The organism is Leucobacter musarum subsp. musarum, from assembly GCF_001273845.1.
GTDB classification, from domain to species: domain Bacteria; phylum Actinomycetota; class Actinomycetes; order Actinomycetales; family Microbacteriaceae; genus Leucobacter; species Leucobacter musarum.
In genome coordinates this window covers 56,331-160,293 of record NZ_JHBW01000086.1, presented here as the reverse complement: position 1 = coordinate 160,293, position 103,963 = coordinate 56,331, and the positions used below count along the sequence as shown (strand labels likewise).

100 protein-coding genes and 1 riboswitch (1 of these 101 running past the window's edge) are annotated in these 103,963 nt (G+C 66.7%); of the genes, 16 read left to right on the top strand and 84 right to left on the bottom strand.

The features are described from left to right. The coding region (locus tag CH42_RS09010; protein ID WP_053352860.1) for an aldehyde dehydrogenase family protein at positions 1 to 1,084 on the top strand (1,084 nt) is incomplete at its 5' end. Positions 1,085 to 1,268: 184 nt separating this feature from the next. Here the strand turns inward: CH42_RS09010 and CH42_RS09005 are convergent. The 9 genes from CH42_RS09005 to CH42_RS08965 form a co-directional block, all read right to left on the bottom strand. Next, complete coding sequence (locus tag CH42_RS09005) at positions 1,269 to 2,333, bottom strand: LacI family DNA-binding transcriptional regulator (RefSeq protein ID WP_053352883.1); 1,065 nt, start codon at positions 2,331 to 2,333, stop codon at positions 1,269 to 1,271. A gap of 2 nt (positions 2,334 to 2,335) precedes the next feature. After that, positions 2,336 to 3,514: a fumarylacetoacetate hydrolase family protein gene (locus tag CH42_RS09000; RefSeq protein WP_053352859.1), complete on the bottom strand. Its 1,179-nt coding sequence runs from the start codon at positions 3,512 to 3,514 to the stop codon at positions 2,336 to 2,338. A gap of 78 nt (positions 3,515 to 3,592) precedes the next feature. Further along, positions 3,593 to 4,384 (bottom strand): enoyl-CoA hydratase/isomerase family protein, encoded by a 792-nt coding sequence (locus CH42_RS08995; RefSeq protein WP_053352858.1) that lies wholly within the window; start codon positions 4,382 to 4,384, stop codon positions 3,593 to 3,595. Beyond that, complete coding sequence (locus CH42_RS08990; RefSeq protein ID WP_053352857.1) at positions 4,381 to 5,520, bottom strand: hypothetical protein; 1,140 nt, start codon at positions 5,518 to 5,520, stop codon at positions 4,381 to 4,383. Before CH42_RS08990 ends, CH42_RS08995 begins: the two co-directional genes overlap by 4 nt. Further along, positions 5,517 to 6,737, bottom strand: coding sequence for a CaiB/BaiF CoA transferase family protein (locus CH42_RS08985; RefSeq protein ID WP_053352856.1), 1,221 nt, complete (start codon positions 6,735 to 6,737; stop codon positions 5,517 to 5,519). Before CH42_RS08985 ends, CH42_RS08990 begins: the two co-directional genes overlap by 4 nt. Then, positions 6,734 to 7,873, bottom strand: a complete 1,140-nt coding sequence (locus CH42_RS08980; RefSeq protein WP_053352855.1) for an aldose 1-epimerase family protein — start codon at positions 7,871 to 7,873, stop codon at positions 6,734 to 6,736. Before CH42_RS08980 ends, CH42_RS08985 begins: the two co-directional genes overlap by 4 nt. Beyond that, positions 7,870 to 8,631: an SDR family NAD(P)-dependent oxidoreductase gene (locus CH42_RS08975; protein WP_053352854.1), complete on the bottom strand. Its 762-nt coding sequence runs from the start codon at positions 8,629 to 8,631 to the stop codon at positions 7,870 to 7,872. Before CH42_RS08975 ends, CH42_RS08980 begins: the two co-directional genes overlap by 4 nt. 2 nt (positions 8,632 to 8,633) lie before the next feature. Continuing rightward, positions 8,634 to 9,548: a sugar phosphate isomerase/epimerase family protein gene (locus tag CH42_RS08970; RefSeq protein ID WP_053352853.1), complete on the bottom strand. Its 915-nt coding sequence runs from the start codon at positions 9,546 to 9,548 to the stop codon at positions 8,634 to 8,636. A 49-nt stretch (positions 9,549 to 9,597) separates the two neighbouring features. Further along, on the bottom strand, positions 9,598 to 10,746 hold the full coding sequence (locus tag CH42_RS08965; RefSeq protein ID WP_053352882.1) for a Gfo/Idh/MocA family protein: 1,149 nt from the start codon (positions 10,744 to 10,746) through the stop codon (positions 9,598 to 9,600). 203 nt (positions 10,747 to 10,949) lie between these two features. Between CH42_RS08965 and CH42_RS08960 the strand changes: the two genes are divergently transcribed. The 6 genes from CH42_RS08960 (at position 10,950) to CH42_RS08935 (ending at position 17,687) form a co-directional block, all read left to right on the top strand. Further along, positions 10,950 to 12,026, top strand: a complete 1,077-nt coding sequence (locus CH42_RS08960) for a substrate-binding domain-containing protein (protein ID WP_053352852.1) — start codon at positions 10,950 to 10,952, stop codon at positions 12,024 to 12,026. Between the two features lie 24 nt (positions 12,027 to 12,050). Further along, on the top strand, positions 12,051 to 13,601 hold the full coding sequence (locus tag CH42_RS08955) for a sugar ABC transporter ATP-binding protein (RefSeq protein ID WP_075205312.1): 1,551 nt from the start codon (positions 12,051 to 12,053) through the stop codon (positions 13,599 to 13,601). Further along, a complete protein-coding gene (locus CH42_RS08950; protein WP_053352851.1) occupies positions 13,598 to 14,620 on the top strand; it encodes an ABC transporter permease in 1,023 nt (340 codons plus the stop codon). Before CH42_RS08955 ends, CH42_RS08950 begins: the two co-directional genes overlap by 4 nt. Next, positions 14,613 to 15,608, top strand: coding sequence for an ABC transporter permease (locus tag CH42_RS08945; protein ID WP_053352850.1), 996 nt, complete (start codon positions 14,613 to 14,615; stop codon positions 15,606 to 15,608). Before CH42_RS08950 ends, CH42_RS08945 begins: the two co-directional genes overlap by 8 nt. 62 nt (positions 15,609 to 15,670) lie before the next feature. After that, positions 15,671 to 17,203: an aldehyde dehydrogenase (NADP(+)) gene (locus tag CH42_RS08940; protein ID WP_053352849.1), complete on the top strand. Its 1,533-nt coding sequence runs from the start codon at positions 15,671 to 15,673 to the stop codon at positions 17,201 to 17,203. 232 nt (positions 17,204 to 17,435) lie between these two features. Further along, positions 17,436 to 17,687, top strand: coding sequence for a hypothetical protein (locus CH42_RS08935; protein WP_053352848.1), 252 nt, complete (start codon positions 17,436 to 17,438; stop codon positions 17,685 to 17,687). Positions 17,688 to 17,896: 209 nt separating this feature from the next. Here CH42_RS08935 and CH42_RS08930 read toward each other — a convergent pair whose 3' ends face one another. The 11 genes from CH42_RS08930 to CH42_RS08880 form a co-directional block, all read right to left on the bottom strand. Next, positions 17,897 to 18,250: a hypothetical protein gene (locus tag CH42_RS08930; RefSeq protein WP_053352847.1), complete on the bottom strand. Its 354-nt coding sequence runs from the start codon at positions 18,248 to 18,250 to the stop codon at positions 17,897 to 17,899. A gap of 114 nt (positions 18,251 to 18,364) precedes the next feature. Further along, positions 18,365 to 20,023: a bifunctional phosphoribosylaminoimidazolecarboxamide formyltransferase/IMP cyclohydrolase gene (gene purH / locus CH42_RS08925; RefSeq protein WP_053352846.1), complete on the bottom strand. Its 1,659-nt coding sequence runs from the start codon at positions 20,021 to 20,023 to the stop codon at positions 18,365 to 18,367. A gap of 81 nt (positions 20,024 to 20,104) precedes the next feature. After that, entirely contained in the window at positions 20,105 to 20,710 is a 606-nt protein-coding gene (gene purN / locus CH42_RS08920) for a phosphoribosylglycinamide formyltransferase (RefSeq protein ID WP_053352845.1), read from the bottom strand. 51 nt (positions 20,711 to 20,761) lie between these two features. Then, positions 20,762 to 21,298 (bottom strand): hypothetical protein, encoded by a 537-nt coding sequence (locus tag CH42_RS08915; RefSeq protein WP_053352844.1) that lies wholly within the window; start codon positions 21,296 to 21,298, stop codon positions 20,762 to 20,764. After that, positions 21,298 to 22,917 (bottom strand): ABC transporter permease, encoded by a 1,620-nt coding sequence (locus CH42_RS08910; RefSeq protein WP_239684002.1) that lies wholly within the window; start codon positions 22,915 to 22,917, stop codon positions 21,298 to 21,300. Before CH42_RS08910 ends, CH42_RS08915 begins: the two co-directional genes overlap by 1 nt. Before the next feature lie 82 nt (positions 22,918 to 22,999). Further along, complete coding sequence (locus CH42_RS08905) at positions 23,000 to 24,115, bottom strand: thiamine ABC transporter substrate-binding protein (protein WP_053352843.1); 1,116 nt, start codon at positions 24,113 to 24,115, stop codon at positions 23,000 to 23,002. Beyond that, positions 24,110 to 24,218, bottom strand: a riboswitch (TPP riboswitch). It overlaps the preceding gene by 6 nt. 6 nt (positions 24,219 to 24,224) lie before the next feature. Continuing rightward, entirely contained in the window at positions 24,225 to 26,039 is a 1,815-nt protein-coding gene (locus tag CH42_RS08900; RefSeq protein ID WP_156322525.1) for a cell division protein PerM, read from the bottom strand. A gap of 149 nt (positions 26,040 to 26,188) precedes the next feature. After that, on the bottom strand, positions 26,189 to 27,091 hold the full coding sequence (gene sucD / locus CH42_RS08895) for a succinate--CoA ligase subunit alpha (protein WP_053352841.1): 903 nt from the start codon (positions 27,089 to 27,091) through the stop codon (positions 26,189 to 26,191). A 33-nt stretch (positions 27,092 to 27,124) separates the two neighbouring features. Further along, complete coding sequence (gene sucC / locus CH42_RS08890) at positions 27,125 to 28,291, bottom strand: ADP-forming succinate--CoA ligase subunit beta (RefSeq protein ID WP_053352840.1); 1,167 nt, start codon at positions 28,289 to 28,291, stop codon at positions 27,125 to 27,127. Positions 28,292 to 28,375: 84 nt separating this feature from the next. Beyond that, positions 28,376 to 29,356, bottom strand: a complete 981-nt coding sequence (locus CH42_RS08885; protein ID WP_239684001.1) for a GGDEF domain-containing protein — start codon at positions 29,354 to 29,356, stop codon at positions 28,376 to 28,378. Between the two features lie 46 nt (positions 29,357 to 29,402). After that, on the bottom strand, positions 29,403 to 30,290 hold the full coding sequence (locus CH42_RS08880) for a GGDEF domain-containing protein (protein WP_239684000.1): 888 nt from the start codon (positions 30,288 to 30,290) through the stop codon (positions 29,403 to 29,405). Positions 30,291 to 30,584: 294 nt separating this feature from the next. Here CH42_RS08880 and CH42_RS08875 point away from each other — a divergent pair, with 294 nt between their 5' ends. Further along, complete coding sequence (locus CH42_RS08875) at positions 30,585 to 31,214, top strand: TetR/AcrR family transcriptional regulator (RefSeq protein ID WP_053352838.1); 630 nt, start codon at positions 30,585 to 30,587, stop codon at positions 31,212 to 31,214. Between the two features lie 55 nt (positions 31,215 to 31,269). Here the strand turns inward: CH42_RS08875 and CH42_RS08870 are convergent, their stop codons facing one another. Continuing rightward, a complete protein-coding gene (locus CH42_RS08870) occupies positions 31,270 to 33,831 on the bottom strand; it encodes an ATP-dependent helicase (RefSeq protein ID WP_053352837.1) in 2,562 nt (853 codons plus the stop codon). 91 nt (positions 33,832 to 33,922) lie between these two features. Between CH42_RS08870 and CH42_RS08865 the strand changes: the two genes are divergently transcribed. Both CH42_RS08865 and CH42_RS08860 read left to right on the top strand, forming a co-directional pair. Next, positions 33,923 to 34,933, top strand: coding sequence for an asparaginase (locus CH42_RS08865; RefSeq protein ID WP_075205311.1), 1,011 nt, complete (start codon positions 33,923 to 33,925; stop codon positions 34,931 to 34,933). After that, on the top strand, positions 34,930 to 36,222 hold the full coding sequence (locus CH42_RS08860) for an acyltransferase family protein (RefSeq protein ID WP_053352836.1): 1,293 nt from the start codon (positions 34,930 to 34,932) through the stop codon (positions 36,220 to 36,222). Before CH42_RS08865 ends, CH42_RS08860 begins: the two co-directional genes overlap by 4 nt. Here CH42_RS08860 and CH42_RS08855 read toward each other — a convergent pair. After that, entirely contained in the window at positions 36,200 to 37,234 is a 1,035-nt protein-coding gene (locus CH42_RS08855; RefSeq protein ID WP_053352835.1) for a glycerophosphodiester phosphodiesterase family protein, read from the bottom strand. The genes CH42_RS08860 and CH42_RS08855 overlap by 23 nt on opposite strands. A gap of 122 nt (positions 37,235 to 37,356) precedes the next feature. Between CH42_RS08855 and CH42_RS08850 the strand changes: the two genes are divergently transcribed. After that, the gene (locus CH42_RS08850) at positions 37,357 to 38,199 is read left to right on the top strand and encodes a Bax inhibitor-1/YccA family protein (RefSeq protein WP_053352834.1); all 843 of its coding nucleotides are present in this window, start codon (positions 37,357 to 37,359) and stop codon (positions 38,197 to 38,199) included. A gap of 317 nt (positions 38,200 to 38,516) precedes the next feature. Here CH42_RS08850 and guaA read toward each other — a convergent pair whose 3' ends face one another. From guaA to groES, 8 genes are all read right to left on the bottom strand, one after another. Beyond that, entirely contained in the window at positions 38,517 to 40,103 is a 1,587-nt protein-coding gene (gene guaA, locus CH42_RS08845) for a glutamine-hydrolyzing GMP synthase (RefSeq protein ID WP_053352833.1), read from the bottom strand. Between the two features lie 19 nt (positions 40,104 to 40,122). Continuing rightward, positions 40,123 to 40,620, bottom strand: coding sequence for a DUF3817 domain-containing protein (locus CH42_RS08840; RefSeq protein WP_053352832.1), 498 nt, complete (start codon positions 40,618 to 40,620; stop codon positions 40,123 to 40,125). Positions 40,621 to 40,675: 55 nt separating this feature from the next. Beyond that, positions 40,676 to 41,536 carry an SURF1 family protein gene (locus CH42_RS08835; protein ID WP_239683999.1) on the bottom strand — a complete coding sequence of 287 codons (861 nt, stop codon included), beginning with the start codon at positions 41,534 to 41,536 and terminating at the stop codon, positions 40,676 to 40,678. A 9-nt stretch (positions 41,537 to 41,545) separates the two neighbouring features. After that, a complete protein-coding gene (locus CH42_RS08830) occupies positions 41,546 to 42,667 on the bottom strand; it encodes a GuaB3 family IMP dehydrogenase-related protein (protein ID WP_053352831.1) in 1,122 nt (373 codons plus the stop codon). Between the two features lie 115 nt (positions 42,668 to 42,782). Beyond that, complete coding sequence (locus tag CH42_RS08825; protein WP_156322524.1) at positions 42,783 to 44,876, bottom strand: sunset domain-containing protein; 2,094 nt, start codon at positions 44,874 to 44,876, stop codon at positions 42,783 to 42,785. Positions 44,877 to 45,036: 160 nt separating this feature from the next. Next, positions 45,037 to 46,539 carry an IMP dehydrogenase gene (guaB, locus tag CH42_RS08820; protein ID WP_053352829.1) on the bottom strand — a complete coding sequence of 501 codons (1,503 nt, stop codon included), beginning with the start codon at positions 46,537 to 46,539 and terminating at the stop codon, positions 45,037 to 45,039. Positions 46,540 to 46,612: 73 nt separating this feature from the next. After that, positions 46,613 to 47,536 (bottom strand): EamA family transporter RarD, encoded by a 924-nt coding sequence (gene rarD / locus CH42_RS08815; protein WP_053352828.1) that lies wholly within the window; start codon positions 47,534 to 47,536, stop codon positions 46,613 to 46,615. Positions 47,537 to 47,628: 92 nt separating this feature from the next. Then, entirely contained in the window at positions 47,629 to 47,925 is a 297-nt protein-coding gene (gene groES / locus CH42_RS08810) for a co-chaperone GroES (RefSeq protein WP_053352827.1), read from the bottom strand. Positions 47,926 to 48,142: 217 nt separating this feature from the next. Here groES and CH42_RS08805 point away from each other — a divergent pair, with 217 nt between their 5' ends. Both CH42_RS08805 and CH42_RS08800 read left to right on the top strand, forming a co-directional pair. Beyond that, positions 48,143 to 48,616 carry a DUF4190 domain-containing protein gene (locus tag CH42_RS08805; RefSeq protein WP_053352826.1) on the top strand — a complete coding sequence of 158 codons (474 nt, stop codon included), beginning with the start codon at positions 48,143 to 48,145 and terminating at the stop codon, positions 48,614 to 48,616. Positions 48,617 to 48,621: 5 nt separating this feature from the next. Then, entirely contained in the window at positions 48,622 to 49,896 is a 1,275-nt protein-coding gene (locus CH42_RS08800; protein ID WP_162231082.1) for a THUMP-like domain-containing protein, read from the top strand. Positions 49,897 to 49,978: 82 nt separating this feature from the next. On the opposite strand, the gene CH42_RS08795 is transcribed toward CH42_RS08800, so the two are convergent. From CH42_RS08795 to glmS, 7 genes are all read right to left on the bottom strand, one after another. Beyond that, a complete protein-coding gene (locus tag CH42_RS08795; protein ID WP_053352825.1) occupies positions 49,979 to 50,443 on the bottom strand; it encodes a DUF4190 domain-containing protein in 465 nt (154 codons plus the stop codon). Between the two features lie 126 nt (positions 50,444 to 50,569). After that, complete coding sequence (tsaD, locus tag CH42_RS08790) at positions 50,570 to 51,652, bottom strand: tRNA (adenosine(37)-N6)-threonylcarbamoyltransferase complex transferase subunit TsaD (protein ID WP_053352824.1); 1,083 nt, start codon at positions 51,650 to 51,652, stop codon at positions 50,570 to 50,572. Beyond that, positions 51,649 to 52,155 carry a ribosomal protein S18-alanine N-acetyltransferase gene (gene rimI / locus CH42_RS08785; RefSeq protein WP_394325242.1) on the bottom strand — a complete coding sequence of 169 codons (507 nt, stop codon included), beginning with the start codon at positions 52,153 to 52,155 and terminating at the stop codon, positions 51,649 to 51,651. Before rimI ends, tsaD begins: the two co-directional genes overlap by 4 nt. Next, positions 52,152 to 52,796: a tRNA (adenosine(37)-N6)-threonylcarbamoyltransferase complex dimerization subunit type 1 TsaB gene (gene tsaB / locus CH42_RS08780; protein WP_239683998.1), complete on the bottom strand. Its 645-nt coding sequence runs from the start codon at positions 52,794 to 52,796 to the stop codon at positions 52,152 to 52,154. Before tsaB ends, rimI begins: the two co-directional genes overlap by 4 nt. Further along, entirely contained in the window at positions 52,793 to 53,323 is a 531-nt protein-coding gene (gene tsaE, locus CH42_RS08775) for a tRNA (adenosine(37)-N6)-threonylcarbamoyltransferase complex ATPase subunit type 1 TsaE (protein ID WP_394325241.1), read from the bottom strand. Before tsaE ends, tsaB begins: the two co-directional genes overlap by 4 nt. After that, positions 53,320 to 53,694, bottom strand: a complete 375-nt coding sequence (locus CH42_RS08770) for a holo-ACP synthase (RefSeq protein ID WP_053352822.1) — start codon at positions 53,692 to 53,694, stop codon at positions 53,320 to 53,322. The genes tsaE and CH42_RS08770 overlap by 4 nt, the downstream gene beginning before the upstream one ends. Positions 53,695 to 53,747: 53 nt before the next feature. Continuing rightward, positions 53,748 to 55,598 (bottom strand): glutamine--fructose-6-phosphate transaminase (isomerizing), encoded by a 1,851-nt coding sequence (glmS, locus tag CH42_RS08765; RefSeq protein WP_053352821.1) that lies wholly within the window; start codon positions 55,596 to 55,598, stop codon positions 53,748 to 53,750. Between the two features lie 32 nt (positions 55,599 to 55,630). Here glmS and coaA point away from each other — a divergent pair, with 32 nt between their 5' ends. Next, positions 55,631 to 56,626 carry a type I pantothenate kinase gene (gene coaA, locus CH42_RS08760; RefSeq protein WP_082309372.1) on the top strand — a complete coding sequence of 332 codons (996 nt, stop codon included), beginning with the start codon at positions 55,631 to 55,633 and terminating at the stop codon, positions 56,624 to 56,626. A gap of 30 nt (positions 56,627 to 56,656) precedes the next feature. Then, positions 56,657 to 57,877: an aggregation-promoting factor C-terminal-like domain-containing protein gene (locus CH42_RS08755; RefSeq protein WP_053352820.1), complete on the top strand. Its 1,221-nt coding sequence runs from the start codon at positions 56,657 to 56,659 to the stop codon at positions 57,875 to 57,877. Between the two features lie 68 nt (positions 57,878 to 57,945). Here the strand turns inward: CH42_RS08755 and glmM are convergent, their stop codons facing one another. The 4 genes from glmM to CH42_RS08735 all read right to left on the bottom strand — a co-directional run bounded on the left by glmM (position 57,946) and on the right by CH42_RS08735 (position 61,358). Further along, on the bottom strand, positions 57,946 to 59,295 hold the full coding sequence (gene glmM, locus CH42_RS08750; protein ID WP_053352819.1) for a phosphoglucosamine mutase: 1,350 nt from the start codon (positions 59,293 to 59,295) through the stop codon (positions 57,946 to 57,948). A 17-nt stretch (positions 59,296 to 59,312) separates the two neighbouring features. Further along, positions 59,313 to 59,792, bottom strand: a complete 480-nt coding sequence (rpsI, locus tag CH42_RS08745; protein WP_053352818.1) for a 30S ribosomal protein S9 — start codon at positions 59,790 to 59,792, stop codon at positions 59,313 to 59,315. 33 nt (positions 59,793 to 59,825) lie between these two features. Next, complete coding sequence (rplM, locus tag CH42_RS08740) at positions 59,826 to 60,272, bottom strand: 50S ribosomal protein L13 (RefSeq protein WP_053352817.1); 447 nt, start codon at positions 60,270 to 60,272, stop codon at positions 59,826 to 59,828. A 156-nt stretch (positions 60,273 to 60,428) separates the two neighbouring features. Next, entirely contained in the window at positions 60,429 to 61,358 is a 930-nt protein-coding gene (locus CH42_RS08735; protein WP_053352816.1) for a tRNA pseudouridine synthase A, read from the bottom strand. Between the two features lie 91 nt (positions 61,359 to 61,449). Here CH42_RS08735 and CH42_RS08730 point away from each other — a divergent pair, with 91 nt between their 5' ends. Beyond that, positions 61,450 to 63,336 (top strand): acyltransferase family protein, encoded by a 1,887-nt coding sequence (locus CH42_RS08730; RefSeq protein ID WP_053352815.1) that lies wholly within the window; start codon positions 61,450 to 61,452, stop codon positions 63,334 to 63,336. Positions 63,337 to 63,414: 78 nt separating this feature from the next. On the opposite strand, the gene CH42_RS08725 is transcribed toward CH42_RS08730, so the two are convergent. The 43 genes from CH42_RS08725 to rpoB form a co-directional block, all read right to left on the bottom strand. Then, the gene (locus tag CH42_RS08725; protein WP_239683997.1) at positions 63,415 to 68,121 is read right to left on the bottom strand and encodes an ExeM/NucH family extracellular endonuclease; all 4,707 of its coding nucleotides are present in this window, start codon (positions 68,119 to 68,121) and stop codon (positions 63,415 to 63,417) included. A 247-nt stretch (positions 68,122 to 68,368) separates the two neighbouring features. After that, the gene (gene rplQ / locus CH42_RS08720) at positions 68,369 to 68,872 is read right to left on the bottom strand and encodes a 50S ribosomal protein L17 (protein ID WP_053386926.1); all 504 of its coding nucleotides are present in this window, start codon (positions 68,870 to 68,872) and stop codon (positions 68,369 to 68,371) included. 45 nt (positions 68,873 to 68,917) lie between these two features. Next, on the bottom strand, positions 68,918 to 69,904 hold the full coding sequence (locus CH42_RS08715) for a DNA-directed RNA polymerase subunit alpha (protein WP_053352812.1): 987 nt from the start codon (positions 69,902 to 69,904) through the stop codon (positions 68,918 to 68,920). Positions 69,905 to 70,054: 150 nt separating this feature from the next. Further along, on the bottom strand, positions 70,055 to 70,453 hold the full coding sequence (rpsK, locus tag CH42_RS08710; protein WP_053352811.1) for a 30S ribosomal protein S11: 399 nt from the start codon (positions 70,451 to 70,453) through the stop codon (positions 70,055 to 70,057). A gap of 48 nt (positions 70,454 to 70,501) precedes the next feature. Beyond that, positions 70,502 to 70,870, bottom strand: a complete 369-nt coding sequence (gene rpsM / locus CH42_RS08705) for a 30S ribosomal protein S13 (protein ID WP_053352810.1) — start codon at positions 70,868 to 70,870, stop codon at positions 70,502 to 70,504. Between the two features lie 181 nt (positions 70,871 to 71,051). Continuing rightward, on the bottom strand, positions 71,052 to 71,168 hold the full coding sequence (gene rpmJ, locus CH42_RS08700; protein WP_005050492.1) for a 50S ribosomal protein L36: 117 nt from the start codon (positions 71,166 to 71,168) through the stop codon (positions 71,052 to 71,054). Between the two features lie 69 nt (positions 71,169 to 71,237). Then, positions 71,238 to 71,459 (bottom strand): translation initiation factor IF-1, encoded by a 222-nt coding sequence (gene infA / locus CH42_RS08695; RefSeq protein ID WP_010156420.1) that lies wholly within the window; start codon positions 71,457 to 71,459, stop codon positions 71,238 to 71,240. A gap of 180 nt (positions 71,460 to 71,639) precedes the next feature. Continuing rightward, positions 71,640 to 72,482: a type I methionyl aminopeptidase gene (gene map / locus CH42_RS08690; protein WP_053352809.1), complete on the bottom strand. Its 843-nt coding sequence runs from the start codon at positions 72,480 to 72,482 to the stop codon at positions 71,640 to 71,642. Between the two features lie 3 nt (positions 72,483 to 72,485). Beyond that, a complete protein-coding gene (locus tag CH42_RS08685) occupies positions 72,486 to 73,085 on the bottom strand; it encodes an adenylate kinase (protein WP_053352808.1) in 600 nt (199 codons plus the stop codon). After that, positions 73,082 to 74,410, bottom strand: coding sequence for a preprotein translocase subunit SecY (gene secY, locus CH42_RS08680; protein WP_053352807.1), 1,329 nt, complete (start codon positions 74,408 to 74,410; stop codon positions 73,082 to 73,084). Before secY ends, CH42_RS08685 begins: the two co-directional genes overlap by 4 nt. Positions 74,411 to 74,629: 219 nt before the next feature. Beyond that, positions 74,630 to 75,091 carry a 50S ribosomal protein L15 gene (gene rplO, locus CH42_RS08675; protein ID WP_053352806.1) on the bottom strand — a complete coding sequence of 154 codons (462 nt, stop codon included), beginning with the start codon at positions 75,089 to 75,091 and terminating at the stop codon, positions 74,630 to 74,632. Next, positions 75,088 to 75,276, bottom strand: coding sequence for a 50S ribosomal protein L30 (gene rpmD, locus CH42_RS08670; RefSeq protein ID WP_053352805.1), 189 nt, complete (start codon positions 75,274 to 75,276; stop codon positions 75,088 to 75,090). The genes rplO and rpmD overlap by 4 nt, the downstream gene beginning before the upstream one ends. Continuing rightward, a complete protein-coding gene (gene rpsE / locus CH42_RS08665; protein ID WP_053352804.1) occupies positions 75,276 to 75,983 on the bottom strand; it encodes a 30S ribosomal protein S5 in 708 nt (235 codons plus the stop codon). The genes rpmD and rpsE overlap by 1 nt, the downstream gene beginning before the upstream one ends. Continuing rightward, complete coding sequence (gene rplR / locus CH42_RS08660; protein WP_053352803.1) at positions 75,980 to 76,354, bottom strand: 50S ribosomal protein L18; 375 nt, start codon at positions 76,352 to 76,354, stop codon at positions 75,980 to 75,982. Before rplR ends, rpsE begins: the two co-directional genes overlap by 4 nt. Positions 76,355 to 76,356: 2 nt before the next feature. Next, complete coding sequence (gene rplF / locus CH42_RS08655) at positions 76,357 to 76,893, bottom strand: 50S ribosomal protein L6 (protein ID WP_053352802.1); 537 nt, start codon at positions 76,891 to 76,893, stop codon at positions 76,357 to 76,359. Between the two features lie 6 nt (positions 76,894 to 76,899). Beyond that, complete coding sequence (rpsH, locus tag CH42_RS08650; RefSeq protein ID WP_053352801.1) at positions 76,900 to 77,298, bottom strand: 30S ribosomal protein S8; 399 nt, start codon at positions 77,296 to 77,298, stop codon at positions 76,900 to 76,902. 118 nt (positions 77,299 to 77,416) lie between these two features. Next, entirely contained in the window at positions 77,417 to 77,986 is a 570-nt protein-coding gene (gene rplE / locus CH42_RS08645; RefSeq protein WP_053352800.1) for a 50S ribosomal protein L5, read from the bottom strand. After that, positions 77,983 to 78,348: a 50S ribosomal protein L24 gene (rplX, locus tag CH42_RS08640; RefSeq protein WP_053352799.1), complete on the bottom strand. Its 366-nt coding sequence runs from the start codon at positions 78,346 to 78,348 to the stop codon at positions 77,983 to 77,985. Before rplX ends, rplE begins: the two co-directional genes overlap by 4 nt. 4 nt (positions 78,349 to 78,352) lie before the next feature. Then, a complete protein-coding gene (gene rplN, locus CH42_RS08635) occupies positions 78,353 to 78,721 on the bottom strand; it encodes a 50S ribosomal protein L14 (protein ID WP_053352798.1) in 369 nt (122 codons plus the stop codon). A 32-nt stretch (positions 78,722 to 78,753) separates the two neighbouring features. Next, a complete protein-coding gene (gene rpsQ / locus CH42_RS08630) occupies positions 78,754 to 79,026 on the bottom strand; it encodes a 30S ribosomal protein S17 (RefSeq protein ID WP_053352797.1) in 273 nt (90 codons plus the stop codon). 2 nt (positions 79,027 to 79,028) lie between these two features. Beyond that, entirely contained in the window at positions 79,029 to 79,337 is a 309-nt protein-coding gene (gene rpmC / locus CH42_RS08625; RefSeq protein WP_053352796.1) for a 50S ribosomal protein L29, read from the bottom strand. Continuing rightward, positions 79,337 to 79,756, bottom strand: coding sequence for a 50S ribosomal protein L16 (gene rplP / locus CH42_RS08620; protein WP_053352795.1), 420 nt, complete (start codon positions 79,754 to 79,756; stop codon positions 79,337 to 79,339). The genes rpmC and rplP overlap by 1 nt, the downstream gene beginning before the upstream one ends. Positions 79,757 to 79,758: 2 nt before the next feature. After that, complete coding sequence (gene rpsC / locus CH42_RS08615; RefSeq protein WP_053352794.1) at positions 79,759 to 80,517, bottom strand: 30S ribosomal protein S3; 759 nt, start codon at positions 80,515 to 80,517, stop codon at positions 79,759 to 79,761. A 4-nt stretch (positions 80,518 to 80,521) separates the two neighbouring features. After that, positions 80,522 to 80,902 (bottom strand): 50S ribosomal protein L22, encoded by a 381-nt coding sequence (rplV, locus tag CH42_RS08610; RefSeq protein WP_053352793.1) that lies wholly within the window; start codon positions 80,900 to 80,902, stop codon positions 80,522 to 80,524. Positions 80,903 to 80,927: 25 nt separating this feature from the next. Then, positions 80,928 to 81,209, bottom strand: coding sequence for a 30S ribosomal protein S19 (rpsS, locus tag CH42_RS08605; RefSeq protein ID WP_010156398.1), 282 nt, complete (start codon positions 81,207 to 81,209; stop codon positions 80,928 to 80,930). 24 nt (positions 81,210 to 81,233) lie between these two features. Next, the gene (gene rplB / locus CH42_RS08600; RefSeq protein WP_053352792.1) at positions 81,234 to 82,070 is read right to left on the bottom strand and encodes a 50S ribosomal protein L2; all 837 of its coding nucleotides are present in this window, start codon (positions 82,068 to 82,070) and stop codon (positions 81,234 to 81,236) included. Positions 82,071 to 82,092: 22 nt separating this feature from the next. Then, on the bottom strand, positions 82,093 to 82,392 hold the full coding sequence (gene rplW, locus CH42_RS08595) for a 50S ribosomal protein L23 (protein ID WP_053352791.1): 300 nt from the start codon (positions 82,390 to 82,392) through the stop codon (positions 82,093 to 82,095). Further along, positions 82,389 to 83,042 (bottom strand): 50S ribosomal protein L4, encoded by a 654-nt coding sequence (rplD, locus tag CH42_RS08590; protein WP_053352790.1) that lies wholly within the window; start codon positions 83,040 to 83,042, stop codon positions 82,389 to 82,391. The genes rplW and rplD overlap by 4 nt, the downstream gene beginning before the upstream one ends. Before the next feature lie 3 nt (positions 83,043 to 83,045). Continuing rightward, positions 83,046 to 83,699, bottom strand: coding sequence for a 50S ribosomal protein L3 (gene rplC / locus CH42_RS08585; RefSeq protein ID WP_053352789.1), 654 nt, complete (start codon positions 83,697 to 83,699; stop codon positions 83,046 to 83,048). A gap of 14 nt (positions 83,700 to 83,713) precedes the next feature. Next, positions 83,714 to 84,022: a 30S ribosomal protein S10 gene (gene rpsJ / locus CH42_RS08580; protein WP_010156393.1), complete on the bottom strand. Its 309-nt coding sequence runs from the start codon at positions 84,020 to 84,022 to the stop codon at positions 83,714 to 83,716. A 389-nt stretch (positions 84,023 to 84,411) separates the two neighbouring features. Then, positions 84,412 to 85,509 (bottom strand): UDP-phosphate alpha-N-acetyl-D-fucosaminephosphotransferase, encoded by a 1,098-nt coding sequence (locus CH42_RS08575; protein ID WP_053352788.1) that lies wholly within the window; start codon positions 85,507 to 85,509, stop codon positions 84,412 to 84,414. Continuing rightward, positions 85,506 to 87,305: a polysaccharide biosynthesis protein gene (locus CH42_RS08570; RefSeq protein WP_082309370.1), complete on the bottom strand. Its 1,800-nt coding sequence runs from the start codon at positions 87,303 to 87,305 to the stop codon at positions 85,506 to 85,508. Before CH42_RS08570 ends, CH42_RS08575 begins: the two co-directional genes overlap by 4 nt. Before the next feature lie 186 nt (positions 87,306 to 87,491). After that, on the bottom strand, positions 87,492 to 88,685 hold the full coding sequence (tuf, locus tag CH42_RS08565; RefSeq protein ID WP_053352786.1) for an elongation factor Tu: 1,194 nt from the start codon (positions 88,683 to 88,685) through the stop codon (positions 87,492 to 87,494). A gap of 163 nt (positions 88,686 to 88,848) precedes the next feature. Next, positions 88,849 to 90,963, bottom strand: a complete 2,115-nt coding sequence (fusA, locus tag CH42_RS08560; RefSeq protein WP_053352785.1) for an elongation factor G — start codon at positions 90,961 to 90,963, stop codon at positions 88,849 to 88,851. 123 nt (positions 90,964 to 91,086) lie between these two features. After that, positions 91,087 to 91,557: a 30S ribosomal protein S7 gene (gene rpsG, locus CH42_RS08555; protein WP_053352784.1), complete on the bottom strand. Its 471-nt coding sequence runs from the start codon at positions 91,555 to 91,557 to the stop codon at positions 91,087 to 91,089. Next, positions 91,557 to 91,928 carry a 30S ribosomal protein S12 gene (gene rpsL, locus CH42_RS08550; RefSeq protein ID WP_010156385.1) on the bottom strand — a complete coding sequence of 124 codons (372 nt, stop codon included), beginning with the start codon at positions 91,926 to 91,928 and terminating at the stop codon, positions 91,557 to 91,559. The genes rpsG and rpsL overlap by 1 nt, the downstream gene beginning before the upstream one ends. A 218-nt stretch (positions 91,929 to 92,146) precedes the next feature. Next, complete coding sequence (locus tag CH42_RS08545; protein ID WP_053352783.1) at positions 92,147 to 93,259, bottom strand: glycosyltransferase; 1,113 nt, start codon at positions 93,257 to 93,259, stop codon at positions 92,147 to 92,149. Positions 93,260 to 93,262: 3 nt separating this feature from the next. Beyond that, entirely contained in the window at positions 93,263 to 94,303 is a 1,041-nt protein-coding gene (locus CH42_RS08540; protein ID WP_082309369.1) for a phosphodiester glycosidase family protein, read from the bottom strand. 60 nt (positions 94,304 to 94,363) lie between these two features. Further along, positions 94,364 to 95,005, bottom strand: coding sequence for a hypothetical protein (locus CH42_RS08535; RefSeq protein ID WP_053352782.1), 642 nt, complete (start codon positions 95,003 to 95,005; stop codon positions 94,364 to 94,366). Then, positions 95,002 to 95,484 carry a hypothetical protein gene (locus tag CH42_RS08530; RefSeq protein WP_053352781.1) on the bottom strand — a complete coding sequence of 161 codons (483 nt, stop codon included), beginning with the start codon at positions 95,482 to 95,484 and terminating at the stop codon, positions 95,002 to 95,004. The genes CH42_RS08535 and CH42_RS08530 overlap by 4 nt, the downstream gene beginning before the upstream one ends. After that, the gene (locus CH42_RS08525; protein WP_053352780.1) at positions 95,481 to 96,503 is read right to left on the bottom strand and encodes a hypothetical protein; all 1,023 of its coding nucleotides are present in this window, start codon (positions 96,501 to 96,503) and stop codon (positions 95,481 to 95,483) included. The genes CH42_RS08530 and CH42_RS08525 overlap by 4 nt, the downstream gene beginning before the upstream one ends. 187 nt (positions 96,504 to 96,690) lie before the next feature. After that, entirely contained in the window at positions 96,691 to 100,584 is a 3,894-nt protein-coding gene (locus CH42_RS08520) for a DNA-directed RNA polymerase subunit beta' (protein ID WP_053352779.1), read from the bottom strand. A 42-nt stretch (positions 100,585 to 100,626) separates the two neighbouring features. Next, positions 100,627 to 103,963, bottom strand: partial view of a DNA-directed RNA polymerase subunit beta gene (gene rpoB, locus CH42_RS08515; RefSeq protein WP_053352778.1) — the 3' portion only. It continues 161 nt past the right edge of the window; the window shows 3,337 of its 3,498 coding nt (coding positions 162-3,498); the start codon falls outside the window, past its right edge; its stop codon occupies positions 100,627 to 100,629.

Sequence of the window (103,963 nt, the reverse complement as noted above, 5' to 3'; positions counted from 1 at the left end):
CCTCATCGTCAAAGCCCACTCGAGCCACGCCGAGCTGTCAGACGCGACCGCCAAGGTCGCTACTCGCGCGCTCGCCGAAGCGGGGATGCCCGAGGGCGCATTCCAGCTCATCCACGGCCGCGAAGCGGGCGTCGAGGTGCTCAAGGATCCGCGCATCAAGGCCGGCTCATTCACGGGGTCGATCCGCGTCGGTCGGCTGCTCGCCGACATCGCGGCGAATCGCCCGGCTCCCATCCCATTCTTCGGTGAGCTCGGCAGCGTGAACCCGGTCTTCATCACCGCAGAGGCGATCGCCGAGCGCGCCGATGAGATCGCCACCGGATACCTCACCAGCGTCGCGGGTTCCGCGGGCCAGCTCTGCACCAAGCCCGGCTTCGCCTTCGTGCCCGTCGGCAGCTCGCTCGCTGATGCGATCCTCACCAATGCCACCGATGTGCCCGAGCACCGGCTGCTCGACCCGCGCATTGCGCAGAGCTACGACGAGCGCCGCACCGCCGTGCTCGGCACCGCGGGCGCGCGCCCCGTCATCGCCGGCGGCATCCGCTTCGACGATGACGGCCAGGGCTGGGTGACGCCGACCATCGTCTCGATCGCACTCGACGACTTCCGTGCCGGCCGCGAGGCGCTCCTCGAGGAGTCGTTCGGCCCGCTCTCCATCCTCGTCGAGGTACCCGAGGGCACCGACCTCGCCGCACTCATGCCCGAATTCTACGAGGGCAATCTCTCGGGCACGGTGCACCTGAGCGCTGCCGAGGCCACCGGCGAGACCGAGAACGCGGACGCCCTGCGCGCACTCGTCGCGGCCCTCGCGAACCAGGTCGGCCGCGTGCTCTTCAACGGGTGGTCGACCGGTGTCGCCGTCACGCCCGCCCAGCAGCACGGCGGCCCCTGGCCCGCAACCACCAACGATGCCTCAACCTCGGTCGGTACGGCAGCGATCACGCGCTTCCTGCGCCCCGTCGCATTCCAGAACGCCCCCGCCGCACTCCTCCCCGAAGCGCTCAGCGACGACAACCCGCTCGGCGTGCCGCAGCAGATCGCCCCGGCCGGCGAATCGCAGTCGTGGGGAGCCCGCTGGCGCTAGCGACCGCCCCCGCGGCCCCGGCCCCGGCCGGATCGGGGTAGCTTCAGACCAGTGTGCCGGCGCTTTTCAGCGTCCGCACTGGTCCGAAGTTACCCCGATCCGCAATTGGGTGAGGGTGGAGCGACGGAGCGGAGCGGCGGAGCAGAGCGGCGCGGCGGCGCGGCAGAGAGGCCGAGCGGCGCGATCAGACGTGCTGCGGGGCCGTACTCTCACCCGTGACGAGCGTGTGCCCCACATCGACGATCGTCGGCGTCGCGGGCGCACGGTTGGCCTCGATGCGCTCGAGCAGGACGCGCCCCGCTTCCTCCCCGATGCGCCGGCTCGGGACGAGCACGGTGGTGAGCGATGGAGTCAGGTGCTGACCGAGCTCGAAGCCGCCGAATCCGGTGACGCCCACGTCGCCGGGAATCGCGACACCTGATCGCACGGCTTCGAGCACGGCGCCCGAGGCGAACACATCGCTCGCGAACATGATCACGTCGGCCTGCGGCAGCTGCTCGCGCGCCTGTCGAAACAGGTCGCGCCCCGCTTCCATACTCACTCCGGCGGCGCCCGAGTCGAGAATGCGCACGGGCACCTGCGGAAACAGTCGGCGCATGCCGTCTTCGAATGCGGCCCGTCGGCGCAGGGCGCGCACGTCGCCCCCGGCGAACTGGCCGGCGAGCACCGGGAATCGGTAGCCGAGGGCGTGAATGTGCTCGATGAGGCCGCTCATCGCGGCGTAGTTAGAGAATCCCACGACCGAGTCGACGGGGTGCTGGGTGAGTTCCCACGACTCGACGACCGGCACCTGGGCCGCGTTCAGCAGTGTCTGGGCTCCCGGGCTGTGCTCGGTGCCGACGAGCACGATGCCGTCGGGGCGCCGGCCGAGGAAGGCGCGCAGCATGTCTTCTTCCTGCTGCAGGCTGTACTCGGTAGTGCCAATGAAGAGGTGGTAGCCGTGGGGTGCGAGCACCGTTTCGAGCCCCTGCACAGTCTCGGCAAACACGGACGCTGAGACTGCCGGAATCAGCACCGCGATCGTGCGGCTGCGGTTCGACGCGAGGTTGCTCGCGGCCAAATTCGGCACATACCCCGTCGCGCGAATCGATTCCTGCACGCGTTCCAGGGTGTCTTCGGAGACGACATCGGGCTGGCGAATCGCGCGCGAGACGGTTTGCGGTGACACCCCGGCGTGCGCGGCGACCTCGGAGAGCGTGACGCTGCGGGTGGATCGCCGACTCGCGCGCTTCTCGCTCTCACCGTGCATGTTCACCCCAGGAGTTCTCTCCGAGCCAGATTGCGCATCAGCGCGCCGACTCCGAATTGCCACGGAGCGCAGTCTTCGCTGTAGGCGACCCGATTGACCAGTGTCCCCAGTGTAGGCGACGAGATTCGTACGACATCGCCGACACGGTGCGTGAATCCGGCCCCCGGTTCGCCGCGATCCTCCGTCGGCGCGAACAGCGTGCCGAGGTACAGCGCCGCCCCGTCGGGATACTGGTGCTGCGGTCCGAGCAGCTGACGCACGAGGTCCTCGGGGTCGCGACTGATCTGCGTCATGTCCGACTGCGCGTCGAGCACGAACCCGTCTGCGCCTTCCACGCGCAGGTGCACCGCTGCGCTGCGCACGTCGTCGAGGGTGAATCCGCCGTCGAACAAGCGGATGAAGGGGCCGAGCGATCCGGAGGCATTGTTGTCTTTCGCCTTCGGCAGCAGCAGTGCGCTGCGCCCTTCGACGTCGCGCAGATTGAGATCGTTGCCGAGCGTCGCACCGAGAATGCGCCCTGCGGGGTCGACGATCAGGGCGATCTCGGGTTCCGGGTTGTTCCACGCCGAGGCCCGGAGCACGCCGATCTCTGACCCAGTGCCAATCGAGGCGAGCACGGGGCACTTGGTGAAGATTTCGGCGTCGGGGCCGATCCCGACCTCCAGATACTGGCTCCACAGCCCCTGCTCGATGAGGTACTCCTTGAGCTGCTGCGCGGCGGCCGACCCGGGCTGTACCGCGCGCAGGTCACCCCCGATCATGTCGAGCACCTGGGCGCGTACGCGATCGGCCTCTTCGGCGTTGCCGCGGGCACGCTCCTCAATGACTCGCTCGAGCATCGACACCGCGAACGTCACGCCCGCCGCTTTCACGGCCTGCAGGTCGACCGGCGACAGGAATCGCACGGCGCCCGCGTCGGCATCGAGGGTCGCCGCAAGAATGTCGGCGGGGTGGCCGAGCACGGCGCCGCGCGCGTCTCGAGCGGCCTGCACCGGGTCCTCCGCGAGCATGAGATCGCTCACGGTCGCGAACGAGCGCGACAGGTCGTAGACCGCGTCGCCCGTGACCAGGACGGGGCTCGGGCCCGAGACCGCCGGGTCCCAGACCCGGCCGATCAGTGTGGCGGAAGCGTGATCATCGGGCAGTGTGTCGGAGAGGGAGAGGTGCCAGGAAGCAGACATGTGTTGTCCTATTCGATCGTTGCGAGAAGTGTGCGGCAGTGCGGCGGCTCGCTGCGTTGCGGCCGCAGGAGCCGTGGGTCAGCGACCGGTGAAGGTGGCGTCGCGGCGCTCGGCGAAGGCGCGACGCCCCTCCGCGGCATCCTCCGTCGCAAAGGCGACGGTCTGCAGGTCGCGCTCGTATGCGACGGCCTGCTCCTGCGGCAGATTGTATGCGGCGCGAATGTTGGCCTTCGCCGTTTCGACGGCGATCGGGGGGCGCGAGGCGATGATCGCGGCGAGCTCTCGTGCGCGCGGGATCAACCGGTCTCCGGCCACCACCTCACTCACGATGCCCCAGCGCTGCGCGGTTTCCGCGTCGATCATGTCGCCCGTCATGGTCATGATCGCCGCGTTGCTCGGACCGGCTGCGGCGGCGAGGAATGCGCTCATGCCACCGCCCCCGATCCACCCGAGTTTCACCTCAGGGGCCGCGAGCTGCGCCGTCTCGGCAGCGATGCGGATGTCGCAGATCAGTGCGGTTTCGAGTCCGCCGCCCAGCGCGTAGCCGTTGATTGCCGCGATGATCGGCTTGCGCAACTGGTGCAACGCGTCGCAATAGTCGGTGCGGTTGCGGAACTCCCACGGCGTCGCATACGCGTCGAGCGAGCGGATGTCGCTACCGGCGCAGAAGGCGCGCTCGCCGGCGCCGGTGAGAATCACCACGCGCACCTCGGGGTCGTCGTTCGCGGCATGGGCGATCGCCTCGAGGGCGTACGACATCTCGGGGGTGACGGCGTTGAGTTTTTCCGGACGCTGCAGCGTGATCGTCAGGATGTCATCGGCGAGTTCGACGCCGATCTGCTCCGTCGCGAGTTCGGTGATACGGGTCATGAGCGACCTCCCAAAACGGGCTCGCGCGAGCGGCGAGCGAGATCGGCGAGCGCGCTGACCGCGTCGCTCGGGCTGAGCTCTGCGGCGAGCGCCGCACGCACGATCGCGGAGCCCGTGAGCTGCGATTCCGGGAACCCTGCGTACCGGGGGCGCACGACGGAGGCATCGATGGTGCTCCGCGTCGCCGAGTAAAACCCCGCCGCGGCGACGTCGACCTCGGCGTCGCTCCATGCGGCGCTCGCCGCCGGCTGGCCGGCGAACTCAGGAATGATCCGGCGCTGCGTCGCAGGTTCCACCAGCCAGCGCAGATAGGCGCGGAGCGGGTCGGTGATGACGGCGCGACGGCTGATCGCCACGCTGGTGCCGCCGATCGTCGAACCCGGCGTTCCGCCGGGCGTTGCCGCGGGCGCGGCACCGAACGCGACCGGAACGGCACGATCGGGCAGCGAGTAGTTGACGTACCCGAAGACGAGCGGCACGTAGGCGAGCGGGTCGGCTGAGCCGACGCGTTCGAGCAGCCCGATCGGATTCAGCTCGGCGTACTCCGGTCGCGCGTGGGCGTGCACGGCCCGCAGCAGGTCGAGGGCCTCGAGCGCGACGCGATCCGGCACCCAGCTCTCGCCGGGTACGTCGACCGGGGGCGCACCGAGTGCGGCGCCGACGGAGAACAGTGTGATGAGCGCGTGCGGACCGGCCAGACTGAGCGCGACCGGTTGCTGCCCGGCGAGTGCCGCGACATCGCCCCACGTCTCGGGCGCCTCGGCGACCACGCGCGCATCGCGCGCGCTCACCTGCGTCGCCGCGTCGATCGGCAATGCCCAGGTCTCCCCGGCGCTCTGATACGACGCGAGCGTCGGCCCGACATAGCCGGTCGAGAACAGTGGATCGTTGGCACCGAGCACCGACTCGATCGACTGCAGCGACCCGGTGGCGAGCGCGTCGCCGACGTGCGGATGATCGAGCACGATGAAGTCGTAGCGGTCCGCGAGATCGTCGATCGGGTGGGCTTCGAACCCCTCCAGAGGCTGCGCGTCCCAGGTCACGTCGATGCCGCGCTCGCGCCACAGCACGGATGCGGCCTCGAGCCACACTCTGCCGCGCGGGTGATCCCACGTCAGACCGCGATAGGCGTTCATGGGAGTTCCAGCGCTTCCTCGAGCTGAGCGACGACACCCGAGGCGATCAACCGGTCGACGTCGGCGCTCGACCTTCCGAGCTCCGTGAGAATCTCGCGGCTGTGCTCGCCGGTCTGCGGTGCACCGCGATACACGGCAGGCGGCGACTGCGAGAACCGGTAGGGGAAGCCGGGAGTCTTCACCCGCCCCTCCGTCGGGTGGTCGTACTCCACAAACGTCTGATTGTGGGCGATCTGGGGATCGTTCACGAGATCCTCGTACGAGTAGACCGGCCCGGCCCAGACCCCGCGTTCGGCGAACAGCGCCAGCCACTCCGCACTGGTGCGGGTTTCGAGCGCGCGCGCCGTCTTCGCGAACAGTTCATCGCGCATGCTCCACGCCGCCTGCTCATCGTCGAGACCGCGCAGTGACTCGTCGTCGAAGAGGTCGGCAAGCACCTCGAGCGGCGGGAACGCGAGCACGATGTATCCGTCTTGCGTGCGGAACGATCCGTAGGGCGAGCGGATGTAGACGTGCGCGTGCGGCTGGGCACTGCGCTTCTGCGGCACTCCGCCAACGGTGTACACCGACAGCTCCTGCATCTGCAGCGTGGTGATCGCGTCGAGCATGTTCACTGTGACGAGTTGGCCCTCGCCGGTGCGTTCGCGGTGCAGGAGCGCGGCAAGCACTCCTTCGAACGCGGTCGAGGCCGTCACCGCGTCGGCGAGGTACTGGCCCGCGGCCTGCGGCGGTTGCCCGACGGCTCCCGTCGACAGCATCGCACCCGACATGGCCTGCAGCAGCAGATCCTGGCCGGGGCGGTCGCGGTACGGCCCGTCTTCGCCGTAGCCCGAGATCGAGACGTAGACGATCGACGGGTTGATCGCCCGCAGCGACTCGTAGTCGACCCCGAGTCGCTTCGCGACGCCCGGGCGATAGTTCTGCAGGAAGACATCCGACTCCGCGACGAGATCTGCGAGTAAGGCGCGTCCTTCCGGATCCTTCAGGTTCACAGCGAGCGATCGCTTGTTGCGGTTCAACGACAGGAACGACACGTTCACCTTGTTGCCGGTCACCCCGCCGGCGGGGGTGTGACGCTGCCACTCCCCCGTGGTCGGCTCGACCTTCACCACATCCGCCCCCAGGTCGCCGAGGCGCTGCGCCGCGAACGGCCCTGCCATCGCGATGGAGCAATCGAGCACGCGATAGCCGCTCAGCACACCGTTCGAGGTGGTCATGCGGATCCTTCTTTCCTTGCAATGGACTGCACGCGCGAGCGCGCGGCAGCGGTGGCGTCGACGCCGTCGAGCAGCGTGACGGCAGTGCGGTACCGGCGAGTTTCGCCGTGCTCGAGCCAGGTCATCGATCCGTCTGCACGCGCGGCCGCCTCACCCGAGACGTGGTGCGTCGACGGTTCGAGCCCGACACCGTACTGGCCCTCGCGCAGGTTCTGCCACTCGAAGAAATGTGGCATCCCCGTAGCGTCCCAGTCGAGCTCGATCCCGAATTCGCCGTCGCTGCGGATCAGTGCGACCCGGTGGCGACCCGACCCGTCGGCGGCGAGCGCGTGCTCCCAGACCTGTTCGACGAAGTTTCGCTTCGGTGCGATGAGGCGATCGAACGGAGCGCCCTGATCCGTCACCGAGTCGGACTGCCAGAGGTGCCCCTCGACCGCGCCGTGGAATTCAGAGCCCGCATCGACCACGGGCCAGCCGATATTGATGTGATAGAGGAACATGTGCGGGGTGCGCTCGAATCCGAGGTTCTCGACCTCGTCGTCGATGCGGAAACCGCTGCCGAACACATCGACCTCGATCGTGCGGCGCAACCGCAGGTGCTCGCCGAACGATGTCGCCTGCACGACCTCACCGCGAACGCGAAGCACCCCGCCGTTCTCCTGCCAATCCTCCTCGATGGAGAGCAGCCGCGCCGGCAGCGAACTGAGGCGCCCGTGCAGTCCGTGACGCACGGTCTGCTTGGGAGGGTAATGGTAATGACTCGCGTCGTATTCGCCGCCGAAGAGTGCGTGGTCGAGGCCCCCGCTCACCAGGAAGCCGTCGAGCGTGCGCAGCCAAGCAAGGCCGTCTTCAGCCTCGACCTCGTGCAGCGACGGGTGGCGGTATCCGTTGCCCGAGCGCCACGAAACGGGCACGCCGCGGTAGCGCACATCGCCGATGTCGAAGGCCCGATCGATGAGCACCTCGACTTCGAGACCGTCAGCATTGCGGATCTGCAGCGAGCGCACGCCGCGCTCCTGCCCGTTCGACCGGGTGACTTCGCGAATCTCCGCGAACGCCGCGAGATCGCCGCTGCGCCGGCGCAGCTCACCAGTCGAGAGCCGCACGGCTTCGCCGTACCAATCGTTCGCGCTCATTCCATCACCCATCCGCCGTCGACGTTGATCGTCTGCCCGGTCACGAAGGAGGCGTCGTCGCCGACGAGGAACGACACCACCGATGCCAGCTCCTCATTGCGCCCGCGGCGCTTGATCGATTGCTTCTCGATGACCGCTCGGTTGTAGGTCTCGGGATCGCCGTTGATCTCCTCGGCTTTCGTCGGGAACGCGCCCGGAGACACCGCATTGACCCGCACCCCCGTCGGCCCGAGTTCACGCGCGAGCGAACGAGTGAGCCCGACCGCGGCCCCCTTGGTAGAGACGTAGCTCACCAGGTGTTCCCAGCCCCCGTGGAAGGTGATCGACCCGATGCTCACGATCGCTCCACGACCGCGCGGCACCATGCGCTTCGCCGCGGCCTGCGCCCCGGCGAAGTAGGCGATCTGATTCACTCGCAGCACGTCCTCGTACTCCGCGAGCGGAATCTCGAGAAACGGGGTGGCCGGGTAGATGGCGGCATTGTTGATCATGGCCTCGACCGGTCCGAGTTCACGCTCGGCGCGATCAACGGCGGCGTCGATCGCTGCCGTGTCGCGCAGGTCGAGTTCGATCACCAGGTTGGTGATGCCGTGCTCATCGAGCAGGGCCGCCGTTTCACGGAGCGTCTCGGCGCCCCGTCCCACGACCGCGACCGCGTAGCCGTCTTGACCCAGGCGCAGCGCGATTGCGCGCCCGAGGGCGCCTCCCGCTCCGGTGACGAATGCGGAACGGGAGGCGGGTGATGCAGTGGTCGGCATGCTCAGACGCCCTGACGCTTCAGCACTTCGCGCAGGAACTCCTTGGCGCGCGGCACATCCGACTCATCGAGGTGCTCGATGATGAGTGGCACGTTCGGGTTGCGCTCCGACAGGCGACGCACATACAGGTCGTAGTCGAGGGATCCCAGGCCCGCCGCGGGCAGTTCGATCTCCCCCACGCCGCGGAAGGTGTGCGAGGCGAGCGCGTCGTCATCGCCGATGTCGGCGTGCTTCTCGCTCTTGTCATCTCCGGCTCGCTTGACGTCTTTCGCGTGGGCGATGCGGACCCGGTCGCCGAGCGTGTCGAATACCTCATTCAAGACGCCTGCCTGATCGTCGATGTTGCTCGCGTCGAAGTAGTTGGTCGGGTCCATGAGCAGTTCGAGACCGGGATGATTGATGTCATTGAACACCCGCGACGTCTCGCGAACCGATCCGACCACATTGTTGACGTAGGTCTCGAGCAGGAACGTGGCGCCGTGATCCCACGCCTCCTGGGCGAGCTCCGTGAGCACCGAGCGCACCTGCTCGTAGGCGTCCTCACTGCGGTTGTGCGGATCGTGATCCCACTCGCTCTCGGCATTGAACGTGCCCGACTCGCTGATCACGTAGGGGGTACCGAAGTCGCGGGCGCTGCGAATGATCTCTTTCAGGCGTTCGACGTTCGAACGCCGCTTGTCGAGGTCGGGGTGCACGATGTTCGTGTAGCCCGAGATCGCGCAGATCGGCGCATCGTGGTCGCGGAACGTGTCTTGCACGCGCTTCGCCTTCTCCTTCGTGATCTGACCCGATGAGAGATCGATGTCTTTGAAGTGCAGGTCGAGCTGCACCGCATTGAGGCCGAGCTCCTGAATCTTCTGCGCGGTGGTCTCGAGATCGTAGGGGAAGTAGCCCGAGAAGATGCCGATCTGAATCATGGTGGAAGTGCTCCTTTGCGTTCCGTGTTGGGGGTGTGGGTGAATACGGTCAGTGGGACTGCGGTGCGTCGAGCGCGAATTCGTCGAGTCGTACGGCTCGGCGCTCGTCGAGCGAGCGGTACCCCGCTTCGATGAGCGCCATCGTGCGCACGTTGTCGGCGACGGTGAGCGTGGGCGGCTCGCCGCTGTCGAGGGCGTGCTGCACCTGCTCCATCACGCCGATGAAGGCGTGCGGAAACCAGTGGGTCTCCCACTCGGGCGTGACCCACTCGCCGTCGGTCTCGCGTGCCGAGGCGAAGCTGATGGTCGACGGGGCGCCGTCGGGCCACCCGATCGTGCCGCGGGCAACGCCCTCGGTGCCTTCAACCCGCCAGGAGATAAAGAAATCGGAATCGAAGCCCTCGTGGCGCGGCCCGCCCCACACGTCTTCGCGAGAGACCGCCAGCACGCCGTTTTCGAAGCGCAGCGTCGACGCGACGATGCCGTCGGTGTGCGGAAACTCGGTGCGGGGGTCGGTTCGCCCGGCGGTATAGATATCGACGGGCTCACCGAACAGGTAGCGGAGTGCGTCGAGGTGATGGACGCTCATGTTCGCGAGGGTGAGTCGGTCGTACTCGGCGAGGAACGTCTGCCAGTGCGGCACCGCGTGCATGTCGATCGCGGCGAAGACGGGGTCGCCGAGCGCCCCACGGTCCAGAAGCTGCTTGAGCGAGCGGATCGACTGGTCGTACCGCATGTTCTGGTTAACCGAGAGGATCTTGCCGGCCGCGGCAGCTTCATCGCGCAGCGCGATCGCGTCATCGAGCGAGAGCGCGAGCGGCTTCTGCGCGAGCACTGCGCGCACGTGGGGCTGAGCGAGCGCCAAGCGGATGAGCTCGGGCTGTTGATCGGGCGGAAACGCGATGTCCACGATCTCGATACGCGGGTCGAGGATCAACTCGCGCGGTGACGCGTGCACCGTATCGATGCCATAGCGTGCGGCAACCGCCGCCGCGTTCTCGCGGGTTCGGGAAGCGATCGCGACGACCGGAAACCCGGCCTGCCGGTAGGCCTCGAGGTGCTGATCGGCCATGATTGCACCGGCCCCGATCGCCCCGATCGTATGGGTCCGCGCCCGCACTGGGGCGTCCGGTTCGAGACCGAGTGATGCCGCACTCAGAACCGAGCGCGACGCCTCGAGCGTCTCCGTTGATGTCATCTGCACTTCCTCCTTGAAGTTGCGCGTGAGCGCCGCGGCCATCATTTCACAGTCGTTATGTTAGCGCTATTGGCAGCGCTGCCATTTTGATGTTAGTGTCACCACGCAGCGTTCGTCAACACGTTCCCGAAACCACGAGGAAACGCTCCCGGCATCGTCGCCAGGAACCCTGCACCACGCAGTTTGATTTCAAAGGAGAAAGCATGCAGCACTCACGCACCATCGCCCGAGGCCTCGGCATCGCGGCGATCGCAGCCCTCACCGCCGGCCTCGCGGCCTGCAGTTCAGCACCCGCCGAGGGCGGAGGCTCCGGTGGGGGCGCCGGTGGCGGGGACGGCGAAAAGTTCGTCATCGGCTTCCAGCAGCCCCTCGGCGGCCAGGCCTGGCGCGAGACCGGCCTCGCGGCAATGCAGGCCCTCGCCGCGCGCGACTACGGCGACTCGGTCGAACTCAAGATCGTTCGCACGAACGACAACGACGCGGCTCAACAGAACGCCGCCATCCAGAACCTCATCGCGCAGGGCGTAGACGCGATCCTCTTCGACCCCGCTTCAGCGACCGGCGCAGACGCGGCGATCTCGCAGGCCAAGGCGGCCGGGATTCCCGTCTTCGCCAACGGCGGCCCCTACGACAACGACTACGTCTACACGGTCTCCACCGACTGGGCGAGCGCCGGCAAGAACGGCGCCGAATGGCTCGTCTCGCAACTCGGCGACAACAAGGACGTCGTGGTGCTCGAGGGCGTCGCCGGCGTGCCGCTCAACGACACCTCCATGCCGACGGTGAAGAAAGTACTCACTGACGCCGGGGTGAACATCGTCGCGGAGGGCGCGAACGGGTGGAACGAGGCCGACGCGCAGCAGACGATGTCGCAGATCTTGCAGTCGCACCCGGATGTCGGAGGCGTGTACTCGTTCCTCACCGGTGGCCAAGGCGTCCCAGCAGCCTTCGCCGACGCGAACATCGACTTCGTGCCGGTCGTCGGCGGTTCCGGCTACAACGCCGAGGCATGCACACTCGTCGATGACGCAGACGCCGGGCTCACGGGCAACATGGTCTTCGGCCAGCCCGCCATCTATGCCAAGGGGCTTGAGCAGGCCGTGAAGCTGCTCAAGGGCGACACGATCGACCAGGAGCAGTACTTTGCTCCGGCCGAGATCACCACCGAGAACGCGGCCGACTTCTGTCAGCCCGATATGCCCGACAACTTCCAGCTGGGCTACGACTTCCCCGGTCTCGACATCACGCTCGACGAGTACCTCGAGTTCGCCAAGCAGTAACCGCGATTCTTCGAGGAGACACAGATGACCCAGCAGATCGGTCCGGTCGACGTCGCACAACCGACGTCGACCGACCGTCCTGCGCCACTCCTCGTGGCGCAGGACCTCAGCAAGCAATACGGCGCGGTGACCGCCGTCGCCAATGTCACCTTCACCTGCCAGCCAGGCGAGGTGCACGCACTGGTCGGCGAGAACGGCGCCGGCAAGAGCACCGTGTCGAAAATTCTCTCCGGCGCCGTGGTGCCCACGAACGGCACGGTCACGATCGACGGCCAGCACTTGGAAGGCGGCAGCATCGCTCGCGCTCGGGCGGTCGGCATCGCCTGCGCGTATCAGGAGATCGCGTTGGTACCCGAATGGACCGTCGCGGAGAACCTCGCACTGCCCGAGGTCGGGTCGGCGCGCCTCTTCTCCCCCGGCCGAGCCCTGCAGCGCGCTCGAGAGATCCTCGAGCAGTTGCACCTGCCGCACATCGACCCGCATGCGCGACTCGGCACGCTGCTGCTCGCCGACCGGCAACTCGTCGAGATCGCACGTGCGATCGCCGCCCGCCCGAAACTCCTCATTCTCGACGAGGCATCCAGCGCCCTGACCCCACCCGGCGTGGAATGGCTCTTCGACCGCATCCGTGACATCACCGCGACCGGCAGTGCGGTCATCTACGTCACGCACCGGCTGCAGGAATTGCAGGTCATCGCCGATCGCGGCACCGTGCTGCGCGACGGCGCGGCCGTCGGCACCTTCGCGCGCGGCGAATGGACCGAGGATTCCCTCATCACGATGATGGCGGGTCGCGAAACGCAGAAGCAGTTCCCGCCGGCACCGACCGTACCCGACGACGCACCGGTCGTGCTCGACGTGCGCGGGTTGCAGTCGAACCGACTGAGCGACGTGTCGCTCACCGTCCATGGCGGGGAGATCCTCGGCATCGGCGGGCTGCAGGGCCAAGGGCAGACGGAACTGCTGCGAGCCCTGTTCGGAGCCGTTCCCGCGACCGCGGAGCACTGGGAAGTGGCCGGCACTGCCGTCGGCAAGCTGAACCCCAGACGTGCGGTGAAAGCGGGACTCGGATATGTGCCCGAAGACCGCAAGACCGAGGGCCTGGCGCTCGAACTGGGCGTCGGCGAGAACCTGTTCGCCCCATGGCTCTCGCTCACCGGCTCGGGCGGTGCACCGCTGCTCCGTCGGCAACAGGGGTGGATCGACGGCGTGCTGCGCGCGCTCAGCGTGCGCACGCGGGGGCCGCTCGAAGCAGCCGGGGCGCTCTCGGGCGGCAACCAGCAGAAACTCGTCTTCGGCCGCTGGATCGACCGCGATCGACGCGTGCTTATCTTGCACGACCCCACGCGCGGCATCGACGTGCGCGCCAAGCAGGAGCTCTATCGCGCCATGATCGCACTGGCCGAATCCGGAGTCGGCATCGTCTGGTTCTCCAGCGAGGTCGAAGAGCTCGTGCACCTCTGCAACCGCGTCGCCGTGCTGTACCGGGGCGGCGTCGTGCAAGAACTCGCGGGATCCGAAATCACCGCCGACGCCGTAGTCGGCGCGGCCGTAGGAATGGCGGCACACTCATGACCACCGGCACCATCTTCACGCCCGTCGCACCGCGACGTTCGCTCCCGATCTGGGTGCAGCGCTCGCTCCACGAGGGCGCCGCACCGCCCGTCATCGCGTTCGTGCTCTTCATCGCGATCTATCTCGCCGTGAACCCGAGCCTGCTCACCCGATTCCAGTTGCAATCCGCCGCAAACCTCGTCGTCCCGTTGGCGATCGCGGCACTCGCACAGCTGATCATTGTGCTCATCGGCGGCATCGACATCTCGATCGGAGCAATCATCAGCCTCTGCAACGTCGTCTTCGCGACCAGCCTCGCAGCGCTCCCCGGCCCGGTGGCCCTCGTGCTCGCCGTACTCATCGGGATCGCGTGCGGCCTGTTCAACGGACTGCTCGTCGCCTTCGGCAGGCTACCGGCCATCGCCGTCACCCTCGCCAGCACGTTCATCATCGGAGCCATCGCCCGCACCGTGCTCGACCGCCCCGGCGGTGCGCTGAGCGAGACCGTCTTCACCGTGACGAGCGGTGAGGCGCTCCCGTACCTCCCGATGGCACTCGTGTGGCTGATCCTCGTCGCCGTATTCGTCTGGTTGGTACTGCAGCGCACCGCGTTCGGGCGACAGATCTACGGCGTCGGGTCGAACCGCGATGCCGTGCAGGCGGCGGGCATCAATTCGCGCATGGCGATCCTCGGCGCATTCATGCTCTCAGGCGCACTCGCGTCGATCGCCGCCGTGCTCCTCGCCGGATCGACGGTGACCGGCGACCCCCGCAGCGGCGACTCGTACCTGCTCACGTCGATCGCGGCGGTAGCGCTCTCAGGCGCGAGCTTCGCTGGTGGGCGCGGCTCGGTGCTGGGCACGATCGCCGCGGCGATCACGCTCGGCCTGGTCGGCAACCTGCTCTTCTTCGCCGGCATCAATTCGTACTGGCAGTACATCATCAACGCGCTCATCATCTTCGCGGTAGTCGCCATTCCCGTACTGGTCCGCGTGATCAGCACCCGGAAGGCACTCGCCCAGGGAGGACACCATGACTGACACACTTCCCGGCCAGGCCGTGGCCGCGACGCCGCGCCCCGGCGGCCGTTCCCTGCTGCGCCGCATTCCCACGAGCGCATGGGTCTTCATTGCATTCATCGTGCTCTTCATCGCGAGTGGCGTGATTCGGCCGAGTCTGTTCACCCTCGACGGGCTCATCACCACGGTCACGTTCGCATCGATTCTCGCGGTGGCCTCCTTCGGGCAGACAATCGCCGTGATCCAGGGCGGCATCGATCTCTCGGTTCCCAACACCATTGCGTTCGCCGCGCTGTCCTTTCTCACCTGGAACGCCACGCTCGGCCCCGTACTCGCCCTGATCGCCGCCCTCGCCGCATCCGCCGTCATCGGATTCGTGAACGGATACGTCATCGCCAAGATCGGCCTGACCCCGATCGTCACCACGATCGCGATGAACGGGTTGCTCTTCGGCGTGCTCCTGCTCAACTTCAGCCTCTCCGAGCTCACCAATGTGCCCGACTTCTTGAAGGCCATGACCTCGACGAAGCTGCCGTTCCTCGGCTCATCGATCGCGGCCGTGGTGCCACTCGCACTCGTGCTCATGCTGCTGCTGCACGCGCTGCTGCGATGGACCGGGTGGGGGCGCGCCCTCTTCCTCGTTGGCTCGTCGGAGGCGACCGCACACCTCACCGGCCAACCGGTGGCGCGCATCCGCATCTCGGGCTACATGCTGAGCAGCGTGCTCGCCGGATTCGCCGGGATTGTCATCGTCGGCTACTACAACCAAGCCGAAACGATGATGGGTGCACCGTACCTGCTCAGCTCGGTCGCCGCCGTCGTCGTCGGTGGCGCCTCGATCTTCGGCGGGCGCGGGTCCGTGCTCGGCACCCTCGCCGGCGCACTCGTGCTCGGTCAGGTGTCGACCCTCGTCGTCGTCTTCAACCTCGGCGTCACCGTGCAAGACATGGTCTACGGCGCCATCATTCTGGTCGTCGTCGCGCTCTACGGCCGATCCCACAGCCGCTGATTCGCCCCTCGCTCACCTCGCTCACCTCGCTCCTCCACTCGCCCCCACACGAAAGCACCCAGATGCCCAGTCCCACCCCGCTCTCCCCCGAACTCGAAGCCATCGTCGCCCGAGCCACAGCCGCAGCACCACAACTCGCCGCCACCACCGCCGAACACCGCGCCCGCGCACTCGTCACCATCGCCGACGCCCTCGAACACGCACAACCCACCCTCGTGCAGATTGCCCTCCGCGAAACCGGACTCACCGAAGCACGCCTCAACGGCGAAGTCACCCGCACCGCCGTGCAACTGCGCCTCTTCGCCGACACCATCGTCGACGGCGGCTACCTCGACGCACGCATCGACCACGCCGACCCCGACTTCGCCCTCGGCGCACGCCCCGACATCCGCCGCACCCACATCCCCCTCGGCCCCGTCATCAACTTCTCCGCCTCCAACTTCCCCTTCGCGTTCTCCGTCATGGGCGGCGACTCCGCCGCCATCCTCGCCGCCGGCTGCCCCCTCATCGTCAAAGCCCACTCCGGGCACCCTGAGCTCTCGGATGCCACCGCGCGCGTGGCCTCTACGGCGATCCGCGAGGCCGGTCTGCCCGAGGGAGCATTCCAACTCGTGCACGGACGCGAAGCCGGCGTGGCGATCCTGCAAGACCCGCGCGTGCGTGCCGGTTCTTTCACCGGATCGATCGCGGCCGGGCGTCTGCTCGCCGACATCGCCGCTGCTCGCCCCGCCCCGATCCCTTTCTACGGCGAACTCGGCAGCGTGAACCCGGTCTTCATCACCGCCGACGCCATTGCCGAGCGCGCCGAAGACATCGCCACCGGCTTCGTCACCAGCGTCACCGGGTCCGCCGGGCAGCTCTGTACGAAGCCCGGGTTCGTCTTCGTGCCGGCGGGAGAGGCGACCGAGCAGTGGCAGGATCGCATCCGCACCGCCGCCGAGGGCACCCCTGAGCATCGCTTGCTCGATCCGCGCATCGCGCAGAGCTACGACGAGCGCCGCACCGCCGTGCTCGGCGCGGCCGGAGTGCGCGCGATCGTCACCGGCGGGGTGCGATTCGACGACGCAGGTCAGGGGTGGGCCACCCCCACGATCGTGGCCGTCAGCCTCGCCGACTTCCGCCTCGCACACCAGGCCCTCGCGCACGAGGCGTTCGGTCCGCTCTCCATCATCGTCGAGGTGCCTCACGGCACCGACCTGGCAACGTTGTTGCCCGAGTTCTTCGAGGGGAATCTGACCGCGACGCTGCACCACGGCGAGGCGGAGGCCTCGGCTGCGCACCAGAATGCCGCGGCACTCGGCACGCTCGTTCGAGCGATGGCCCTGCAGGTCGGTCGCGTCTTGTTCAACGGATGGCCCACCGGGGTCGCCGTCACCCCCGCCCAGCAGCACGGCGGCCCCTGGCCCGCAACCACCAACGATGCCTCAACCTCGGTCGGTACGGCAGCGATCACCCGCTTCCTGCGCCCCGTCGCATTCCAGAACGCCCCCGCCGCACTCCTCCCCGAAGCGCTCAGCGACGACAACCCGCTCGGCGTGCCGCAGCAGATCGCCCCGGCCGGCGAATCGCAGTCGTGGGGAGCCCGCTGGCGCTAGCCCCGCGCCCTGCGGCGCCTGCCCCTGCGCCTGCCCCTGCCCTTCCGCCTGCGCCTGCGCCTGCCGGATTGGGGTAACTTCGGACCGGTGTGCCGGCGCTTTTCAGCGTCCGCACCGGTCCGAAGTTACCCCAATCCGCAATGGGGCGGATCGGCAGCGGGGCGGGGCGGCAGAGCTGCGGTGAGGCAGAGCAGCGTGCCAGGCGACCTCTCCGTTGCGGTACCGTCGAAGCATGCCCAGCCTGATTCAACAGCGCCTCGCGTTCGAACGCGAGCATCGATACGGCTGGTGGATGCTCGTTCTGGCCGTGTTCGCCGGTGCGTTCGCCACTCACCGAGCCACACTCGGCCCCGCATGGCTGTGGATCGGCGTGCTCATTTGGGTCGCGCTCGCGCTCCTCTCGCTCCGGCGCATCCTGCGGGCTCGACGCGCACGTCGCGCTTTCGAGCTTGAGCACGGCGCCGACGCCGGCATCCGCCCCTAACGCAGCCTCGTCCTCACCGTCCCATCTGCGATCGGGGTAACTTCGGACCGGTGCAACGATGCATTTCCGCGTCCGCACTGGTCCGAAGTTACCCCGATCCGCAATGGGCGGGGCGGGGCGGGGCGGATCGTGCGCCCGCCCGAACCCGCTCACACGCAACGATCCCCCCGGAGCTTGCTCCGAGGAGATCGTTCGCGTTCAGCCGCGGCTCAGTGCCAGAGCACCGCCAGCGCCACGTTGACAAGCGAGAGGCCGGCGATCGCGCCGAGCATGCCCGCCGAGGTGGGCTGCTTCTTCCGGCCGATGAGCACGACGGCGATGAGCACGAGCAGCACGACCAGCTTTACGCCGATCTTCGCGTTGTTCGGCTGGCCACCGGTCGCGTAGACCATGCCCACGAGCAGCAGGCCGGTTGCAAGCAGCAACCAGGCACCGTGCAGAATGCCCGGCGTGATGCGGGCGCGCGCTTCTTTGACTGCTGAGAGCTGCGCCAGCGTGCTGCCGAAGACAGCGCCGAAGGCGACGAGGTGCAAGACGATCAGAATTCCCTTGACGATTTCCACGTCTTGATTCTGACGGCCCGCACCCCGCCGCGCAACGTAGGCGAGGCTTGCTCACAACTGATGAATCACCAGTAAAATTGCAGATCAGCGACCATTCCGCGAGAAGGCCCCAGCCTAGTGGAAGAAGTGACGCTCTCCGGTGAAGTACATCGTGACACCGGCCGCCTCGGCAGCTGCAATGACCTCGGGGTCGCGCACGGAGCCGCCCGGCTGCACGACGGCGCGCACACCGGCGTCGAGCAGCACCTGCAGTCCGTCCGCGAACGGGAAGAACGCGTCAGATGCCGCGACCGACCCGCGCGCACGATCGCCGGCGCGCTCCACCGCGAGGCGGCACGAGTCAATGCGATTGACCTGGCCCATGCCGACACCGACCGAGGCGCCGCCCGAGGCGAGCAGGATGGCGTTCGACTTCACCGCGCGGCTCGCGCGCCACGCGAACTCGAGATCGGCGAGGGTGTCGGCGTCCGCGGGCTGCCCGGTGGCGAGCTCCCACTCGGCCGCCGGCGCGAAGGCGTGATCGGCATCTTGCAGCAGGAAGCCGCCCGACACCTGCCGCAGTTCGACCGGATTCGGGGTGTAGTCGGCGGGCAGCACGAGCAGACGCACATTCTTCTTCTGGGTGAGGATCGCGAGCGCCTCGGGCTCGAAGCCGGGGGCGACGATGACCTCGGTGAAGATCTCGGAGACCGTCTCAGCCATGGCCCGGGTGACGACGCGGTTCGCGGCGATCACGCCGCCGAACGCCGACACGGGGTCGCAGGCGTGAGCGAGCTCGTGCGCCGCGGCGATCGGATCAGCAGCACCCTCGGGCGCGACGGCGATGCCGCACGGGTTCGCGTGCTTGATGATGGCAACGGCCGGGCGCTCGTGATCGAACGCGGCGCGCAGCGCTGCATCGGCGTCGACGTAATTGTTGTACGACATCTCTTTGCCGTGCAGTTGGGTCGCCTGCGCAATGCCTGCGCCCTCGTTCTCGGTGAACAGTGCGCCGCGCTGGTGGCTGTTCTCGCCGTAACGCAGCACCGACTCGCGCAGTCCGAAGACCTCGTATCCGACGTAGCCCTCGGTCGTCGCGAAGATGCTGTCGATCGATGCCTCGTCAGACGGTGCCTCGAGCGTTTCGGCAGCGCCCCATTCGGCGTCCTCCTGCTCGAGGAACCAGTTCGCGACGGCCGCGTCGTACTGCGCGGTGTGCACGAACGCCTCGGTCGCGAGTGAGCGGCGCTGCGCGAGCGTCGTGCCGCCGGCCTGTACCGCGGCAATTATCTCGTCGTAGCGCGCCGGCGAGACCACGATGGCCGCGTTCGCGTGGTTCTTCGCGCTCGCGCGCACCATTGCGGGGCCGCCGATGTCGACGTTCTCGATGACGTCGGCGGCGGGCTTGCCCGAGGCGACCGTCTCTTCGAACGGGTACAGATTCACGACGACGAGCTCGAATGCGGCGAAGCCGAGCGTCTCGAGCTGTGCGCGGTGGTCAGCGAGGCGCAAGTCGGCGAGCAGGCCGGAGTGCACGGCGGGGTGCAGCGTCTTCACGCGTCCGTCGAGTGCCTCGGCGAACCCCGTGACGTCGGCGACGTCGGTCACCGCGTGGCCGGCGTCGCGAATCGTCGAGGCCGTCGAGCCGGTCGAGACGATCTCGACACCGGCTGCGGCGAGCGCAGCGGCGAGGTCGAGCAGGCGGGACTTGTCGCTCACGGAGATGAGCGCGCGGCGCACGGGAATCTGGTCGCGGTGTTCGTACAGGCTCGGATCGTGGCTCTGAACTGCCATGCGGAAGGGCTCCTCGGGTTCGTGTTCGCTGGCTTCGGAAAGGGTGTGAGGGGTCGCTGGGTCACCCGCGGCGGTGCGGGATCACCCGGCCCGCGGCAAGGTGAGCTGCCCGAGTGCGATATCGCGCACAGTCTGCACGAGCAGCGGGCGTTCGAGCTGCTTGATGCGTTCGTGCAGTTCGTCTTCGGTTTCTCCGGGCTGCACGTCGACGGCGGCCTGACGCAGTACGGGGCCGGTGTCGACGCCCTCGTCAATGACGTGCACGGTGACGCCGGTGCGCTCGGCGCCGGCGGCGAGCGCGTCACGCACGGCGTGGGCGCCGGGGAAGGCCGGGAGCAGCGCCGGGTGCGTGTTGATGAGTCGCGGGCTGAACTCGCGCACGAAGCCGGGCGGCAGAATGCGCATGAGCCCGGCGCTGACGACGAGGCCGGCGTCGGGGCCGCTGCCGACGCCGTGCTCCTGGATGGCGGCGGCGAGTACCTGACCCCATTCCTCGCGAGTGCCGGAGTCGCGCGGGCGCACGATGAAGGTCGGGATGCCCGCGGTTCGCGCGTACTCGAGGCCCGCCGCTTCGGTGTCGGAACCGACGCAGACGATGCGTGCCGGAAACTCGGGGTCGGCGGTTGCGTCGATCAGCGCTTTGAGGTTGCTGCCGCCACCGGAGATGAGAACCGCGATTTTCAGCACCGGATCAGTCTACGCGACGCGCGGAGCAGCTGATTTCGCCGCCACTGCGTCTCAGCATTCCCGAACCTCGTCCGCGATGAGCCAGGGCTGGTGCGCGGCGTAGTGCGCGTCCTCCTGAGCAGCCCAGCGCTCCCAGTGGGGTGCATACGTGTCCCCGTCTCGGGCGAGCGCCCGCGCCTTGCGCTCTGCGGTCGCGCACTCGAGCCAGATGCTGTGCACGCGGGGCTCCCGATCCTCACCCGAGGCCCGCGCGCCCCACTCGCGCGCCGCCACCACGTTCTCGGCCGTCAGTGCTCCGCACCCCTCGATGATGAGCGGCAGGCGGGGCATCAACGGCGTCCACGCGCCGAAGCGCTCCGCGATCCAGTCATAAGCCGCGAACCCGCCTTCACGCAGTGCCCGTGCGAGGCCGAGCGATCCGGCACCCAACCCGTCCCACCCGGGGTACAGCTCTTCGACATGCAGCAGCTCGGCCGGTCGGCCCGCCGCGGCGCATCGCTGCTGCACGGCCGAGGCCAGCTGAGTCTTGCCCGACCCCGAGCGGCCGTCGATGATCAGCACGTCCCATTCCACCTCAGATGTCTGCATCAGAACTCCCGATTCCCGTCAGTGCGCCAGCGCTCCGCCAGCAGCATGACGCCCGCAGTGAGTACGCCAAGCACCACCGCCCCGGCGAGCCCCGCGCCGTAACTTCCCGGTGCCTGGTGGCCGATGAGGGCCGCCACCGCGACCGGCAGCGTCTGCTCCCCCGGCCGCACCAAAAACGACGTGGCACCGAACTCGCCGAGCGAGGCCGCAAAGGCGAAGCCGAGCGCGAGCCCCGTCGATCGCCCGAGCAGCGGCACATCGATCGCCCGCAGCATCGCGAACGGCCCCGCCCCGAGCGAGGCGGCGGCGTCGCGCAGCTCGGGGGCGATGCTCCGCAGCACGGGCAGCAGGGTGCGCACCACGAGCGGCAGTGCGACCAACGCCTGCGCGATCGGAATGAGTGCGGTCGAGGTGCGCAGATCCAACCCGATGCCGAGCGGCCGATGCATCGTGAGCAGCAGCCCGAATCCGAGGGTCACCGCCGACACTCCGAGAGGCAGCATGACCAGGCCGTCGAACAGGTCGATGCCGCGGCGCAGGGTTCGGGATCGGGGCCGGCGCGACAGCACGAGCGCGAGCAGGGCCCCGAGCACCATTGCGAGGAGCGCCGCCACCACCGCGATGCGGAGTGACGCGAGGATCGCAGTGAGCACCGAGCCGTCGATCGGCAGACCCTCGGGAGGCACGACGAGGGCCGCGTAGTTTGCCAGCGTCCACGCACCGTCGCGATCCCGCAGCGACCGCGAGAGCAGGGTGATGAGCGGCAGCGCGTGCAGCAGCGTGATCGTCGCTCCGAACACCACCAGCACCGGGATGTCGACGCGACGGGGGCGCGCCCCGTGCACGCGATCCTCACGCAACTGCACGGCTCGTTCGCCCGCTCTGCGCAGTCGCGACGACACCACGAGCGCGAACCCGACGATCGCGAACTGCGCGATCGACAGCACGGCGGCGCCCCGAAGGTCGAGGTACTGCACCGTGAGTCGGTAGATCTCCGTCTCCACGTTCGCGAACGCCGAGCCGCCGAGAATGAGCACGATGCCGAACGACGTGGAGCAGAACAGGAAAACGAGCGACGCCGCGGAGGCGAGCGCGGGCCCGAGCGCGGGCAGTGTGACGAGGCTCCAGGCGCGCACTCGTGAAGCACCGAGCACCCGCGCCGCCTGCTCGGAGGTGTCGTCGAGCCTCGCCCAGAATCCGCCCACGGTGCGCGCCACCACTCCCACGTTCGGAAACGCAAGGGCGAGCACGACCGCGGCGAAGCTCCGGTCAAGGCCCCACCCCGCGAGCGGGCCGCCCGCGCCGAGCAGCGCGGAGAACGCGACGCCCACCACCACCGACGGCAGCACGAACGGAACGGTGAGAAACCCCCGCAGCAGGGCCTGCCCCGGAAAGTCGAGGCGGTAGAGCACGTACGCCGCGGGCACACCCAGCGCGAGCGAGATGAGGGTCGCAACGCCGGCCTGAGCGAGAGTTTGACCGATAACCCGCCAGGTGCGCGTCGCGCCGAACACCTCGGGGATGCCGCTGAAGTCGAACGCACCGTCATCGACGAACCCCGTCGCGATGAGCGAAACCACGGGCCACAGGAAGAAGAGCGCGAGGAAGGCGAGAGGCACGGCCGTCGCCGCCGTCCACGCCGCTACGCCCCACGGGCTGGTGCTCGCCCGTGACGTCGCGCCTCCCCCGCGTCGCAGAATGTCAGAGTCCGATCTGGTCGCCCAGGGTCTTCAGCCACCCCTCGCGCCCGGCCTCGATCTGCGCAGAAGTGAGATCGTGCGTCTGGTCGGCAGCGGGCTCGGGAGCGAACTTCGCCCATGCTTCGGGGAGTCCCACCGAGCTGTCGACGGGCACCATGTACATCGCTTCAGGAATGGTCTGCTGGAACTCGGGCGAGACGAGGTAGTCGACGACGGCCTCTGCTCCGCCCTCATTGGCGGCCCCCTGCAGCACCCCCGCGTACTCGACCTGCTGCGTGCAGGTGTCAAGCAGCGCGGCGGTGCTCGATGCGGTGCCCGCGTCATTCACGGTGAACGCCGGCGAAGACGCGTACGACAGCACGATCGGACGCGTGCCATCTTCACCGCCCTGCGTGAACTGGCCATAATAGGCGTCGCTCCAGCCCTGCTCGATGCGGGCGCCGTTGTCGATGAGCTGCTGCCAGTAGTCTGCGAATCCGTCTTCGCCGAACTCCGACACCGTGCCGACGAGGAACGAACCGCCGGTCGACGACGCGGTCGGGTCGAGCAGCGCCGTGAGGTCACGGTAGGCAGGCTTCGCCAGATCGGCGTAGGTCTGCGGCTCGGCGACGCCGTGCTCGGCGAACCAAGCGGTGTCGATGTTGATGCAGGTGGAACCGTGATCGACCGGGATCATGCCGGTGCGCTCGACGTACTCGTTGCCGAGCGCGCTCGGCCCCTCAGCTTCTACCGCGTACTGCAGTGCACTCTTCGGAAGCGCCTCGGGCACGTACGTCGTCACCACCCCGTTATCGACGAGCCTCGACGCGAAAATGTTGTCGACGCCGAAGAACGCATCGGCGACGGGGGCGCCTTTCGTGAGCACGAGCTTGTTCGTGAGCTCGCCGCCGTCGCCCGCAGAGACGACCTGCACGTCGTAGCCGGTCGCCGCGCTCGCGGCCTTCGCGAAGTCGTCGTTCGGGAACGAGTCGTGCACGATCAGCGTCACCGTCTTCGCATCGGCTGCATCGGCGGCACCGGTGGTGCACCCCGTCAGCAGAAGACCGAATGCGGCTGCTGCCGTCACCGAGACCAGTGCCGATCGTCGAGCGCGACGGGAAAAGTGGATAGGCGTCATTGAGGGCTTCCTTCCTCCGCTGGCATGAACCAGATCAGGTTGACGGTCGGAGCTCGCGTGCTCCCTCTCAGCCCTGCGCGTCAGGACTCCCGTGGATTGCCCTCTTACCTTAGTGCCCGCCGCCCGGCCAACGCCAACCGGAGCGCTTCTCGCCGCGGTCCTCCGCATCAGACGATGCGTCAGTGGTTTCGGGTGCCGCGTCCCAGGCGTAGGCGCGGAGCAGGTCGGCTTCGCTGAGCTCCTGGCCTGCGCTGCTGCGGTCTGCATGGGCATCGCGCGAGGTCTGCTCGGACTCCGGCCGTGTCTCGGACGGCATCGAGGCGCTCGACGCCGTCTCGAGGTCGTCTGCGTCGATCTGCGCAGTCTCGAAGTCTGCTCGCTCGAACTGCGCCGTCTCGAACTCAGCCGTCTCGAACGCTGCATTTTCGCTGTGCTCGGTCTCGAACGCTGCCGTCTCATCGTTCCCGGTGTCGACGGACGCATCGTCCCGATACTCGTCGTCGAGATGGTCCTCGTCGACGGGCGACCGCTCGAGCTCCACCGTCTCGAAGGCATCTGGGGCGTCGAAGGCACCTGCAGCGGCCAGGCGTGCCGAAACGGCATCGGCCTCGACTGGCTCAGTGCGACGACGGCGACCCAGCGTCAACCCCGCGAGCGCCGGCGTCGCGTCTGTGAGGCGCTCGGGAATCGCGGAGCGCACCTGCTGCACACCCATGCGACTCGCCAGCACACCCAGCAGCAGCCCGGCGCCGACCTCGAGCGCGAGAAACCCGCCGAGTGCCCAGGGGTGCGGGCCGTTCTCGGCCAGGCGATCCGGCCCCATCGCGCCCCCTGCGGCCGAGGCCAGCCCCACCGCGACGAGGCCGGTGCAGACGCTCGCGATGACCGGTGCGGCCAGCACCACCGTCAACCTCGAACGGCGCTGCGCGGGCCGCCTCGCGAACCGCACGCCGAGCACGATCGCGGCGAGCACGATGATGGCGGGCGCCACTCCACCGAACGCGCCCCAGCTCGACGGGATCGCCCCGAAGATCGGCAGCGCCGGCAACGGGCCGAGGAGCGTTTCGAACGGCGTCGTCGAGCTGCCGACTCCGATCGCGAACCCGGGCCCGGCAAGCCAAGACAGGCTCCAGATAATCGCCGTCGGCACCAGCGCCAGTTGCGAAATGAAGACGGTGAACGAACCGAGAGGGTCGAGCTGCAGACTTTGCGTCAGTGCGGTGACATCGGCGTAACTCGTGATCACGGCAATCGAGAACGCGACCGCGGCGAGCCCGATCACCAGCGCGATCGATGCTGCAGCGAGCCGAAGCGCTTCGGCGCCGCGAGCCGGGAGCGAGGCCGCGCCCGACCAGCCGAGGGCCTCCAAGCCGCGCTGCGCCTGGCGCACCAGCGCGTGCCACCAATCGTGCCCGTCGATCGCGGCCCGCACGACGAAGGCGGTGAGCGAGGACGTCCCGAATACGGCGGCCGGAACCGCGGCGGCAAGTGCGTGCGGCCAGGTCAGCATTGGTGCGGCGAGCGCCGCCGCCGCGAACGCGATGCCGCCGAACCCAGCCGCGCCGCCCAGCGCACCGAATGCCCCCACACCTCCGCGAGCCGCAAAACGCCATCCCGAGCGCAGCGCGAGCAGCACGGTGACGAGGGTGATGCCGAGCGGGGCGATGGAGAGCGTGAACTGCAGCGCTTCAGGGGCGAGCCCCAGCGCGAGTGCCGCCTCGGCGGGCACCGCGAAGTGCAGCGGCACGAAGTGCGCGAGCAGCCACACTCCGGTGACCGCCGACGTGACCGATGCCGGTTCGGCGGAGAGCCCAAACGTCACGACCCAGAGCAGCACCCCAGGAACCGCGACGACGGCGAGCCCGGCGATCGCCACCGCGGCGGCTTCGATTGCGGCGATCACCGCGGTCACCAAGGATCTCATCGTCAGAAGTTTACTCCGCGAGAGTTCTGCCGAGCCGAGACGCTCCCGTGCGGGCGTGCCGTCGGCACAACGCGCTCAGCACGCACCCGGCAACAGCACAACGGGCCGGCCACCTGAGAGTGACCGGCCCGTTGACGGGCGAGTGCTGCTTACAGTGCCGCGAATGCCTGGCGCAGCAGTTCGGCGGTCTCGGTCGGCGTCTTGCCGACCTTGACGCCGGCGGCCTCGAGGGCTTCCTTCTTCGCCTGAGCGGTGCCGGCCGAACCCGAGACGATGGCGCCAGCGTGGCCCATCGTCTTGCCTTCGGGCGCGGTGAAGCCGGCGACGTAGCCGACGACAGGCTTCGTCACGTTGGCCTTGATGAACTCGGCTGCGCGCTCTTCGGCGTCGCCGCCGATCTCACCGATCATCACGATGGCCTGGGTCTCGGGGTCAGCCTCGAACGCGGCGAGCGCGTCGATGTGCGTCGTGCCGATGACCGGGTCGCCGCCGATACCGATCGCGGTCGAGAAACCTAGATCGCGCAGCTCGTACATCATCTGGTAGGTCAACGTGCCCGACTTCGACACGAGGCCGATCGGTCCCTTGCCGGTGATGGTCGCGGGGGTGATACCCGCGAGGGCCTCACCCGGCGTGATGATGCCGGGGCAGTTCGGGCCGATGATGCGGGTTTCATTGCCGGTGGCCTGGGCGTGCGCCCACAGCTCGGCCGAGTCCTTGACCGGCACACCCTCGGTGATGATGACGAGCAGGCCGATGCGGGCATCGATGGCCTCGATGGCTGCATCCTTGGTGAAGGCCGGCGGCACGAATGCGACCGACACGTCGGCGCCCGTCGCAGCGATGGCCTCGGCCACGGTCGCGAACACCGGCAGCTCGACGGCGTTGCCCTGCGCGTCGACGTGCGACACCGTGGTGCCCGCCTTGCGCGCGTTCACGCCGCCAACGATGTTGGTGCCCGCCGCGAGCATGCGCGCGGTGTGCTTGGTGCCCTCGCCGCCGGTGATGCCCTGGACGATGACCTTGGAATCCTTGTTCAGGAAGATCGACATGGTGGTTCTACTCCTACAGTCTTTCGTCTCGGATCAGCGGGCGTTGGCGAGCTCGGCGGCCTTGTCGGCGCCCTCGTCCATGGTGGCGGCCTGGGTAACCAGCGGGTGCGCCGCTGCGTTCAGGATCGCCCGGCCCTCTTCGACGTTGTTGCCGTCGAGGCGCACGACGAGCGGCTTGTTCGCCGCATCGCCGAGCTTCTCGAGCGCGCCGACGATGCCGTTGGCAACGGCGTCGCACGCCGTGATGCCGCCGAACACGTTCACGAACACCGACTTCACCTGGGGGTCGCCCAGAATGACGTCGAGCCCGGCCGCCATGACCTCGGCCGACGCGCCGCCGCCGATGTCGAGGAAGTTGGCGGGCTTGACGCCGCCGTGGTTCTCACCGGCGTAGGCGACGACGTCGAGCGTCGACATCACGAGGCCTGCACCGTTGCCGATCACGCCGACCTCGCCGTCGAGCTTCACGTAGTTGAGATCCTGCGCCTTGGCCTTGGCCTCGAGCGGATCCTCCGCCGACTTATCAGCGAGCTCGGCGTGCTGCGGCTGGCGGAACTCGGCGTTCTCATCGAGCGAGACCTTGCCGTCGAGCGCGACGATGTCACCTGCGCCGGTGAGCACGAGCGGGTTCACCTCGACGAGCGTCGCGTCTTCACCCGCGTACACCGCAAAGAGCTTCTGGAAGACGGGCACGACCTTGGCGACGAGCTCCTCAGGGAACTTCGCTGCGCGCGCGATCTCTTCAGCCTTCACCGCGTCGATGCCGGTGATCGGGTCGACCGCGATGCGCGCGAGCGCCTCGGGCTTCTCGACCGCGAGCTGCTCGATCTCCATGCCGCCCTCGACGGACGCAAGCGAGAGGTACGTGCGGTTTGCGCGATCGAGCAGCACCGAGAAGTAGAACTCCTGTGCGATATCAGCAGCCGCCGCGACCATCACGCGCTCAACGGTGTGGCCCTTGATGTCGAGCCCCAGGATGGCCTGAGCAGCCTCGAAGGCCTCGTCTGGCGTCTTCGCCACCTTCACGCCGCCGGCCTTGCCGCGGCCACCGACCTTTACCTGCGCCTTCACGACGACCACGCCACCGATCTTCTCGGCGGCCGCACGCACCTCTTCAGGGGTGTCGGCGACGATGCCGGCGAGTACCGGCACCTCGTATCGTTCGAATAGATCTCGTGCCTGGTACTCGTACAGATCCACGTACTGTCCTTTGCTTGGGAGTCGGGGTGATCCGAGGCAGAAAAATGTCTCGATGTCGAGCTAGCTCGACCGACGAAAAGCCTATCACCGCGAAGTGATCGAACCCTTACCGCGTGCCGGCTTCGCGCGGAGCAGCTCGTCGTCAGCGCGTGCGAGGGCGATGTCGAGGGGCTCGCCGGGAACCGCCTCGGCGATGCCCCACGACCAGGCGAACTGCGATGCCGCTCGCATCGAGTCCAGCGCCTGTTCGAGCTCGCTGGGCCCGCTGCGCAGCACGAGGGCGAACTCATCGCCGCCGAGCCGTGCGACGAGGCCACCGGACCGGCCCGACGTGCCGCGCATCCCCACGAGCACGGTCCAGACCTCGACTGACTCGATCAGTGCGGCATCACCGGCGATGTGGCCCCCCGCATCATTGAGCCCCTTGAAATCGTCGAAGTCGATCATCGCGACGGCCACGGGCTCCCCCGCCCGCGCCGCGCGGTTGCGCACGACCGTCGCCAGCTCGCCCAGTCCACGCCGATTCAGTGCGCCGGTCAACGAATCGGTGCGCGCCTCACGATGGAGCTGACGCTGCACCGTGCGGGCCCCCACGTAGCAGAAGATCGCGATGAGGATCGCGTAGCCGACCATGACATTCGGATCGGCGAGGCCCATACCGAGGTCCGGGTTCACCATCAGGATGATCAACATGCGGATCACGCCGATGACCATGAGCACGCGACCGAAGACCGGCGGATAGAACCATCCGAGATACAGCGCGACGAACGGGAGTTCCAGGAGGGCATTGATCTCGGCATGCGCGTGCGAAGAAAACAGCAGGAAGTAGGTCGACCAGGTCTCGATCACAGCAAACATCACCACCCCTGCCCACAACGGGTATCTGCGCCCGAGTACCAGCGGCAGCGCGGTAGCGACTCCATAGAAGACGAGCCACATGGTCACCATCAAGCGGTTCATGTGCTGGTGACCGACGATGAGGTCGGACACGAAGACGACCGCGAGCAGGGCGGGTATCGCCGCGCTCATGTAGGAGAACGGGGTCTGCCAGCGCAAAAACCGCATCCATATCTCCGAGCCGAGGCTCGCGAGATCGGGGGTCAACCGGCGTCTATCCATAATGCGCCTGCCGCTTCTCGCGCTTCTGCTCGTAGAGCGCCGCGTCCGCGCGCCGCCACAGCGACGCGGTGTCGTCCCCGACTTGGAGCTCCGCAACTCCCCATGACCAGGAATGAGGCGATACCGTGAGCAGCCGTTCGGCAATGCCTGCCGCCGTCGCCGCATCGGTCGCCGGGAGCAGCAGGGCGAATTCATCTCCCCCGATGCGCCCGATGACATCCCCGACGCGTACTTCCTCGAACCAGACGCCGATCGTCGTTTCGAGCGCCACATCCCCCGCCGCATGGCCGTGGGTGTCGTTCAACGACTTGAAATCGTCGAAGTCGATCGCCACGAGACTCAGCGGTGCACGCGCCCGTTCGATGCGATGGGCGGCACGCTCCTGGAATCGTGCACGCGTCAATGCCCCCGTCAGCGGATCCGCCGACTCGATGCGCACCTCTCTGCGCCAGAGATACAGCCCCGCGCCGTAGCAAAAGATGAGCCCTAGGAGCGCGTGCACGGCAACGGGTGCCCCGATGCTGCCGTTCGCGCCAAACAACGGGTTTGAGAACATGACGATGGCGAAGCCGACGAGCCCGAGCAGGGCAAGCGGCACGGCGACCTTCGGCCGCACGAACCACCCGAGATAGAACGCGACGATCGGAAACTGCTGCACCGAGGAAATCACCGATTGCGGATCGTCGCGCAGGCTCAGGAAGTAGCCCTGAGCGACGAAGAACACGCACACCGCAACCACACCGATCCACCGCGGAATTCGTGCACCCGAGAGCAGCGCGCCGATGCCGCCGGCGAGACTCACAACGAGCAGGGTCCAGATGAACCATCGATGCGCCATGTAGTGGTGAAAGAGCAGATCGACCACGAGCGTCAAGCTCATGAGTAACGCCGCAAACGAGACATACCACGAGTGCGCATTCTGCCTCTGCACGAGCATGCGGAACCAGGACACGGGTCGCCCCTCCTCTGTGACGTTGTTGCAAACCCCCCGATTTCCCCAACTGTCAGACCCACAGGCTACACAATGATGGGGTGAATATCCTCCGCGGTCCTTAAATTACCGACGGGATCGTTCCCGTTTTCTCAGAGATCGTGATTACACTCGATCGCACTGCGTCGCCGCCCCTCCCACTCCGGGGAGTCGCTCGAGTCGGCGCAGCGGGAGAGCAATCACGTGAGCATCATCGAGGCCGCCCCACCCGAGGGGCTGCGCGCCCGCAAGCGCCGCCGTACCGAAAACGCGATCGAGTCTTCGGCGGTCGCGCTCGCCCTCGAACTCGGCGTCGAGAATGTCACCGTCGACGCGATTTGCGAGCGGGCCGATATCTCGCGGAGCACGTTTTTCAACTACTTCCCCTCACGCGACGACGCGATTGTGGGCCGCGCGATCGAGATTCCCGAGGGTGACCTCGCGTTCTCCGTACTCGACAGCACGCCCGACAATCTTCCGCTCGGGCTCTTCCGCCTGCTCTTCGCGGCGATCGGGCATCGCAACATCAACGCCGAAGTGGCGCGTGATCGACTGCGACTCATGACGGAGCAACTCGAAGCGGGTCGCTTGACAATGGTGTCGCTGCTCGAATCGGGATATCAGCTCAACATTGTCGCGACGGCTTGGCTGCGCGCGCGACCCGAGCACGCCAAGCTCGATTCACCGGAACGCGAGTCGATGCTAGCGCTCGCGCTCGTGCACGGGGCGATGTCTGCGCAGATGGCGGTCTGGTCGGCGGGCAGCGGCGACACCGATGCCGATGAGAGCGATTTCATGAGCGTTGCTGAGGAGTATCGCAAGCTGCTCGGCTAACGGATCTCGATCCCGAAGCGACCTCGCACCGGCATTCAGAACGAGGTCGCAGCGTTTACTCGTCGACCTTTTCGATCGGAGCAAGCTTCACCAGCAGTTTGCGCTCGCCGACGGAGTCGAAGACGACGTGTGCGATGCGTTTCGAACCGATGCCAGAGATTCCGGTGACCCGGCCGACCCCATACTCTTCGTGCTGAATGCGATCTCCCGATGCCAGTTCGAGGTCTCCATTGTCGCGCACCGCTCCCCCGACGAGGTTCGGGAACCCGCCACCGGCCGCCTGCGCTTCTTTCGCGAGACGCTTCCGTTCGCGCCACTTGTCGAGGGCCGACTGCATGTTGCCGCTGGCCGGTTCGCTGACCGCAGCAGCACCGGAGCCGCTGCCGCTGCCGGCCCCGGCGAACGACACCGACGAATCGGTGCGAGTGCGCGATGACCAGGAAGCGGTCGAACTGCGCGGAGCGTTGAGCGCGCGCGAGGCGGTGCCGCCGCGACCCGTCACCTCGCCAGGCGACTGTCGCCAGTCGATGAGCCCCTCGGGAATCTCTTGCAGGAAGCGCGACGGCATCGCGACCGAGACGTCACCGAATGTCGCACGCGTCGAGGCGAGCGTGAGATACAGGCGTTCCCGGGCGCGAGTGATTCCGACGTACATCAACCGTCGCTCCTCACTGATACCGCCGACTTCGTCGACCGACATCTGATGGGGCAGCAGCCCCTCTTCGACGCCCGTGATGAACACCGCCTTGAATTCGAGCCCCTTCGCGGTGTGCATCGTCATGAGCGAGACCGTGCCGCTCGAATCATCGAGGTCGTCGGCCGCCGCCACCAGGCTCACTTCGGTGAGGAACGCGAGCAGGCCTGCTCCCGGCTGCTTTGCATCGAACTCTCGGGCCACCGCGACGAGTTCCTCGAGGTTCTCGGCCCGCGCATCGTCTTGCGGATCGCGCTTCGCCCGGAGCTTCTCGATCATCTCGGTCTCATCGAGGATCAGCTTCAGTAGGTCGCCGACCGGCGCCGGCACCGCTTCCTCACCGGCGACATCGGTTGCGCCCCCGCCCACGGCCATTCGAGCGGCTCGGGTCAGCAGATCGGCGAGCTGGCGCACAGCGCCCTTGATCTTCGGGCCAAGAGCCGAGACTTCATCTGCGCGCAGCATCGCTTCGTGGAACGACAGCCCGTGTGCCTCCTGGAAGTTCGCGAGGTGCGCCTCTGCCATCGCACCAATGCCACGTTTCGGTGCGCCGATGAGGCGCGACCAGGCGATCGGATCGTAGGGGTTCGCGATGCTCGTGAGGTACGACATCGCATCTTTCACTTCGGCGCGCTCGTAGAACTTCGTGCCGCCGAGCACGCGGTAGGGAATCGCCGAGCGGATGAGGAGCTCTTCAAGCGCACGCGTTTGCGAGTTCGTGCGGTAGAACACCGCGACGTCGCCGTAGGCGAGACCGCCCCGGTGCAGATTTTCGATTTCTTCAGCGACGAACCGCGCTTCGTCGTGCTGCGAGTACCCGGTGAACCCAACAATGCGCTCGCCGTCGCCCTCCGAGGTCCAGAGTCGCTTCTCCTGGCGATCGAAGTTGTTGCCGATGACCGCGTTCGCCGCCGACAGGATGTTCTGGGTGGACCGGTAGTTCTGCTCGAGCTTGACCACTTCGGCTCGGGCGAAGTCTCGCTCGAATTCGACGATGTTGCGAATGTCGGCACCGCGGAAGGCATAGATCGACTGGTCGGAGTCGCCGACCACGGTCAGGCTTGCGGCGGCGATGCGCCCGTCGGCGTCGAGCTCCCGATCGCGGGCGGGCGGCACCAGCCGCTCGACTTCTTCGGGCTCGATCGCCCGCGTGAGCTCACGAATGAGCGAATACTGCGCATGGTTGGTGTCTTGGTACTCATCGACGAGAATGTGCCGAAACCGTCGCTGATAGATCGCGGCGACATCAGGGTGCGCCCGGAACAGATGAACCGTCTGCCCGATCAGGTCGTCGAAGTCGAACGCGTTCGCCCGTCGCAGCTCTTGCTCGTACATCTTGAAGATCTCGACGAAGAGCCGCTCGCGCGGGTCGCTGTCGTTCATCGTGCTCGAGTAGCTATCGGCATCGGTGAGCTCGTTTTTCAGACGCGAGATCTTGGAGCCCGAATTGGCCGGCGTGAACCCATAGGTGTCGGCGTCGAGCTCTTTGATGATGCGCTTGAGTAGCGCGCGCGAGTCGGCGGAGTCGTAAATCGTGAAGCCCGACACGTAGCCGAAACGCTCGGCCTCGCGGCGCAGAATACGGACGCATGCTGAGTGGAACGTCGAGATCCACATGCCCTGCGACGCATCGCCGAGCAGCCCCTCGATGCGTTCGCGCATCTCGGCAGCGGCTTTGTTGGTGAAGGTGATCGCGAGGATCTGGCTGGGCCAGGCCTCCTTCTCGCGAATCAAGTGGGCGATGCGGTGCGTCAGCACGCGGGTCTTGCCCGAACCAGCGCCGGCGACGATCAGCAGCGCAGGCCCGCGCGCGATCACCGCACGCGCCTGAGCCGGGTTCAGGCCGTCGACCAACGGGTCAGAGCCGCCTGCGTTGCCGCCGATCGGAATGCCCGAGGGGTCCAGAAGTTCGAATTCGCTCATCGTACGGATCAGTCTACGAGCAGCCCCCGACATTCGGCCGCGTGCGGCGCGATGCACGCTCGACCCCTCGCGATCCCGCACAATAGAAGGCATGTCTGTTTCCGCGCGCCCCTCCGTGCTCGTCTTCGCCACCGGCGGCACGATCGGCATGCGCAGTACCGACGGCGGGCTCGCCCCCGATCCCGATTTCGCCGATGTGCTCGAAGACCTCGTCGATCGCATCTGCGCCCCGTTGGGCATCGATCATCGGGTCAACCATCTCTCCCCCGCCATCGACAGCGCGAACGCCGACGCCGAAACCGCTCCGAAGATCGCCCGCGCCGTGCGCGCTCGCGTGCGCACACAGCGCCCGCGAGGCGTCGTCATCACGCACGGCACTGATACGCTCGCATACACCGCGGCGCGCCTCGCTTTCGAACTCGCCGACCTCGGCGTGCCCATCGTCATCACCGGCAGCCAGCTGCCGCACGGCGCTCCCGGTACCGATGCCGATGACAACCTGGCGCTTGCCATTCGCGCTGCCGTCAAAGCGGCCCCCGGCTCACCCGCCGCGATCGCTTTCGGTGGCTCCCTGCTGCCGGCGGTGCGCACGACGAAGCATGACAGCGTCTCACTCACCGCGTTCCGGGCCGAGTTGCCGCTCGCAGCGCACAGCTCTGGCGTGCCGCCAGAGGCAGCCACTCCGCGCAGTGAGACCGCATCGGCTCCCGCGCGCGTCTTGTCGTTCCGCTTCGTGCCGGCCGTCACCGCCGACGATCTCCGCGCCGCCGTCGGCGGCGGCCCGCATGGCCTCGTACTCGAGTGCTACGGCAGCGGCAACGGGCCAATGTCGCGCCCCGGCATGCTCGGCACGCTGCGCGAGCTGTGCGCCGCGCTTCCGGTCGTCGCGGTCACCCAGTGCGTGACCGGAGGGGTCGATCTCGATCGCTACGCCGTCGGCCGCGAACTCGCCGCAGCCGGCGTCATCGACGGCGGCGACCTTACCGTCGAAGCCGCGACCGCGAAACTCGGGTACCTGCTCGACCGAGGGTTCTCGGGCGACGGGCTCCGTCGCTTGATGCACGCCAATCTGGTGGGCGAACGGGCGGATCACGAGTCGTGACTCGACCCGATGCGCGCCCGCGGCAGGTCATTGTTCCTGCCGATCGTGACCTGTCCATCGATGCGGCGCGTATCGGGAGCCTGCTGCTGGTCGTCCTGATCCATCTCTTGATGATCGGCGCCACCGTCGGAACGAACGGGGTGCAGCTCTCGCGACCGCTCGAGGCGCAGCCCTGGTTCTCGGCGGCCACTTGGGTGGGCCAGATCATGCCGCTCTTCTTTCTGCTCGGCGGGTTCACCGGGCTTCGTTCGTGGCGCAGCTCGCACGCCCGCGGGGCCACCGCGATGGCCTACGTGCGCGGACGCGTCGTGCGGCTCGCCCGCCCAGCGCTTCCGTTCTTCGTCTTCTGGCTCGTCGTGCTGCTCGCGGGCCGTGCCGCAGGCATCGATGCGGCACTGCTCGACGCCGTCGCCTCCGGTGCAGGAACGCCGATCTGGTTTCTCGCCGCGTTTCTGCTCGCGCAGTGCATCGTGCCGATCTTCGCCGCACTGCATGCGCGCTGGCGGTGGCAGACGCCGATCGCCCTTGCCATGTTGGCGATCGGCGTCGATGCGATCCGAATCGCCACCGGAATCGAGGCTTTCGGCTGGCTGAACTTTGCGTTCGTGTGGTGGTTCGTGCAGCAGCTCGGATTCGTGCTGCTCGACGGATCGACCGAGCGACTTCGCGCCCGGCCAGGTGGGGTGTGGCTGCTCGTTGCCATCGCTGCGGCCGCCTACGCCGCGCTGGGAGCCAGCGTCGCCGCGGGTTGGGACTCGGCAGATATGCTGCAGAATCTCAACCCGCCGACCGTTTCGCTGGTGTTCCTCGGCATCGCCCAGCTCGCGCTCTTCGAGGTGCTGCGACCCGTGCTGCGCTCCGTCATGCGGCTGCGCCCCGTGCAGGGGGTTGCGTACCTCATCGGAGCGCGTGCGATGACGGTGTACCTGTGGCATCTGCCCCTGATCATCGCGATCACCGGTCTCGGGCTGCTGTTGCCCGGCGGCGGGCCGACACCCGCGTCTCCGGTGTGGTGGGCGACTCGACCGATCGTCTACCTCGTCGTGGTCGCCGCCGTCATCGCCCTCGCCGTGCCACTCGCGCGGTTCGAACAGGTGCCCGCGGGTTATGCGTCACGGAAAGCGGGCGACGTCGCCGTGTGCATCGCCGCCCTCGCGGCCTTCGGCGGCGCGTTCTGGGTCACCGTCGATGCGCTCGGCCTCGCGACCGCAGCCACGGGCACCGCAGCACTCGCGCTCGCCGTGGTGCTGGTGCGCGGCAGACGCGTCACCCCACCGAGGTCTTCGTAACGCCGTCGCGGATCATCACGCCGAGATCCGGGTGATCCACGAAGATGCCGTCGACTCCCGAGGCCGCGATCATCGCGAACTCGGAATGCCAGTCGCCCCATTCGATGCGCCCCGCATCGGTCTGGAAGCGCGCGTTGAGCGAACGGTTCTCGGGTCGCAGCGTCCAGGTGAACACCCGAAGGCCGCGCGCATGAGCACGGTCGACGAGGTTGGTCGGCCCGATCGCCCGGCCCAGCACATCACGGCGCAGCAGGTTCTCTTTGGCCACACTGATGCCGTGCACGCGCGCCGCGAGCGCATCGAGACCGGCGTCACTGCGGTACCAGGCGTAGCTGCGCGGCGGTGCAGCGCCGACTGGCTCGTCTGCCGGTGACCCGAAGTGCTCAGCGAGAAAGACAAATGCGGCGCGTACGCCTGCCTCGCACAGGCGGTCGAGCACGCCGAGCTCGAATGATTCGATGACCAGGCGATCCGGCCGGTCGTCCCATCCGGTGGCAGCGAGCGCGGTGATGAGGAGCGCAGCGAGATCGATGCCGCGATCGGCATAGAAGCGCGCGTGCTTCACCTCGACCACGACCCCGATCTCACGATCGAGCGCTGCGCTCTGCGCATCGACCACCGCAAAGACGTCACTCAGGCGCAGGATCCCCTCCTGCCCATCGAACGCGGTGTTGTCGGGGCGCACACGCGGCATCCGCTCTCTGCTGCGCAGCGTTTCGAGCTCAGCCCAGGTGAAGTCTTCGGTGAACCAGCCCTCGAGCCGCTCGCCGTCCACCACCTTCGACGTGCGGCGGTCGGCGAACTCCGGGTGATCCGCCACGTCCGTCGTCCCAGAGATCTCATTCTCGTGCCGCACGACCAGCACTCCATCGCTCGTCGCAACGATGTCGGGCTCGACCAAATCAGCGCCGAGCTCGCACGCGAGACGGTAAGCGGAGAACGTATGCTCCGGGCGGTATCCAGATGCCCCGCGATGACCGATGACAAGTGGGCTGGGGCGTGAGCTGACCATGTGCCCAGCCTAGAGCTGCGGCGCTACGCCCTGGGTGAACGGCGTCCAAAAGTCACAGCGCATCCGAAGCGCTCACTCCGTAGACTGGGCGTGTCCCATACGCCTGGAAAGGATTCCGACGCATGAGCAATCCGGCTCTCAGTAACAACCCCGCACTCAACGGTAAGACACTTACCGCTGACGAGCTGCGCCGCATTTACGACCAGCCCGCTGCGCAGACGCAGCGCCCGGGTGTCGATACGCCCGCCACCGACGCCGGCTTCGGAGCGCAGCAGCCCCCCGTGGTCGCGCCCTCCGACAAGCCGATGACCTACGAGAACACGATCTCCAAGACCGTGCTGCTGTTCGTCATCGTGCTCGCATTCGGTGCGGTTGGCTGGTTCGTTCCGGCTCTCGCGCTCCCGGCCGCGATCATCGGCCTGGTGCTCGGCCTCGTAAACTCGTTCAAGAAGCAGCCCAGCGTGCCCCTCATCGTGCTGTACGCAGTGTTCCAGGGCGTCTTCCTCGGCGGCATCTCGGGCATCTTCGAATCGCAGTGGTCGGGCATCGTTTCGCAGGCGATCATCGGCACACTCGCTGTATTCGGTGTGACGCTGCTGCTCTTCCGCAGCGGCAAGGTGCGCACCAGCCCCAAGATGAACAAGATCTTCATGGTCGCGATCTTCGGGTACCTCGCATTCTCGGTCGTCAATGTCGTGCTCATGCTCACCGGCGTCAACCAGGATCCGTGGGGCATGCGCGGTGCAACGATCTTCGGTATTCCGCTGGGCGTCGTCATCGGCGGCCTCGCCGTGTTGCTGGCCGCTTACTCGCTGGTCATGGACTTCGAGCTGATCCAGAACGGCGTGCGCAACCGCGTGCCCGAGAAGTGGGCCTGGTCGGCGGCCTTCGGCCTCATGGTGACGCTGATCTGGCTGTACGTCGAGATCCTGCGCATCCTCGCGATTCTGCGCGGCAACAACTAGCGATTCGCAACGCACACAAACGGGCTCGGCGCTTCGGCGCCGGGCCCGTTTTCGTGCGTGCGGGCGGGAGCTCCGAACGCCGAATGCTCCCTTTCTCGCCGAACCCCTGCCATGTGCACGCGCACTTCAGAGGCGCTCGGCGAGAAAGGGAGCATTCGCGGGCCGGTGGTCGCTCTGACCACGCGTGGTTATCACCGGTGAAACGGGAAGAGCCCGGCCGAAGCCGGGCTCTCGCCTTCCCGCTCTACGAGCGGACCGAGACCGAGACGATCTCGGAGTGAGCGAGGATTGCCCAGAAATGGGCAATCCCTACACGCTCACTCCCACTCAATGGTTCCCGGCGGCTTCGACGTGACGTCGAGCACCACTCGGTTGACCTCCGGAACCTGGTTGGTGATGCGGTTCGAGATGCGAGCCAGCACGTCGTAGGGCACGCGGGTCCAGTCGGCGGTCATCGCGTCTTCCGACGAGACCGGGCGCAGCACGATCGGGTGACCGTACGTGCGGCCATCGCCCTGCACGCCCACGGAGCGCACGTCGGCGAGCAGCACGACCGGGCACTGCCAGATCGAGTTGTCGAGACCGGCGGCCGTCAGTTCGGCGCGAGCGATCGCGTCGGCCTCGCGCAGTACCTCGAGGCGCTCGCGGGTGACTTCACCGACGATGCGAATGCCGAGGCCGGGGCCGGGGAACGGCTGGCGACCGACGATCGCTTCGGGAATACCGAGCTCACGGCCGATCGCACGCACCTCGTCTTTAAAGAGGGCGCGCAACGGTTCGATCAGCTCGAAGTCGAGGTCTTCAGGCAGGCCGCCGACGTTGTGGTGAGACTTGATGTTCGCAGTGCCCGAGCCGCCGCCGGACTCAACGACATCGGGGTACAACGTGCCCTGCACGAGGAACTTGATGGGTTCGCCCTCGGCTTTGGCCTCAGCGACCAGGTCGCGCTGCACCTGCTCGAACGCGCGAATGAATTCGCGGCCGATGATCTTGCGCTTCTCTTCGGGGTCGGTGACGCCCGCGAGGTGACCCAGGAACGTGTCTGCGGCCTCCACCGTGATGAGGCGCACACCCGTCGACTCGACGTAGTCTTTCTCGACCTGCTCGCGCTCGCCCTTGCGCAGCAGCCCGTGATCGACGAACACCGCGGTGAGCTGGTCGCCGATCGCCTCGTGCACGAGCGCGGTCGAGACGGCCGAGTCGACGCCGCCCGACAGTGCGGAGATGACGCGTGCGTTGCCGACCTGCTTGCGGATGAGGTCGATCTGCTCGGCGATGACGTTGCCGGCGTTCCAGTCGGGCGCGATGCCGGCGACGTGGTGCAGGAAGTTCTCGAGGATCTTCTGGCCGTGATCCGAGTGCTTCACTTCAGGGTGCCACTGCACACCGTAGAGCTTGCGCTCGGCCGAACCGAAAGCAGCGACCGGGGTCACTGCGGTCTTCGCGAGCACCTCAAAGCCCTCGGGGGCCTCTTGCACGGCGTCGCCGTGGCTCATCCAGACGTTCTGCTCCGCCGGCTGGCCGCCGAGAATCGCGCCACCGTCGCCGACGAGCGTCGCATCGGTGGCGCCGTACTCGCGGTCGCCGGTGTTGCCGACGGTGCCGCCGAGTGCACGGGCCATCACCTGGAAGCCATAGCAGATGCCGAGCACGGGAACGCCAAGCTCGAAGACGCTGTCATCGAATGACGGTGCGCCCTCTTCGTAGACCGATGACGGCCCGCCCGAGAGCACGATGCCGAGCGGGTTGCGCGCCTGCACCTCTGCCGCGGTGATGGTGTGAGGTACGAGCTCCGAATACACTCCGGCCTCGCGCACGCGTCGCGCGATCAGCTGCGCGTACTGCGCACCGAAATCGACGACGAGTACGGGGCGGTGCCCCGGCTGTTCCGACTGAATCGTCATGTTCGCTCCAGTGAGCCTTTCAGGAAGTCGCGGACGAGGCCGCAGCGGATGAGGTCGAGGCGGGGCCGGCGGCCGAGTCGGTCGCGTTCCCGAGTGTTGCGAGAGTGCCGTTCACCTGGCGCACGATGCGCGCCTCGAGGAAGAACGACATGAACGGAATCACACCGCCGAGAGCGATGAGCAGGAACTTGCCGAAGCCCCAGCGCATCGGGCTCCACAGCAGGAAGTCGGAGATCAGGTACACGACGTAGAACCAGCCGTGGGCGATGAGAATCGCTTTGAACAGATCGAACCCGTTCGCCTGGAAGTCGGATTCGAGCCCCTCGGGAGCGAGTTCGTAGAAGTGCGCGAACCCGTCGGGGGTGAAGAGGAACAGCTGCACGTTGAACGCGTACTTCATCACCATGACTGCGCACAGCAGCAACAGCATGACGCCGGTGATCACCGAGGTGACCTTGTAGAAGCTCAGCGCTTTACGGATGCGCGGGAAATCGGCGGGCTTGGGCTGCAACTGCATGGGATCCATTCTACGGCGGGCCTCTGACACCGCTCGCACGACGTCGGAGGAGGGGTTAGGAGTCAGATTCGGCGTCTGCGCCGGCTTCGAGCAGCATGAGTTCGTGTTCCTTCTCCCACGCATCCCGCGCGAGGCGGTACCAGAAGAAGATGGCGAACCCGGCGAACACGACCCATTCGATCGCGTAGAAGACGTTCAACCAGTTGACGGTCTCGGCCGGCAGCGGCGCGACCGAATCGACAGGATCGAGGCCGGCTGCGTCGAGCAACGGCCGCGAGCCCGAGTCATCGTGCAGCACCAGATACCCCGAGTAGACGGGGCCGTCGACGACCTGCCACTGATTGGCGAGCGCGGCGGGCACCATGGTGTGCTGGGTCTGCGGATCTTCATCGCGATCAGGCACCTGCGGCCCCTCCGGCGGCATGTATCGCCCGGTGAGCGATGCGGTGGCAGCGAATGCGGGATCACCCGACAGTTCCTCGGCGATGCGGCGCGCGTCGTCGGCGCTGGGCGCCCACCCCACCGCGACCGACAGGCTCGCGCCTGCCTCGGCGTGCTCGCCGCTGGTGATGAGGTGCCCCACGACCCAGGCTCCGGTGCGGCCATCGTTATCGCGCGGCGACACCACTGAGAAGTCTTCGGGCGCGAATGCTCCGTCGAGTTGCACGACGACCCCGGCCCCCGCGTCGGTAACGCCCCGGTCGAACGACGTGACTTCCGACAGCGGGCGCACCGTCTCGGTATCCACCTGCTGCTGCGTCTGATTCTGCACGGCAACCCCCGCCTGCCACTGCGCGAGCGCGGCGAAAGCGACGGCGATGCCGAGCGCGAGCAGCAGTGCCAGGATCCAGCGCGGTCGCCACATGACCTGAGCGAGCGTCGGCTCGCCCAGGTACTCCGGCTTACTGCGTGCCAAAATGCTCGCTTAGCGCTCGGCGTATACGACGCCGACGCGCTGGAACTCCTTGAGCTCCGAGTAGCCGGTCGTCGCCATCGCCCGGCGCAGCGCGCCGACAAGGTTCGCGCTCCCATCGACGACGTGCGCGGGGCCGTTCACGATCTCGGCAAGGGGAGCCACTGGCTCGACCGCGACGCGCTTGCCGCGCGGAAGATCTTCGTGATGCGCTTCCTGCCCCCAGTGCCACCCGCGACCGGGAGCATCAGAGGCCTTTGCCAGTGCGGCACCGAGCATGACGGCGTCTGCGCCGCAGGCGATCGCCTTGATCAGGTCTCCCGACGTGCCGAGGCCGCCGTCGGCGATGACGTGCACATACCGGCCACCCGACTCATCGAGGTAATCGGAGCGAGCGCCCGCAACATCGGCGATCGCGCTTGCCATTGGAGCGCGAATACCCAGCGTGGCGCGCGTCGTAGACGAGGCTCCCCCGCCGAACCCGACGAGCACGCCCGCGGCTCCGGTGCGCATGAGGTGCAGTGCTGACTGATAGGTCGCTGCGCCGCCGACGATGACCGGTACATCGAGTTCGTAGATGAATTCTTTGAGGTTGAGCGGTTCGCGCCCCTCTTCGGAGACGTGCTCCGCAGACACCGTGTTGCCGCGGATCACGAACAGGTCGACACCAGCCTTGACGACGGTATCGGTGAACTCGGCGGTGCGATGCGGCGACAGCGCACCGGCGACCGTGACGCCGGCTTCGCGAATCTCGCTCAGTCGTGCCGTGATGAGCTCGGGCTGGATCGGCGCGGCGTACAGTTCGCGCATACGTGCGATGGCGGCGCGCTCGTCAGTGATCTGCGCCAGTTCCTCGAGCAGCGGCTCGGGGTTCTCGTGACGCGTCCACAAGCCCTCGAGGTTGAGCACCCCGAGGCCGCCGAGCTCACCGAGCGCGATGGCCGCGGCCGGCGACATGACGGAGTCCATGGGTGCGCCAAGCACCGGAATGTCGAAGTGGAACGCGTCGATCGACCAGGAGGTCGAGACGAGTTCAGGATCGCGCGTGCGCCGCGTGGGCACGATGCCGATCTCATCGAAGGTGTACACGCGGCGTGCACGCTTGCCGCGCCCGATCTCGATCTCGTTGCTCACCCGACCAGTCTATCTGGAGCGGACTGAACGCGCCGAGCGCGGCAGGGTATCCAGGGGGTACCGAACTGACCGCAGGCTCGAATCGATGGCGACCCGAGCCCGAGGCCCGCCCGGCTCAGCGCATCGACGCGCGGTACCCGGCTTGTTCGGCAGCCCACCTGGTCGCGAAGCACTCCTCGGGCTTTGTCCGCGAGTAGTACGCCCCGCCCGGCACGTGGTAGATCCACGAACTGGCGTTGCCCTTGATCGGCGCCCAGGCCGGGCAATCCCAGCCGTACGGGGTCGTGCGGCTGGGATAGCTCACGACGCGCGTCGGGCCGGTCGAACGCGCGGTCGAGACGTAGCCACTCTTCGATCCGGCGACGTACAGCGTGATGGTGTGGCCGACATCGGCCGCACCCACCCAGTAGCTCGTGCCCGTGGCACCGGGCACGGCCGTGCCACTGCGATACCACTGGTAGCGCAGCGTGGTGCCGGCCGTCCACGAGCCCGCCGAGCCCGAGAGCTTCGACCCCACCGTGGCGCTCCCCGAAATGCGCGGGTTCCCGGCTTTCAGTACCTTGGGCACCCGTTTCACGGCCGAGGTGCGGCTCGCGGTCTGGTACCCCGATTTCGTGCCGGTCACCCGCACCGAAAGGGTCTTCCCAGCGTCGACAGAGGCGACGCGGTAGCTCGCTCCCGTCGCGCCCCGAATGGCAGAGCCGTCGCGCAGCCACTGATAGGAGTATTTCGGCGAGACCGGCTTCCACGAGCCCGTCTGCGCACTCACGGTCGACCCCACCTGAGCGGTGCCGACCAGCTTCGGGGTGACGGGAGCGAGCAGGCGCAGCACGGACTTCGCCGCGGAGGTGGTGCTGGCGTTGCGGTAGCCGGCAAGTGACCCGGTGACGGCGACCGTGACCCGGGCCCCGCCATCGGCCGCGACGAGCGTGTACGACGATTTCGTGGCGCCGCGGATCGCAGCACCGTTGCGCTTCCACTGGTAGGTGAGCTTAGCCCCGGTGGTCCAGGTGCCCGCGCTCGCTTGCAGCTTCTTTCCGACGACCGCGGTGCCCGTGATCTTCGGGGTCGCGGTGCGGAGTGCGGCCGCAACGACAACTTTCGAGGCTGCCGAGGTGCGTGAGACGTCAGAGTACCCCGCCAGTCGCCCGGTGACGGTCACCGAGATGGCACGATTCACGTCACCCGCAACCAGCCGGTAGCGGTTCTGCGTCGCCCCCGGAATCGCTGCTCCGTTGCGCTTCCACTGGTAGCTCAGTGTCGAACCCGACGCCCATCCCGATGTCTTCGCGGTGAGGTCTTGCGCCATCTGCGGGGGGCCGCTGATCGCGACCTGACCCGCCTGCGTCTGGCCCACCCTGATCGCGCGCTCTGGCGAGGTCGACACTGCGGTGACGGGAGTATCGATCCCCGGAATTGTGCGCGTCGCCGTGGCGCGCACGCTGATCTTCGCCTGAGCGTCCGCCGCCGTCAGGGTGTACGTTGCCGCGGTCGCATTCGGGATCGCCTCGCCGCCCCGGAGCCACTGCAGTGTGACGTTCGGCGCCTGCGGCACGCTCGGCGCCCAGGTGCCTGAGGTCGCCTGCAGGGTCGAGCCTACCGCGAAGGTACCTGACACGGTCGGCGCGGCGGTGGCGCGCAGCATTTCGGGCAGCGCCATGAGCGTTCCGGTGAGCAGCGGGTCAGGGCCCGTCAGGGTCCAGATCCCGACTCGGTCGCTGCCGTCGAACGTCACCGACGCCGTCCACGTGAGTTCGCCGGTCTCTCCCGTCAACCGCTGCCACCCCGCGACCGACTTCACCGCAGTGCCGTTGCGCAGTTCACTGAATGGTTCACGATCGGCTGCGGGATCACCCGGCGCATAGGTGATCTGCACGGCGACGGTGACCGCGGCGTCCCCGAGTTCGATGTTGGCCGGCGACAACGACACACCCGGTGCAGCGAATTCGGCCTCGGGCGCTGACTCGGTCGACGGAGCCGGATCTGCAGGAGCCGCATCTTCTGGAATCGCCCCCTCGACCGGGGCGTCGAGCGCTTCGGTGATCGGTGCGGTGGTCGCTGGCTCCGCATCGCTCACCGCGTGCGCCGGCGCCGGAACTCCGATCGCCGACACGGCAAGACCGGTGACGAGCGCACACGCGAGCATCGCGCCGCTCCATCGACGCCACGCGAATCTGAACGTCGGATGCGTTTCCTGAGAAAAAGCCATGAGCGCGAGCCTAGTGATGCGGACGCCACTGCAGCAGTGCCGAGTCGGAACTTCACCCGCCGGTTCACCCTCGGCGCGGTGCCACTACGCCTGTCGGTGATCCGGCCGGATACACCGCGGGCCCGGATCGAATCCGATCCGGGCCCGCGGTGCGTACGGCTTAGCGCTTGTAGTTCGGCGCCTCGACGACCATCTGCACGTCGTGCGGGTGCGACTCCTTGAGCCCCGCTGCGGTGATGCGCACGAAGTTGCCGCGCTCCTTGAGATCGACGATGGTGCGCGCACCCACGTAGAACATCGACTGCCGCAGGCCACCGATCATCTGATGGCTGACGGCGCCCACCGGGCCGCGGTAAGGCACCTGGCCCTCGATGCCCTCGGGAATCAGCTTCTCGTCGCTCGGCACGTCGGCCTGGAAGTAGCGGTCTTTGGAGTACGAAGTGCGCTCGCCGCGCGTCTGCAGCGCGCCGAGCGATCCCATGCCGCGGTAGTTCTTGAACTGCTTGCCCCCGACGAATACCAGGTCGCCAGGGCTCTCATCGGTGCCCGCGAGCAGGGAACCCATCATCACCGATGATGCGCCCGCAACGAGTGCCTTCGCAATGTCGCCGGAATACTGCAGCCCGCCATCGGCGATGACCGGCACACCGGCCGGCGTCGCAGCCTTCGCCGCCTCATAGACCGCGGTCACCTGGGGCACGCCCACGCCCGCGATGACGCGCGTGGTGCAGATGGAGCCGGGTCCGACGCCCACCTTCACCGCGTCGGCGCCGGCGTCGACAATCGCCTTGGCGCCCGAGTAGGTCGCGACGTTGCCGCCGATCACGTCGACCGCGGCGAACGCCGGGTCGGCCTTGATCTTGGCGATGATGTCGAGCACGCCCTTGCTGTCACCGTTCGCGGTGTCGACGACGAGCACGTCGACCCCCGCATCGACCAGTGCGCCCGCGCGCTTCCACGCATCGCCGAAGAAGCCGACGGCCGCGCCGACGCGAAGTCGACCCGCCTCGTCTTTGGTCGCGAGCGGGTACTGCTCTTCTTTGTCGAAGTCTTTGACCGTGATGAGCCCGGTGAGTCGCCCCTCGCCGTCGACCAGGGGCAGCTTCTCGATCTTGTGCTGCCGGAAGATCGCTGCCGCGTCTTCGCGCGAGATGCCACGCGGGCCGGTGATCAGCGGCATCTTCGTCATGGCGTCGGCCACCCGCACCTGCGAGCGATCCTTCGGGTCGATGAATCGCATGTCGCGGTTCGTAATGATGCCGAGCAGCACATCGTTCGAATCGACGACGGGCAGCCCCGAGACGCGGTACTCGCCGCACAGCGCGTCGACCTCGGCCACCGTCGCGTCGACCGACGTCGTCACGGGGTTCGTGATCATGCCGGCTTCACTGCGCTTCACCCGGTCGACCATCTCGGCCTGATCCTGAATCGAGAGGTTGCGGTGCAGAATGCCGAGGCCGCCGTTGCGCGCCATGGCCACCGCCATGCGGGTTTCGGTGACCGTGTCCATCGCCGCAGAGATCAGCGGGATGTTCAGGCGGATGCGCCGCGTGAGCTGAGTGGACGTATCCGCCTCGCTCGGGATGACGTCGGTGTGCGCCGGCAACAGCAGCACATCGTCGTAGGTCAGGCCGGTGAACGCGAAGGGGTCACGCTGTTCCATGGAACCTCTATCTATCTGGGAGTGGGTCTGTCAGAGATTCGCGGGTCGCCGGATGCGGCACCCGTGCTGCATCTCAGTCTAAAGGTATGGGGGCGGTGGTCACCTGCGCCGACGGCGAACGGCGCAGTGTGCGCACCATGTCGATGATGAGGATCACGAGCGCGATCCATACTCCGATGAAGCCGATCCAACGACCGACCGTAATCTCCTCATGCGTCACGAACGTGCCGTAGAGGAAACTGAGGATCGGTGTGAGGAACTGCAGGAATCCGATGTACGACAGCGGCAACCGCCGCGTGGCCTCGCCGAATAGAATCAACGGCACTGCGGTCGCGATGCCGCTGAGCAGCACGAGCACGGTGATATCCGCACCGAACGAGAATGCGGTGATCCCTGTCGTCGCGGCGATGATGGCGAGCTGCACGGCGGCGATCGGCAGCGTGGCGATCGTCTCGACCGTGAGGCCGGTGATGCCGTTGACCGACTCCCCCGCGTGCTTGTGCACCGCACCGTACAGACCGAACGAGAGCGCGATACCGAGCGCGATCCACGGGAACGATCCGTACGCGATCGCGGCGATGAGCACCCCGACGCCGGCGATGCCCACGGCGACCCATTGCAAGCGAGTCAGGCGTTCTTTGCGCACGATGACGCCGATGAGGATCGTGAAGAGAGGGTTGATGAAGTAGCCAAGTGCCGTCTCGAGCACGTGCCCGGTCATGACGCCAATGACGAAAATCTGCCAGTTCGCATACAAGAACAGCGCGGAGAGGGCGAACCAGCCGAGCAGACGCGGGGTGCGCAGGATCGTCAGTACCTGAGCCCACTTGCGCGTCGCGGTGACGAGCAGCGCGCAGAAGATCAACGAGGTGGCGACGCGCCACGGCACCACTTCGAACGGACCGACCATCGCGATGAGGCCGAAGTAGAACGGGAATGCGCCCCACCAGAGGTACGCGCCGAGTCCGAATCCGAGCCCTGCACGCGTCTGCCCCATCGAATCAGTCTACGACCGCCGACGCCGCATACACGACAGCGGCCCCGACGATCCGTCCGGATCATCGGGGCCGCTGCGCGAAAACGCGATATTTAGCGCGTGACGACCGCGAGAATGTCGCGAGCCGAGAGCACGAGGTAGTCGTCGCCGCCGACCTTGACCTCGGTGCCGCCGAACTTCGAGTAGATCACGACGTCACCCACGGTGACGTCGAGCGGAATGCGGGTGCCTGCGTCAGAAACGCGGCCCGGGCCCACTGCGACGACCTCGCCCTCCTGGGGCTTCTCCTTGGCGCTATCGGGAATGACGAGACCGGAAGCGGTGGTCTGCTCTGCCTCGACCTGCTTGATAACGATTCGATCTTCGAGCGGCTTGATGGCGACCGACACGGTTGACCTCTTTCCAATGTCTGAAAGTGAGTTCGCGCTCACCCCATGCGAGCGCGTCTAGGTCCGAGTCTATGGCTCCGGTTGGCACTCGTGCAAGGGGAGTGCCAACCGTGTCAGCCAGGATCGCCGACAGCGAACGCCGCGCTTACAATGTGGAGTAAGCCCGCGATGGCGCCTCGACGGGTCCGTCGCACCGAATCGTTCTGGAGGAGCCGCAATGTCCACACCCCAGTACCCGGAGCAGCCGACGACCCCGCTCCCCGATCTCGCCCAGTCTGCCGCGCCGACGCAGTCGTTCCCGCAGGCCCCCGCAGCTCCCGCCCCTGCTGGCGCAGCGGCGCCATACGGAGCGCCGACGGGGTATGCCGCACAGCCCTACCGACAGCCCGTGCCCGCCTCGACGGCGACCACCCTCGCGCAGACGAACACCTTCGCGCTGCTCGCGATCATCCTCGCGTTCATCGCTCCGGTCGCCGCAATCGTGTTCGGCCACATGGGCCTGAGCCAGATCAAGCGCACGGGCGACGCCGGCCGCGGCATCGCACTCACCGGGCTCATTATCGGCTACGCCTACTTCGTGCTCGTCGCCCTCTTCGTCGTGCTGTACGTCGGCTTCGTGATCACGATGATCGCGTCGCTCGGAGCCGCGTTCTCAGGGTTCGACTCGGGGTACGACCCCTACAGCTACTGAGCCGCATGCACGCATCGGCTCATGAGCCGCACCGGCCCCGGGATCCGCTCCCGGGGCCGACTGCTGCCACCGCCCTGCCGGGCTGGGACGCTCTGCTGACCCCGGACGGCCTCGAAGCGCTCGCGCTGGTCGGAAACGCCCTCGAGGCCGGGGAAACCGCGGATTCGCTCAACCGTCGTCTGCGCGCCGCAGGGTCTGCCCCCGAGTTGGTCGCCGCGGTCCTCACTCAGGGCGCACTGCAGCGCAAGGCGTCCGCGAAGTTCGGCGAGCTGTCGCGGTCCCTGCTCTTCACCCCTGCCGCCCTCGAGCAGGCGAGCCGCATGGTTGTTGCTCGCGGCCACGCCGCCAGATTCCGCGACGCCGGGTGCACTCGGGTCGCAGATTTGGGGTGCGGGATCGGCACGGAGTCGATCGCGCTCCTCGAAGTAGGCATCTCGGCCATCGCCGTCGAACTCGATCCGTTCACCGCGCGGCTCGCCGCAGCGAACCTCGGGGTCGTCGCCCGCAGCACCGGGGCACCGGAACCCGAGGTGGTCTGCGGGGATGCGACGCAATTCTCTCTCGATCGCGCCGACGGCGCCTTTCTCGATCCGGCTCGTCGCACCGCCGGGCATCGCGACACCCGCCGCATCGCCTCCCCCGACGACTACTCGCCGTCCCTCGACTTCGCATTCGGCCTCGCAGACCGGTTGCCCGTCGGGGTGAAGCTGGGGCCGGGGCTCGACCGCGACCTCATTCCCGACGATGCCGAAGCGCAATGGGTCTCGGTCGACGGGCAGGTCGTCGAAACCGCGCTGTGGTTCGGCGGTGCGGCCCGCACCGGCGTGAAGCGTGCCGCGCTGCTGCATCGCGGTGCCGAGACCCACGAACTCACGGCCGCAGCGGATGCTCCCGACGCACCGGTGCGCACGCTCGGCTCCTACCTGCACGAACCCGATGGCGCGGTGATTCGCGCGCGCCTCATCGGAGCCGTCGCCGACGAGCTCGGTGCCGGGATGCTCAATGAGCACATCGCCTACCTGACCAGCGACACGCTCACGGCGTCTCCGTTCGTGCAGTCCTTCCGCGTGCTCGATACGTTGCCATCTCGCGAGAAGGATCTGCGGCGCGAGCTCGCGGCGCGCGGTATCGGTCGGCTCGAGATCAAGAAGCGCGGAGCCGACGTCGACCCGGCGCAGCTGCGCACACGGCTGAAACTCCGAGGCGATCGCAGCGCGACACTCGTACTGACCCGCGATGCGGCCGGCAAGCACATCACGCTGCTGACCGAACGCTGCTGACGGGCACTGCTGGCAGGCGTGCGCCGCAGACGCGAATGGCCCCGGAAGCCGAAGCTTCCGGGGCCATTCGCGGAGTCGCGGTTTAGTACGCCGACGAGTCGATGCTCGAGCACGAGACGGTCTGACCCGCGATCTCCACGGTGTCAGCTCCGTTCAGGCACTCCTGAGCGGCGCCCAGACCCAGGCTCAGTGCGACGAAGAACCCGATCGTCACGATCGCACCAATGATCAGTGCGAGCGCACCGGTGATGATGCCGGTCAGCGACAGCCCCTTGGACTGTCCCTTGCGGAGTGCCACGATCCCGAGGATGAGCGCGATGATGCCGCCCACGGCGCCAGCGATCGGCACCCACGAGAAGACGAGGCTCAGAATGCCCAGGATCAGCGCGGAGAGCGCCAGACCCTTCTTCTGCACCGGGGCTCCGGCGTAGGACGGCACTCCCGGAGCGACGGGCGCGGACGGAGCCGGCGGCACCGATGATGCACTCGGAGCGGCAGGCGGCACCGGTCCCGCAGCGGGTTCGTTGCCAGGCAGGTTGTCGGACATGATTCTCCTTCGATCAAGCATCGATGAGGCGTATTCCCCAATTCGCTCTTCAAAGATAACGCTCAGGTTCGACTGATGCACGCATTTCCTGCGGGCACGACGACGAAATTCGTCGCCGACCGCTACTCACCCGACTTGCACCTGCTGCACCGGCAGTGTCGAGTCTGCCCCGAACCCGAGCCCCGAGGGCGCATGCCCGGCCGCGACGAGCTGTGCCCCGAGCGACGCGATCATCGCGCCGTTGTCGGTGCACAGTGAGAGGGGCGGCACGCGGAGGTGAATACCCGCAGCCGCCGCGCGCTCTGCCGCAAGTTCTCGCACGCGTGCGTTCGCGACGACTCCTCCGCCGAGCAGCAGCCGGGGTACGCCGAGATCGTGGCACGCGGCAATGGCTTTCGTGAGCAGCACGTCTGCCACCGCTTCGCGGAAGCTCGCCGCGACATCGGCAACGGGAACCTCGGCTCCGGCTGACACCTGCTGCTCGACCCAGCGCGCGACCGACGTCTTCAGCCCCGAGAAGGAGAAGTCGTAGCGGTGACGTTCCAAATCTTTGGGGCGGGTGAGGCCGCGCGGAAAGCGAATCGCGTTCGGGTCACCATCAGCGGCCACCCGATCGATCTGCGGGCCACCGGGATACGGGAGCCCAAGGAGGCGCGCCACCTTGTCGAAGGCCTCCCCCGCTGCGTCGTCGATCGTCTCCCCGAGCAGTTCGACGTCGCCGACCAGATTCCGCACGAGCAGCAGCGAGGTGTGCCCGCCCGACACCAGCAGCGCGATGGTCGGCAACTCGAGTTCTCCGACTGCACCGACGGCTTCGCGCAATCCCTCGCCGTGCAATAGGTCGGCGCCGACATGGCCGACGAGATGGTTCACCGCGTAGAGCGGCTTGTCGAGCGCGATCGAGAGCGCCTTCGCCGCGGAGACGCCGACCATCAGCGCACCCGCGAGCCCGGGGCCGGAGGTCACCGCGATCGCATCGAGCTCGTCGAGCCGCACACCGGCATCGGCGAGTGCGCGCTCGATCGTCGGCGTCATGGCTTCGAGATGCGCACGCGCCGCCACTTCGGGCACGACGCCTCCGAATCGCGCGTGCTCATCCATTGACGACGCAATAGCGTTTGCGAGCAGGGTGCGCCCGCGCACGATGCCGACGCCTGTTTCGTCGCAGCTCGTCTCGATGCCGAGCACGAGCGGTTCGCGCACCGTCATGACCGTTCCGCCTCTCCGTTCGTGCGGCCCTCGCGGTGCCGCATCTCAAGTTTCATCACGACGGCATCCACGCCATCTGGCTGGTAGTAGTGGGGGCGCACACCAATCTCGGCGAACCCGAGTGAGGCGTATAGCCGCTGCGCGACCGGGTTGTCCGCGCGCACTTCAAGGAAGACCTCTCGCACGCCACGCGCATCGGCGTCGTCGAGCAGTGCGTTCATCAACCGGCGCCCGTCACCTGCGCCACGCGCGGACGCCGAGAGCGCGATCGTCTGCACATCGGCTTCGGTTCCCACGGCGAGGAGACCGGCGTAGCCGCGCACCGCTCCCCCGGCATCGGTGAGCACGAGGTAGGTGCGGTGGTCACCGGTGACTTCCTCCCGCATCATCGATTCACTCCAGGCCTCCGCGCCGAAGACCTCGGCCTCGAGGGCCCAGATATGCGGCACGTCTTCCAAGGTCGCGTCGCGCATCACCAGGGGTGCCGGATCGCCGTTCGTCACGTCGACACGCGCTTCGGGGCACCGGGCTGCACGACATCCGGAGCCCGCAGGTATCGCGCACGATCGTCGTCGAATGCCCGGCCCGACGCGAGCCGGCGCGCGGCGAGACGCACCAACGACGCCGCGGGAATGCGCTCGGGCCAGACGTCACCCGGCTGCTCGGCGAAGTCCGCGCGAGCCCAGAGCTGAGGCCCCGCGACCGGTTCGGGAATTCCAGCCCAGTCCAGCGCACGGAACTCCGTCACGAACAGCTCACGTCGACGGGCGTCTTGCACTACGCGGACGCTCGAAGCGGCCCCCTGCTCCAAGACCTCAAGCGCCAGCGCCTCATGCCCCTGCACGGGAAGCAGCGGCACGCGCCGCCCCGTCGCGAACGCGTGCGCGGCGGCGATTCCGACGCGCAGGCCGGTGAACGGACCGGGGCCGATCCCGGCGACGACGCCGGTGACCGAGACAGGCGACACGCCGGATTCGGCAAATGCCCGTTCCAGCAGCAGACCGATGGCTTCGGCGTGACCGCGCACGTCATCGCTCGAGGCCACCGTGACGCGGCCGGCCGCCCCCACGGCCACACTCGTGCCGATCGCGGTGTCGATGGCGAGCAGCACGTGCTCGCCGAGTTCCGGAGCGACCTCGCTCATTGCAGCACTCCTTCTGCCCATCGGGCACCCCACGCAGAGATCGTCACCGTTCGAGGTTCGACCAGCGTCTCAGACCAGTCCTGAGCCGGAGCGCCAGCCGAGTCACCCGATCCATCATCGTCGGCGCTTCCGACCGGGCGCTCGATCACGATCTCGATCCAGTGCGACCGAGTATCGACGACACCGGCCCCCCATTCGGCGACCACGACGGCCCCCTCGAAGTCGAGGTCGAGATCGTCGAGTTCTTCGGCATCGCGCACACGATACGCATCGACGTGCACGAGCGGCGGGCCATCGCTCAGGGAGGGATGGGTGCGAGCGAGCACGAACGTCGGGCTCTGCACCGGGCCGCGCACTCCGAGCCCTTCACCAATCCCCCGCGTCAACGTGGTCTTCCCCGCGCCCAGCGGCCCCGTGAGAATGACGAGGTCGCCGGCGCGGAGCACACGCCCGAGTTGCACCCCGAGGTCGTGCATCGCGTCGGGGTCATCGGGGTGCCGCGTCTCGACAGTGCGCTGCGCGCTCACTCCGCGACTCCGGCAGTGGGCGCGGTTTCGAGTACGACGAACGCCGTCGCAAACCCGCCGTCGTGCGTCATCGAGACGTGCGGCAGCCCGGCACCACGCTCAGCAAGCGTGCGCTGCAATCGCTCGCTCGGCACGAACTGCGGGGGGCGATCCCGCTCGCGCGTGATCTCCATGTCGTGCCAGCGCAGCTCGCCCGAACCGCCGAGCGCTTTGATGAGCGCCTCCTTCGCGGCGAAACGCGCCGCGAGTGAATGCAGCGGACGCTCGCGCTCGCCGACGGTGAACAGGCGATCCTGCAGCTTCGGCGAACGCGCGAGCGTGCGCTCGAACCGGGCGATGTCGACCGTGTCGACCCCGATGCCGAGAATCATGACCTGCTCCTCACACGCCCCGCACCGAATCTCGTTCGGCGCGGGTACTTCGATTACTCGACCGTGACCGACTTCGCGAGGTTGCGCGGCTGGTCGACATCGAGCCCCTTCGCCGACGAGAGCTCGAGCGCGAACCACTGCAGCGGAACGACCTGCAGCAGCGGCTCGAAGAACGCATCCGCCAGCGGAAGGCGGACCACGTCATCGGCGTACGGCAGCACGGCGGTATCGCCCTTCTCCACGATGGCGATGACACGCGCGCCGCGCGCCCGGATCTCCTGAATGTTCGAGACGACCTTCGAATGCATGAGCGGCGAGGTGCGCGGGCTCGGCACCAGTACGAACACCGGCTGACCGTGATCGATGAGCGCGATCGGCCCGTGCTTCAGCTCGCCGGCGGCGAAGCCCTCGGCGTGAATGTAGGCGATCTCCTTGAGCTTGAGTGCGCCCTCGAGTGCGATCGGGAACCCGACGTGACGTCCCAGGAACAGCACCGAACGGGTGTCGGCCATCCAGTGCGCGAGCTGCGCGATCTGATCGTGCGTGTCGACCGCTTCGGCGACCTTTGCGGGCAGTGCCTCGAACTGTTCGACGGCCTGGGCCTGGTCTTCAGCCGAGAGCGCTCCGCGGACGCGACCCAGGTGGAGCCCGATCAAGTAGAGCGCCGTGATCTGCGCGACGAAGGCCTTGGTCGACGCGACTGCGACCTCCGGGCCGGCGTGTGTGTACACCGCGGCATCCGACTCGCGCGGAATCGTCGCGCTCTGGGTGTTGCACACCGAGATCGTGGTGACCCCGCGTTCGAGGGCGTATTTGACAGCCATGAGCGTGTCCATGGTCTCGCCCGACTGGCTGACCGAGATCACCAGGGTGCGGTCGGAGAGCACCGGGTCGCGGTAGCGGAACTCGTGGCTGAGCTGCACCTCGACGGGCACGCGCGCCCACTGCTCAATCGCGTAGGCGCCGACCTGGCCGGCATAGGCCGCGGTGCCGCAGGCGATGATGATGATGCGCTCGATGTTCGCGAGGCGTTCGTCACCCAACGCCGTGAGCTCCGGGATGTCGACGCCCGCGGCCGAGAGGCGCCCGCGAATGGTGTTGCCGACCGCGTCGGGCTGCTCGGTGATCTCCTTCGCCATGAAGGAGGACCAGCCGCCCTTGTCTGCCGCCTCCGCGTCCCACTCAACCTCGAACTCCTCGAATTCGATGGGAGCGCCGGCGAAGTCGGTAATTCGCACCTCATCGGGCGTGATGATGGCGATGTTATCTTCGCCCACGGCGACGGCGCGACGCGTCGACGACACGAATGCGGCGACGTCCGAGCCGAGGAAGTTTTCGCCGTCACCGAGGCCAACGACGAGCGGCGAATGGTGACGCGCCGAGACGATCTTGCCGGGCTCATCGCGGTGCATCGCGAGCAGAGTGAAGGTGCCGTGCAGGCGCCCGACCACCGAGCGGAACGCGGTTTCGAGATCGCCCTGGCGAGCCACCTCGAGGCCCAACAGCGCCGCTACCACCTCGGTATCGGTCTCGCTCAGCAGTTCAATGTCGTCGGCCTCGAGTTCGGCTCGAAGCTCGGCGAAGTTCTCGACGATGCCGTTATGGATGAGTGCGAGCTTGCCATCGTCTCCGAGGTGCGGATGCGCATTGACATCGGTCGGGCCGCCGTGGGTTGCCCACCGCGTGTGGCCGATACCTGTGCCGGCCGCGTCGAGCGGGCTGGCCTCCAACAGTTCTTCAAGACGGGCGAGCTTGCCCGAGCGCTTGCGCACCGACAGCGTTCCGGCGGAGTCCGCGACTGCGACTCCGGCCGAATCGTAGCCGCGGTACTCGAGGCGACGCAGTCCGTTGAGCAGTACTTCAACGGTGTCGTTAGGGCCGACATATCCGACGATTCCACACATGGCCCATAGTTTAGTGGCAGCATTGATGCACGATGACCAAGAACACCCTGACACCCCGTAGCGGCGACGTCTCGACCGACACCCACGCACTGGTGCGACCCGAGTTCACCTCGCCCTTCACCGAGATCGACCGAGACGAGTGGGCGAGGCTCGCCGGTGAGACTCCGATGCCGTTGACAGAAGGGGAGATCGCGGCGTTCCGGGGCCTCGGAGAGCCCCTCGATCTGGCCGAGGTCTCGCAGGTGTACCGGCCGCTCAGCCGGCTCATCAACCAGTACGCAATTGCTGCTCGTGAGATGCACCAGCGCACCCGCGGGTTCTTGCAGCGCGCGGATGAGCAGCCGAGCCCGTTCGTGATCGGCATCGCCGGGTCGGTCGCCGTTGGCAAGTCGACCGTCGCGCGCATCCTGCGCGATCTGCTTGCGCGCTGGCCGGAGACCCCTCACGTCGAACTGATCACGACCGATGGGTTTCTCTACCCCAATGCCGAGCTCGAGCGGCGCGGCATCGCGCATCGCAAGGGCTTCCCCGAATCTTATGACCGCCGAGCGCTCCTGCGATTCGTCTCCCAGGTCAAAGCCGGCGTCGCCGAGGTCCGCGCACCGCACTACAGCCATCTCGTGTACGACATCGTGCCCGACGAGTTCACCATTGTGCGACGCCCCGACATTCTCATCGTCGAAGGCCTCAACGTGCTGCAGCCCGCGTCGATGGATCATCCGCTCGCCGTCAGTGACCTCTTCGATTTCTCCGTCTATGTCGACGCGCGCACGGCCGACATTCAACGCTGGTACCGGCATCGCTTCTTGCAGCTGCGCGAAAGCGCGTTTGCGAACCCGAGTTCGCACTTCAAGCGCTTCGCCTCGATCGACGATGACGCCGCCGTCGCGGTGGCAGATGAATTCTGGAATAACATCAATGAACCGAATCTCGTCGCGAATATCCGACCGACGCGCGCACGCGCCAGTCTCGTGCTCCGCAAGGAATCAGACCACCGGGTGCAGAAGGTGCTTCTGAGAAAGGTGTAGGCCTCAGACTGAAGGTCTACCCTGGGCTCCATGCGTCGCCCCCGTCTCCTCCGCCACACTGCGGCAGCCGCACTCGCGGCCGCGATCGTCGTCACCGGCACTCTTCCGGCCCTCGCGGTGGAGCAGAGCGCCGACGATTATCCGACCTGGGAAGAAGTACAGGCGGCGAAGCAGTCCGAAAGCGATTCCCAGGCCGAATACGCACAGCTGCAGCGCGCGCTCCAGCGCGCGCAAGGCGAGGCCAGCACGGCGACCGCTGCGGCCGCGGATGCGACGGCAGTCGCCAGGGCGGCGAACCACGATCTGCAGCTCGCGCAGGCGAAGGAAGCGTCGTTGCAGCAACAGATCGAGGCCTCCGAGCACGAGTTCGCCGACAACGATGAGGCACTCGGACGCATGGTGTCGTGGCTGTACACGAACGGGACGGGTCTTGCGAGTGCCAGCGCGCTCGCTGACGCACAGAACCCCGAAGACTTCATGGCGAAGATCGGAATGGCGACGCAGGTGTCGGGCACCTGGAACGGCATCGCCGAGCGCGCGGCATCGCAAGTGAATAACGCCGCCTCATTGAACGAGCAGGCCGCCGACGCTGCCGCAGAACGCGAGCGCCTCTCCCAGGCCGCCGATGCTGCCGCCGCCGACGCGGCAGCGGCAGCGCACACGGCGCAACAGGCGGTCGCGCTCGCCGACGAACGCAGCGACACGATGTACGCACAGTTGGCGTCGCTGCGCGGCACCACCGCCGATGTCGAACGGCGCTATCAGATCGGCGTGCAGGTCGCCGAGCAGGCTGCCGAACAGGAGCGTGCGCGCGAGGAAGCCGCGCGGCAGCAGCAGGAGCAGCAGGAGAATGACGGTACGGGTGGCGGCTCAAGTGGCGGCGGGGGCGATTCCGGCGGATCAGGCTCTGGTGGCTCAGGTGGCGGCTCGGTCGTCGTGGATCCCGCCGGCGCTCAGGCGCACGCTCGATCGGTGTTGCCAGCGTACGGATGGGGCGACGATCAGTTCTCGTGCCTTGTCTCGCTCTGGACGGGCGAGTCCGATTGGCGCGCTGACGCGCTGAACCCCTGGAGCGGCGCGTACGGCATTCCCCAGTCTCTGCCCGCCGAGAAGATGGCGACTGCTGGCGCAGATTGGCTGACGAACGGAAACACTCAGGTCGACTGGGGTCTCGCGTACATCCAGTCGGTCTACGGCACTCCGTGCAATGCGTGGAACACCTGGCAGGCACGCGACCCGCACTGGTACTGAGCCGAAACGCAAGGAGCGCCCTGGCCCGCACGTGGCGGGTCCGGACGCTCCTTGCTCACGGATGCGATTCAGACGGCGAGACGCTCCAGCACAACCTGTGCGAGGTCGTCGGCGAGACGCTGAGCCTGCTCTTCGTGCTCGGCCTCGACCATCACGCGTACGACCGGCTCGGTGCCGGAGGGGCGCAGCAGCACCCGCCCCTTGCCCGCGAGCGCGATCTCGGCCTGGCTGACGGCCTGCTGCAGCACTTCATCGCCGTGCACACCGGTACGGTCGACGCCGCGCACGTTGACGAGCACCTGCGGGTACACCGTCATGCACTGCGCGAGTTCGGCGAGGGTCTGCCCGCTGCGCACGATCTCGGCGGCAATGTGCAGGCCCGTGAGGATGCCGTCGCCCGTCGTCGCATGATCGCTCATGATGACGTGGCCCGACTGCTCCCCGCCGAGCGAGTAACCCTCGGCATTGATGGCTTCGAGCACGTAGCGGTCGCCGACTCCCGTCTCGACCACGTCGATGCCGTTGTCGGCCATCGCAAGCTTGAGCCCCAGGTTCGACATCACGGTGGCGACGAGCGTGTTGCGTTCGAGCTTGCCACGACGTGCCATCGACAGCGCGAGGATCGCCATGATCTTGTCGCCGTCCACGACGTCACCGGCAGCGTCGACCGCGAGGCAGCGGTCAGCGTCGCCGTCGTGGGCGATGCCGAGGTCTGCGCCGTGCTCGCGCACGGCCGCGCGCAGCGGCTCGAGGTAGGTCGATCCGACGCCGTCGTTGATGTTGAAGCCGTCGGGATCGTTGCCGATCACCGTGACCTTCGCGCCGGCGTCGGTGAAGACGTCGGGAGAGATGCCGGCTGCGGCGCCGTGCGCGCAGTCGAGCACGACGTGGATGCCGTCGAGCCGCAGGCCCTCGAGCGTGCCCAACAGGTGCACCAAATAGCGATCTTCGGCATCGGCGAATCGGCGAATGCGGCCGACCTCGCGGCCGGTGACGGCGACGGTCGCACCATCGATCGCAGCTTCGATCTGATCTTCCACGTCGTCGGGGAGCTTGCGCCCGCCCTCGGCGAAGAACTTGATGCCGTTATCGGGGGCCGCGTTGTGCGAGGCCGAGACCATGACGCCGAAGTCGGCTCCGGTGTCGGCCACGAGGTACGCCGCGGCCGGCGTCGGAATCACCCCGGCGTCGAGCACGTCGACCCCGGCTGAGGCGAGGCCGGCCGAAACGGCGGCCGCGATGAACTCACCGGAGACACGCGGATCGCGTGCAACGACGGCGACAGCGCGACGGCTCTCGCTCCGGGCAGAACGCCCGAGAACGAGAGCCGCAGCGCGTGCGAGGCTGAGGGCCAGCTCGGCGGTCACATCGACCCCAGCCAGCCCTCGAACCCCATCGGTGCCAAACAGGCGTCCCATGTGCAGGAAGCTCCGGATTAGCGCTTCGAGTACTGAGGCGCCTTGCGCGCCTTCTTGAGACCGGCCTTCTTGCGCTCCTTGATGCGAGCGTCGCGGCTCAGGAAGCCGGCCTTCTTCAGCGTCGGGCGATTGTGCTCGGCGTCGATCTCGTTGAGCGCACGGGCGATCGCGAGGCGCAGTGCACCGGCCTGGCCCGAGGGGCCGCCGCCGACGATGCGGGCGATCACGTCGTACGAGCCACCCAGCTCGAGTGCGGTGAACGGATCGGTGATGAGCTGCTGGTGCAGCTTGTTCGGGAAGTACTCGGCAAGCTCGCGACCATTGACGGTCATGGTGCCGGCACCGGGAACGAGGCGCACGCGGGCGATGGCCTGCTTGCGGCGGCCGACGGCTCCACCCGAAACGGTGAGCGCGGGGCGCGGGGTCGCGACGGTGGCCTGGCCGGCCGGCGTCTCGGTGGTGTAGCTCTCGGGGGCCACGGTCTGCTCTTCAGTCACTGTGAATTCTCTCTCTGAGGTTTCGGGGCGCGATTACTGCGCGACCTGGCCGAAGGTGTAGGGGGTGGGCTGCTGAGCAGCGTGCGGGTGCTCGGCACCCTTGTACACCTTCAGCTTGCGGAACAGATCGGCTCCGAGCGAGTTCTTGGGGAGCATGCCGCGGATGGCCTTCTCCACTGCGCGGTCGGCGTTCTTGTCGAGCAGCTCGGTGTAGCTGACCGAACGGAGGCCGCCCGGGTAGCCCGAGTGGCGGTAGGCGCGCTTGTTCGCGGCCTTGTTGCCCGTCAGCACGACCTTGTCGGCGTTGATGATGATGACGTAGTCGCCCATGTCCATGTGGGGGGCGAACGTGGTCTTGTGCTTGCCGCGGAGCAGAGCTGCTGCGTGCGAGGCGAGGCGGCCGAGCACCACGTCGGTGGCGTCGATGATCAGCCAGTCGTGCTTCTGCTCTGCGGCCTTCGGTGAATACGTGCGAGTCACTTGAGTGCTGCTTTCTGTCGAATTGGAGGAGTTCGTGAATCCCGCTCCGGTGCGTGGTCCCTGACGGGTGCTCGCGCGGATGGAGGGCTCAACAAATCGGGTGCTTGCGCACCAAGGAACGAGCTTAGCACAGGATCGTGCCGTGACTCCCCCGGATCAGTGCGTCGAGGGGGTCGACTCCCCCGGTTCGACGCTCGCCAACGGTTCGCGGCGCGCACGGGTCGCCTCGGCGCGCTCGGCGAGTGCGTCGTCGGCCGGGTAGGCGATCTCTTCCAGGGAGAGGCCCAGCGCCGGCATCACCGTGAAGCGACTCGTGCGCGTCCGCGCATCGCGGAGCTCGCGCAGGTCATCGAGCGCGAGGCGTCCGCTGCCGACGGCGACCACGGAACCGACCAGCGCGCGCACCATCGAGTGGCAGAACGCGTCTGCCTCGATACGGGCCGCATACGCGCCGTCATCGGTGAGACGCCAGTCGAAGCGGAGCAGGTCGCGCACCGCCGTCGCCCCCTCGCGCGCCTTACAGAAGGTCGTGAAGTCATTGAGCCCGAGCAACTCGTCGGCGGCGCGCTGCATCAGGTCGAGATCGAGCGCTCTCGGAATCTGCGCGGTGAATCGGGAGGTGAGCGGATCCTGGCGCATCCCGTCGCCCCGCAGACGGTACTCGTATCGGCGCCGCAGCGCCCCGAACCGGGCATCGAATTCCGGGGGCACCGCCCGTACGGAGTGGATGACTACGTCGGGTGCCGTGCGTTTCAGCACCCCGGTGAGCTTGCGTGCACGCACGTGCATGAGCTCGGTCTCGCTCGGTGCCGGGTCACCCGGGCGCCGCCGCGACGCCCACTTCTCCAGGTGCGCAGCGCTCACATCCACGTGCGCGACCTGGCCGCGTGCGTGGACGCCGGCGTCGGTGCGACCGCCCACCGTCAGCCGGACGGAGTCGGGTGCTTTGACCCGCAGCAACTGGGCGATCGCCGCTTCGATCTCGCCCTGCACCGTGCGCAGCCCGGGCTGCATCGCCCACCCGGCGAAGTCCGTGCCGTCGTACGCCAGGTCGAGGCGCAGGCGAGTCAGATCGGCGTCGGGCATACCCATGATCCTGCCAGACGCAGCGCGCACTCGTGTCTCGTGCGTACACTGGATGGCCGAGGCGCGCGCCCGCGCGCCCGATCCTTCGCCTATGACCCCGCAGCAGACAGCCTCACCCGCCGCACGCCCGTTCCGTCTCGGCGGCCTCGATGGTCTCCGTGCGATCGCGGTCTGCCTGGTGCTCGGCTGCCACCTGTTCCCGTCAGCCTTGCCCGGTGGCTTTCTGGGCGTCGACGTCTTCTTCGCGATCAGCGGCTTCTTGATCACGACCCTGCTGCTGCGCGAACACCGCACCAGCGGCAGGGTGCGGCTCGGCTCATTCTGGCGTCGGCGCGCTCGGCGCCTCCTGCCGGCTCTCGGCCTCGTACTGGTGACCTGTACCGCACTGGCACTGCTCGTCGGGCGCGACCTGCTCGTCGGCATCGGACGCCAGGTCGTCGGCGCCGCCCTGTTCGTGAGCAACTGGACGTCAATCTCGGCGGGCGCCGACTACTTCTCAGCAGACACTCCCGAACTCTTCCGAAATACTTGGTCGCTCTCGATCGAAGAGCAGTTCTACCTGGTGCTTCCGTTCCTGCTGCTCGCGCTGGTGAGGTTTCGCCGTCGATGGGTGCGCGCGCTTCCGCTCCTCCTGCTCGGCGTCGCATCAGCCCTGCTCATGGCCACCCTCGCGGCGACCGGGGCCGATGCGACGCGCGTGTATTTCGGGTCGGACACGCACACGTTCGGACTGCTGCTGGGCGCCGCGCTTGCCATGCTTACCGCGCCGAAAGCGTCCGCGCCCGGCGCCCTGAGCACGGCTCCGGCTGCGCTCGGTCGTGTCGCGCAGCTCGGGCTCGCCGCGCTCACGTGCGCAGGCCTCGCCACACTCGGCTGGCTCGCGTTCACGATCACCGAAGCGGGCGCGGAGAGCTTTGCGGGCGGCTTCCAGCTGGCAACCGTTGCCGCGCTCGTCACCGTGTGGGCGGTGTCACGCCCGGGCGCCTGGGCGGGCATCGCTCTCGACGCACGCCCACTGCGCTGGATCGGCGAGCGCTCGTACGGCATCTATCTGTGGCACTGGCCGCTGCTGCTCATCATCACCGCGTGGCTCGGTGCGGTGTCGCCATGGTGGATCGCGGGGTGCACTCTCGCCGCAACCGTCGCGGCAGCCGCACTCTCGTACCGCTTCGTGGAAGAGCCGGTGCGGAGGTTCGGGCTGCGCCGATCGCTGGCGATGCTCCTCCGCCCCGCGCATCACACCGCGCGCCGTCGCACCGTGGCGATCGCGCTCGGGGTCGTTCTCCTCACCACGGTGCCGGCTGCGGGTGTGGCGGTCGCCACGGCGCCGAAGGTGAGTTCTGGTGCGGCCGCCGTCGACCGCGGCCGAGCGGTGCAGGATTCCGCAGCCGCGACCCCGTCGCCTGCTGCTCCTGCTCCAGAGGATGAGGCCTCGGCGAGCGCACCCGCGACCCCCGCAACACCGACCGGTTCGGAGGTGAACGCGATCGGCGACTCCGTGATGCTCGCGAGCCTGCCCGAACTCGAGGCGCACTTCCCCGGTATCTCCGTGGACGCGGAGGTCTCGCGCGGCATGGGCGTCGGCGTCGAGCTCTCCGAGCGCCTGGCGTCAGACGGCGGGCTTAGGCAGGTGCTCGTTGTGGGTCTCGGCACCAACGGTCCGGTCGACACTGCCGAACTCGATGCGCTCCGTGCGAGCGCGCAGGGGCGCCCGCTCGTACTGGTGAACGCCCATGCCGACCGAGATTGGATTCCCGGCGTCAATGCAGCACTCGCCGAGTACGCCGATGCCCATCGCGGCGTCGTCGTCGCGGACTGGAACGGTTCCATCTCTCGCGCTCCCAGCTCGGCGCTCGCGGGCGATGGTATTCACCCCAACCCCAACGGGGGCGAGCTCTACGCGGCGTGCGTGCAGCAGGCACTCGACGATCTGCAGCGCCCTGGCGAGGGCATCGGGTACGGGCTTCCCCGCCGGTGAGACGAGTTCGGCCCCGCACCTTCGAACGAGGTGCGGGGCCGAACCGAGCCGGTGGCTCAGGTGAGGATCACCCGGCCGTCAGCGCTCCATGCGCGCGCGACGTGCGACGAGCACGGCACCTCCGAGCGCCAGCAGCGCGGCTGCTCCTGCTGCAGCGAACCAGGGGCTCATGCCACCGGTCGACGCCAGCGATCCGTTCGCAGATGTGCCGGAAGCCGCCGAGCCAGAAGCCTGCGAACCGTCAGTCGCATTCGCGGCGTTCGTGCCTGCGGCTCCGCTCGTGCCCGTACCGGCCGCCGATCCGGCGCCCTCGGCCGCGGCTCCCGCGCCCGATGCTCCGTCGGCAGCGGCTCCTGCACCGTCTGCGGCGCCATCCGCGGCACCACCCGCGGTACCGTTGGCGCCGCCCTCCGCGCCGGTGACCGGGGCGTCGACCTGCACTGGCACCGTCACGGTCGTGCCGCTGACATCGGTGGCGATGGTGAGGGTTGCGGCCCCCGCGAGGTCTGCCGGGATCGCGAACTCCAGGGTCGCCGCGCCATCCACGACCGGAGCCGTGGCGAGCGGAGTCGCGGCTGCAGCAGCCGCGCGAGCAACGGCACCCGAGTCCGCAGCGATCGAGGCCGAGACCTGCGTGTTCGCGGGCACGCCGCGCGACGTCAGATCCAGCTTCGAGAACTGCAGGCTGAGCGTCTGCCCGGGCTCGACCGAGCCGGTCGGCAGACCACTGATCTGCACCGAGCGACGGTCGTAGCTCGGTGACACCGGGCTGTTCGCGCGCAGGTACTCGATCCAGGCGTCGCGATCGACGAGACCCGTGTCTTTGGTGTCCACTCCGTTTGCGAACTCGCGGAAGTTGTCGCCGCCCTGCAGCAGGAAGCTGAAGGAGCCGATCCGGTACTCGCGCTCCGGATCGATCGGCGCCCCGTTCACCATGATGCTGGTGATGCGATCGCCCTCTTCGCGCGTCTCATCGAACGTGTAGCTGACGTTCTTCGACAGGCCGAGCTGCAGGTACGGCTTCGAAGGCACCGCGCCCTCGGCCGTGCGCTGCCACTGCTGCTCCAGCGCCGTCTTGAACTGCGCGCCGGTCAGCGTTGTGGTCCACAGGTTGTTCAGGAACGGGAGCACCGCGTTCGCCTCGGCGTAGGTAATCTCACCGGCTTCGAGCTCCGCGCGGAGCCCACCCGGGTTGACGACGCCGATCTCGGCACCGCCACGGTCTGACGACGACAGGCTCGAGAGCAGCGCGTCCGCGACGAAGTTGCCGAGCGTCGACTCCGAACCGCGATCATCACGCGTCTCGCCGGTGAAGGCCGTCGTGATGTCGGCGGTCGCCTCGCTGATCGGCTGGTTGCCGATCTCAGCGGCGTTCGCGAGCGCCTCGCGCACAATGCCGTCGACCTCGGCAACTACCGGCGATCCCGCGACCAAGACGGCTTCATCGGTGGTGACGCGCGGCACATTGCGGGTGACGGTGGCGTTCGTGTCGCCCGTTGCCGGATCGTAGTCGAGCACGACCTGGCCGACGTTCGCGCCGTAGCTGCCGGTCTGCAGCACCGGGCGGGTGCTGCCGTCGGTCGCGCCGGGCACGGGGGCGTTCCAGGCGTACTCCGCGTGCGTGTGACCGTTGTAGATCACGTCGACCGCGGGGCTCGTCTCGTTCACGATGCGTTCGAAGACGCCTCCGGCAGCGAGTTCCTGCTCGAGCGACGACTGCTCGGCGTTGCCGCCGGCAGCGCCCTCGTGGTACTCGGCGACGATGACGTCGGCCTCGCCGTTCTCCGGGTCGCCGTCGGTGAGCTGCGCCGCGACGCGGTTCACCGCGGCCACCGGATCGCCGAAGGTCAGGCCTTCGATGCCACCGGGCGATACGAGCGCCGGCGTCTCCTGCGTGATCGCGCCGATGACGCCGACCTTCACGCCGTCGACCTCGATGATCTCGTACTCCTGCACGGCGGGCTTGCCGTCGCGCGTCACGTTCGCCGCGAGGTACGGGAACTGGGCGGCGGCTTTCACGCGACCGTCGAGGTCGTCGTAGCCCTGATCGAACTCATGGTTGCCCGCCGACGACGCGGCGACGCCCAGCACGTTCAGCACGTCGAGCGTCGGCTGATCCTGCGCCACCGACGAGGCGAAGAGCGATGCACCGATGTTGTCACCGTTCGAGAGCAGCACGCTGCTGTCGGGGTACTCGGCGCGCAGCCCCTCGACCGTGCCCGCGAACTTCACCGTGTTGGCGTCGATACGCCCGTGGAAGTCGTTGATGTTCAGGAAGTTGAGCTGCGTGGTTTCCGACGCAGCACCCTCTGCCGAGATGCCGACCACGATCGGGTCGTGGTCGGACGAGCGGTACGGGCCCTCGGCGAACAGGTCGAGCGCGTTGTAGTTGTAGCGGCTGTACTCGAGTGCAACGGCTTCGACGGAGTTGATGTTCCAGATGTCCGCTCCGGTGACGAGCTTCTCCGCACTCGGCGAGGCGAAGATGTAGTCGAGGGATCCCACCGCACCGTCGTAGGTGTAGGTCTCCTTGCCGGTCTTCGCGCCCTGGCTGACGTAGTCGGCCCCCAGAATCGTCTGGATCGGCTGCTCACCCGCGTACGAGTTGAAGTCGCCCACGAGGAAGACGCGGTCAGTGCCCGCCTGCTCCTCCATGTCGGCCGCGAAAGTCACCAGCGCCTCGGCCTGGCGGGTACGATCGCCGTTGAATGCGCCGACGCCATCCTTCAGGTCGGCGTTGTCACCGGTTGCTGCAGGGGTGCTGTCGCCCTTCGACTTGAAGTGGTTCGCGACGACCACGAAATCGGTGTCAGTTCCCGTCACGGAGAAGTGCTGCGCGAGCGGCTCGCGTGCATTCGCAAACGCGGGCGAATCAGTCAGAATCACCGATGCGTCGACCGGCGCGATCGACTCCTTCTTGAAGATGAAGGCCGTGCGGATCACGTCCTCGTTCTGCGGCAGCTCGGCGGGCGATCGTACGTAATCCCAGTCGCCACCGGTGAGGCCCGAATCGGCGTTCAGCGCAGCGACGAGGTTCGCCAGTGTTGCATCGCGATCCTGACCGAACCGCGCCGAGTTCTCGATCTCCTCGAGCGAGATCACGTTCGCATCGAGCGCGTTGATCGCGACGACGACCTTGCCCTGCTGACGGTCGAAGTTCGCCTGGTCCCAGGCACCGCGCGCATCGCAGCCCTTGCTCACGGCGATCTTGTTGCCCGCGCGATCCGTGTAGGCCTCGCAGCCCGCAATGTCGACGCCGAACGTCGTGAAGTAGTTCAGCACGTTGAAGCCGGCCAGCCGCACGTCGCCGCCGACCTCATCCGGGTGCTCCGTGCGCGTGTTCGCGAACGTTGCCGGCTGCACCGTCGCCGCGTTGTCGGGCGTCAGCTGCGTGGTCGGCTGGAACTTCCAGGCTCCATTGCGGTAGTCGAGCACCACAGGAGCAGTGAAGGTCACCGGAGCGCCGACGCGCACGGGGGCCGTGGTCGAGAGATACGGCAGTGGCACCCCCTTGTTCGCCGTCGAGTTGAAGTTGATGCTCGCGCCGTCGTCGAGCAGTACGCCGATCTCGGCATTGCGCGATTGAGCCGCCGTGTACGCCTCGCTGCCGGGGAGACCGGCGGCCGTCGGGTTGAGCAGCGGGGAGCTGTCGGCAGCGAGGCCGATCTCACCGTAGAAGTTGGTGTCGTACGTGTCAGAGACTGTAAAAGCGCCCTGCGGCGCGATAAGCATGCTCTCGAAAACCTCGCGCTCGGCATCCGTCTTCGGGAACGGGATCGCGGCCGGCACGACCGGTGCGACCTCTTCCGCGACCGATACCAGACCGCCCGCGGCCACGGTGATCTCGGTCAGCCCGTTGAACTCCGAAACCGCACCGGTCACCTCCACGTAGCTACCCACAGACGCCTCAGCGACCGTTGCGCTCGAATAGACGAAGACCGCCTCCGAAGCGGTGTGCGTTGCCGGATCGACGTCGCCGCCGGTTCCCGGGGTCTGGATCGTGTAGCCGGCGAAACCACCCGTCGGGTACACCGCGGTCACGATGCCGCGGGTCTTGACCTGTGTTCCCGCCAGCGGGCTCGTCGGTCCGGTGCCCTGAATCTGGGCGATCGGGGTGACATCGGCCGGCACCTCAGGTTCGGGTTCGACCGTGGGCTCCTGCCCCGATCCCGTGGGTGATGGGGCGACAGCGACAAAGTCCGCAGCGTTGTCATCCGAGTCGGCCGTCGCCGTGCGTTCGATGCTTGCCGTGGTCGAGGGAGCCGGGGCTGCCCCCGCCCCCTCGAACCGTGTGGCGCTGCCGTAGCCCACGAAGTCGGCAACGGTGGTGGCATCACCTTCGGCACCGACCGCAATGGGCGACGTCGTCTTCGCCAACACGATCTGACCACCGCCGGCACCCGCTGCCAGGCTCGTCGCGAGATCCGCGCCGGCAACTGCCGCGCCGTTCGCCCCGACCGTTCCGGTGATCAGGAACGAACCCTGCGCGGGAATCGACCCTCGCAGTGGCATCACGTTCGAACCCGATGCCGGGTTCGTCGACGTCCCTGACCGGTACTGGAGCGACCAACCCTCGAGACTGATCGGCGATGCCGTGGGGTTCGCGAGTTCCACGAAGTCGGCGTTCAGAACGGCTCCCCCGTTGCCACCGGCAGCATAGATCTCATTGATCACCACCCCTGATCCGTCGGGGGCGGCGTACGCGGGTGTCGCGATGAGCGGTGCTGCCGCGACAGCTGCGATGGCAGCTGCGGCGCACAAGCGTTGTGATCGTTTCTGGGGCACCAGTTTCTCCGTGACTGACGGAACCGCATCGCGCGACTCCGGGGCGCCGGCGTGATCCGGCGGCTTGCGTCAGCCCGTGGACCAGGCGACCATCACGACGCTACGGTGCGGGAGTTACGTCCATACCCCTGCCAGTTGCCCTGCGGGTGAACGGCACGTGCACGCCGATGAACGGGCGTGTCGTGCCCGAACGCACGAAACCCCCGTCGCATTGCGACGGGGGTTTCGTGACGGAACCGGGCTCGAATTACTCGGCCTTCTCCTCGGCAGCGGCCTCGGTGGTCTCCTCAGCAGCTTCGGTGACCTCAGCGGTCTCCTCGGCCGGAGCCTCTTCGACGACCTCGGCGGCCGGCTTCTCAGCGGCTGCCTTCTTCGCCTTGGGCTTCGGAGCAACCGGCTCAAGCACGAGCTCGATCACTGCGAGGGGAGCATTGTCACCCTTGCGGAAACCGGTCTTGATGATGCGGGTGTAGCCGCCCTCGCGGTTCTCGACCAGCGGCGCGATCTCGGTGAAGAGCTCGTGCACGACCGACTTGTCGAGGATCTGACGCATGACGCGACGGCGTGCGTGCAGGTCTCCGCGCTTTGCGAAGGTCACGAGACGCTCGGCGACGGGCTGGAGGCGCTTGGCCTTCGTCTCCGTCGTCTGGATGCGCTTGTGCTCGAAGAGCTGCGAAGCCAGCTGGTTGAGCATCAGACGCTCGTGTGCGGGGCCGCCTCCGAGGCGGGGGCCCTTGTTGGGCTTGGGCATTGTTTACTCCAGTAAGTGTGCGATCAGGCCAGCGATGCCGGATCGTTAGTTGTTGTCGTCTTCGTAGCTGTAGAACTGCGCGCCGTCGAACCCGGGCACTGCGTCCTTCAGCGAGAGGCCCATCTCGGTGAGCTTGTCGCGCACCTCGAATACAGACTTCTGGCCGAAGTTGCGGATGTTCATCAGCTGGGCCTCGGAGAGCGCTACGAGCTCGCTCACCGTGTTGATGCCCTCGCGCTTCAGGCAGTTGTAGCTGCGCACCGACAGATCGAGATCCTCGATCGGAATCGACAGCTCGCCCTCGGTGACGACCTCAACCGGCGCGGGGCCGATCTCGACGCCCTCGGCAGCGGTGTTCAACTCGCGTGCAAGACCGAACAGCTCGACCAGCGTCGAACCAGCCGACGCGATGGCATCGCGGGGGCCGATCGCCGGCTTCGTCTCAACATCGACCACCAGGCGATCGAAGTCGGTGCGCTCACCGGCACGAGTCGCCTCGACGCGGTAGGTCACCTTGAGCACGGGCGAGTAGATCGAGTCGACCGGAATACGACCGACCTCGGCATCCTCATTGCGGTTCTGCGCTGCGGAGACGTAGCCGCGGCCGCGCTCGATGGTGAGCTCGAGCTCGAACTGCGCCGAATCACCGAGCGTCGCGATGACGAGCTCGGGGTTGTGCACCTCGACACCGGCGGGAGCAGAGATGTCGGCAGCAGTAACCTCGCCGGCTCCCGTCTTACGCAGGTACGCGGTGATGGGCTCATCATGCTCGCTCGAGACGACGAGATCCTTGATGTTCAGGATGATCTCGGTGACGTCCTCGGTCACGCCCTGAATGGTCGTGAACTCGTGAGCAACGCCCTCGAAGCGGACGCTGGTGACCGCTGCGCCGGGAATCGACGACAGCAGCGTGCGCCGCAGCGAGTTGCCGAGCGTGTAGCCGAAGCCGGGCTCGAGCGGCTCGATGGCGAAGCGCGAACGGTACTCGGAGATGGATTCTTCAGTCAGAGTGGGTCGCTGTGCAATCAGCACGGTGTGTGATCCTTTCGCTGGAGTCCGCTATATGACTCATGCGGTATCGGGAGTGAAGTGGCCTGAAGCGCTGGGAAGGCCAGCGCGAGAAGAGGCGGATCGCCGCCGGGAGCGGCAGCTGCGCCGGCCGGAGCCGGCGCAGCGTTCCACTCAGACGCGGCGACGCTTCGGCGGACGGCAGCCGTTGTGGGTCTGCGGTGTCACGTCGTTGATCGAGCCCACCTCGAGGCCGGCGGCCTGCAGCGAGCGGATCGCGGTCTCGCGGCCCGAACCCGGACCCTTGACGAAGACGTCAACCTTCTTCATGCCGTGCTCCTGTGCCTTGCGAGCAGCCGACTCAGCTGCGAGCTGCGCGGCGAACGGGGTCGACTTGCGCGAGCCCTTGAAGCCCACGCCGCCCGAGGAAGCCCAGCTGATCACAGCACCGGTGGTGTCCGTGATCGAAACGATCGTGTTGTTGAACGTCGACTTGATGTGGGCCTGGCCCACAGCAACGTTCTTCTTATCCTTGCGACGCGGCTTGCGAGCCGCGGTCTTTGGTGCAGCCATTGAGTGTTCTCCTGAAAAGCTCTGTGTGTAGGTCTAACGGACCGGCGATTACTTCTTCTTGCCGGCGACGGTGCGCTTCGGGCCCTTACGGGTACGAGCGTTCGTCTTGGTGCGCTGACCGTGCACAGGCAGGCCCTTACGGTGGCGGAGCCCCTGGTAGCTGCCGATCTCAACCTTGCGGCGGATGTCAGCAGTGACCTCGCGGCGGAGATCGCCCTCAACCTTGAAGTTGGCTTCGATGTAATCGCGAAGCGCGACGAGCTGCTCGTCGGACAGATCCTTGACGCGGATGTTGCCGTCGATCTCGGTGTCGGCGAGGGTCTTCAGTGCGCTGGTGCGCCCGACGCCGTAGATGTAAGTGAGTGCAATCTCAACGCGCTTGTCGCGTGGGATGTCTACTCCTGCGAGACGTGCCATGTTGGCTCTCCTTGCGGATTGTAGAGGTGTGGTGCGCACCGGGGGTCCGGGCCTCTGTCCCGAGGTGTCCCCCACCGGTGACCCGGTGGGTTCTTCGATGCGCTGGATCGGTGATTCAGTTGTGTGCTCTGCGAGAGCGCGTGCCGACTGCGGACGAATCTTCAGCCGCCATCGCCGGGGCTTAACCCTGGCGCTGCTTGTGGCGCGGGTTGCTCTTGCAGATCACCATGACGCGCCCGTGGCGACGGATGACCTTGCAGTGATCGCAGATCGGCTTGACGCTGGGGTTGACCTTCATGATGTTTCCTTCGTGTATTTCGCTGTCCTCGTACTCGCGGGGTGCCGCGAGTCGTTACTTCCCAGCGACCTACTTGTAGCGGTAGACGATGCGGCCGCGGGTCAGATCGTAGGGCGTCAGCTCCACGATCACGCGGTCCTCAGGGAGGATACGGATGTAGTGCTGGCGCATCTTGCCCGAGATATGAGCGAGCACCTTGTGTCCGTTGGTCAGCTCGACGCGGAACATCGCGTTGGGCAGAGCCTCGACAATGTGTCCCTCGATCTCGATGACGCCGTCTTTCTTGGCCATAGCCTCACTATCGCTTGCGTAGGTGTACTGGTCATGCGAATGCTTGACTCCCGCTCAACCGTCTCGAAAACGAGAACGCAAAAACAGGCGCAAAGCACCAAAGATCAAGCGTACCGGGCGTGTCTCATTTTGTAAAGCCGAGAACGGCCCGTCGTGCTGCGAACGAATGGTTCAGCAGGGCTAGGGAATCGGCACCGGATGCACGCCCAGTGGAGCGAGCCCACTGGCTCCCCCGTCTTCGGCCGTCAGCACCCAGATGCCATGCTCATGTACGGCGACTGTGTGCTCCCACTGAGCGCTCATCGATCCGTCAGACATGGTCACGGTCCAGTCATCGTCTTCGACGTCCGTCTCGATGCCTCCTGCGGAGATGATGGGCTCGATCGCGACCACCAGTCCCGGCTTGACTTCGGGGCCCCGGCGTCGCGTCGGCACGTTGAACACCGGGGGGTCTTCATGCATGGAGCGACCGATACCGTGCCCGATGTAGTCCTCAAGCACCCCGTAGTCGCTCTGTGCCCGCACGTAGCTCGACACTGCGGCCCCGACCTCGTTCAGGTGCTTGGCAGTGGCGAGCCGCGCGATGCCGCGCCACATCGCTTGCTCGGTGACCTCGCTGAGACGCTGGTTCGCCGCAGTGCGCGCATCGTCGGCAAAGTCAGGAAGTACCGCGGTGAACGCCGCATCGCCGTGCCACCCGCCGACCACCGCACCCGCGTCGAGCGCCACGATGTCGCCCGCGGCGAGCGGACGCTCGGTCGGAATCGCGTGCACTACGTGTTCGTTGACGTTCGCGCATATGGTGTGTCGGTACCCGGGCTCGAGCATGAAGTTCGGCGCACCGCCACGAGCGCGAATTGCGGATTCCGCGATTGCGTCGAGTTCGAGCGTCGTGATTCCCGGTCGCACCGCCTCGCGCATCGCGGTAAGCGCTGCAGCTGTCGCGAGCCCAGGCTCAATCATCAATCGGAGTTGCGCCGGCGACTTGTAGATCGACCGGCGCAGGAACCCGCGCGGACTCACGATCTAGGAGGCGACGCGGGCGCCGAGCTGAGCGTCGAGCCCACTGGCGATACGTTCCGCGACGGCATCCACGCTGCCGATTCCGTCGACGGAGAGGAGAATGCCCCGCTCCGAGAACAGCTCGACGAGCGGCGCAGTCTGCGCGGCGTACACGTCTTGCCGGTGGCGAATCACTTCTTCGGTATCGTCTGCGCGACCCTCGACCTGAGCTCGCTTGAGCAGACGGGCAACGACCTCGTCGACATCGGCTTCGATCAGCACGACCGCATCGAGCGAGGAGCCGTCGAGCATGCCGTCGAGCGCGTGTACCTGATCAACGGTGCGCGGATACCCGTCGAGCAAGAACCCGGAGGCCGCGTCGGCCTGCGTCAGACGGTCGGCGACGATGTCATTCGTCAGCGAGTCGGGAACGAGTTCACCCTGTTCGATGATGGCCTGCACCTGCTTGCCGAGCTCCGTGCCACCCTTGATGTTCGCGCGGAAGATGTCACCGGTCGAAATCGCCGGCACTCCGTAGCGTTCCGCGATCTTGCCGGCTTGCGTGCCCTTGCCGGCCCCGGGAGGGCCGATGATGAGCAGTCGCGTGGTGGTGGTCTCAGTCACTTGAGAAGCCCTTCGTAGTGGCGCTGCTGCAGCTGGGCATCGATCTGCTTTACCGTCTCAAGGCCGACGCCCACGATGATGAGAATCGAGGAACCGCCGAAGGGGAAGTTCTGGTTCGCACCGAAGAACGACAGGGCGACAAGCGGAAGCAGTGCGATGACACCGAGGTAGAGCGAGCCAGCGCTCGTAATGCGCGTCAGCACGTAGTTGAGGTACTCGGCAGTCGGACGACCAGCACGGATACCGGGAATGAAGCCGCCGTACTGCTTCATGTTGTCGGAGACCTCTTCAGGGTTGAAGGTGATCTGCACGTAGAAGAATGTGAACCCGATGACGAGCAGGAAGAACACGAGCATGTAGAACGGCTGGTCGCCGAGCACGAGGTTGTTCTGAATCCAGACGACCCACGGCTTCGGGTCTTCACCGATCTTGGGCTGGTTGAACTGCGTGATGAGCATCGGCAGGTAGAGGATCGCCGACGCGAAGATGACGGGGATCACACCCGCCATGTTGACCTTGATCGGGATGTAGGTGCTGCTGCCGCCATAGGTACGCCGGCCCACGACGCGCTTCGCGTACTGCACCGGGATGCGGCGCTGCGACTGCTCGACAAAGACCACCGCTGCCACGACCAGCAAGCCGACGCCGAGAACTATGAAGAAGACTTCCCAGCCGCGCGACTCCTTGATGATCCACATCGCACCGGGGAACTGTGCCGCGATCGACGTGAAGATCAGCAGCGACATGCCGTTACCGATGCCGCGCTCAGTGATGAGTTCGCCGAACCACATGATGAGTCCGGTGCCGGCCGTCATCGTGATGATGATGATGAGCACGGCCCACCATTCTTGCGACACGAGGTTCTGGCAGGCCTGGTTCGCGAGCGAGCCGAAGAGCTGGCCCGAGCGCGCGACGGTGATCAGCGTGGTCGACTGGAGAATCGCGAGTGCGATGGTGAGGTAGCGCGTGTACTGCGTCAGCTTGCTCTGGCCCGCCTGACCCTCCTTGTGGAGTGCCTCGAAGTGCGGGATGACCACGCGGAGCAGCTGCGTGATGATCGATGCCGTGATGTAGGGCATGATGCCGAGCGCGAAGATCGAGAGCTGCAGCAGCGCACCGCCGCTAAACAGGTTGATCATGTCGTAGAGGCCGTTGCCTCCGCTGCTCGCCTGGTTTGCCACGAGGCAGGCCTGCACGTTGTTGAAGTCAACGAAGGGCGCGGGGATGAAAGACCCCAACCGGAACAGCGAAACGATCGCGAGTGTGAACACGATCTTCCGGCGCAAGTCGGGAGTCCGGAAGATCCGTCCGATGGCGCTGAACAAAATCTGCCTCCTGGAACGTCGTAAGGGGCTTCGCCTAACGACGAGAACCAATTTCTCCAGACTACACGGCATCGGCCGTGCGCCTGAAGCCTCCGTCGCGAAAGACGGCGGCGGACAAGCAAAAAACGGGGGTCAGGCCGGAGCGGCAGTGCTGCCGCCCGGCCCGAGCCCCCGCGTCCCGGGATACACCCGGGAGTACTGCATGATCCTGACGGATCGTTACTTCACTGCACCACCGGCGGCGACGATCTTCTGCTCAGCCGAGCTCGAGACCTTGTCGACCTGCACGGTGAGCTTGACCTGCAGGTCGCCGTCGCCCAGCACCTTGACGGGCTGGTTCTTGCGCACGGCGCCCTTGGCCACCAGATCATCAACGGTCACGTCGCCACCCTGGGGGTAGAGCTCTGCGAGCTTGGCAACGTTCACGACCTGGTACTCGGTGCGGAACGGGTTCTTGAACCCGCGCAGCTTCGGGGTGCGCATGTGCAGCGGCATCTGCCCACCCTCGAAGCCGACCTTGACCTGGTACCGGGCCTTGGTGCCCTTGGTACCGCGGCCAGCGGTCTTGCCCTTCGACGCCTCACCGCGACCCACGCGGGTCTTGGCCTTCTTGGCGCCCGGAGCCGGACGGAGGTGGTGTGCCTTCAGCACCGACTCACGCTCCTCGTTCTTCTCGCTCATGCGTCGATCTCCTCAACCACTACCAGGTGAGCGACCGCACGAATGTAGCCGCGGTTGGCCTTCGTGTCCTCACGAACGACCGACTGGCCGATCTTCTTGAGGCCGAGGCTGCGCAGCGTGTCGCGCTGGTTCTGCTTCTCACTGATGACGGACTTCGTCTGCGTAACCTTCAGGCTCTTCGCCATTACGCACCTGCCTTTGCCTTCGCGGCAGCGTCGGCCGCAGCCTTCGCCTCAGCGCGCACGATGCGGGCCGGGGCGACGCGGTCGAAGTCAAGGCCACGGCGAGCTGCGACGGAGCGGGGCTCCTCGAGCAGCTGCAGCGCCTCGACGGTCGCGTGCACGATGTTCAGGGTGTTCGACGAACCGAGCGACTTGCTCAGCACGTCGTGGATGCCCGCGCACTCGAGTACGGCGCGGACCGGGCCACCGGCGATAACACCGGTACCGGCAGCAGCGGGGCGCAGCAGCACGACGCCGGCTGCGGCCTCACCCTGCACGGGGTGCGGGATGGTGCTGCCGACGCGGGGCACGCGGAAGAAGTTCTTCTTGGCTTCTTCGACGCCCTTGGCAATCGCGAGGGGAACTTCCTTCGCCTTGCCGTAGCCGACGCCCACGGTGCCGTTGCCATCGCCCACCACGACAAGCGCGGTGAAGCTGAAGCGACGGCCGCCCTTGACGACCTTCGACACGCGGTTGATGGTCACGACGCGCTCGAGGAACTGGCTCTCGTTGCGATCGCGGCCGCTGCGCTCGTTGCGGGTGCCGCGATCGCGGCTTCCACGACGCTGCTCACGCGGCTCGTTGCGGTGATCCTGAGCCGGGGCCTGCGCGGCCGTCGTCTCAGACTGGGCCTCTGCAGACACTTCCTGCTCCTTCGTTTCGTTGCTCACAGGGTCAGTCCCCCTTCGCGAGCGCCGTCGGCGATCGCTGCGACGCGACCGGCGTACTTGCTGCCGCCGCGGTCGAAGACGACCGCGTCGATGCCGGCGCCCTTGGCGCGCTCGGCGACGAGCTCGCCGACCTTGCGTGCCTTGGCGGTCTTGTCACCGTCGAACGAACGCAGGTCGGCTTCCATGGTCGAAGCCGATGCGAGGGTGAGACCCTTCGAATCGTCAACGATCTGCACGAAGACGTGGCGCGCGGAACGGTTCACGACGAGACGGGGGCGAACCTCCGTGCCGACGATCTTCTTACGCAGGCGGGTGTGGCGGCGAACGCGCGCAGCGGTCCGACCCTTAGCCCGGGTTACTGAAGCGGCCATGGTTACTTACCAGCCTTTCCTGCCTTGCGACGGACAACCTCGCCCGCGTAGCGAATGCCCTTGCCCTTGTAGGGCTCCGGCTTCTTCAGCTTGCGGATGTTTGCTGCGGCCTCGCCGACAGCCTGCTTCGAGATCCCGCTGACGGTGATCTTGGTGTTGCCCTCGACTGCGAGCGTGATGCCCTCGGGAGCATCCACGTTCACCGGGTGGGAGAAGCCGAGCGCGAGCTCAAGGCCGGCGCCCTTCTGCTGCACGCGGTAGCCGGTTCCGACGACCTCGAGCTGCTTGGTGTAGCCCTCGGTGACACCGATGATGTTGTTGTTGATGAGCGTGCGGGTCAAGCCGTGCAGCGCTCGGGAATCGCGCTCGTCGTCGGGACGGGTGACCAGCACCTGTCCGTCTTCGAACGCAACGCGGATGGGCTCCGAAACGACGAGCGCGAGCTCGCCCTTCGAACCCTTGACCGTGACCTTCTGGCCATCGATCTTGACGTCGACACCGCCGGGAACGGCGATGGGAAGCTTACCAATACGTGACATGACGGGTTACCACACGTAAGCGAGGACTTCCCCGCCAACGCCCTTCTGCTCAGCCTCGCGGTCGGTCAGGAGACCCGAGGAGGTGGACAGGATCGCGATGCCGAGGCCGCCGAGCACGCTCGGGATCTCAGTGGTGCCCGCGTACACGCGAAGGCCGGGCTTGGAGACCCGCTTGATGCCCTCGATGGAACGCTCGCGGTTCGGGCCGTACTTCAGCGACATGGTGATGGTCGTTCCGACGCGTGCCGGCTCAACCTTCCAGTCCTGAATGTAGCCCTCGCGCTTGAGGATCTCAGCGATCCGCTCCTTCAGCTTCGAGCCGGGGAGCGAAACGTCGTCATGATGCGCAGAGTTTGCATTGCGCAACCGGGTGAGCATATCTGCTACCGGATCAGTCATCGTCATGAGTGACTCTTTCTTTCTCGCCTGGTTTCATGCGCCGGTACACCGACGCACGACCTAGGTGACACACGGATGGGGTGCCCGGGTAAACCCGGGCACCCTCGCCGCTTGGACTATTCAGTTATTCCGACTTGAAGGGGAAGCCGAGCGCGCGAAGCAGCGCACGACCCTCGTCGTCGGTCTTTGCGGTGGTCACGACAGTGATGTCGAACCCACGCACGCGATCAATCTTATCCTGATCGATCTCGTGGAACACACTCTGCTCGGTCAAACCGAAGGTGTAGTTGCCGTTTCCATCGAACTGACGCGGCGAGAGGCCACGGAAGTCGCGGATACGGGGCAGTGCGAGATTGATCAGACGGTCGAGGAATTCCCACGAACGATCGCCACGAAGCGTGACGTGCGCACCGATGGCCTGGCCCTCACGCAGCTTGAACTGCGCGATGGACTTCCGAGCCTTGGTAACCATGGGCTTCTGACCGGTGATCTTCACGAGGTCGGCAATTGCGCCCTCGATCACCTTGCTGTCACGCGCAGCCTCGCCGACACCCGTGTTCACGACGACCTTGACGATCCCCGGAACCTGCATGATGTTGGCGAAGTTGAACTCCTCGCGGAGCGCGGGGACGATCTCGGCGCGGTACTTCTGCTTCAGGCGGGGCTGAGCGTTGGTCGCTGCAGTCTCGGTCATGCGAGATCCTTCCCGGACGACTTCGCGTAGCGCACGCGAACCGTCTTCTTCTTGCCGTCCTTCTCGATCTCCTCGACGCGGAACCCGACGCGGGTCGGCTTCTTCGTCTCGGGGTCGACGATGGCGACGTTCGACACGTGAATCGGGGCCTCGACGGTCTCGATGCCACCCTCGCGGGTGCCACGCTCCGACTGGCCGACGCGGACGTGCTTGGTGACGAAATTGACGCCCTCAACCACGACGCGGTCGGTCTCGGTCAGGACCTCGATGACGCGACCCTGCTTGCCCTTGTAGCCGCCGCGTTCCTGCGACGGGCCCGAGATGACCTCGACGAGGTCACCCTTCTTGATCTTTGCGCCCATAGGACTAGATCACCTCCGGTGCGAGCGAGACGATCTTCATGAACCGCTTATCGCGCAGCTCACGTCCGACCGGCCCGAAGATACGGGTGCCGCGGGGCTCCCCATCGGCCTTGAGGATGACGGCAGCGTTCTCGTCGAACGCGATGTACGAGCCATCCGCGCGACGAGTCGACTTGCGCGTGCGAACGACGACCGCCTTGACGACGTCGCCCTTCTTCACGTTGCCGCCGGGGATTGCGTCCTTGACGGTCGCGACGATCGTGTCGCCGACACCGGCGTAACGACGCTTCGAGCCACCGAGCACACGAATCGTGAGCAACTCCTTGGCGCCGCTGTTGTCGGCAACCTTGAGTCGGGATTCCTGCTGAATCACTTGTTACTCCTTCACTCAGTAAGCCCGGAGGCTTACTTCGCCTTCTCGAGGATCTCGACCAGACGCCAGCGCTTGGTCGCGCTCAGCGGGCGGGTCTCGTGGATGAGCACGAGATCGCCGATGCCGGCCGTGTTCTGCTCGTCGTGGGCCTTCACCTTCGACGAGCGACGGAGCACCTTGCCGTAGAGCGGGTGCTTCACGCGATCCTCGACCTCGACAACGATGGTCTTCTCCATCTTGTCGCTGACGACGTAGCCGCGGCGAGCCTTACGGTAGCCGCGCTGTTCCTTCTCGACCTCAGCCATGTTCAGGCCTCCTTCGTCTCAGCGGCGGCATCCGCCTGCTCGGTCTTCTTGCTGCTCTTCTTCGCCTTTGCGGGCGCAGCAGCAGCGGGCGTGGCACGAATGCCGAGCTCACGCTCACGCAGCACGGTGTAGATGCGAGCGATGTCGCGCTTCACCTGGCGAACGCGGCCGTGGCTTTCCAGCTGGCCGGTGGCCGACTGGAAACGAAGGTTGAAGAGCTCGCCCTTCGCCTTCTTGAGTTCTTCTGCCAGTCGCTCGTTCTCGAAGCTATCGAGCTCGGTGATGGCCAGTTCCTGGGTACCGATCGCCATTACGCGTCGCCCTCCTCGCGCTTGATGATACGGGCCTTGAGGGGCAGCTTGTGGATGGCGCGGGTGAGCGCCTCACGTGCAAGCTCCTCATCGACGCCGGCGACCTCGAAGAGGACGCGGCCCGGCTTGACGTTGGCAACCCACCACTCCGGGGAGCCCTTACCGGAACCCATGCGGGTTTCCGCAGGCTTCTTGGTGAGGGGGCGGTCCGGGTAGATGTTGATCCACACCTTGCCGCCGCGCTTGATGTGACGCGTCATGGCGATACGAGCGGACTCGATCTGACGGTTCGTCACGTAAGCGGGGGTCAGCGCCTGGATGCCGAACTCACCGAATGCCACGGTGTTGCCACCCTTGGACTGACCGGTGCGGCTGGGGTGGTGCTGCTTGCGGTACTTGACTCGACGGGGAATCAGCATGCTTACTTCTCCGCTCCTGCTGCAGCAGGTGCAGCCTCGGCCTGTGCGCCACGGGGCGCACGGCGGCGGTCGCCGCGGTCGCGAGACGGCTTCTGGGCCGCCTGCTCACGAGCGAGTTCCTTGTTGGTCAGGTCACCCTTGTAGATCCAGACCTTCACGCCGATGCGGCCGAAGGTGGTCTTTGCCTCGTAGAAGCCGTAATCGATGTTCGCGCGGAGCGTGTGCAGCGGCACGCGACCCTCACGGTAGAACTCCGAGCGGCTCATCTCGGCGCCGCCGAGGCGGCCGGAGACCTGGATACGGATGCCCTTGGCGCCGGCACGCTGAGCGCCCTGCAGACCCTTGCGCATCGCGCGGCGGAACGCCACACGAGCAGCGAGCTGCTCGGCGATGCCCTGCGCGACGAGCTGAGCGTCGGCCTCGGGGTTCTTGACCTCGAGGATGTTCAGCTGGATCTGCTTGCCGGTGAGCTTCTCGAGGTCGGCGCGGATGCGCTCGGCCTCAGCGCCACGGCGACCGATGACGATGCCGGGACGTGCCGAGTGGATGTCCACGCGAACACGGTCACGGGTGCGCTCGATCTCGACGCGCGAAACGCCCGCACGGTCGAGCTGCTTGGTCAGGTGCTGACGGATCTTGATGTCCTCGGCGAGGTAGTCAGCGTAGCGCTGACCGGCCTTCGTCGAGTCCGAGAACCAACGCGACACGTGATCAGTGGTGATCCCGAGGCGGAAGCCATAGGGATGAATCTTCTGGCCCATACCGTTAGGCTCCCTTCTTCGCGGCAGCCAGCTCATCAGCCGACTGCAGCACGATCGTGATGTGGCTGGTGCGCTTGTTGATGCGGAACGCGCGTCCCTGTGCGCGGGGGCGGAAACGCTTCAGCGTCGCACCCTCGTCCACGAAGGCACGAGCGATGACCAGCTCGTCCTCGTTGAGACGCAGATTTTCCTTGTCAGCCTTGACGCGCGCATTCGCGATCGCCGAGGCCACCAGCTTGAAAATCGGCTCCGATGCGGCCTGCGGGGCGAACTTCAGGATGGCGAGTGCCTCCTGAGCGTTCTTCCCACGAACCAGATCAATAACGCGACGGGCCTTCTGGGGGGTAACGCGGATATGACGCACGCGTGCGATCGACTCCACCATTTCTCTTCCTCCTTCACGTCACCGCTTAGCGGCGACGGCCCTTCTTGTCGTCCTTCACGTGTCCACGGAAGGTACGCGTGGGCGCGAACTCGCCCAGCTTGTGACCGACCATGGTCTCCGTGACGAACACGGGGATGTGCTTCCGACCGTCGTGCACCGCGATGGTGTGTCCCAGCATGGCGGGGATGATCATCGAGCGGCGCGACCAGGTCTTGATCACGTTCTTGGAGCCAGCTTCGTTCTGCACAATCACCTTGTTCAACAGGTGGTTATCGACGAAGGGGCCCTTCTTGAGACTACGAGGCATCTTCTACTCTCTCCTACCTGTCGACTAACGCTTCTTGCCAGCGTTGCGGCGACGCACGATGAGCTTGTCGCTTTCCTTGTTCGGATGGCGCGTACGGCCTTCCTTCTGGCCCCAGGGGCTGACCGGGTGACGACCACCCGAGGTGCGGCCTTCGCCACCACCGTGGGGGTGATCCACCGGGTTCATGACGACACCACGCACGGTCGGGCGGACGCCCTTCCAGCGCATACGGCCGGCCTTGCCCCAGTTGATGTTCGACTGCTCGGCGTTGCCGACCTCGCCGACGGTTGCGCGGCAGCGCACGTCGACGTTGCGGATCTCACCCGAGGGGAGACGCAGCTGAGCGTAGGGGCCGTCCTTCGCAACGAGGCGAACCGAGGTGCCTGCGGAACGAGCGAGCTTCGCTCCCCCACCGGGCTTCAGTTCGATCGCATGGATGACGGTACCCGTCGGGATGTTCTTCAGCGGCAGGTTGTTGCCCGGCTTGATGTCAGCGCCGGCACCCGACTCGACGACGTCGCCCTGCTTCAGCTTGTTCGGCGCGATGATGTAGCGCTTCGTGCCGTCCTGGAAGTGCAGCAGTGCAATGCGTGCGGTGCGGTTGGGGTCGTACTCGATGTGAGCGACCTTGGCGTCGACGCCGTCCTTGTCGTGACGACGGAAGTCGATGACGCGGTACTGACGCTTGTGGCCACCACCGATGTGACGGGTGGTGATCCGGCCCTGGTTGTTGCGGCCGCCGGTCTTGGGAAGCGGGCGAAGCAGCGACTTCTCGGGCGTGGAGCGCGTGATCTCTGCGAAATCAGCAACGCTCGAGCCGCGACGACCCGGGGTCGTCGGCTTGTACTTGCGAATTGCCATGATGTGTTCCTCTTCGCCCCTTCTACAGCGCAGCCGTGAAGATGTCGATGGAGCCCGACTTCAGGGTGACGATCGCGCGCTTGGTGTCCTTGCGCTTGCCCAGACCGAACTTGGTGCGGCGGGTCTTACCCTTGCGGGTCAGCGTGCGGACCTTGGCGACCTTCACATTGAAGACCTGTTCGACAGCGAGCTTGATCTCGGTCTTGTTCGACTCCGGCTGCACCTCGAAGGTGTACTGGCCGTTGGCGTCGATGAGACCGTAGCTCTTCTCCGAAACGATCGGGCGGATGATGACGTCGTGTGCGGACTTGTTCAAGCTCACTTCGAGACCTCCTGAGCGGCACGGCCGGTGACGAAGGCGTCGAAGGCGGCCTTGGTGAAGACGAGATCGTCGCTGACGACCACGTCGTAGGCGTTGAGCTGATCCTGGAAGATCACGTGGACGTGCTCCAGGTTGCGCACGCTGAGCGCCGTCAGCTCGTCATCGCGGTCGACGACCACGAGAACGCGCTTGCCCGGAGCAACCGACGCGAGGAAAACGCGTGCGGCCTTGGTGCTGGGCTTGTCGGCGATGCCAAAGCCCTCGACGACGTGCAGGCGGTTCGCGCGAGCGCGATCCGACAGCAGACCGCGGAGCGCAGCAGCAATCATCTTCTTGGGGGTGCGCTGCGAGTAGTCGCGCGGCACGGGACCGTGCACGACGCCGCCGCCGCGGTGCTCAGGAGCACGAACCGAACCCTGACGAGCGCGGCCGGTGCCCTTCTGCTTGAACGGCTTGACACCCGAACCGGAGACCTCGCCGCGGTTCTTGGTCTTGTGCGTACCCTGACGCGCAGCTGCGAGCTGAGCGGTGACCACCTGGTGGATCAGCGGGACGTTGGTCTCGACACCGAAAATGGTCTCGGGCAGGTCAACCGACCCGGCCTTCTTACCCTGGGCGTCGAACACCTCGAGCTTGGTAGCGGTAGCCATGAACTACGCCCCCTTCACTGCGTTGCGAACGAAAACGAGACGACCGCGTGCACCGGGAACTGCACCCTTGACCAGGATGAGGTTCTTCTCGGCGTCGATCGCCTGCACGGTGAGGTTCTGCACGGTCACGCGCTCGCCACCCATGCGGCCCGGCATGCGCTGACCCTTGAAGACGCGACCCGGGGTCGCGGCTCCACCGATCGAGCCCGGCTTGCGGTGGTTGCGGTGAGCACCGTGCGATGCGCCAACACCCTTGAAGTTGTGACGCTTCATGGCACCGGCGAAGCCCTTGCCCTTCGAGGTGCCAACGACGTCGATCTTCTGACCGGCCTCGAAGGTGCCATCGACGGTGAGCTCCTGGCCGAGCGCGTACTCAGCCGCGTCGGAGGTGCGAACCTCGGTGAGGTGACGGCGCGGCGTTACGCCGGCCTTCTCGAAGTGACCAGCCGTCGGCTTGTTCACCTTGCGGGGATCGATCTGACCCGCGGCGATCTGCACGGCGCTGTAGCCGTCGACCTCGGGGGTGCGGATCTGGGTGATCACGTTGGGTGCCACCTCGATCACGGTGACGGGAACGACATTGCCGTTCTCGTCCCAGACCTGCGTCATACCGAGCTTGGTGCCCAGAAGACCCTTCACGTTACGTACTACTGACATGTCCGGATCCCCCCTTAGAGCTTGATCTCGATATTGACGTCGGCAGGCAGGTCGAGACGCATGAGCGAATCGACGGCCTTCGGGGTGGGATCGACGATGTCGATCAGGCGCTTGTGCGTGCGCTTCTCGAAGTGCTCGCGGCTGTCCTTGTACTTGTGGGGCGAACGGATGACTGCGATCACGTTCTTCTCCGTGGGGAGCGGCACGGGGCCGATCACGGTGGCACCAGCGCGGGTGACCGTGTCGACAATCTTGCGTGCGGAGCTGTCGATGACCTCGTGGTCATACGACTTCAGTCGGATGCGGATCTTCTGTCCCGCCATGTGACTCTCTTTTCTACTTGCGTCGTACTGCGCACCGAAGTGCGCCGCATTGGACGTCTTACGTACCAGCGCCCTGGCGTTGGCGCTCTCGCGCCTCGTGCTGGGTCTCTGTTCACCTGTCAAAACCGACCGCCCGTATCGACGAGCAGTCGGCCCCGCGCGCACGAAAGCGGCCGGACTAATGTCTGGCCGCCGAACGGCGTGCGGGTGTTGTTCGCTACCCGCGGCCTAACCCGAACCCCGATCACTCGGGGCGATTATGCACTGCCTGGCAGTGACCCACACCGGGGCGTGGAGTACTGAACCTGTCTATTCTCGCACGCGGAGAGCCTCCGTGCAACCCGGGCGTGTCGCGTGTCGGATCGCCTCAGGCATTGAGGTGTCGACCGTCAACTGCGGTTCGGCAGGAGGCGCGGCAGGAGGAGGTAGACGACCAATACAGCGAGACCTGCGACGAGCAGCAGCAGGGCTCCGCCGAGCCCGGTGAAGAATGACGCGAGGCCCAGTGCGGAGGTGAGGAGACTGGCGCCCGCGGTGCAGGCCGACGCCTGCACGTGCGAGTACCCGAGCTGTTGGATGCGCTGATACGCGTGTTCTTTGTGCGGCTCATCCCAGCGGTGACCGGTCCGCACGCGCTTGACGAGCGTGACCGCGACGTCGCCGAAGCAGATGACCATGGGGCCAATGGTTGCAAGCAGCGGCACCCCCGAAACCAGTGCGGCGAAGCTGGTGATCGCGACGGCTCCCCCGAGGAGGTAGCTGCCCACATCGCCGAGGAACGCCCCCGGTTTGGTGAGATTCCAGGGGAGAAAGCCCGCGAATCCCGCAGCGAGAGCGGCGCCGGCGACGATGAGCCACGGCATCCCGGCAAACCAACCCGAGACGGCGAAGGTGAGCCCGGCGATCACGCCATGGAAGCCGCTGATGCCATTGAGCCCGTCCATGAAATTCGCGACATTGATATAGCTCGAGATGAAGAGCACGGCGTAGATGGCGAGCAGCACCGATGCCCAGAGCGGGAGCGCCCCCACACCGGCCGTCCATCCGAACGACGCAGCACCATCGCCGATTGCGGTGGCGACGCCACCTCCAGCCGGAGCCATGATGAGCAGCGCAACCGCTGCGGCGAGGGCGATACCGAGCAGCAGCACGCTGCGCACGCCCACGCTGAGTCCACGCAGGTCTTCGGCCAGGCCGAGCATCCCGGAGGCGAAGGTGCCGAGCGCCACGATGAGGAGCACCCGCCACCCGCCGGACGCATCATCGGAACCGACCAGGACAGCGACAGCGATCCCTTCCGCGATAGCGATCGCGATCAGCACTGCGAGCCCGAGTCCGCGCAGTACCGGCCGCTCATGCGACGACCGCTCATTCGGCACGTCCATGATGCCGAGCCGCACGAGCAGCGGCCGCACCGCGACGGGCAGCGCAATACTGAGCAGCGCCGCGACTCCCCCGACCACCCAGGCGAGCGCCGTCACGGTCACTGCACCCGCTCCTCGGCCTCTGCGGTCAGATCCATACGCGCAACCCAGCCCTCATGGTCGAGCACCTCCGGCGAGATGGTATCGACCGTGGCGTGCGAGATCTTCGGGTGGAACGGTCGCTCGTCGCCTTCGCCGTCGCCCACGAGCTCCTCGTGCAGTTTCTCACCGTGACGCAGCCCGGTGAAGACGATGTCGACATCGCGGCCCGACTGCTCAATCATGCGCTGCGCCACGTCGAGAATGCGCACGGGCTCCCCCATATCGAGGATCAGCACCTCGCCCGGGCGCCCGATGCCCCCGGCTTGCACCACGAGTTGGCAGGCCTCGGGAATGGTCATGAAGAACCGGGTCACGTCGGGGTGCGTGACCGTCACCGGACCGCCCGACTCGATGAGTGAGCGGAAGGTCGGAAGCATTGAACCGCGACTGCCGATCACGTTGCCGAAGCGCACGGAAAGGTAGCGTTGACCGGTGCGCTCGGCCATGTAGGCAGTCAGCTTCTCGGCGACGCGCTTCGAATGCCCCAACACGCTGGTCGGGTTCGCGGCCTTATCGGTCGAGATGTTCACGAATGTGCCGACCCCTACGGCTTCCGCGGCCCGCAGCACGTTGAGCGTGCCGAGCACATTGGTCTTCCATGCCTCATCGGGGTACTGCTCAAGCATCGGGAGGTGCTTGAGCGCCGCCGCGTGGAACACGACTTCGGGGCGTCGCTCGAGGAAGATGCGCTCGAGTGCGGCGGCGTCACGGATATCAGCGAGGACAACGTCATTCGTGTCGAGCAGTCCGTGACCACTGATCGAGAGTTGCGACTCCTGCAATGAAGTTTCATCGCGGTCGAGCATGATGAGCTCGCGAGGAGCGAAGCGTGCGAGCTGTCGGCACAGCTCCGAACCGATCGAGCCGCCTGCGCCGGTGACGAGCACACGGCGATCCTGCAGGTACGAGGCGATCGATTCTGTCTCGAGTCGCACGGGATGGCGGCCGATGAGATCCTCGATCGACAGCTGCCGGAAATCGGAGATCACCGAGTTGTTGCGAAGAATTTGATCGAGTGGGGGCAGCACGAGCGCTGTCATGCCGACCTCGTTCGCGACCTCGTCGACCTGGCGCATCAGCGTCGCATCAGCGTCGCCGATACACACGATGACCTTGGTGGCACGGGTATCGCGCGCGACCTGGGCGAGATCGGCGAAGCCGCCCAGCACCCGCACTCCACGAACCTCCTGGTTGCGCTTCATGGGATCGTCGTCGATGAACCCGACGGGAAGCGTGGACCCTTTGGCATCGGTCAACAGTCGCTTGGCCGTCTGCACTCCGAGATAGCCGGCGCCGTACAGCAGCGTCCGTTCGGCCTCCATGCCGGGAAGCAGTTGTCGTTCGTTGTAGAGCCGAACGACGTAGCGGGCGACGCCCATCAGACTGAACGTGATGGGGGCGGCAATCACCAGCGTGCTGCGCGGAATCCCGTTGCCATACCCCACCAGATAGGCGAAGAGCCAGGCCACCACCAGCACTGCGGTGACGTCGAGCACGAGCACGCGCACCTCATCGAAGCTGCCCACCTGGTAGCGGTTGCGATACAGCCAGAACACCCAGCCGAATAGCAGCTGCAGGATCGCGGTCACTCCGATCACCGTCAGCGTCCAGCCCCAGTGAATGCGCATCAGGTTGAAGTCGAAGCGCAGCACGAGTGCGGCCAGGATCCCGATGGCCCAGGCGAGCGCATCGATCAGGAAGAGTACGCCGTACTGCCGGGTGAAGTGAGCGATGCGGCCCGCTACGGTCTGCGGCACGTGGGCTCCCTTCATATGGCGCGGCGCGGGAGCGCCGACGTGGATCAGATTTCGAGGATACCGCTTCGGTGCTGGGTACCCGCGCAGGCCGCGCGCACCGCGGCGAAAACGCAAGAACCCCCGGGAACGAATTCCCGGGGGTTCACATCATCGGCCGTCAGGCCGAAGAAGGCGGTGCTACGAGACTTACTCGGAAACCTTGGTCACCGTGCCGGCGCCGACGGTGCGGCCACCCTCACGGATCGCGAAGCCGAGGCCCTCTTCCATAGCGATCGGCTGGATCAGCTCGACCGACATGTCCGTGGTGTCGCCGGGCATAACCATCGGCTTGTCCTCGGGGAGGGTGATGACACCGGTCACGTCAGTCGTACGGAAGTAGAACTGCGGACGGTAGTTCGTCTCGAACGGGTTGTGGCGGCCGCCCTCTTCCTTCTTCAGGATGTAGGCGGTGCCCTCGAACTTGGTGTGCGGGGTGATCGAGCCCGGGGCCACGACGACCTGGCCGCGCTCAACGTCTTCACGCTTGGTGCCGCGGAGCAGGAGGCCACAGTTCTCGCCAGCCCATGCCTCGTCGAGCTGCTTGTGGAACATCTCAATGCCGGTGACGGTGGTCTTCTGCGTCGGGCGCAGACCCACAATCTCGACCTCAGAGTTGATCTTCAGCGTACCGCGCTCGGCGCGGCCGGTGACGACGGTGCCACGACCGGTGATCGTGAAGACGTCCTCAACGGGCATCAGGAACGGCTTGTCCTTGTCGCGCACCGGGTCCGGGATGCTGTCGTCGACAGCGGTCATGAGCTCGACGATCGAGTCGACCCACTTCTCGGTACCCTGCAGAGCCTCGTAGCCCGAGACACGGACGACGGGAGCGTTGTCTCCGTCGTAGCCGTTCTTGGTGAGCTCCTCGCGGACCTCCATCTCGACGAGCTCGAGGATTTCCTCGTCGTCGACCATGTCGCTCTTGTTGAGTGCAACGAGCAGGTAGGGGACGCCGACCTGCTTGGCGAGCAGGATGTGCTCCTTGGTCTGCGCCATCATGCCGTCGGTCGCCGCAACCACGAGGATTGCGCCGTCCATCTGAGCAGCACCGGTGATCATGTTCTTGATGTAGTCAGCGTGACCGGGGGCGTCAACGTGAGCGTAGTGACGCTTGTCGGTCTCGTACTCGACGTGCGAGATGTTGATCGTGATGCCGCGCTGGCGCTCCTCAGGAGCCGAGTCGATCGTGTCGAAGTCGCGCTGCACGTTCACGTCAGACGGGAACTTGTCGGCGAGGGTCTTCGAGATCGCCGCGGTAAGAGTCGTCTTACCGTGGTCAACGTGACCGATCGTTCCGATGTTTACGTGCGGCTTGGTCCGCTCGAACTTGGCCTTCGCCACTATGGTCCTCCTCAGGACGTTAAGTACCCTTGCGACTCCGACGGTTTCGGAGGGCCCTGGTACGGGGTTGGTGTCACTATGTTACAAGCTCAGCGCTGTGATCGCGAGCTGAGCGATTCGGTCGGCGGCGATGCTCGGCATCGCCGCCGACCTCGGGGCGGAGTTACTCGCCCTTAGCCTTCTGCACGATCTCCTCAGCCACGGCCTTAGGAACCTCGGCGTAGGAATCGAAGGTCATCGAGAACACGGCACGACCGCTGGTCTTCGACCGGAGGTCACCGATGTACCCGAACATCTCCGACAGCGGAACGAGCGCGCGCACGACCTTCACGCCGCTTGCGTCCTCCATCGACTGGATCTGACCGCGACGCGAGTTCAGGTCGCCGATGACGTCGCCCATGTACTCCTCGGGAGTACGCACCTCGACCGCCATGAGCGGTTCGAGCAGCACGGGCTGAGCCAGACGCGCGGCCTCCTTGAAGGCCATCGAGCCGGCGATCTTGAACGCCATTTCCGACGAGTCGACGTCGTGGTACTGGCCGTCGAGCAGCTGTGCCTTGACGTTGACGACGGGGAACCCGGCGAGGATGCCGTACTGCATGGCGTCCTGGATACCGGCGTCGACCGATGGGATGTACTCGCGCGGCACGCGACCACCGGTGACCTTGTCCTCGAACAGGTAGACCTTGTCGTCGTCGGTCTCGAGCGGAGCCAGCGAGATCTGCACCTTTGCGAACTGACCGGAACCACCGGTCTGCTTCTTGTGGGTGTAGTCGTACTTCGGCACCTCGCGGCGGATCGTCTCGCGGTAAGCCACCTGGGGCTTGCCGACGTTCGCCTCGACGTTGAACTCGCGCTTCATGCGATCGACGAGGATGTCGAGGTGAAGCTCGCCCATGCCGGCGATCACGGTCTGGCCGGTCTCGGCGTTGAGGCTCACGCGGAACGTGGGGTCCTCTTCGGCGAGCTTCTGGATCGCGACGCCGAGCTTCTCCTGGTCGCTCTTGGTCTTCGGCTCGATGGCCACCTCGATCACGGGCTCGGGGAAGGTCATCGACTCGAGCACGACCTGGTTGTTCGGATCCGAGAGGGTGTCACCGGTGGTGGTGTCCTTCAGACCGATCACGGCGTAGATGTTGCCCGCGTTGAGATCGTCGACCGGGATCTCCTTGTTGGCGTGCATCTGGAAGATCTTGCCGATGCGCTCCTTCTTGCCCTTGGTCGAGTTGACGACCTGGGTGCCGGAGGGGATGCTGCCCGAGTAGACGCGCACGTAGGTGAGGCGGCCGAAGAACGGGTGCACGGCGATCTTGAAGGCGAGTGCCGAGAAGGGCTCGCTCGCTGCCGGCTTGCGCTCGATGACGATCGACTCGTCGCGGGGGTCGTGCGCCTCGATCGAGCCCACGTCGAGCGGGTTCGGGAGGAAGTCGACGACCGCGTCGAGCATCGGCTGGATGCCGCGGTTCTTGAACGCCGAGCCGCAGTACACGGGGTAGATCTCGTTGTTCACGACGAGCTTGCGGATACCCGCCTTGAGCTCGTCGATGGTGAGCTCTTCGCCGCCGAAGTACTTCTCGAGCAGGGCGTCGTCGCTCTCGGCGACGGCCTCGACGAGCTGCGCACGGTATTCCTCGGCCTTGGCCTGCAGGTCCGCGGGGATCTCCTGCGTCTCGTACGCGGCACCCAGGGAAACGTCGCCCTTGGCGTCGCCTTCCCAGACGAATGCCTGCATCGAGAGCAGATCGACGACACCGATGAAGTCAGACTCGGCACCGATCGGCAGCTGCATCACGAGCGGCTTCGCGCCCAGACGGCTGATGATGGTGTCGACCGTAAAGTAGAAGTCGGCGCCCATCTTGTCCATCTTGTTGACGAAGCAGATGCGGGGCACGCCGTACTTGTCGGCCTGGCGCCAGACGGTCTCGGACTGGGGCTCAACGCCCTCCTTGCCGTCGAACACGGCAACCGCGCCGTCGAGCACGCGGAGCGAGCGCTCCACCTCGACGGTGAAGTCGACGTGACCGGGCGTATCGATGATGTTGACCTGGTTCTTGTTCCAGAAGCACGTGACGGCAGCGCTGGTGATGGTGATACCGCGCTCCTTCTCCTGCTCCATCCAGTCGGTCGTCGAAGCGCCGTCGTGCGTTTCACCCAGCTTGTGGTTCACACCCGTGTAGAACAGGATGCGCTCGGTGGTGGTGGTCTTGCCGGCATCGATGTGGGCCATGATGCCGATGTTGCGGACCTTGCTCAGGTCGGTGAGCACGTCTTGTGCCACAGGGTTCTCCTCCGGGGTGGGGGTGAAAGTTCGGGAGATTGCGACTCGAACGAGCGAGTCGCGGTGGTGGACTCGGGGTGCCGGGTCGGAGCGCGCGAGGCGATCCGACCCGACACCTGAGTACTACCAGCGGTAGTGAGCGAACGCGCGGTTCGACTCCGCCATCTTGTGCGTGTCCTCGCGACGCTTCACCGCGGCGCCGAGGCCGTTCGATGCGTCGAGGATCTCGTTGGTGAGGCGGTCGGTCATCGAGTTCTCACGACGAGCCTTCGCGTAGCTGGTGAGCCAGCGGAGGGCGAGCGTGTTTGCACGATGAGGCTTGACCTCGACGGGCACCTGGTAGGTGCTGCCGCCAACACGACGCGAACGCACCTCAAGGGTGGGGCGCACGTTGTCGAGCGCCTTCTTGAGCACGGTCACGGCATCCTGATCGGACTTGGCAGCAACAGCCTCGAGTGCACCGTAAACGATGCGCTCTGCGAGACCCTTCTTGCCGTCGAGCAGAATCTTGTTGACGAGCTGGCTGACTACGGGCGAACCGTAGACGGGATCAGCGACGACGGGGCGCTTGGGAGCGGGACCTTTACGGGGCATTACTTCACCTTCTTTGCACCGTAGCGGCTGCGAGCCTGCTGGCGATCCTTGACCGCCTGCGTGTCGAGCGCGCCGCGCACGATCTTGTAACGAACACCGGGGAGGTCCTTCACACGGCCACCGCGCACGAGCACCAACGAGTGCTCCTGCAGGTTGTGGCCCTCGCCGGGAATGTAGGCGGTGACCTCGGTGCCGTTGCGGAGCTTCACACGAGCGACCTTGCGCATCGCCGAGTTCGGCTTCTTCGGGGTGGTGGTGTACACACGCGTGCACACACCAGCCTGCTGCGGGTTCGCCTTCAGAGCGGGCGCCTTGGTCTTGGTGACCTTCGGCGACCGGCCCTTACGGACCAACTGCTGAATGGTAGGCAATATTTCTCCTCATTCGTCCTGCACGGTGACAGGAATGCTTCAATGGATGAGCATGTGCGACTGCTTGCGCTGACGCTGACCTGCTGTTCCACCGAAGCGGAACCGAGTGCAGGTATGCCGTGGGGGTTCGCCTCTGGCGAGGCGTCTGACCCTGTGATGCAGTCCCTCGACGCCGACGTGCGGGCACGACGGAACCAGTGGAACACACCAACACACAACTATACGGCCCTGAACGGCGTTTTGGCAATGGTCGTCGGCTCAGGATCAGCTGCGACTTCGGTATTGCCACGCGCCGTGAAGATGGCGCCCCGCTGCACCCGATAGCTCGTGAGAAACAGCACTCCCTCGGTCACGACTTTTGCGAGCCACAGTGGCATGCCGTGCTCGGTCAGGAACGACATCCACACGATGTTCGAGGCGAGCAGCAGCGCCGCCAGCGCGAGATACTGCAGCGCCTCTCGCACGAGCCCGGCACGCCCTCGTCTGGCGAAGACGAGCCGGCGATTCACCGCGAAGTTCGCCCCGGCGCTCAGCACGCGCGCGCCAATGATCGACGGAATTAACGCGCCGGTGAGGGCTTGCAGCACCAACAGTGCGATCGCATCGATCGCGAATGCCGCCAGCGACGACGCCGCGAAGAGTGCGAGCGGCAGCATCACGCGCACGGAATCGAGGATTGGCCGGAAGTGGCTGGAGCGGTTCTCCTCGAGATACACCGTGGTGATCGGGATCTGGACGGCGCCGTACCCGGCCCCGCGCAGTCGCAAGAGTACCGATTGCTCGTATTCGAATCGCTCCCCCGGCACCGTTGCCAGCCAGTCGAGCATCTGCGACGGAATGCCGCGCAGCCCGGTCTGGGTGTCGCGGAGTCGCCATCCGGCCACCGCGCAGAAGAGGCCGCGGGAGACGGCGTTGCCGAAGCGGCTGCGGAACGGGACCTCACCGGCGAAATCGCGGCAGCCCAGCACCATCGACGGCACAGCGTTTCCGTCGTCGCGATTCGCCGCCCCCGCCGTCAGCGCGGCGGCGATCCGCTCGATGTCGGCTACCGTGTGCTGCCCATCGGCATCCGCGGTCACCACGGATTCGCCGGGCCGCTCCCCGGATATCCAGGCGAACCCGGCTTTGAGCGCCGCACCCTTGCCACGGTTTTGGGCGAAGGTCAGCACGCGAGCGCCCGCGACCCGCGCCGCATCGAAGATGTTCGCGTATGCGACACCCGAGCCGTCATCTACGATCAGAATCTCGAGCCGCGGAGCACGCGACTGCAACTCGGCAACGAGATTCAGCAGCCGCTGGTCGGGTTCGTAGGCGGGAATCAGCACGAACATGGTTCACTCCGCCACATACAGGATGTCGCTGGTACCGCGCTCCCCGCCGTTCGAGGGCTGGTTCAGCACCTCACCGTCGAACACCATCGTCGAGGAGCCGCCTCCATCGAGGTTGTAGGCGGTCGTCGCTCCGAGATCCTGCATGATCCCGGCGAGTTCGGTCATCGTGACGCCGCGACTGTATCCGGGGTCGCGCCCGTCTACGACCACGAAGACGAGGTGATTGTCATCGATGACCCCGACCGCGGTGCGCGGCTGCTCGCCCTGAATGGAGTGATTGCCGAAGTTGGTGTCGACCTCGACACTCTCGATCCCGTCGACGACTGCGCCGTCTTCGACGATTGCGGGGCCGAAGCTGAGCGTGTTCCAGACGCCGTCGGCGAGCAGCGTCGCCGCGTCGGTCTGGGTCTCGTCGTACACCCGAACTGAACCGTCGGTGTAGAACGCCAGACCTTCCCGGGCCCCCTCGTCACGGTACACGACGCCGTTGCGAATCTCGATGCCGGTGTCGCGGAAGCCGTAGTAGTCGCCGTTGATCGCGAACACCGCTCCGTTGTCGGCTGCGATCTCGCTCGTCGTCTCGGTGATGTTCTCGCCGAACTGATTCTGCGCGAATGCCGATCGGAGGTCCGTCGCGTCGCCGAGCTGCACATCGGCCACGTAATAGGTCACGGTGTCGTCGCCGCTTCCCGTGGTCACCTGACTCACGCTGACCGAGGTATCGCCGTTCGTGTATTCATCGCCGTCGACGGTGCCGGTCGTGGCCGCATCGTCCGAGTCAGTGGCGGTCTCGCTCGTCGTCTGCGATGCGTGCGCCGCCTCGTAGCTCGTGACGTCGGAGATCTCGACCTTCGCGATGAGAAATCGGTCGGCGGCCCAGGCAGCGCCTCCGCCGAGTACGAGCGCGACGGCGGTGATGGACGCCGCGAGCGCAATTCGGAACCGCCGCGATCGGCGGAGCTTCGGCTTCGGGGGTGTCAGATTCGACTCAAGCTGCGTGGAAGCCACGCGTGACGCGGAATTCGGAGTGGGGTTGGTGTCCATATCCCCGAGTGAAGCCGCACCGGCTTTGCGCAACCTATGCCTGGCCCCAGAGAACGCCTGCTACTGCGGTGGCTCCAGGTTGCGACTCAGCTCGTCGAGCATGTCTTGAATGAGCGGCTCCACGAAGCGATGCACTGCGGCCTCGATGCGCGGGCGATGGGCGACCAGCGCGAAGCACACCTCGCGCCCGGCCTCCTCCGCTTGCGCATCGGCCAGCTCGATCTCCCGCCGCAGGCGCACCTTCTCATCAGCACTGAGTGGCGGGCGCGGCAGCGGCGGCTCCGGCCGGGACTCCTCAGCGAGACCGGTGAGGGTGAAGAGGAACGGCTGATCCCCCTCTTCAGGTTCGGGATCGGGATCAAGCCCCTCGAACTCGGGCTCGAGCCCCTGCGACGGGTCGTACCCCCCGGCGTTCCACATCTCTGCGTCGGAGAGTTCAGCGTGCAGCGCGGGGAGCTCGGAGGCGGTGAACTCCTCCACCCGCTTATCGATGATGCGCTGCATGCGCGAAACGAGCGCGTGCGTCACCTGATGCGGCACATCGGCGGCGAGCCCCGACGCGGCGAGAATAGGCGATCCGGTGCAGCGTCGGCACACCCGTGCGCGACCGCGGTGCGTTCCCGGTTTCCAGCTCGGCACCCATCGCAACCACGCGTCGACCGCCGCGTTGACCCGACCCTCGATCGTATTCGCCGCGCTCACTCGCCCGCCTCATCGCGTTCCCAGGGCCACCGCGGAGCCGGCCGATCGGTATAGACGCGTCGTGCGAGCACGGCCCAGAACGCCAGAGCCGCCAGGCCCCAGATGATCGCCAGGCCGAGTGCGAAGGCACTGAACCAGGTCTCGGCAACCGACATGCCGCCGAGCATACCCGCGAGGCACCACCAGAGGTAGACGCCGAAGCCGAGACCGAGCACGATTCCCCACGAGGGCGATCGTCTCCCGCGCAGGAGCGCGATGGCCGAGGCCCACAGCGACACCGCGAGGGCGATGAGCGCGACGAGGATCACCACAGGCGCCGTCCATGCCGCAACGCCGTCCGTGGTCACGGGTTCGCGATCCAGCGCGAGCGCGAGGCCGCCCCAGACCGCGACCAAAACCGCCACGGCGGCAATGCCCGCTGCGCCGATGAGTGCCCCGACATAGCCTCGGGTCACTCCGCGCCGCGGGCCGTCGGTCATGCCTGTGCGGCGGTCTGGGACTCGGCGAGCGCGGTTTCGTAGTCCGCGAGTTCACGCGCGTTGCGCAGCTTGACGCGACGCCCACGAGCACCGATCCAGGCACCGAACCACACCGTCGCCTCGCGCGCGACGAGTGCCGCACCGAGAGCGGGCACCGTGAGCCCGAAGCGGGTCACGAGCGTCTGCAGGTCTCCCGACCAACCGCGGGATCCGCCGAGCATTTCGCGCGGAGTCTCGAACGGCGTGCCGAAGTATGCGAGCGACAGCGTCACGGCGACCCATACGAGCGCTGCGACGAAGAACCCGCCCAGTACGTACGCCCACCATCCGGCGCGACCGACGATCAGCACGACGAGCAGCAGCCCCAGGAAGAACGCCACCACTGCGGCGATCACGGGCCACGAGGTCACCCACGGTACCAACGCCTCAGTGAGGAACGTCGACGGGGGGAACGTCGGTGCGAGCCAGAGTGCGAGCACTCCCGCGAACACGATGGCGAACCCGATCGTCGCGACGAGCGCGATGAGTGCGCCCGCACCGCGATTGCCCTTGATGTCGGGCGGCAGCGGCGACTGCACGTACAGCCCGGCCATCGGGTGATCCGAACTGATGCGAATCTCGCCGTCTCGTTCCGACGCAGCCGGGGCCGCCGCGGCAGCGCTCGGCAGGTCGTCGAGCGCCGGGAGCCCAGACGTCTCTTCCCGCGTCAGCGGCGCGGCAGGCGAGGTCGTCTGCGCCGACGGCGGCTCGAGATTGAGCTCGGTGTCAACGAGCGAGACCTCTTCGCGATGCGCGCGTTCGGCAGCCGCAGCGGCCTCGGCCTCGTTCACGTCTGCGCCGGCTGCGGGCGTCGCGCCCGGTGCCTTGTCGACGGTCTCATCCGACCCGGGAACGCGCGAGCGCTCGACCGCGCGGAGTACCTCGGTCTGGCTCGCCTCGGTCTCCTCGACCGGGGCACCCGGAGTGGCAGCGGTTTCCGGCGTCTCCGCAGCCCTCGATGCCTCGCGCTCGTCGCTCATCGCTTCACCTCTCGTAGCGTTCGTGGTGTTCGACGTCCGCAGACGACAGAACACAGTCACTGTGCCGCCACAGTACAAGGTTCGCGGAAGATCGCGCGGACCACGCGCCGCGAGCCGACAACCCGATGAAACGGCAACGGGCGCCCGCACCCGAAGGTGCGGACGCCCGTTGCGCAGGAACGCCGGATCAGCTGTAGTTGCCCGGGTTGAACTCGTCAGCGGTGAAGCTGTCGAAGTCCACGAACGACAGGTCGTTCTCGTCGAAGGTGCCCTCGGTCGCGAACAGGCGGTTCGGGTAGCGCTCCGCCTTCGCCTCCTCGGTGGCCGCCACGTCGACATCGCGGTAGACGCCCAGGCCGGTGCCGGCCGGGATGAGCTTACCGATGATGACGTTCTCCTTGAGGCCGATGAGCGGATCCTTCGATCCTTCCATCGCCGCCTGCGTGAGCACGCGGGTCGTCTCCTGGAACGACGCGGCCGACAGCCACGATTCGGTCGCCAGCGAGGCCTTGGTGATACCCATGACCTCGGGGCGTGCCGTCGCAGCGCGCTTCGTCTCGAGCAGCGCCTCGCGGTTGATGCGCTGGTAGCGTGCGCGATCGACGAGCTCGCCCGGGAGCAGCTCGGTCTCGCCGTGATCCACCACCGTCACCTTGCGCAGCATCTGGCGCACGATGACCTCGATGTGCTTGTCGTGAATCGGCACGCCCTGCGAACGGTACACGCCCTGCACGCCCTCGACGAGGTACTTCTGCACCGCGCGCTCGCCCGGGATGTGCTTGCCGTTCTCGGTGGAGCCGACCTGCAGGATGTCCTTCGGGTCGAGCGTCCCGGCGAGGAAGGGCTGGCCGAGCTCGACGTGGTCACCGTCTTCGACGAGCAGCGTGGCGCGCTTCAGCACGGGGTACGCCTTCTCCTCGGTACCGTCATCCGGAGTGAGCAGCACGACACGACCCTTGGGGGTGTCGTCGATCACGACGCGGCCTGCGGCCTCGGCGATCGGCGATGCACCCTTGGGGGTACGCGCTTCGAAGAGCTCCTGCACGCGGGGCAGACCCTGCGTGATGTCGTCTGCCGAAGCCGAACCACCGGTGTGGAAGGTACGCATCGTCAGCTGCGTGCCCGGCTCACCGATCGACTGCGCCGCGATGATGCCCACGGCCTCGCCGATGTCGACGCGCTGGCCGGTCGCGAGCGAACGGCCGTAGCAGGTCGCGCAGACGCCGACAGCCGACTCGCAGGTGAGCACGGAGCGCACCTTGATCTCGGTGACGCCGCCGGCGACCAGCTTCTCGATGAGCACGTCGCCCACGTCTTCGCCCGCCTGAGCCACAACCGCACCCTCGCCGTTCACCGCGTCAGCGGCGAGCGTACGAGCGTAGACCGAGTTCTCGACGTTCTCGTCGCCGACCAGCACGCCATTGGCGTCGGGAGCGGCGATCGGGAGGTCCAGGCCACGGCGGGTGCCGCAATCTTCCTCGCGAATGATGACGTCTTGCGACACGTCGACGAGACGACGGGTCAGGTAGCCCGAGTCGGCGGTACGGAGTGCCGTATCGGCCAGACCCTTACGCGCACCGTGCGTCGCGATGAAGTACTCCGCCACCGACAGGCCCTCGCGGTACGAGTTGATGATCGGGCGAGGGATGATCTCACCCTTCGGGTTCGACACCAGGCCACGCATACCGGCGATGTTACGGATCTGCAGCCAGTTACCACGAGCACCCGACGACACCATGCGGAAGATGGTGTTGTCCTCGGGGAACTGCTCGCGCATGGCGGCAGCCACCTCGTCGGTCGCCTCGGTCCAGATCTCGGTCAGCGCCTTCTTGCGCTCGCTGTCCTGAATCATGCCGCGGTCGTAGTCGCGCTGCACCTTGGCGGCGCGCTTCTCGTGCTCCGAGATGATCTCCGCCTTGTTCGACGGGGTCACGACGTCGGAGAGCGAGACGGTCACACCCGAGCGCGATGCCCAGTGGAAACCGGCGTCCTTGATGCGGTCGAGCGTCGCCGCGACCTCGGTCTTCGGGTAGCGCTCGGCGAGGTCGTTGACCAGGCCCGAGAGCGAGCCCTTGTCGGCGACAGCCTCGAAGTACACGTAATCGGCGGGCAGCGCCTCGTTGAAGATCGCGCGTCCGAGCGAGGTCTCGACCAGCACGGGCTTGTCAGAGGTCACGCCCTCGGCATTGGTGTAGCCGATGAGACGGATCTTCGCGAGCGCGCCGAGGTCGAGGGTGCCCTCGTCCATGGCCAGGATCGCCTCGGCGATCGAGCCGAACGCGCGGCCGGTGCCGGGAGCGTTCTTCTTGATCGTGGTGAGGTGGTGCAGACCGATGATCATGTCCTGCGAGGGCAGGGTCACCGGACGGCCATCCGACGGCTTCAGGATGTTGTTCGACGCGAGCATCAGCACGCGGGCCTCGGCCTGAGCCTCGACCGACAGCGGCAGGTGCACAGCCATCTGGTCACCGTCGAAATCCGCGTTGAAGGCGGCGCAGACGAGCGGGTGCAGCTGGATGGCCTTGCCCTCGACGAGCTGCGGCTCGAACGCCTGGATGCCGAGGCGGTGCAGGGTCGGTGCGCGGTTCAGCAGCACGGGGCGCTCGCGGATGATCTCCTCGAGCACGTCCCACACCTCGGAGCGCGCGCGCTCGACCATGCGCTTCGCAGCCTTCACGTTCTGCGCGTGCGACAGATCCATGAGGCGCTTGATCACGAACGGCTTGAACAGCTCGAGCGCCATCTGCTTGGGCAGACCGCACTGGTGCAGCTTGAGCTGCGGGCCGACCACGATGACCGAACGGCCCGAGTAGTCGACGCGCTTGCCGAGCAGGTTCTGACGGAAGCGGCCCTGCTTGCCCTTGAGCATGTCGCTCAGGGACTTCAGTGCACGGTTGCCGGTACCGGTGACCGGGCGACCGCGGCGGCCGTTGTCGAACAGTGCGTCGACGGCTTCCTGCAGCATGCGCTTCTCGTTGTTCACGATGATCTCGGGAGCCCCGAGGTCGAGCAGGCGGCGCAGACGGTTGTTGCGGTTGATCACGCGGCGGTACAGATCGTTGAGATCCGAGGTCGCGAAGCGGCCACCGTCGAGCTGCACCATCGGGCGCAGCTCCGGCGGGATCACCGGAACGACGTCGAGCACCATCGCTGCCGGGCTCGCGCCCGTCTGCAGGAAGGAGCTGACGACCTTCAGGCGCTTGATCGCGCGGATCTTCTTCTGACCCTTGCCCTCGGCGATCTGCAGGTGCAGCACCTCGGCCTCGTTCGCCAGATCGAACGACTCGAGACGCTTCTTGATCGCTTCGGCGCCCATGTACGCCTCGAAGTAATCGCCGTAGCGATCCTGCAGGTCAGCGAAGACCGCATCCTCGGGCTTGAGGTCGCCGACCTTGAGCCCGCGGAAGTCCTCCCACACACGCTGCAGACGAGCGATGTCGTCGTCGAAGCCCTTGCGGATCGAGGTCATCTCTTTCTCGGCGGAAGCCTCGGCGCGGCGGCGCTGATCGGCCTTCGCCCCTTCTGCCTCGAGCGCGGCGAGATCGGACTCAGCCTGCTGCTGACGCTGAGCGATCTGGATGTCGCGCTGATCTTCGAGCGCCTTCAGCTCGAGACGCAGCTCGGCCTCCAGCTCGCCCAGATCTTCGTGACGACCCTCTTCATCGATGTCGATGATCATGTAGGCGGCGAAGTAGATGACCTTCTCGAGGTCCTTCGGCGCCATGTCGAGCAGGTAGCCCAGACGCGACGGAACGCCCTTGAAGTACCAGATGTGCGTGACGGGAGCGGCGAGCTCGATGTGGCCCATGCGCTCGCGACGGACGCTCGACTTGGTGACCTCGACGCCACAGCGCTCGCAGACGATGCCCTTGTAGCGGACGCGCTTGTACTTGCCGCACGCGCACTCCCAGTCGCGGCTGGGCCCGAAGATCTGCTCACCGAACAGACCGTCCTTCTCGGGCTTCAGCGTGCGGTAGTTGATGGTCTCCGGCTTCTTGACCTCGCCGAACGACCAGCTGCGGATGTCCTCTGCCGTGGCGAGACGGATCTGCAGCTCGTTAAAACTCGTACCCTCGAGCAAAATGTTCTCCTTGGGAATTACTGAAAAGTGAAGGTGTCCGGCTTAGATCTCGTCGATCGACGAGGATTCGAAGCGGGTGGAGAGGTTGATGCCGAGCTCTTCCGCGGTGCGGTGGGCCTCGTCGTCGTTGTCGCGCAGGTTGACGGCCTGGCCGTCAGCTCCGAGCACCTCGACGTTCAGGCAGAGCGACTGCATCTCCTTCATGAGCACTCGGAAGGACTCGGGGACGCCGGGCTCGGGGATGTTCTCCCCGCGCACGATCGCCTCGTACACCTTCACACGGCCGAGGATGTCGTCCGACTTCACCGTGAGCAGCTCCTGCAGTGCGTATGCGGCGCCGTATGCCTCGAGCGCCCACACCTCCATCTCACCGAAGCGCTGGCCGCCGAACTGGGCCTTACCGCCCAGCGGCTGCTGCGTGATCATCGAGTAGGGGCCCGTCGAACGCGCGTGGATCTTGTCGTCGACCAGGTGGTGCAGCTTCAGGATGTACATGTAGCCGACCGAGATCGGGTACGGGTACGGCTCGCCCGAGCGACCATCGAACAGGCGGGTCTTGCCCGACGAGTCGATGAGTCGATCGCCGTCACGGGTGACGAGGGTCGAGTCGAGCAGACCGGCGATCTCCGCCTCCGAAGCGCCGTCGAACACCGGGGTCGCGACCTTGGTGTTCGGTGCGGCTTCGAGCGCCTGCTGCGAGAGCTTGGCAGCCCACTCCGGCGATCCGTCGACCTTCCAGCCCTGCTTGGCGATCCAGCCGAGGTGCACCTCGAGAACCTGACCGAAGTTCATTCGGCCGGGGATGCCCAGCGGGTTCAGGATGACGTCGACGGGGGTGCCGTCTGCGAGGAACGGCATGTCTTCGACCGGGAGGATCTTCGAGATGACGCCCTTGTTGCCGTGGCGACCGGCGAGCTTGTCGCCCTCGGTGATCTTGCGCTTCTGAGCGATGTAGACGACCACGCGCTGGTTGACGCCCGAGCCGAGCTCGTCGTCGTTGTCGTTCTCCGCGTCGAAGACCTTGACCGAGGTGACCGTACCCGAGACGCCGTGGGGCACCTTGAGGGAAGTGTCGCGCACCTCGCGGCTCTTCTCGTTGAAGATCGCACGAAGCAGGCGCTCCTCGGCCGAGAGCTCGGTCTCGCCCTTCGGCGTGACCTTGCCGACCAGGATGTCGCCGGGCGAAACCTCGGCGCCGATGCGGATGATGCCGCGCTCGTCGAGGTCTTTCAGCGCCTCCATGCTGGCGTTGGGGAGGTCACGGGTGATCTCTTCCTTGCCGAGCTTGGTGTCGCGCGCGTCGACGTCGTACTCCTCGATGTGGATCGACGAGAGCGTGTCGTCCTTCACTAGGTTCTGGCTCAGGATGATCGCGTCCTCGAAGTTGTGACCCTCCCAAGACATGAACGCCACGAGGAGGTTCTTGCCGAGTGCGAGCTCGCCGTTCTCGGTCGCGGGGCCGTCGGCGATGACCTCGCCGGCCTCGATGCGCTCGCCGGCCTTGACGATGACGCGGTGGTTGTAGTTCGTGCCCTGGTTCGAGCGGTCGAACTTGCGCATGAAGTAGCTCTTCGAGCCGCCCTCGTCGTGCTCGATCGTCACGAAGTCTGCGGAGACCTCGGAGACGACGCCCGACTTCTGCGCGGTGACCACGTCACCGGCGTCGATGGCTGCGTAGCCCTCCATACCGGTGCCGACGACCGGCGACTCGCTGCGCACGAGCGGCACGGCCTGACGCTGCATGTTGGCGCCCATGAGGGCGCGGTTCGCATCGTCGTGCTCGAGGAACGGGATCAGCGAGGTCGCGACCGACACCATCTGGCGCGGCGAGACATCCATGTAGCCGACGCGATCGGCGTCGACCATGATGACCTCGGAGCCGCGGGGGCGCGCGAGCACCTGCTTCTCAGCGAAGACGCCGTCCTTGGTGAGCGGGGCGCCGGCCTGGGCGATGAGGAACTCGTCCTCTTCGTGGGCGGTGAGGTAGTCGACCTGGTCGGTGACCTTGCCGTCGACGACGCGACGGTACGGGGTCTCGATGAAACCGAAGGCGTTGATGCGCGCGAACGTGGCGAGCGCACCGATCAGGCCGATGTTCGGGCCTTCCGGGGTCTCGATCGGGCACATGCGGCCGTAGTGCGACGGGTGCACGTCTCGCACCTCAACGCCTGCGCGGTCACGCGAGAGACCGCCGGGGCCGAGCGCCGAGAGGCGGCGCTTGTTGGTCAGGCCCGCGAGCGGGTTGTTCTGATCCATGAACTGCGACAGCTGCGAGGTGCCGAAGAACTCCTTGATCGCCGCGAGCACGGGGCGCGTGTTGATCAGGGTGTTCGGCGTGATCGCCTCAATGTCTTGCGTCGTCATGCGCTCGCGCACGACGCGCTCCATGCGGCTGAGGCCGGTGCGCACCTGGTTCTGGATCAGCTCGCCCACCGCGCGGATGCGACGGTTGCCGAAGTGATCGATGTCGTCGGTCTCGAGGCGCACGTCGACCGGCTTGCCCTCACGGGTGCCGGGGAGCGTCTCGGTGCCGGCGTGCAGGCCGACGAGGTACTTGATCGTCGCGACGATGTCTTCGAGCGACAGCACCGAGTCGGTGATGGCGGCGTCGACACCGAGCTTGCGGTTGATCTTGTAGCGGCCGACCTTGGCCAGATCGTAGCGCTTCGGGTTGAAGTAGCTGTTGTCGAGAAGCGCGCGGGCGGCTTCGATGGCCACCTGCTCGCCCGGACGCTGCTTGCGGTAGATGTCCTTGAGCGCCTCTTCCTGCGTGAGGATGGCGTCCTTCTCAAGGGTGAGCGCGATCGACTCGTAGCCGGCGAACTCCTCGAGGATCTCCTCGCTCGTCATGCCGAGAGCCTTCAGGAAGACCGTGACCGACTGCTTGCGCTTGCGGTCGATGCGCACGCCGACCTGGTCGCGCTTGTCGACCTCGAACTCGAGCCAGGCACCGCGGCTGGGGATGACGCGTGCGGTGAAGACGTCTTTATCGCTCGTCTTCTCCTGAGCACGCTCGAAGTAGACACCCGGGCTACGCACGAGCTGCGACACGATGACGCGCTCGGTGCCGTTGATGATGAAGGTGCCCTTGTCGGTCATGATGGGGAAATCACCCATGTAGACCGTCTGGCTCTTCAGCACCTGAGTCTCGGTGTTGTAGAAGGCAGCCTCGACGTACAGCGGCGCGGCGTAGGTCTTGCCGCGCTCCTTGCACTCTTCGATGGTGAACTTCTGCTCATCGAGAATCGGGTTCTCGAACGACAGCTGCATGGTGCCAGCGTTGTCTTCGATCGGCGAGATCTCATCGAAGATTTCCTCGAGGCCGCTCTTCAGCGCGATGTCATCGCGCCCCTGAGCCTGTGCCTCGACGACACGCGAT

What these genes read in the sequence shown, in the direction of transcription:
- infA (WP_010156420.1), bottom strand. Translation starts at nt 71,459, where the DNA reads ATGGCCAAGAAAGACGGCGTCATCGAGATCGAGGGACACATTGTCGAG.
- CH42_RS08855 (WP_053352835.1), bottom strand. Translation starts at nt 37,234, where the DNA reads ATGGTCAGCTCACGCCCCAGCCCACTTGTCATCGGTCATCGCGGGGCA.
- rpmJ (WP_005050492.1), bottom strand. Translation starts at nt 71,168, where the DNA reads ATGAAGGTCAACCCCAGCGTCAAGCCGATCTGCGATCACTGCAAGGTC.
- CH42_RS08540 (WP_082309369.1), bottom strand. Translation starts at nt 94,303, where the DNA reads ATGGACACCAACCCCACTCCGAATTCCGCGTCACGCGTGGCTTCCACG.
- CH42_RS08940 (WP_053352849.1), top strand. Translation starts at nt 15,671, where the DNA reads ATGCCCAGTCCCACCCCGCTCTCCCCCGAACTCGAAGCCATCGTCGCC.
- rplD (WP_053352790.1), bottom strand. Translation starts at nt 83,042, where the DNA reads ATGGCTACCGCTACCAAGCTCGAGGTGTTCGACGCCCAGGGTAAGAAG.
- CH42_RS08980 (WP_053352855.1), bottom strand. Translation starts at nt 7,873, where the DNA reads ATGAGCGCGAACGATTGGTACGGCGAAGCCGTGCGGCTCTCGACTGGT.
- CH42_RS08805 (WP_053352826.1), top strand. Translation starts at nt 48,143, where the DNA reads ATGTCCACACCCCAGTACCCGGAGCAGCCGACGACCCCGCTCCCCGAT.
- glmS (WP_053352821.1), bottom strand. Translation starts at nt 55,598, where the DNA reads ATGTGTGGAATCGTCGGATATGTCGGCCCTAACGACACCGTTGAAGTA.
- rarD (WP_053352828.1), bottom strand. Translation starts at nt 47,536, where the DNA reads ATGGGGCAGACGCGTGCAGGGCTCGGATTCGGACTCGGCGCGTACCTC.
- CH42_RS08915 (WP_053352844.1), bottom strand. Translation starts at nt 21,298, where the DNA reads ATGCAGACATCTGAGGTGGAATGGGACGTGCTGATCATCGACGGCCGC.
- CH42_RS08795 (WP_053352825.1), bottom strand. Translation starts at nt 50,443, where the DNA reads ATGTCCGACAACCTGCCTGGCAACGAACCCGCTGCGGGACCGGTGCCG.
- CH42_RS09000 (WP_053352859.1), bottom strand. Translation starts at nt 3,514, where the DNA reads ATGTCTGCTTCCTGGCACCTCTCCCTCTCCGACACACTGCCCGATGAT.
- CH42_RS08905 (WP_053352843.1), bottom strand. Translation starts at nt 24,115, where the DNA reads ATGACGCCTATCCACTTTTCCCGTCGCGCTCGACGATCGGCACTGGTC.
- tsaD (WP_053352824.1), bottom strand. Translation starts at nt 51,652, where the DNA reads ATGACGGTGCGCGAACCGCTCGTGCTCGGCATCGAGACGAGCTGCGAC.
- rpsJ (WP_010156393.1), bottom strand. Translation starts at nt 84,022, where the DNA reads ATGGCGGGACAGAAGATCCGCATCCGACTGAAGTCGTATGACCACGAG.
- rplF (WP_053352802.1), bottom strand. Translation starts at nt 76,893, where the DNA reads ATGTCACGTATTGGTAAGCTTCCCATCGCCGTTCCCGGCGGTGTCGAC.
- rpsM (WP_053352810.1), bottom strand. Translation starts at nt 70,870, where the DNA reads ATGGCACGTCTCGCAGGAGTAGACATCCCACGCGACAAGCGCGTTGAG.
- CH42_RS08525 (WP_053352780.1), bottom strand. Translation starts at nt 96,503, where the DNA reads ATGAGCGACGAGCGCGAGGCATCGAGGGCTGCGGAGACGCCGGAAACC.
- CH42_RS08870 (WP_053352837.1), bottom strand. Translation starts at nt 33,831, where the DNA reads ATGAGCGAATTCGAACTTCTGGACCCCTCGGGCATTCCGATCGGCGGC.
- tsaB (WP_239683998.1), bottom strand. Translation starts at nt 52,796, where the DNA reads ATGAGCGAGGTCGCTCCGGAACTCGGCGAGCACGTGCTGCTCGCCATC.
- CH42_RS08950 (WP_053352851.1), top strand. Translation starts at nt 13,598, where the DNA reads ATGACCACCGGCACCATCTTCACGCCCGTCGCACCGCGACGTTCGCTC.
- CH42_RS08880 (WP_239684000.1), bottom strand. Translation starts at nt 30,290, where the DNA reads ATGAGCTTGACGCTCGTGGTCGATCTGCTCTTTCACCACTACATGGCG.
- rpmD (WP_053352805.1), bottom strand. Translation starts at nt 75,276, where the DNA reads ATGGCGAAGAGCCTGAAGGTTACGCAGACGAAGTCCGTCATCAGTGAG.
- rplC (WP_053352789.1), bottom strand. Translation starts at nt 83,699, where the DNA reads ATGTCAGTAGTACGTAACGTGAAGGGTCTTCTGGGCACCAAGCTCGGT.
- CH42_RS08755 (WP_053352820.1), top strand. Translation starts at nt 56,657, where the DNA reads ATGCGTCGCCCCCGTCTCCTCCGCCACACTGCGGCAGCCGCACTCGCG.
- CH42_RS08965 (WP_053352882.1), bottom strand. Translation starts at nt 10,746, where the DNA reads ATGACATCAACGGAGACGCTCGAGGCGTCGCGCTCGGTTCTGAGTGCG.
- rplE (WP_053352800.1), bottom strand. Translation starts at nt 77,986, where the DNA reads ATGACCGAGACTGCAGCGACCAACGCTCAGCCCCGCCTGAAGCAGAAG.
- rplX (WP_053352799.1), bottom strand. Translation starts at nt 78,348, where the DNA reads ATGGGCGCAAAGATCAAGAAGGGTGACCTCGTCGAGGTCATCTCGGGC.
- glmM (WP_053352819.1), bottom strand. Translation starts at nt 59,295, where the DNA reads ATGGGACGCCTGTTTGGCACCGATGGGGTTCGAGGGCTGGCTGGGGTC.
- rpsH (WP_053352801.1), bottom strand. Translation starts at nt 77,298, where the DNA reads ATGACGATGACTGATCCGGTAGCAGATATGCTCACCCGGTTGCGCAAT.
- rpsC (WP_053352794.1), bottom strand. Translation starts at nt 80,517, where the DNA reads ATGGGCCAGAAGATTCATCCCTATGGCTTCCGCCTCGGGATCACCACT.
- CH42_RS08730 (WP_053352815.1), top strand. Translation starts at nt 61,450, where the DNA reads ATGACCCCGCAGCAGACAGCCTCACCCGCCGCACGCCCGTTCCGTCTC.
- CH42_RS08825 (WP_156322524.1), bottom strand. Translation starts at nt 44,876, where the DNA reads ATGGCTTTTTCTCAGGAAACGCATCCGACGTTCAGATTCGCGTGGCGT.
- CH42_RS08960 (WP_053352852.1), top strand. Translation starts at nt 10,950, where the DNA reads ATGCAGCACTCACGCACCATCGCCCGAGGCCTCGGCATCGCGGCGATC.
- CH42_RS08735 (WP_053352816.1), bottom strand. Translation starts at nt 61,358, where the DNA reads ATGCCCGACGCCGATCTGACTCGCCTGCGCCTCGACCTGGCGTACGAC.
- rpsK (WP_053352811.1), bottom strand. Translation starts at nt 70,453, where the DNA reads ATGGCTGCACCAAAGACCGCGGCTCGCAAGCCGCGTCGCAAGGATAAG.
- rplB (WP_053352792.1), bottom strand. Translation starts at nt 82,070, where the DNA reads ATGGCAATTCGCAAGTACAAGCCGACGACCCCGGGTCGTCGCGGCTCG.
- CH42_RS08955 (WP_075205312.1), top strand. Translation starts at nt 12,051, where the DNA reads ATGACCCAGCAGATCGGTCCGGTCGACGTCGCACAACCGACGTCGACC.
- CH42_RS08945 (WP_053352850.1), top strand. Translation starts at nt 14,613, where the DNA reads ATGACTGACACACTTCCCGGCCAGGCCGTGGCCGCGACGCCGCGCCCC.
- CH42_RS08770 (WP_053352822.1), bottom strand. Translation starts at nt 53,694, where the DNA reads ATGATTCTCGGCATCGGGGTCGACACGGTCGACATCGCCCGGTTCGAG.
- CH42_RS08865 (WP_075205311.1), top strand. Translation starts at nt 33,923, where the DNA reads ATGTCTGTTTCCGCGCGCCCCTCCGTGCTCGTCTTCGCCACCGGCGGC.
- coaA (WP_082309372.1), top strand. Translation starts at nt 55,631, where the DNA reads ATGACCAAGAACACCCTGACACCCCGTAGCGGCGACGTCTCGACCGAC.
- CH42_RS08990 (WP_053352857.1), bottom strand. Translation starts at nt 5,520, where the DNA reads ATGAACGCCTATCGCGGTCTGACGTGGGATCACCCGCGCGGCAGAGTG.
- sucD (WP_053352841.1), bottom strand. Translation starts at nt 27,091, where the DNA reads ATGTCGATCTTCCTGAACAAGGATTCCAAGGTCATCGTCCAGGGCATC.
- CH42_RS08995 (WP_053352858.1), bottom strand. Translation starts at nt 4,384, where the DNA reads ATGACCCGTATCACCGAACTCGCGACGGAGCAGATCGGCGTCGAACTC.
- CH42_RS08970 (WP_053352853.1), bottom strand. Translation starts at nt 9,548, where the DNA reads ATGATTCAGATCGGCATCTTCTCGGGCTACTTCCCCTACGATCTCGAG.
- CH42_RS08935 (WP_053352848.1), top strand. Translation starts at nt 17,436, where the DNA reads ATGCCCAGCCTGATTCAACAGCGCCTCGCGTTCGAACGCGAGCATCGA.
- CH42_RS08850 (WP_053352834.1), top strand. Translation starts at nt 37,357, where the DNA reads ATGAGCAATCCGGCTCTCAGTAACAACCCCGCACTCAACGGTAAGACA.
- CH42_RS08545 (WP_053352783.1), bottom strand. Translation starts at nt 93,259, where the DNA reads ATGTTCGTGCTGATTCCCGCCTACGAACCCGACCAGCGGCTGCTGAAT.
- CH42_RS08800 (WP_162231082.1), top strand. Translation starts at nt 48,622, where the DNA reads ATGCACGCATCGGCTCATGAGCCGCACCGGCCCCGGGATCCGCTCCCG.
- guaA (WP_053352833.1), bottom strand. Translation starts at nt 40,103, where the DNA reads ATGACGATTCAGTCGGAACAGCCGGGGCACCGCCCCGTACTCGTCGTC.
- CH42_RS08900 (WP_156322525.1), bottom strand. Translation starts at nt 26,039, where the DNA reads ATGAGATCCTTGGTGACCGCGGTGATCGCCGCAATCGAAGCCGCCGCG.
- CH42_RS09005 (WP_053352883.1), bottom strand. Translation starts at nt 2,333, where the DNA reads ATGCACGGTGAGAGCGAGAAGCGCGCGAGTCGGCGATCCACCCGCAGC.
- rpsQ (WP_053352797.1), bottom strand. Translation starts at nt 79,026, where the DNA reads ATGGCTGAGGTCGAGAAGGAACAGCGCGGCTACCGTAAGGCTCGCCGC.
- rplO (WP_053352806.1), bottom strand. Translation starts at nt 75,091, where the DNA reads ATGAGCGAGAAGAACGAGGAGCGTGAGTCGGTGCTGAAGGCACACCAC.
- CH42_RS08530 (WP_053352781.1), bottom strand. Translation starts at nt 95,484, where the DNA reads ATGACCGACGGCCCGCGGCGCGGAGTGACCCGAGGCTATGTCGGGGCA.
- rplV (WP_053352793.1), bottom strand. Translation starts at nt 80,902, where the DNA reads ATGGTGGAGTCGATCGCACGCGTGCGTCATATCCGCGTTACCCCCCAG.
- purH (WP_053352846.1), bottom strand. Translation starts at nt 20,023, where the DNA reads ATGGCAGTTCAGAGCCACGATCCGAGCCTGTACGAACACCGCGACCAG.
- rpsS (WP_010156398.1), bottom strand. Translation starts at nt 81,209, where the DNA reads ATGCCTCGTAGTCTCAAGAAGGGCCCCTTCGTCGATAACCACCTGTTG.
- rplR (WP_053352803.1), bottom strand. Translation starts at nt 76,354, where the DNA reads ATGGCCGCTTCAGTAACCCGGGCTAAGGGTCGGACCGCTGCGCGCGTT.
- guaB (WP_053352829.1), bottom strand. Translation starts at nt 46,539, where the DNA reads ATGGAACAGCGTGACCCCTTCGCGTTCACCGGCCTGACCTACGACGAT.
- rplP (WP_053352795.1), bottom strand. Translation starts at nt 79,756, where the DNA reads ATGCTGATTCCCCGTCGAGTCAAGTACCGCAAGCAGCACCACCCCAGC.
- CH42_RS08985 (WP_053352856.1), bottom strand. Translation starts at nt 6,737, where the DNA reads ATGACCACCTCGAACGGTGTGCTGAGCGGCTATCGCGTGCTCGATTGC.
- rpsG (WP_053352784.1), bottom strand. Translation starts at nt 91,557, where the DNA reads ATGCCCCGTAAAGGTCCCGCTCCCAAGCGCCCCGTCGTCGCTGATCCC.
- CH42_RS08885 (WP_239684001.1), bottom strand. Translation starts at nt 29,356, where the DNA reads ATGCGGTTTTTGCGCTGGCAGACCCCGTTCTCCTACATGAGCGCGGCG.
- rplQ (WP_053386926.1), bottom strand. Translation starts at nt 68,872, where the DNA reads ATGCCCAAGCCCAACAAGGGCCCCCGCCTCGGAGGCGGCCCCGCACAC.
- CH42_RS08840 (WP_053352832.1), bottom strand. Translation starts at nt 40,620, where the DNA reads ATGCAGTTGCAGCCCAAGCCCGCCGATTTCCCGCGCATCCGTAAAGCG.
- rpmC (WP_053352796.1), bottom strand. Translation starts at nt 79,337, where the DNA reads ATGGCGATCGGTACCCAGGAACTGGCCATCACCGAGCTCGATAGCTTC.
- CH42_RS08975 (WP_053352854.1), bottom strand. Translation starts at nt 8,631, where the DNA reads ATGCCGACCACTGCATCACCCGCCTCCCGTTCCGCATTCGTCACCGGA.